79 protein-coding genes and 1 tRNA gene (1 of these 80 running past the window's edge) are annotated in these 115,343 nt (G+C 33.4%); 33 read left to right on the top strand and 47 right to left on the bottom strand.

Translation table 11 applies throughout. The features are described from left to right. Positions 1-318, bottom strand: partial view of a leucine--tRNA ligase gene (leuS, locus tag N4A45_02355; GenBank protein ID MCT4664060.1) — the 5' portion only. The gene continues 2,460 nt to the left of window position 1, outside the view; only the first 318 of its 2,778 coding nucleotides appear in the window; it begins with the start codon at positions 316-318; its stop codon lies beyond the left edge, outside the window. Between the two features lie 652 nt (positions 319-970). Here leuS and N4A45_02350 point away from each other — a divergent pair. Then, positions 971-2,626, top strand: a complete 1,656-nt coding sequence (locus N4A45_02350) for a ComEC family competence protein (GenBank protein ID MCT4664059.1) — start codon at positions 971-973, stop codon at positions 2,624-2,626. A 525-nt stretch (positions 2,627-3,151) separates the two neighbouring features. Here N4A45_02350 and N4A45_02345 read toward each other — a convergent pair. The 6 genes from N4A45_02345 to N4A45_02320 all read right to left on the bottom strand — a co-directional run bounded on the left by N4A45_02345 (position 3,152) and on the right by N4A45_02320 (position 10,096). After that, a complete protein-coding gene (locus tag N4A45_02345) occupies positions 3,152-3,865 on the bottom strand; it encodes an autotransporter domain-containing protein (GenBank protein MCT4664058.1) in 714 nt (237 codons plus the stop codon). Positions 3,866-4,033: 168 nt separating this feature from the next. Further along, positions 4,034-5,554, bottom strand: a complete 1,521-nt coding sequence (locus N4A45_02340) for a hypothetical protein (GenBank protein MCT4664057.1) — start codon at positions 5,552-5,554, stop codon at positions 4,034-4,036. 6 nt (positions 5,555-5,560) lie between these two features. Further along, entirely contained in the window at positions 5,561-6,823 is a 1,263-nt protein-coding gene (locus N4A45_02335; GenBank protein MCT4664056.1) for an adenylosuccinate synthase, read from the bottom strand. Between the two features lie 8 nt (positions 6,824-6,831). After that, positions 6,832-7,287, bottom strand: a complete 456-nt coding sequence (locus N4A45_02330) for a transcriptional repressor (protein MCT4664055.1) — start codon at positions 7,285-7,287, stop codon at positions 6,832-6,834. A 200-nt stretch (positions 7,288-7,487) separates the two neighbouring features. Next, a complete protein-coding gene (locus N4A45_02325) occupies positions 7,488-8,201 on the bottom strand; it encodes a LytTR family DNA-binding domain-containing protein (GenBank protein ID MCT4664054.1) in 714 nt (237 codons plus the stop codon). Next, positions 8,198-10,096 carry a histidine kinase gene (locus N4A45_02320; GenBank protein MCT4664053.1) on the bottom strand — a complete coding sequence of 633 codons (1,899 nt, stop codon included), beginning with the start codon at positions 10,094-10,096 and terminating at the stop codon, positions 8,198-8,200. The genes N4A45_02325 and N4A45_02320 overlap by 4 nt, the downstream gene beginning before the upstream one ends. Before the next feature lie 172 nt (positions 10,097-10,268). On the opposite strand from N4A45_02320, the gene N4A45_02315 reads away from it, so the two are divergent. Continuing rightward, complete coding sequence (locus N4A45_02315; GenBank protein ID MCT4664052.1) at positions 10,269-11,429, top strand: VWA domain-containing protein; 1,161 nt, start codon at positions 10,269-10,271, stop codon at positions 11,427-11,429. A 100-nt stretch (positions 11,430-11,529) separates the two neighbouring features. Continuing rightward, complete coding sequence (locus N4A45_02310; GenBank protein ID MCT4664051.1) at positions 11,530-12,486, top strand: hypothetical protein; 957 nt, start codon at positions 11,530-11,532, stop codon at positions 12,484-12,486. Between the two features lie 98 nt (positions 12,487-12,584). On the opposite strand, the gene N4A45_02305 is transcribed toward N4A45_02310, so the two are convergent. From N4A45_02305 to N4A45_02270, 8 genes are all read right to left on the bottom strand, one after another. Then, positions 12,585-14,786: an ATP-binding protein gene (locus tag N4A45_02305; protein ID MCT4664050.1), complete on the bottom strand. Its 2,202-nt coding sequence runs from the start codon at positions 14,784-14,786 to the stop codon at positions 12,585-12,587. A gap of 496 nt (positions 14,787-15,282) precedes the next feature. After that, positions 15,283-16,392 (bottom strand): molecular chaperone DnaJ, encoded by a 1,110-nt coding sequence (dnaJ, locus tag N4A45_02300; GenBank protein ID MCT4664049.1) that lies wholly within the window; start codon positions 16,390-16,392, stop codon positions 15,283-15,285. 21 nt (positions 16,393-16,413) lie between these two features. Then, the gene (locus N4A45_02295) at positions 16,414-16,965 is read right to left on the bottom strand and encodes a nucleotide exchange factor GrpE (protein MCT4664048.1); all 552 of its coding nucleotides are present in this window, start codon (positions 16,963-16,965) and stop codon (positions 16,414-16,416) included. Between the two features lie 69 nt (positions 16,966-17,034). Further along, complete coding sequence (locus tag N4A45_02290; protein MCT4664047.1) at positions 17,035-17,289, bottom strand: hypothetical protein; 255 nt, start codon at positions 17,287-17,289, stop codon at positions 17,035-17,037. Beyond that, a complete protein-coding gene (gene lpxB, locus N4A45_02285; GenBank protein ID MCT4664046.1) occupies positions 17,286-18,374 on the bottom strand; it encodes a lipid-A-disaccharide synthase in 1,089 nt (362 codons plus the stop codon). Before lpxB ends, N4A45_02290 begins: the two co-directional genes overlap by 4 nt. After that, positions 18,371-18,646, bottom strand: coding sequence for a hypothetical protein (locus N4A45_02280; GenBank protein ID MCT4664045.1), 276 nt, complete (start codon positions 18,644-18,646; stop codon positions 18,371-18,373). Before N4A45_02280 ends, lpxB begins: the two co-directional genes overlap by 4 nt. Further along, complete coding sequence (surE, locus tag N4A45_02275; GenBank protein MCT4664044.1) at positions 18,630-19,436, bottom strand: 5'/3'-nucleotidase SurE; 807 nt, start codon at positions 19,434-19,436, stop codon at positions 18,630-18,632. Before surE ends, N4A45_02280 begins: the two co-directional genes overlap by 17 nt. Before the next feature lie 183 nt (positions 19,437-19,619). After that, positions 19,620-21,296 (bottom strand): Na/Pi cotransporter family protein, encoded by a 1,677-nt coding sequence (locus N4A45_02270; GenBank protein MCT4664043.1) that lies wholly within the window; start codon positions 21,294-21,296, stop codon positions 19,620-19,622. Between the two features lie 243 nt (positions 21,297-21,539). Here N4A45_02270 and N4A45_02265 point away from each other — a divergent pair, with 243 nt between their 5' ends. Both N4A45_02265 and N4A45_02260 read left to right on the top strand, forming a co-directional pair. After that, positions 21,540-23,801 carry a UvrD-helicase domain-containing protein gene (locus tag N4A45_02265; GenBank protein MCT4664042.1) on the top strand — a complete coding sequence of 754 codons (2,262 nt, stop codon included), beginning with the start codon at positions 21,540-21,542 and terminating at the stop codon, positions 23,799-23,801. Between the two features lie 9 nt (positions 23,802-23,810). Further along, positions 23,811-25,190 carry a dipeptidase gene (locus tag N4A45_02260; GenBank protein ID MCT4664041.1) on the top strand — a complete coding sequence of 460 codons (1,380 nt, stop codon included), beginning with the start codon at positions 23,811-23,813 and terminating at the stop codon, positions 25,188-25,190. Between the two features lie 206 nt (positions 25,191-25,396). On the opposite strand, the gene purB is transcribed toward N4A45_02260, so the two are convergent. Continuing rightward, the gene (purB, locus tag N4A45_02255) at positions 25,397-26,740 is read right to left on the bottom strand and encodes an adenylosuccinate lyase (GenBank protein MCT4664040.1); all 1,344 of its coding nucleotides are present in this window, start codon (positions 26,738-26,740) and stop codon (positions 25,397-25,399) included. A gap of 124 nt (positions 26,741-26,864) precedes the next feature. On the opposite strand from purB, the gene N4A45_02250 reads away from it, so the two are divergent. After that, positions 26,865-27,632: an EI24 domain-containing protein gene (locus tag N4A45_02250; GenBank protein MCT4664039.1), complete on the top strand. Its 768-nt coding sequence runs from the start codon at positions 26,865-26,867 to the stop codon at positions 27,630-27,632. Here the strand turns inward: N4A45_02250 and N4A45_02245 are convergent. The 4 genes from N4A45_02245 to N4A45_02230 all read right to left on the bottom strand — a co-directional run bounded on the left by N4A45_02245 (position 27,629) and on the right by N4A45_02230 (position 32,057). Continuing rightward, positions 27,629-29,305 carry a DUF6044 family protein gene (locus N4A45_02245; GenBank protein MCT4664038.1) on the bottom strand — a complete coding sequence of 559 codons (1,677 nt, stop codon included), beginning with the start codon at positions 29,303-29,305 and terminating at the stop codon, positions 27,629-27,631. The two genes, N4A45_02250 and N4A45_02245, sit on opposite strands and share 4 nt — an antisense overlap. A gap of 18 nt (positions 29,306-29,323) precedes the next feature. Further along, entirely contained in the window at positions 29,324-30,211 is an 888-nt protein-coding gene (locus N4A45_02240; protein ID MCT4664037.1) for a formyltransferase family protein, read from the bottom strand. 1 nt (position 30,212) lies between these two features. Then, on the bottom strand, positions 30,213-31,136 hold the full coding sequence (locus N4A45_02235) for a glycosyltransferase family 2 protein (GenBank protein ID MCT4664036.1): 924 nt from the start codon (positions 31,134-31,136) through the stop codon (positions 30,213-30,215). Between the two features lie 156 nt (positions 31,137-31,292). Next, positions 31,293-32,057, bottom strand: coding sequence for an MBL fold metallo-hydrolase (locus N4A45_02230; GenBank protein MCT4664035.1), 765 nt, complete (start codon positions 32,055-32,057; stop codon positions 31,293-31,295). A 176-nt stretch (positions 32,058-32,233) separates the two neighbouring features. Here N4A45_02230 and N4A45_02225 point away from each other — a divergent pair, with 176 nt between their 5' ends. The 3 genes from N4A45_02225 to N4A45_02215 all read left to right on the top strand — a co-directional run bounded on the left by N4A45_02225 (position 32,234) and on the right by N4A45_02215 (position 38,792). Next, on the top strand, positions 32,234-33,679 hold the full coding sequence (locus N4A45_02225) for a TonB-dependent receptor (GenBank protein MCT4664034.1): 1,446 nt from the start codon (positions 32,234-32,236) through the stop codon (positions 33,677-33,679). A 340-nt stretch (positions 33,680-34,019) separates the two neighbouring features. Then, positions 34,020-36,212 carry a gliding motility-associated C-terminal domain-containing protein gene (locus N4A45_02220; protein MCT4664033.1) on the top strand — a complete coding sequence of 731 codons (2,193 nt, stop codon included), beginning with the start codon at positions 34,020-34,022 and terminating at the stop codon, positions 36,210-36,212. A 387-nt stretch (positions 36,213-36,599) separates the two neighbouring features. Continuing rightward, positions 36,600-38,792, top strand: a complete 2,193-nt coding sequence (locus tag N4A45_02215; protein MCT4664032.1) for a gliding motility-associated C-terminal domain-containing protein — start codon at positions 36,600-36,602, stop codon at positions 38,790-38,792. A 62-nt stretch (positions 38,793-38,854) separates the two neighbouring features. Here N4A45_02215 and N4A45_02210 read toward each other — a convergent pair whose 3' ends face one another. The 6 genes from N4A45_02210 to N4A45_02185 all read right to left on the bottom strand — a co-directional run bounded on the left by N4A45_02210 (position 38,855) and on the right by N4A45_02185 (position 45,308). Continuing rightward, positions 38,855-39,487 carry a polysaccharide deacetylase family protein gene (locus N4A45_02210; protein MCT4664031.1) on the bottom strand — a complete coding sequence of 211 codons (633 nt, stop codon included), beginning with the start codon at positions 39,485-39,487 and terminating at the stop codon, positions 38,855-38,857. Between the two features lie 23 nt (positions 39,488-39,510). Next, the gene (locus tag N4A45_02205) at positions 39,511-39,954 is read right to left on the bottom strand and encodes a hypothetical protein (protein MCT4664030.1); all 444 of its coding nucleotides are present in this window, start codon (positions 39,952-39,954) and stop codon (positions 39,511-39,513) included. Positions 39,955-40,035: 81 nt separating this feature from the next. Continuing rightward, a complete protein-coding gene (locus N4A45_02200; GenBank protein ID MCT4664029.1) occupies positions 40,036-40,887 on the bottom strand; it encodes a formimidoylglutamase in 852 nt (283 codons plus the stop codon). Beyond that, positions 40,880-42,169, bottom strand: coding sequence for a polysaccharide biosynthesis C-terminal domain-containing protein (locus N4A45_02195; GenBank protein MCT4664028.1), 1,290 nt, complete (start codon positions 42,167-42,169; stop codon positions 40,880-40,882). The genes N4A45_02200 and N4A45_02195 overlap by 8 nt, the downstream gene beginning before the upstream one ends. A gap of 14 nt (positions 42,170-42,183) precedes the next feature. Next, a complete protein-coding gene (locus N4A45_02190; GenBank protein MCT4664027.1) occupies positions 42,184-43,005 on the bottom strand; it encodes a DUF2797 domain-containing protein in 822 nt (273 codons plus the stop codon). Next, positions 43,002-45,308 carry a hypothetical protein gene (locus tag N4A45_02185; GenBank protein MCT4664026.1) on the bottom strand — a complete coding sequence of 769 codons (2,307 nt, stop codon included), beginning with the start codon at positions 45,306-45,308 and terminating at the stop codon, positions 43,002-43,004. Before N4A45_02185 ends, N4A45_02190 begins: the two co-directional genes overlap by 4 nt. A gap of 101 nt (positions 45,309-45,409) precedes the next feature. Between N4A45_02185 and N4A45_02180 the strand changes: the two genes are divergently transcribed. From N4A45_02180 to N4A45_02165, 4 genes are all read left to right on the top strand, one after another. Further along, positions 45,410-46,261 (top strand): UbiA family prenyltransferase, encoded by an 852-nt coding sequence (locus N4A45_02180; protein ID MCT4664025.1) that lies wholly within the window; start codon positions 45,410-45,412, stop codon positions 46,259-46,261. Positions 46,262-46,609: 348 nt separating this feature from the next. Then, complete coding sequence (locus tag N4A45_02175) at positions 46,610-49,288, top strand: DUF4832 domain-containing protein (GenBank protein ID MCT4664024.1); 2,679 nt, start codon at positions 46,610-46,612, stop codon at positions 49,286-49,288. 212 nt (positions 49,289-49,500) lie between these two features. Continuing rightward, positions 49,501-52,083 (top strand): choice-of-anchor L domain-containing protein, encoded by a 2,583-nt coding sequence (locus tag N4A45_02170; GenBank protein MCT4664023.1) that lies wholly within the window; start codon positions 49,501-49,503, stop codon positions 52,081-52,083. Between the two features lie 57 nt (positions 52,084-52,140). After that, positions 52,141-54,264, top strand: a complete 2,124-nt coding sequence (locus tag N4A45_02165) for a gliding motility-associated C-terminal domain-containing protein (protein ID MCT4664022.1) — start codon at positions 52,141-52,143, stop codon at positions 54,262-54,264. A gap of 49 nt (positions 54,265-54,313) precedes the next feature. Here N4A45_02165 and N4A45_02160 read toward each other — a convergent pair whose 3' ends face one another. The 3 genes from N4A45_02160 to N4A45_02150 form a co-directional block, all read right to left on the bottom strand. Then, positions 54,314-55,219 (bottom strand): glycosyltransferase, encoded by a 906-nt coding sequence (locus N4A45_02160; GenBank protein ID MCT4664021.1) that lies wholly within the window; start codon positions 55,217-55,219, stop codon positions 54,314-54,316. A gap of 69 nt (positions 55,220-55,288) precedes the next feature. Further along, positions 55,289-58,183, bottom strand: a complete 2,895-nt coding sequence (locus N4A45_02155) for an FAD-binding protein (protein ID MCT4664020.1) — start codon at positions 58,181-58,183, stop codon at positions 55,289-55,291. 40 nt (positions 58,184-58,223) lie between these two features. Continuing rightward, positions 58,224-60,731, bottom strand: a complete 2,508-nt coding sequence (locus N4A45_02150; GenBank protein MCT4664019.1) for a DUF5686 and carboxypeptidase regulatory-like domain-containing protein — start codon at positions 60,729-60,731, stop codon at positions 58,224-58,226. A 458-nt stretch (positions 60,732-61,189) separates the two neighbouring features. Between N4A45_02150 and N4A45_02145 the strand changes: the two genes are divergently transcribed. Then, complete coding sequence (locus N4A45_02145; protein ID MCT4664018.1) at positions 61,190-61,861, top strand: inorganic pyrophosphatase; 672 nt, start codon at positions 61,190-61,192, stop codon at positions 61,859-61,861. 94 nt (positions 61,862-61,955) lie between these two features. Beyond that, positions 61,956-63,098, top strand: coding sequence for a chromate efflux transporter (gene chrA / locus N4A45_02140; protein ID MCT4664017.1), 1,143 nt, complete (start codon positions 61,956-61,958; stop codon positions 63,096-63,098). Here chrA and N4A45_02135 read toward each other — a convergent pair. From N4A45_02135 to N4A45_02095, 9 genes are all read right to left on the bottom strand, one after another. Further along, on the bottom strand, positions 63,081-64,517 hold the full coding sequence (locus N4A45_02135) for a hypothetical protein (GenBank protein ID MCT4664016.1): 1,437 nt from the start codon (positions 64,515-64,517) through the stop codon (positions 63,081-63,083). The two genes, chrA and N4A45_02135, sit on opposite strands and share 18 nt — an antisense overlap. Before the next feature lie 119 nt (positions 64,518-64,636). Further along, on the bottom strand, positions 64,637-65,995 hold the full coding sequence (gene tig, locus N4A45_02130) for a trigger factor (GenBank protein MCT4664015.1): 1,359 nt from the start codon (positions 65,993-65,995) through the stop codon (positions 64,637-64,639). 633 nt (positions 65,996-66,628) lie between these two features. Next, positions 66,629-68,185: a hypothetical protein gene (locus N4A45_02125; GenBank protein MCT4664014.1), complete on the bottom strand. Its 1,557-nt coding sequence runs from the start codon at positions 68,183-68,185 to the stop codon at positions 66,629-66,631. A 137-nt stretch (positions 68,186-68,322) separates the two neighbouring features. Continuing rightward, the gene (locus N4A45_02120) at positions 68,323-68,859 is read right to left on the bottom strand and encodes a hypothetical protein (protein ID MCT4664013.1); all 537 of its coding nucleotides are present in this window, start codon (positions 68,857-68,859) and stop codon (positions 68,323-68,325) included. A gap of 145 nt (positions 68,860-69,004) precedes the next feature. Continuing rightward, entirely contained in the window at positions 69,005-72,382 is a 3,378-nt protein-coding gene (locus tag N4A45_02115; protein ID MCT4664012.1) for a DUF4175 family protein, read from the bottom strand. Between the two features lie 145 nt (positions 72,383-72,527). After that, positions 72,528-73,289: a TonB family protein gene (locus N4A45_02110; GenBank protein ID MCT4664011.1), complete on the bottom strand. Its 762-nt coding sequence runs from the start codon at positions 73,287-73,289 to the stop codon at positions 72,528-72,530. 453 nt (positions 73,290-73,742) lie between these two features. Further along, positions 73,743-74,417: a tRNA (adenosine(37)-N6)-threonylcarbamoyltransferase complex dimerization subunit type 1 TsaB gene (tsaB, locus tag N4A45_02105; protein ID MCT4664010.1), complete on the bottom strand. Its 675-nt coding sequence runs from the start codon at positions 74,415-74,417 to the stop codon at positions 73,743-73,745. Further along, positions 74,417-75,643 (bottom strand): efflux RND transporter periplasmic adaptor subunit, encoded by a 1,227-nt coding sequence (locus N4A45_02100; GenBank protein MCT4664009.1) that lies wholly within the window; start codon positions 75,641-75,643, stop codon positions 74,417-74,419. Before N4A45_02100 ends, tsaB begins: the two co-directional genes overlap by 1 nt. A gap of 4 nt (positions 75,644-75,647) precedes the next feature. Further along, positions 75,648-77,075 (bottom strand): TolC family protein, encoded by a 1,428-nt coding sequence (locus tag N4A45_02095; protein ID MCT4664008.1) that lies wholly within the window; start codon positions 77,073-77,075, stop codon positions 75,648-75,650. Between the two features lie 257 nt (positions 77,076-77,332). On the opposite strand from N4A45_02095, the gene N4A45_02090 reads away from it, so the two are divergent. Continuing rightward, positions 77,333-78,103 (top strand): AMP nucleosidase, encoded by a 771-nt coding sequence (locus tag N4A45_02090; GenBank protein MCT4664007.1) that lies wholly within the window; start codon positions 77,333-77,335, stop codon positions 78,101-78,103. A 94-nt stretch (positions 78,104-78,197) separates the two neighbouring features. Further along, a complete protein-coding gene (locus tag N4A45_02085; GenBank protein ID MCT4664006.1) occupies positions 78,198-78,851 on the top strand; it encodes a potassium channel family protein in 654 nt (217 codons plus the stop codon). A 78-nt stretch (positions 78,852-78,929) separates the two neighbouring features. On the opposite strand, the gene N4A45_02080 is transcribed toward N4A45_02085, so the two are convergent. Beyond that, positions 78,930-81,266: a choice-of-anchor L domain-containing protein gene (locus tag N4A45_02080; GenBank protein MCT4664005.1), complete on the bottom strand. Its 2,337-nt coding sequence runs from the start codon at positions 81,264-81,266 to the stop codon at positions 78,930-78,932. Positions 81,267-81,464: 198 nt separating this feature from the next. Further along, entirely contained in the window at positions 81,465-83,792 is a 2,328-nt protein-coding gene (gene topA / locus N4A45_02075; GenBank protein ID MCT4664004.1) for a type I DNA topoisomerase, read from the bottom strand. 327 nt (positions 83,793-84,119) lie between these two features. On the opposite strand from topA, the gene N4A45_02070 reads away from it, so the two are divergent. From N4A45_02070 to N4A45_02035, 8 genes are all read left to right on the top strand, one after another. Next, on the top strand, positions 84,120-85,031 hold the full coding sequence (locus N4A45_02070; protein MCT4664003.1) for a hypothetical protein: 912 nt from the start codon (positions 84,120-84,122) through the stop codon (positions 85,029-85,031). A gap of 36 nt (positions 85,032-85,067) precedes the next feature. After that, positions 85,068-85,589 (top strand): acyl-CoA thioesterase, encoded by a 522-nt coding sequence (locus N4A45_02065; GenBank protein MCT4664002.1) that lies wholly within the window; start codon positions 85,068-85,070, stop codon positions 85,587-85,589. 12 nt (positions 85,590-85,601) lie between these two features. Beyond that, positions 85,602-86,219, top strand: a complete 618-nt coding sequence (gene bioD / locus N4A45_02060; protein ID MCT4664001.1) for a dethiobiotin synthase — start codon at positions 85,602-85,604, stop codon at positions 86,217-86,219. Positions 86,220-86,224: 5 nt separating this feature from the next. Continuing rightward, on the top strand, positions 86,225-87,358 hold the full coding sequence (locus N4A45_02055; GenBank protein ID MCT4664000.1) for a beta-ketoacyl synthase: 1,134 nt from the start codon (positions 86,225-86,227) through the stop codon (positions 87,356-87,358). A gap of 202 nt (positions 87,359-87,560) precedes the next feature. Beyond that, positions 87,561-90,140 carry a DNA translocase FtsK gene (locus tag N4A45_02050; GenBank protein MCT4663999.1) on the top strand — a complete coding sequence of 860 codons (2,580 nt, stop codon included), beginning with the start codon at positions 87,561-87,563 and terminating at the stop codon, positions 90,138-90,140. Between the two features lie 33 nt (positions 90,141-90,173). After that, positions 90,174-90,794 carry an outer-membrane lipoprotein carrier protein LolA gene (locus N4A45_02045; protein MCT4663998.1) on the top strand — a complete coding sequence of 207 codons (621 nt, stop codon included), beginning with the start codon at positions 90,174-90,176 and terminating at the stop codon, positions 90,792-90,794. Between the two features lie 163 nt (positions 90,795-90,957). Then, positions 90,958-93,573, top strand: a complete 2,616-nt coding sequence (locus N4A45_02040) for a S8 family serine peptidase (GenBank protein ID MCT4663997.1) — start codon at positions 90,958-90,960, stop codon at positions 93,571-93,573. Between the two features lie 99 nt (positions 93,574-93,672). Next, the gene (locus N4A45_02035; protein ID MCT4663996.1) at positions 93,673-94,911 is read left to right on the top strand and encodes a PKD domain-containing protein; all 1,239 of its coding nucleotides are present in this window, start codon (positions 93,673-93,675) and stop codon (positions 94,909-94,911) included. Between the two features lie 28 nt (positions 94,912-94,939). Here N4A45_02035 and N4A45_02030 read toward each other — a convergent pair whose 3' ends face one another. The 4 genes from N4A45_02030 to N4A45_02015 form a co-directional block, all read right to left on the bottom strand. After that, positions 94,940-96,175, bottom strand: coding sequence for an anthranilate synthase component I family protein (locus N4A45_02030; GenBank protein ID MCT4663995.1), 1,236 nt, complete (start codon positions 96,173-96,175; stop codon positions 94,940-94,942). A gap of 1 nt (position 96,176) precedes the next feature. After that, entirely contained in the window at positions 96,177-97,478 is a 1,302-nt protein-coding gene (locus N4A45_02025; protein ID MCT4663994.1) for a UDP-N-acetylmuramoyl-tripeptide--D-alanyl-D-alanine ligase, read from the bottom strand. Between the two features lie 81 nt (positions 97,479-97,559). Beyond that, positions 97,560-99,050, bottom strand: coding sequence for an SUMF1/EgtB/PvdO family nonheme iron enzyme (locus tag N4A45_02020; protein MCT4663993.1), 1,491 nt, complete (start codon positions 99,048-99,050; stop codon positions 97,560-97,562). 40 nt (positions 99,051-99,090) lie between these two features. Continuing rightward, complete coding sequence (locus N4A45_02015; protein ID MCT4663992.1) at positions 99,091-100,116, bottom strand: PorP/SprF family type IX secretion system membrane protein; 1,026 nt, start codon at positions 100,114-100,116, stop codon at positions 99,091-99,093. Positions 100,117-100,248: 132 nt separating this feature from the next. On the opposite strand from N4A45_02015, the gene porU reads away from it, so the two are divergent. The 8 genes from porU to N4A45_01975 all read left to right on the top strand — a co-directional run bounded on the left by porU (position 100,249) and on the right by N4A45_01975 (position 110,879). Beyond that, complete coding sequence (porU, locus tag N4A45_02010; GenBank protein ID MCT4663991.1) at positions 100,249-104,040, top strand: type IX secretion system sortase PorU; 3,792 nt, start codon at positions 100,249-100,251, stop codon at positions 104,038-104,040. A 213-nt stretch (positions 104,041-104,253) separates the two neighbouring features. Then, complete coding sequence (gene porV / locus N4A45_02005; GenBank protein MCT4663990.1) at positions 104,254-105,507, top strand: type IX secretion system outer membrane channel protein PorV; 1,254 nt, start codon at positions 104,254-104,256, stop codon at positions 105,505-105,507. An 11-nt stretch (positions 105,508-105,518) separates the two neighbouring features. Then, the gene (ispF, locus tag N4A45_02000; GenBank protein MCT4663989.1) at positions 105,519-106,010 is read left to right on the top strand and encodes a 2-C-methyl-D-erythritol 2,4-cyclodiphosphate synthase; all 492 of its coding nucleotides are present in this window, start codon (positions 105,519-105,521) and stop codon (positions 106,008-106,010) included. A 145-nt stretch (positions 106,011-106,155) separates the two neighbouring features. After that, positions 106,156-106,407 carry a type II toxin-antitoxin system ParD family antitoxin gene (locus N4A45_01995; protein ID MCT4663988.1) on the top strand — a complete coding sequence of 84 codons (252 nt, stop codon included), beginning with the start codon at positions 106,156-106,158 and terminating at the stop codon, positions 106,405-106,407. A 328-nt stretch (positions 106,408-106,735) separates the two neighbouring features. Continuing rightward, positions 106,736-107,857 carry a hypothetical protein gene (locus tag N4A45_01990; GenBank protein ID MCT4663987.1) on the top strand — a complete coding sequence of 374 codons (1,122 nt, stop codon included), beginning with the start codon at positions 106,736-106,738 and terminating at the stop codon, positions 107,855-107,857. Positions 107,858-108,091: 234 nt separating this feature from the next. Beyond that, the gene (locus tag N4A45_01985; protein ID MCT4663986.1) at positions 108,092-109,408 is read left to right on the top strand and encodes a hypothetical protein; all 1,317 of its coding nucleotides are present in this window, start codon (positions 108,092-108,094) and stop codon (positions 109,406-109,408) included. A 119-nt stretch (positions 109,409-109,527) separates the two neighbouring features. Further along, on the top strand, positions 109,528-110,700 hold the full coding sequence (locus N4A45_01980; GenBank protein MCT4663985.1) for a proline dehydrogenase family protein: 1,173 nt from the start codon (positions 109,528-109,530) through the stop codon (positions 110,698-110,700). A gap of 105 nt (positions 110,701-110,805) precedes the next feature. Then, positions 110,806-110,879, top strand: a tRNA-Met gene (locus N4A45_01975). Between the two features lie 125 nt (positions 110,880-111,004). On the opposite strand, the gene N4A45_01970 is transcribed toward N4A45_01975, so the two are convergent. The 3 genes from N4A45_01970 to N4A45_01960 form a co-directional block, all read right to left on the bottom strand. Next, entirely contained in the window at positions 111,005-112,306 is a 1,302-nt protein-coding gene (locus tag N4A45_01970) for a VCBS repeat-containing protein (protein ID MCT4663984.1), read from the bottom strand. A gap of 116 nt (positions 112,307-112,422) precedes the next feature. Next, positions 112,423-114,054 carry a hypothetical protein gene (locus tag N4A45_01965; protein MCT4663983.1) on the bottom strand — a complete coding sequence of 544 codons (1,632 nt, stop codon included), beginning with the start codon at positions 114,052-114,054 and terminating at the stop codon, positions 112,423-112,425. Between the two features lie 82 nt (positions 114,055-114,136). Further along, positions 114,137-114,775, bottom strand: a complete 639-nt coding sequence (locus N4A45_01960; protein MCT4663982.1) for a CPBP family intramembrane metalloprotease — start codon at positions 114,773-114,775, stop codon at positions 114,137-114,139. Positions 114,776-115,343: the final 568 nt, after the last annotated feature.

Below are 115,343 nucleotides of genomic sequence, written 5' to 3'. Positions count from 1 at the left end.
TCTTGTGGTATTTTTTTCGGTAGAAACTGCGGGATGTTGCCCTGTCTGAATAGCATATTGCTCAGCAGGAAGGCCAAAAGCATCATAACCCATAGGATGAAGTACGTTAAAACCTTTCAGTCTCTTGAAACGTGCATAAATATCTGAAGCAATATACCCTAATGGATGCCCAACATGTAATCCTGCACCAGAAGGATAAGGAAACATATCTAAGACATAAAATTTAGGTTTATCAGATTGGTTTTCTACTCGATAAACTTGGTTTTCTTCCCAAGTTTTTGACCATTTCTTTTCAATTTCTCTAAAATTGTACTCCATCGTTTTTGAAGGTTTTTTTATTTGGATGGCACAAAAATACAAGAATTTAAAAGGAAATATATTTTCCAGTAGAATTTAGCTAAAAAAAAAATCACACCTGGGGCAGAATTTTAAAAGTGCTTAACAACAAAACCTAAAATACACTTAAATAAACTGATCCTATCAGGTGTGATAAATTATTTCAACATGCATATACACACGCTTAATCAAGCGTTTAATACTACAGGTTTATAAAATACTTATTACAAAGAAAACAATGGTTTTCTATAACTATTCATAACAAATCTATGGAAGAATCTCTATTATAGATAACATTACATTGAAATTCAATGTTAAAAATTGCTTTCATGCTCCATTGAATCGTTTTTAAAGTAGATTTCATAACTTTACAAATAACTGTATTACAATGCCATCAATATTTAAAATTATCTTTTTTTACACAATTAGTATTATATTTTGGACTAATTTTCCATTGCAAATACCTCAAGTATGGATTGGCTTGTTCTTGATCATTTTGACTGTACTCTTCGTTTTTTCGAAGCAAATTATCATACTTTTTATCAGTTTATTTTTCTACACAGGCTTAGCAATTCCACAAAAAACACCCATTATCCCCTCCAAAACAAAATGTATTTGTACCATTGAAAAAGTGGTGTCCAAACCAAAGATTACTTATTCTTTTGCACAGTGTGAGGATTCCCGATTAATCATTTATTGGAAAAATCATTTACCAAAAAGCACGGAACGCTATCAAATAACAACTCAACAGCGTGAAATAAAAAATAGAAACCTTCCAAATGAATTTTCATTCAAAAATTATTTGACCAAAAAAGGCATCTATTATCAAATGACTATTCACGATTCTACTCAGTTCGCTTTAGTAAAAAGTGAAACAAATCTGGCATCATTCAAAAGGGATATTCAAAATTTTATTCACGCTCTTTGGGAAAAAAATCTTCATACAGAAACTGTTCAACTTCTTGAAGCAATTTGTTTTGGAAATAAATCGGCAATGGATCAAGCGAGTATTTCCAATTTTCAAAAACTGGGACTCATGCACCTCATTGCAATTAGCGGTATGCATGTAGCAATTATTTATCAGTTGATTATTTTTATTCTTTCTCGATCTTGGCTCTTTGGTAACAAATATCGATGGATTAAAACAAAACATCTTATCACTGTCCTGATTCTGTTGTTTTATGCTTGGCTCTGCAATTTTTCACCCAGTGTTCTAAGGGCAATTTTCATGTTTTCGGCTTTGTTTTATTCCTTTCATCACCGTCGCCCCATTTCCTCCATCTATATCTTAATTATTTGTGGTGGAACTGTTCTATTTTTTGATCCATTACAGCTTTTTGATATGGGGTTTCAATTTAGCTATTTGGCTACTTTTGGAATTCTAATTGCGTTACCTTTTGTAAAAAGGGTGGAAAAACTCATTCCCAATAAAATTCTAAAATTTTTAGTGATAAGCACGCTCATCTCTTTAGTTGTTCAATTGTTTTTAATTCCTCTTTTACTCTTTTATTTCGGGCAATTTCCGCTGTGGTTTTGGCTCTTTCAGATTCCAGCCTTACTTTTGGTTACCGTTCTACTGGTGGGTGGTGTATTGAGTATTTTATTCTTACAAATACCCATTTTAGATAGAGTAATTTCTACTTTGTTGGATAAACTTACTCATCTGTTAATGGCTTTATTACATTTGGGTGAACAACTTCCTTTACATTTCTTAAACTTTAGGATCAAATCAGAATTTACAATAGTATTCTACTACCTTATTCTTTTTTTACTTTTTCAATTATTGGTCAAATTTGACTTTAAAAAGGTAAAATGGCTGATTATTACTTTTGCTATTTTCATAGGTTATCATACTATTATCGATAAACTCAACAGTAATATTCCTTTACATTTTAGTTATTTAGATCAAAAAGGGCTGATTATAGGGATCGAAAAAAAATATAGTATGACTTTAATTTCTAATTATTCATTGGACAAAAATCAAAAAGAGAAATTTAAGAATTATGCTCGCTATCAAAACAGAACACCTTTTTTTAAGGAACTAAAAAGTACGAAAGAAGCTGCTGAATATGAAAAATTCAAAATTAACTCTCAAGATGAACAAGCACAGACAATCTATTTTTTCAACTATTGCAATGAAAATTTGACACAAGATTTCCCGATCATTTTCCAGAGTAATCATTCAAAATTTTGTATTTCAAAAAATTGGAACTTCAAAGAAACAAGCTCTCCGGTGTCTTGGGGATACACAGAATTAAATCCTCAGCATTCTATTATTTATATAGAGTAGCAATATTTTTTATGACATTATAACTTGCAGTGTTAGTTTATACCATTTATGGTGTTAATTTACTCATAGGTATAATGTCGATACATTGCTAAAAGCCAGTTATGAACGCAGTGAAATTGGACTTCACCTTTTTGTCTAATGCCGATATATTGGTAAAAATAAATTACGAACGAAGTGAAGTAAGTGATTATTTAACAAATAATCGGTATAAGTGGGTAATTTTAGCAAGTAATCGGTATTACTCACTGGAATAAGCTCTCCAAGGGGGAATTATACCGTTTACGATGTTCACTTACTCACTGTTTTAGCTTCTTTTTCGGGGTATTTCGTTGTGCAACATCCCCCTTTCCCCCTTCAAAGGGGGCTTATGAGTAAAATACCACCGTAGATGATATACAACGTAAACGGAATTAGATAATCCCTTAGTAAAAAACAATACCATTTATAAAACAGCAAAAAGCCCGAATGCAGTGCATTCGGGCTTTTGTTTTTAAAGGTCTCTTTAAGATTTGTAACTTCTATAGACTAGAAGAACAAGCTAAAGTTTAATCCTAATCTAAAGTTAGTTCCAGAGAAATCTCTGTCAATTACTTTATAAGTATTCTTAATATCATCTTCGTTTCCAGCTCCGGTAACGTTGATATCTCTATCATATACTTTTTCTGTACCTGACTGAAGGTTAAACTTTACGTAAGGCTCAAGTGCAAAGTGCTCTTTGAATACCAAAGTATAACCAAGACCAAGATCTAAATCCATAGCAGAACTTGTCAAGTCAAACTTTTCTTTCTTGTTTGACACTGCATACAAATCGTTTCCACTTGCATCTTTTACAGGGTTGTTATTTGCATCTAATACTTGACGTGACTTAGTAATGTAGTCTAAATGCTCATTACTCGTGTTAGTGTTTGAAACACCAAGCTCTGCAAATACGTTGTTTGAAACATAGTAACGAACAAAAGCACCTAAAGTAGATGAAGAATTGTTCAATTTTTTGTTAGGACCTGCTTGAGATTGATCGTCATTTGATTCACTCGAATTGCTAGAAAAGTTAACTATTGCACCAATAGCTACTCCATCTTGCACGAAGAATCCGATTCTTGGAGAAATCTCCAATTCAGTAATTTTTGTTTCAGCTAAATCACTTCCTGCACCTAACAAGATAGTTCCTTTTCTTGTTTGTGCGTCTGCTGAGAACGAAAATGCTACCAAGGCAGCAATAGATAAAACTAGTTTTTTCATAATTTAATGTGATACTTTGTTTAGTTTCTTTAGTTAATAAAGCAAATTATCTCCCTCTTTTCAAGTTGTGAATTTAGTATTTTTTTTTAAACTTCCTAACTTTTCTTTCATTTAATTTCCATTTTTTTAAAAAATCGTTGATTATAAATTAACCTTGCAATCACTCGTTTACTTTTCAAGTCTTTTAAAATCAAGCCTTTTTACTTGTAATTCTGGAAATAATTGAAATTTTGAAAGATATTTGTTTTTTTCGTTGATTTTTTGACTTGGAGTTACTTTCCCTTCAATCTCCATGAGCATTTGTGCTTCCTTTAGTTCTTTTTCTTCGAAAAATAGGTTCAATTCTGCCCCAGACATGTAGTGTAATCCCGTTATTTCTTCTTTTTCTTTGATACAAAATAGACTTTCTACATTTCCAAAAACCCAAGAAGATTGAATCCTGTTACTATCCATATCTATTCGCATCATTCTACCTTTTAATTGAGAATATAATTCTTTTAAGGAATCTTCTGTTTGAATCAAGAACACATGTCCATCTAAAAATAGACTATCAACCTTTTCTTCTTTGAATAAAAAAATGATTTGATCAGCTTTCACTTGCTGCCCATCCATCCAAGCTATTGGATCTTTATGAAGATACAGTTTCTCTTTATTTTTATCCAAAAACATAGAGTCAGCAATACATTGTACATCTTCTCTCAGTAATTTCACATTCGGAAAACAGGTGATCTCTATATCTTCTTTTTTGTTAAAGTAAAGTGTATCTCCTTTTATAAAAGTAGTATCTTTTATATTTTCCACTTGATATAACAATACATCCTCATAAGCAATTCCACTTTCTTGTTTCTGATTCAACTTCAAGAAATGGCTATAAAGATGAAAGTTCTCCTTTCGATCATATACATATATATTATCCCAGGCATAAAGAATACTATCTTTTGTGAAGATATTAATAGAGTCTGAAATGACATCATAATTATCATATTTTGCTTGGATATTTCCTCTTCCGATAATCAGATCTTGAGATGCATCATAAAATAGGTAATCCATTTTAGCATCCAAACTGTCATTATATATATGTATGTTTCCGTTTTGTGTTAAATTGGAGGTATTCACTTCGTAACTCAAAAAATCTGAAACAGAAGTTTGATCTGGATTTTTAGCATTTACGTTTTTTTGGAATTCTATTAAGTTCTCTTGCATTAGAAAAACACCTTCCGTACTTCTTATCGAATCTTGATTCTGCACCACCAGACCTCCCTTGGTATATTCTGCACGTTCTTCTTGAATATGATATTCTATTTCATCAGTAAAAAGATACACGGTGTCTTTTCTGAGCACTACGGAGTCATAGGCTTCTATCCTTTGTTCTTCTTCATGATAAATAATTTCTTTACAGAAAATATCTACTGAATCTCCTCTTTTTATATGGATATCACCATAAGCTTTAGCCAGTTTTCTATCTTCAAAATACACCGCCGAATCACAGTAAAAAAGGGTTCCCTTGTGTAATAATTGGATATTCCCAATGGAAAATTGGGTTGCTTCAGGATTAGAAACATGATAACTTTCTTTGGCTGAAAGGATTTCTAATGCTTCTTCCTCTTGTGCAAAACAAATATTGCTCTTCACTAAAAAAATGAAGAGCAATAGTATAGCAGATTTTATGGTAGTTTTCCCTAAAATCATATTTTATTAACGGTGTATCGTTTGCTTTCTATCTGGACCTACAGAAACTATTTTTATTGGAGTTTCTAGTTCTTTTTCCAAATAGCTTACATAATCACAAAGTTCTTGTGGCATTTCTTCCATTGTCTCAGACTGAGTTAAGTCTTCTTTCCAGATAGGTAAATCAATATAATTTGGACTCAATGTTTCTTCTATAATATAAGGGAAATCTTCAGTTCTTTCACCTCTGTATTGATAAGAATCACATACTCTTAGTGTTTCAAACCCTGAAAGAACATCTGCTTTCATCATCATCAACTGAGTTACTCCATTGATTTTTATGGCATATTTTAATGCAGGAAGATCGATCCAACCACATCTTCTTTCTCTTCCTGTTGTGGCTCCAAATTCATGACCAGCTTGGCGAATTTTTTCTCCTAGCTCATTGTCTAATTCTGTTGGGAATGGTCCCGAACCAACACGGGTACAGTATGCTTTAAAAATTCCGAATACATCCCCTATTTTGTTTGGAGCAATTCCTAAACCTGTACAAGCTCCTGCCGTAATTGTGTTAGAAGAAGTTACAAAAGGATAAGTTCCAAAATCAATGTCTAACATGGTTCCTTGTGCTCCCTCCGCCAAAATCTTTTTTCCATCTTTCATGGCTTTTTCAAGATAGTGCTCACAATCTATAAACATCATTTGCTTTAGGAATTCAATAGCTTCCATCCAAGGTGTTTCGAGTTCTTCTAGCTCAAACTGGATATCATAATGTTTCAAAATATCTAAATGCTTCTGAACCAAAGCTTGATATTTTTCTTTAAAATTTGGAAGTTCTATATCTCCTACACGAAGTCCGTTTCTTCCTGTTTTATCCATATAAGTAGGACCGATTCCTTTTAGGGTTGATCCTATTTTTGTTTTTCCTTTTGCTGCTTCAGATGCCGCATCTAGCAATCTGTGAGTTGGCAATATTAAATGTGCCTTTCTGGCAATCAAAAGTTTTTTTGCAAAATCGATATTGAAGGGTTGAAGATTCTCGATTTCTTTTCTAAAAATCACAGGATCAATAACTACTCCATTTCCGATCACATTGACTACGTCATCATGAAATATCCCAGAAGGAATAGTATGCAATACATGCTTTATTCCATCAAATTCTAGTGTGTGTCCTGCATTTGGACCTCCTTGAAAACGGGCAATGATGTCGTAATTACGACTTAAAACATCGACAATTTTTCCTTTTCCTTCGTCTCCCCATTGAAGACCTAATAGTACGTCAACCGCCATTTAATCGTTTATTTTGAGTTGGATTTCTTTTTCTTTGGGTTTTTCTTGGCATAGATATTTAAAGAATGACTAAAAACCTCTATATCAAACACTTCTTCTAAAGTCTTTTTAATACTCTGAATTCTTGGATCACAAAACTCGATAATCTCTCCGTCTTCCAAAATGATATGATCATGTTGTTTGTTGGTAAAAGATTTTTCATAAGTAGCTGTGGCGTTTCCAAATGCATGTTTTCTTACCAAATTACAATCTACCAATAATTCTATGGTATTATAAAGTGTTGCACGGCTTACTCTGTAGTTTTCCTCTTTCATTATTTCAAAAAGGGTTTCTACATCAAAATGCTTATCACTATTATAAATCTCACGTAAAATAGCAAATCTTTCGGGTGTTTTTCTTTGTTTATTACTTTCCAAAAATTGGGTAAAAACTTTCTTCACCGCTTGCTGAATATTTTCGCTCATAGTATTGGGATCAAAAAACAGGTAAAATTAGTCTTTTTTTATCAATGCTCATTTTATTTTTTTCTAATAAATGCGAATCGAGGCTTGAAAAAAAAGTCTTTCTAGTATTATTACCCCTTCTAAGAGTATCTCCAGACTTTTTAGGAGCGGAAAAGAAAACTAAATCCAATGTTTATTTTTCACTCCTGATTCAGGATATTCTAAAATTTCAATCTTTCATTGAGCAGCTTCTTTCCGTTGAGGCTAATAGGGATTTCTTTTCCGTTTTTCAAAAAAATAGACCCACCATATTGTCTTTCATATCTTTGAATTTGATTCCAATTGACCAAATACGATTTATGGATTCTAATAAAGTCATCAGAGAAAAGCTCTTGCTCCACTTTTTTGAGCGTTTTACTCAGTAGATATTTTTTTGAGTCTAAAGTGTGAACTTCACAATAATTATCAGCTGCCTGAATAAAAATAATCTCGCTCTTGGGAATTAACTCAAAGCCACGTTGTGAAGATATTTTAAGATAGATTGATTGCTTTTCTATTTTGGGATTTTTTTCTTTTAAATCATGCACGTCTTGTACACTTTTTACCAGTTTTTTGATACTGATAGGTTTTAGAAGATAATCAAAAGCATGGGCATGGAGTGCTTCTATGGCATAATGGTCAAAAGCTGTTGTAAAAATCACCTTAAAATCATAGTCGCCTAAAGTTTCTAAAACATCCAATCCGTTTCCAAAAGGCATTTCTACATCTAAAAAAACTAAATCTACTTGGTTTTTATTGAGATAGGAAACGGCAGATTTGAATCCATCACAAATTTGTACAAGCTCCACTTGCTCTTCACAATAATTTTGGAGGTAATTTTTCATGACGTCTCTCGCCATTTGCTCATCGTCTATTATTACAGTTTTTAATTTCATTTTTTTAGATCAATAATTACACGAGTACCTTGCTCTAAATCTTCAATTCTCCATTGGATTTTTTGATGACTAAGTTGATTACTCACCTCTATTCGTCTCTGGATCAAACTGACTCCTTTAGATTGATGTTTTTTCTGGTTGGAAGTTTTGTATTCTTGAGACTTCCTACGCCCTATTCCATTATCCTCAATGATGATTCTTACCTGCTCTTTCTCTTTAGAAAATTGAACCAATAAATTCCCTTTTTCTTCCAGATATCTCAAGCCATGCCAGACAGCATTCTCCACAAATGGCTGAAGTAAAAGCGGAGGAATGGCATATTCTTCGGGCTGAATGGCATCATCTACTTGAAATTTGAATTCAAATTTGTTCTCAAAACGCATTTTCTCCAACTCACAGTATCTGTTTAGAAAAACCATTTCTTCTTTTAAAGAAATTAAATCTTCATCAGACTGACTGAGTGTGTTTCTCATCAAAAGAGCGAATTCTGTGAGGTATTCGTTTGCCAAAAGCTCGTTTTTATGAGCAATAAAGTGATTTACCGCATTGAGGGAGTTAAATATAAAATGTGGATTCATTTGGCTTCGAAGATTCTTCAACTCCAACTGCAAATTTATTTTTTGCAATTTTTTTCTTTGCTTATGGTACCAAATTAACACTCCAAACAGCACCAAAAACCCAATGCTCATAAAGAGAATAATCGATTTTTGAAATTTACTTTCTTCTTCAAAAAGCCTTTGTTCATAAGAACTAATGTCTTGATCTTTTTTAAAGATTTCTCTTTGATAATCAATACTTTTCAAACTCTCCTTTTGTCTAACAACTCCTTCTTTTTGTTTTATTTTTGCTTGAAAAACAGCTTCTTTTTCTTCTTCTAATGCTTTTGAAACACTTAAAAGATTTTGATAATATTTTGTGGCTTCTCTATATTTTTTCTTTTTTTCTAACAAAGCTGTTAGCTCTATTAATATTTCTTTTTGGAGTTTAAAATCACTGGTATTTTGAGCAGATTTCAAACTTTCTTTAAGAATAAGAAGTGCTTTATCTTCTGATTTTTGCTTTTTATGAATTTTGGCAATTTCTTTCTGTTGAACAGCTTTCTGTTTTGGACTTATTTTGGCACTTTTTGTAAGTTTCTCTCTAATATTCAGCTCTTTTTCAATCTGATTACTTTGTTGATAAGTCTTGGCTAATTCATTTTTTGTTTCATAACTTAAATTCTCTAAATCTTCCTCTTTATCGTCAATAGACACTCGAATTACACGATCTTTGTTAGAGAAATTAGATTTCACAGAACCTTTGGCTTCTGCCAATATTTTCTTTTCTTTAATGATTAAAAGCGTCTTTTTTGTGAATTGTTTTTTCTCTAAAAATCTACAGTAATCATATAAATCTTTCCATTTTTTTTGCTTTTCTAAAATCTCAATATTTAAAAGTGTCCATGCTCCAATTTTAGAAAAATCCTTATTTCTGCTTTGGTAGTATTTTACCGCTTGTTGTGTATTTCCTAATTTTAAATATGCTTTGATTAAAAAATAATGTGCCTCATAATCCTTGAAATCATTACTCTTTGATTTTAAAGAAAAGGATTTCTTTCTACTCGATTTTGATTGAGAAATAGCTTTAAGAAAATATTGCTTTGCAGTTTCGGCATCGTCTTGTTTTAAAAAGAGTTTTCCTAAACGCACATACTCATTGGCTTCTTGAATGGGATTGCGTTGGACATTTTGAACAAGGTTTTGTTGAATATCTTGAAACTCAAATTCTAAAATTTCTGCTCTATTCTTTGAAGCACTATCACTTTTTATAATAGTTTCTCCAGACTGAGCGAAAGAATTTTTGAGAGAAACAAAAACCACTACAAACCATAATATATTCTTTAAGAATCTTTTCATGACTCAAAACTAAAGAAAAAAAATTGCTCTCAAATTGTTCGTTTTACGTTAAAAAAAGGGTTCCCTAAACAAAAAAGGCACTTCCCTCACTAAAAACCGACCTTAACTTAATAGAGGAATTTTATGATTTATTTTGAATAGAAATTAGCCTCAGAATTAAAATAGAACAATTATGAAAACGACATTTCTACACAAAATTGGATTAGGTATTCTTACACTTACCACCTTCGGAATGCTATATGCTTCTAAAAATCCGACAGAGAAACTCAAGCCAGAAAAACAAATAGTACACCAAGAGGAAAGTATCCGAAGAGGAATAAAAAAAATTCAACTTGCTCTATTACTAGATACCTCGGGGAGTATGAATGGACTTATTAATCAAGCAAAAAATCAGTTGTGGGAAACCATAGGACACCTGAGCAAAGAGGAACCTAATGCCGAAATCGAAATTGCACTTTATCAATACGGAAACTCCGGGCTGAGTGCTTATGGTGGATATATTGAACAAATTCTTCCTTTTACCCATAACCTAGATAAAGTTTCTAGAGAACTTTTTAAACTAACAACCAATGGTGGAGACGAATATTGTGGAGCAGTCATCAAAAAAACCGTCAATGAACTGGACTGGGATGTGTATAGTAGGAATACACAAAAAGTGATTGTAATTGCAGGAAATGAAGCCTTTACACAAGGTAAAATATCCTATAAAAAAGCCATTTCTGAAGGCGTAGCAAAAGGCATTGAAGTAAACACCATATTCTGCGGAAATCGTATTGAAGGGATTCGCACAAACTGGAAAGATGGTGCAAGAAGAGGAAATGGAGGCTTTTTTGTAATCAATCAAGATGACCGAGTTCATCAAATCCCCACTCCTTATGATGATGAAATTCTCTCTATTAATCAATCGATCAACAATACTTATATTCCTATTTACGAAAGCCAGCTAGAGATGAAAGTAGAAATGGAAGAGAATGATCAAGAGCAAGCTTCTTTACAAAAAGAACGCTTAGTTGAAAAAGCTTTAATCAAAAAGAACAAAAATATTTACAAAAAAGACCGATGGGATGCTGTAGATAATTACTCAGCTAACGGAAAAAGTGTTGCCGCTCTAAAGAAAGTAAGCAGTGGAAAAATGCATAAAAGATTTGAAGGTAAAAGTGACCAAGAAATTAAAAAAGAAATAGAAAAACTACAAACCGAAAGGAATCAACTCCACAAAAAACTGGGAGCTTTAGAACAAAAAAGAAGTAATTACCTTCAAAAAAAGCAAAAAGAAACAAAAAACTCTACGAAAACTTTAGGAGCTCAACTAGGAAAAGCTATTCTAAAATAATCCTCTTGCTTTGTATTTAACTCAAATCATAACAAACACTCACTTTTCTTTCTGAATTTAGAAAGAAAAGTGAGTAAAAATATCTTATAAAAACTTTATTATGAAACAAACTTTCTTATTGTTATTCACCATTTTGAGCACCTTTAACTATGCTCAACTAGGCGTGGGGACAGCCACGCTTCATGGAGGAATTACCCCTTTGCAAAATACACGTCCGGATATTTCGATGCCCTCTTTTAGTCCAGACCAAAAATTGATACGAGTAAAAGGTTTAGCCAATGTAGAACCCGATTATTATAAAGCAATTTTTGAAGTTCATGAAAGCGGAAAAAACAGCGAAGCTGTGATTCATTCGATAGATCTCAGAATACAAAAAGCACTCAAAGAAATCTCAGAATCTATGAAAATAGAATCCCATATTGACCTTGTGGCAATGATGCCAAAATATTCTGTAGAAATTACCAAAAGCTGGTTTAAAAAAGATGTTTACCACAAAAAAGCTGATGGATTTGACATCAAAAAAAATATCCATATCAAATTTTCTGAGGGTAACCACTTGGCTAAAATCCTTCAAATTCTTGCCAAGCAAGATATTTATCATTTAATCAAAGTAAATTCATTCTCAAAAAAGCTTCAAGACATTAAAAATCAACTCAAAGCAGAATGCATCAATAAATTAAAAATCAAAAAAGCGGAAATTGAATCTTTAAAATCAACAGATTTCAGCACTTATAATGTTTTTCACAGGGATGCTTTCCAACTTCATTATCCTTTGGATAATTATGAAAGTTTCGAAACAAAACCACAATCCCAATACAAAATTTCTTCAAGTGAGATTCAAACACCTATATCTAAAAATAGAACCAGCTACTTTAATGAAATCATCCCAAGTGATTTTGACTTCGTGCTCAATGAAGGATCGATCACCCCTGTGATTCAGATTGTGTATCAATTAGAAATGATTTATCAGAAAAAACCTGATGAAAAGAAAGGAAAGGATATTGAGAAAATATATTATATCATCCAGAATGGACAATTGAAGAAAATCAATTTATAATTCAAAAAAATAAGGTTCTTTCGAAAACCGAAAGAGCCTTATTTTGATTTTATGGTGTGTTATAATTATACCTATTTACAAATTCACACTAGATATTATCATTTCTGATACTTAGTATATTTAAATACCTTCTGTAAAAAATCATATTGATCATAAGGTTTGATAATACAGTCATTAAAACCATGATTATCATCTTTTTGAAGTTGAGATTTCATATCGGTAGCTGACAGTAATATGATGGGAATATTGATCCCTTCTGAACGAATTATTTTAGTAGCCTCATCTCCATTCATTTTAGGCATGTGATAATCCATGAGTACCAAACTATAAGCAGCATTTTTTCTTAGCTCATCAACTGCTTCTTGTCCGTTATGACAAACTGTAACTTCAAAATGATTTTTTTCTAATATCCTCTGAGTTACAATTACATTAATCTGATTATCATCTACTAAAAGAACTTTCTGATTCGTTTTTTTGTTAGAAATAAAATCTTCATCAAGGAGTACATTATTTGAAATTATTTGAATTTTAGAAATTTTAAACTCAATATCAAACCAAAATTTTGCACCTTTTCCTTCCTCGGATTCCAAATGAATCTCACTTCCAAAAAGTTGTAAGAGTTCTTTTACGATGGGTAACCCAAGTCCTGTTCCATTAAGGTTTGACGCCTGATTTTTAATCTGGGTAAATTTCTCGAAAATTCGCTTTTGTTCTATTCGTGGAATTCCCTTTCCTGTATCCTCAATTTCGACTCTCAGCTTAACCATTTGATCATTTTTGTCCAAAGTGGCAACTCTCAAAAATACGGATCCATTTTTGGTGAATTTCATGGCGTTCCCCACAAGATTTATTAAAACTTGAGACAAGCGTATGGCATCTCCAAGTAGTATTTTTGGGATTTCTTCATCAATTTGCACATCAAATGTATTCTTGTTTCTATCCATGAGAAACTGGAAAGAATTTGACAAATTTCGAATCAATAACTCGATTTCAAAAGGGGTTTCTTCAAGATCAATTTTCTGAGATTCAATTTTACTAATTTGAAGGATATCATTAATTAAACTTAACAAGTAATCACTTGAAAACTTAAGAGAATCAAGATATTCCTGCCCTGTTTTAGATAATTTAAAGCGTTCTTCAGATTCTAATATTGAAATCAAACCGATAATACCATGCAAAGGAGTTCTGAGTTCATGACTCACTGTTTCGCTAAATTGCGATTTCATTTTTGCCAATTCTTCTGCTTCTGCCTTAGCTTTCGCAAGCATTTTGTTATGCTTATCCAGTTTTGCAGTTAATTCTTTTTGTCTTTGATAATTTCTGTAGTAAACAATCACTACAATAGCCATTACCAAAGCTAAAAATGCTCCTATCCAAATAAAAATTCGTTGGTTTTTTATTTTCTGACGTTCTTTTAAACGTTCTATTTCAACCTCTTTCAGTCTAGCTTTTACTCGAAATTCTTCTTCTTTTTCCTCAAGTCTTGTTAGGTAATTCCCTACAGATTTACCTGCTATTTTACTCAAATAAAAGTATGACTTGTCTTTATACCTGAGTGCTTCTTTGTATAATTTCCTCTTTTTGTATTGAACAACCAGAAATCTGGCATAAAAATGCCGCCTGGTATAAGCATCTTCTGGTGAAATATCATAAGCTTTTATAAAATACTTTATCGGATTTTTTTTCAAAATCACATCTTGATAAATTCCTTTTAAGTAATAGGATTTCGATAACAAAACACTATCCATAAAATCCTGTACTTCAAAAGAAAGATGATTCATATAGACTTGAGTAGAGTCTGTTTTTTTACTCAAAATAGAGATGTATGCTAGCAGCTGATACCCATCAATCATTAATCTATCAAATTGATGTTTTTTAGAAATTTCCAGAGATTGATAAACTTGTTTTTTGGCTTCATCGAACTGTGAGAAAGTTGCTTTTAAGGTTGCGTCCATTAAGGCGATTCTAGATTGAAGCTCAGGATAGTTTCCTTTTTTATAATAAATAGTGGCTTGCTCGAGATATTTGCTCATTCTCAAAGAATCTTTTCTAGCGTCATTGAATTCACACATATACAAATATGTCAAACCCTTATAATAACTTACATCTACAGTTTCTACCTGCTCTAAAGTGTCCAATAAATCTCTTAAAACTGTATAGGTTGATTGAATATCACCTTGGTAATATTTTTTCTGAGATACCTTTAGTAGCGAATCCACTCGAGGTATTTTTTGATAATCCTGAGCAGAAAGGGGAAAAACTAACCAAGAAATCAATAAAATAAAAATTGTGCGCATCATATTGAGTTCATCTAATTCCGATTATTGTTAAAGCACTCACTTTTTCACTGCGTCCATTGTTGAACTTCGTAACCAGCATGTTGCTTTCCTGATCAAATAGTTTTTGTATTGAAAATCTATAAGAATATTTTACAACCGTCTTTAGTTATTAACAAAATACAAAACTACAAAATTATCGCTCTAAAGGACTCATTTAGGTGAGAAAAAAACAACACACAACACTCATGATCAGCAACATAGATGTAAAACTATTTAGGTTTTCATTTTATACAACATTATCTTTTTATTGATATAAACACATCAAAACAATAAATACTTAATTAAAAATACATTATATATGAATTTACAAATATTTTAAACACAATAAAAACACCCCAAAACAGTACACAAATAACAAATGATGATAATTAAACACAAAAAAACTGTCACCAAAACAATTGATGACAGCTATAGCGTTTCATTTTCTTTATAGTAAAACCTATTTATTCAAAATAGTTTAACTAAACATTTCTTTTACTCGATCAAAGAAAGATTTTTCATTTTTAAGATCTTTTGGTTGAAAACTATCATGTTCTCTCATCGATTTAAAGAAGTCTTCTTGTTCTTTGGTCAATTCTTTTGGAGTCCATACATTGATGTGTACAAAAAGGTCTCCTTTTCCATAACCTTCAATATTAGGGAGTCCTTTTCCTCTTAGACGAAGTATTTTACCAGACTGCACACCCTTTTCCAAATTAATTTTTGCTTTTCCATCTACAGTTGGAATTTGTGGAGAACAACCTAAAGCAGCATCTGCAATATTGATATAAAGATCATAATGTAGATTCGCTCCTTCCCTTTTTAGAAATTCATGCTCTACTTCTGTAATAACCACGAGCATATCTCCATTTACACCGTTAAAAGGACCTTCATTTCCTTTTCCTCTAACATTGAGCTGCATTCCTTCTGCTACTCCTGCAGGAACTTCTATTGATACTACTTCTTCCTTTTCTATCAAACCATATTGATCAGAACCAGAAGGTTTTTTATCAATCATCTTTCCTGCACCATTACAGGTAGGACAAGTAGTAGAAGTTTGCATTTGTCCAAGCATGGTATTTACCACTCTCGTAACCTGTCCTCTTCCTTGACAAGCACTACAAGTATTAAAAGTAACTCCATCGGCCTGTACTTTTCTTCTTACTTTAACCTTTTTCGTAACACCTTTGGCTATTTCTTCTAGAGTAAGTTTTACACGAATACGCAGATTGGACCCTTTTACACGTCTTTCTCCTCCGCCTCCGCGGGATCCTCCAAATCCGAAAATATCTCCAAACTGACTGAAGATATCATCCATATTCATTCCGCCTCCACCACCGAAGCCACCGAAACCTCCCATTCCGTCCATTCCTTGATGTCCGAACTGGTCATAACGTTGTTTCTTCTCTGGGTTCGAAAGCACATCATAAGCCTCTGCAGCTTCCTTAAATTTATCTTCAGCTTCCTTGTCTCCAGGGTTTTTATCTGGGTGAAATTGGATCGCTAGTTTTCGATAAGCTTTTTTGATTGTTTTCGCATCTGCGTTCTTATCAACTCCTAGTATTTCGTAATAATCTCTTTTTGCCATAAATTGGTTTTTTGTGAACGACTATTGCCCCACCACTACTTTAGCGTAACGCAATACCTTTTCATTGAAAAAATACCCTGTTTCTAACTGGTCTATCACTTTTCCTTTCATCTCCTCTGTAGGTGCAGGAATCTGTGTAACAGCCTCATGAAAATCGGTATCAAAGGTTTTACCAATGGTATCCTCCATAGCCTTTAGTCCTTTATTTTCAAGAATTTGAATAAGCTTTGCTTGAATAAGCTCCTGTCCTTTCTTTATTTCATCAAGATCATCTGATTCTGTCAAAGCTTTGTTTGCTCTTTCATAATCATCTAACACAGGAAGAATATTTTTCACCATATCAACTCCTCCATTAGAAATTAAGTCCAATTTTTCTTTTTGGGATCTTCTTCTAAAGTTTTCAAACTCTGCATAAAGTCGCATGTGCTTATCTTTAAGCTCTTGTACTTCTGCTTGTAGTTTTTCTGTCTCTGAAAGTTCTATTGTTTCTTCTTGAGCCGTCGTTTCTTCTTGAGATTCTTCGGCGATATTATCTTGTTGTTCTTCTTGAACTTGCTCGTTTTCTACTTTCATTTTTTTCAAAATTTTGTGCCAAAAGCTCTTCAAATTATTTGCCAATTCTAGTTTTGTGACATCTTGACACTATTCTTCACCATATTCGAGCATATTATTCATTTCATCGCGACAAAATGCCAATGCATCTTCTATCAGTTGTGTTAATGCAGTAGTAATTTCAGATTCATCTTCGCTTCCGATTACTTCCGAAAGATTATTTTCAATCCATACAAAATCCTCTGCCATAATATCATAGACAAAATGTGGATCTTGCGTATGTACTACATAAATTCTTTCGGGGTCTTGGCTATTATCAGCCATTAGAAATCTTGGTGTTGTCATGATTTGGTGTTTTTTATAATGAGTTGAGCAAGTCTTTTAGACGCTCCTGGACCTCCTAGTATTTGATGCAATTCTCCATAGTCTTGCATCATGGTTACTCTTTCTGGACCAGAAATAAGGTTATTTATCTGTTTTTGTATCGTTTGAGCTTCACAGTCTTGCTGAATTAGCTCTGGTACAGCCTTTCTATCTAAAATAAGATTTACGAGGCTAATATATTTTATTTTCACTAACATTCGCCCAATCCAATAGCTTATGGGGGATGTTTTATACACCACTATTTCTGGTGTTTTTAGTAAAGCGGTTTCCAGTGTTGCCGTTCCTGAAGTAACAATTGCTAATTGGCTATTTTTAAGTACTTCGTAGGTTTTATTTCTAATAATCTGGATATCTGTATCTGCTAAAAATGGTTTTAGGAATCGATCATTCAGACTGGGTGCAGCAGCAAGAACAAATTGAAAATCAGGATTATTCTTTGCTACCTCGACCATCACTGGTAGCATTTTACTTACTTCTTGTTTTCTACTTCCTGGTAGTAATGCTATTTGTTTTTTACGGGCTTCTAAACTTTTTAAAGCTTCAAAATCTATGGCATCTAGCAAAGGATGCCCTACAAAATCGACTTCAAAATGGTGTTTTTTGTAATATTCTTTTTCAAAAGGAAGAATGACATACATTTTGTCAATCGTCTTTTTGATTTTTGTTATCCTGCTTTCTTTCCAAGCCCAAATTTGCGGAGAAATATAGAAATGAACAGGAATATGATGTTCTTTGGCGAAAGCCGAAATACGCAAATTAAAGCCAGGGTAATCTATTAAAATCAAAACATCAGGCTGATAAGCCAATAGGTCTTTTTTGCAGTATTTGATATTTCCTAAAATCGTTCGGATATTCATCAATACTTCTGCAAAACCCATAAAGGCAAGATCTTTATAATGCTTAACAAGTTCTGCCCCTTGTTTTTGCATAAGATCTCCTCCCCAAACACGAAAATCAGCTTCGGGGTCGTTCTTTTTTAATTCCTTTATTAAATTGGATCCATGTAGATCTCCAGAGGCTTCACCAGCTATGATATAATACTTCATAAAACTCCTGTTTCTCTTAGTGCAAAGAATAAGGCATACACGAAAATAACCAACATCATACCTCTTCCTGTTTTTTCTGCTTTGAGCTTTACGATATAGTACCTAAAAATGGGTAAAACGACCACTAAAGAAATCAACTCCTTAGTGGATTGACGCAAAGTGTGTGTCTTGTGACTAAGGTGTAAGAATACCTCCAACAGCCCAAAGACAACAAGTGGCAAAATGACCGCTAAAAGAACGCCAAAAAGAAATTGATCACGCTTCCAATTCATAGTTCCATGTTTTGAGTTTTTCGAGTGCTCGGTAAGCCGTAAGATCAAACTGGATAGGAACTACAGAAACATATCCCTCTGCCAAAGCAGTACTGTCGGCTTGAGCTTGGTCTGCGTCATAATTTTCAAATTTTCCTGTAAGCCAAAAATAATCTTTACCCATTGGGTCTATTCTATGATCAAATTCTTCACGCCAGTTTCCTCTGGCTTGATGACATACTTTTATTCCTTTGATATGATTTTCATTTCCTTTCGGAATATTTACATTCAAACAAATATCTTCTGGCAGTCCATTTTCCAATACATTTTGGATGATTTTTTTGGCTACTTTTTTAGAATAAGTAAAATCTGCTACTGGGCTATAATCTAGTAATGAAAAACCTACTGCTGGAATCCCTTCTATAGCAGCTTCTACAGCAGCTGACATTGTCCCAGAGTAAATCACATTACAACTTTCGTTGGATCCATGATTAATTCCCGACACCACAATATCTGGGCGACGTGGAAGCAAATTATTAATTGCCAATTTCACACAGTCTGCAGGAGTTCCTGAACAAGAATATTCATTTTTTACTCCATCAGGAAAGTCCAATAGTTCAGCTCTCAAAGTATTATTGATGGTTATGGCATGCCCCATTCCAGATTGTGGACTATCAGGTGCTACTACCCATACTTCTCCAAGCTCTTTAGCAACTTCTATCAAATTCCTAATTCCCATGGCCGTAATTCCATCGTCGTTTACTACCAATATCAAAGGTCTTTTAGCTTCTTCCATTGTTTTTCTGTTCATTAAGCATTTAATCGCGCTGTTTTTATCGCCATTTTTTTACTCAAGCAAATATACAGCAAAGGATTTGGGTGGTGATGTAGGTTTTAGGAAAAGTTCATATTCTTACTAAATACTTCCCACAAAAAAACCTCAAAACTCGATACTCGGGTTTTGAGGTTTTATTATTTAAACATTAGTAAAGAATTACTCCACCAATTGTCTATCACCTGCAATTGCTTCAGATACTTGGATTACGTGATCTCCAATTTTTTCTAATGAATGAATGACATCATTATAATAGATTGCAGATTTAATTTTGTATTCTCCTTTCTGAATTTTTTTGAGGTATGAGGCTCTTAATTCATTTCTGAGGTCATCAACAATATTTTCTAGTTTTATAGCCTCTTCCATATTGATGCTTTCTGGGTTTAATAGATGCTTTTGCATTTGCACCATACCTTTACCCACGGCCTCCATCATACGTTCAATATTTTTTCTATTGTCTGGTAAGAAATATGCTTTCTTCTCCTTTCTACGCTCCATGGTCTTGGCTATTTGATAAACCAAATCTCCAATTCTTTCAAGGTCGCTAACAATACTGAGTAAGCTGCGTGTTTTTGCCGCTGCTTTAGTACTCATTTCGTTTTGAGATTTTTGAGATAAGAAATCTGAAATCTCTACTTCCATTCTGTCCGTAATTTCTTCGTATTTAGCAATACGCTTCAATTTATCAGTAAATTTCTTTTCATCTGCTTCATTCAAAATTCCAGGGAGCATATTGAATAATTTACTGGTAATTTCTCCACAGTGGGCTACTTCTTTTGCAGCTTCTTCTACAGATAATTCTGGAGATCTAAACATATCAGAACCAATATGTTTTAATTTAAAGACTTCATCTTCTTCTCCTTTTGATTTTACTGTTTTGATAGAGATATCCACTATTTTCTTAACAAACCCAACACAAATTAGAACATTTAAGAAGTTAAAAGTTGTATGGAAGGCTGCAAGGGCAAATTCGTTGGATTCCGTTGCGGATGGTGGCGGGAAAAGATCTCCCAAAATATCCAAGACATAAGGCATTGCAATAAGCATCCAAGTAACCCCAATGACATTAAACAAAGAGTGAATTCTTGCAGATCGCTTGGCATGAACATTTGCTACCAAAGAGGCTAACTCTGCCGTAATGGTTGTCCCGATATTTTCTCCAAGCACCATGGCTGCAGCAATCTCTATTGGTAATCCTTGTGCCGTAAGCGTAATGGTTAATGCCATTGCGGCACTACTAGATTGTACAATAATTGTAAGCAAAGTTCCCACTCCCACAAACATCATTCTTGTAAGTATATTCGGGTTCTTGAATTCACTCAAGAAGTTAAGTACATCGGGATTGTTTTTTATATCTGGAACAGCTTCTTTTAGTTCTCCAAGCCCTAAAAATAGGAGTCCGAAACCAACAACGACTTCAGCCCATTTCTTTCGGTTATGCCTAGATGAAAACATAAAAGGAAATGCGATACCGATTATTGGTAAAGCATAATGAGACACTTTTACCTCAAAACCGATTAAAGAAACTAACCAACCTGTGATTGTTGTTCCAATATTGGCTCCCATCATCACACCTGCAGATTCCATCAATGAAAGGAATCCTGCATTTACAAAACTTACCGTCATTACGGTAGTTGCAGAAGATGACTGTAATATGGCAGTGATTAAAAAACCTGTTGCCACTCCCGAAAAACGATTCGAAGTCATTTTTCTAAGGAATTGTCTCATTTTTGAGCCCGCTACTTGCTGTAAAGCGTCACTCATTACTTTCATCCCGTAGATGAAAAACCCTAAGGCTCCTACTATATTGAGGATTTGCCAGATTCCAAATTCCATAAAGTAATTCGATAAAAGATTAAAATCAGCACAAAAATAAACTACCCTCCGTGAAAGGATATGCTCAATGCATTAATTTAATGTTAATGTTCGAGTCGACCTTATTGCCTTGTAAAATTGCACTAGAAATGGGATAATCCTGATGAGTAAATTAACTCCTTAAATGGTATAAAATGCTATAGCTCTTTTTTACCTCCTTGATAAATTTTACCTTTGTTTGTTTAGAAATTAATAACAGATATTTTGGCAGATTATTTAGAAGGTTTAAATCCTGCTCAGAGCGAAGCAGTTTTACACACAGAAGGTCCAGTGATGGTCATTGCAGGTGCAGGTTCTGGAAAAACTAGAGTTCTCACTTATCGTATTGCACATTTAGTGGCACAAGGTGTCGATCCTTATAATATTTTGGCTTTAACTTTTACCAACAAAGCCGCCAAAGAAATGAAAGAAAGAATTGCCAATGTGATTGGAGCTTCAGACTCTAAAGGACTTTGGATGGGTACTTTTCACTCTGTTTTTTCTAAAATACTAAGAATGGAAGCCGATGTTTTGGGCTACCCTTCGCATTTCACTATTTATGATTCTGATGACAGTAAAAAACTCATCAACAGAATTGTAAAAGAAATGGAATTAGATAAAGATTATTATAAAGCTAGAACCATTTCATCAAGAATATCTTCTTTAAAAAATAATCTGATAACCTATAAAGCTTACAAAAATAAACCTGAACTCATTGAAGATGACCAAATGAGGAAAATGCCCTTTTTTGGAGAAATTTATGAGAAATACTGTACAGAGTGTTTTAAGCAAGGGGCAATGGATTTTGATGATTTATTACTCAAAACCAATGAACTTTTCATGACTCAACCTCAGATATTGGCTAAATATCAAGGTCGTTTTAAATATATTATGGTAGATGAGTATCAAGATACTAATCACTCACAATATTTGATTGTAAAATCCTTGGCTGCCAAATTTGAAAATATTTGCGTGGTAGGTGATGATGCCCAGAGTATCTATGCCTTCCGTGGAGCCAATATTTACAATATTCTAAACTTCAACAAAGACTATCCTGATTTAAAGAAAATTAAGCTAGAGCAAAATTATCGTTCTACAAAATCTATTGTAGATGCTGCTAATTCGGTTATTAAAAAGAACCAAGATCAGCTAGAGAAAAAAGTTTGGACAGATAATGAAGAAGGGGAACTGATTTCGGTATATAAAACAGAGTCTGATAATCATGAAGCATATTTGGTTTCTAATCTTATCTGGGAAGAAAGTCAAAGAAATGGACTTCCTTATTCAGATTATTGTATTATGTATCGTACCAATGCTCAATCAAGAGTTTTGGAAGAAGCTTTTCGCAAAAAAAATATTCCTTACCGTATTTATGGAGGACTTTCTTTTTACCAAAGAAAAGAAATAAAAGATTTTATGGCATATATCCGAACCGTTATAAATCCACAAGATAATGAAGCGGTAAGGAGAATTATCAATTTCCCCACAAGGGGAATAGGACAAACCAGTCAGGATCGATTAAATATTGCCGCCAATCAAGCCAGTCTTTCTTGGTTAGAAACTATTGAAAACATTCATCTACATCCGCACAAAATTGCCTCAGGAGGACTTAGAAAAATGCAACAATTTCTACTCATGATTAAAAACATGCAAGTTGAAGCTGGAAAACTGGATGCTTATGGAGCTGCAACTTATATTTTAAATCGTTCTGGACTTTTGGAAGACCTTAAAAAAGATTTAATTCCTGAGAACATTTCAAAAATTCAAAACTTGGAAGAGCTTTTAAACGCAATTCAGGATTTTTGTAATAATGAAGATAACGAAGATACCAGTTTAAGTGCTTTCTTGGAAGATGTAGCCTTGCTCACAGATGCGGATCAAAAAGATGATGACCCCAATCATATTTCTCTAATGACCATTCACCAATCCAAAGGATTAGAGTTTCCTTATGTGTATATTGTAGGAATGGAAGAAGATCTTTTTCCATCTATGAATACGGAGCATTCTAGAGAAGCAATGGAAGAAGAAAGACGACTCTTTTATGTGGCAATTACCCGAGCCGAAAAAAGGGCGACTTTGTCTTATGCGCTTTCTCGTTATCGCTGGGGAAAACTCACCATGGCAGAGCCTTCAAGATTTTTGGATGATATAGATGAAGCATTTCTTGATTTTAAATTTGCTTCCATCAAAAGACCTTCTTCAAAAAAAGAAAAAACAGAAGAAAAAAAGAAATTTGTTCCCAAACTCACCAGAGGAAGGAACCTAAAAAAAATTAATACTACAGTAAGAAGAAATGCTCCAAGTTCTGGAGAAGTTTTAAAAGAGTTCCAAGCAGGAATGGTAGTCAATCATCATGCTTTTGGAAATGGAACTATTGTAGACAAAACAGATGAAGGAGTAAACTCGCGCCTCACCATCCGATTTGATAATGGAGATGTAAAAACCTTAATTGCCAAATTTGCCAAACTCACTAAAGTAAATTCCTAAAAAAAGTCATTGATTATGATTAAAAATTATATAGAAAAAAACAAAGACCGATTTCTTCAAGAATTGGTAGATTTATTGAAAATCCCATCTATTTCGGCAGATTCAGCTTATGAAAAAGATGTTTTACTCACGGCAGACTTTGTAGCCGACAGTTTAAAAAAAGCAGGTGCCGATGCTGTAGAAATATGTGAAACACCTGGTTATCCTGTAGTGTATGGAGAAAAAATGGTCGATCCATCAAAACCAACTGTTTTGGTTTATGGACACTATGACGTACAACCTGCAGATCCTATCGAACTTTGGGATTCTCCACCTTTTGAGCCAGTAATCAAAAAGACAGAATTGCATCCAGAAGGAGCTATTTTTGCTCGTGGAGCCTGTGATGACAAAGGACAATTTTATATGCACGTGAAAGCTTTGGAGTATATGCTTTCTGAGGGAGAACTTCCTTGTAATGTAAAATTCATGATAGAAGGTGAGGAAGAAATTGGTTCACCTAGCTTAGCTTGGTTTGTAAAGAATCATCAAGAAAAACTTGCTTGTGATGTAATTCTTATTTCAGATACAGGAATTCTTTCAAATGATCAACCATCAATCACTACAGGACTTAGAGGACTAAGTTATGTAGAAGTTGAAGTAGTGGGACCTAATAGAGACTTACACTCAGGTCTTTATGGAGGAGCGGTAGCAAACCCGATCAATATTTTATCTCAAATGATTGGATCATTGCATGATGAAAACGGAAAAATCACGGTAAAAGGATTCTATGATGGTGTGGAAGCTGTTTCGGCAGAAGAAAGAGCAAAAATGGCTCAAGCTCCATTTGACTTAGAAGATTATAAAGGAAAGTTGAATATTGATGAAGTGCACGGAGAAGCAGGATATTCTACACTAGAAAGAGCATCTATTCGTCCTACATTGGATGTGAATGGAATCTGGGGAGGATATATTGGAGAAGGAGCTAAAACTGTTTTACCATCAAAAGCAGAAGCTAAAATATCTATGAGATTAGTTCCAGGACAAGATCCTGAAAAAATTACTCAATTGTTTGCTGAGCACTTTATGACTATTGCACCAGATTATGTAAAGGTAAACGTAAAGCCTCACCATGGCGGACAACCGTATGTAACACCCATAGACAATAAAGGTTATCAAGCAGCAGAATATGCTATGAAAAAGACCTTTGGAAAAGAACCTATTCCATTACGTTCTGGTGGTTCTATCCCTATTGTTGCATTGTTTGAAGAAGAACTTCAAGCAAAATCCATTCTTATGGGATTCGGTTTAGATACTGATGCTATTCACTCACCTAATGAGCATTATGGAATCTTCAACTATTTAAAAGGAATCGAAACAATTCCCTATTTCTTTGAATATTTTGGGAAATAATGCCATTTCTGGTGTTAATTTACTCATTATTTAAGCCCCCTTTGAAGGGGGAAGGGGGATGTTACACCAAGTAAACGCACCCGAAAAAGAAGCTAAAATTTACGGGTAAATTAACACCGTAAATGATATAACATCTATTTGAATATAAAAAAAAGCGAAGAGTCAAATTGATTCTTCGCTTTTTTTATGGTATTTATTTCACTCAACTATATCCCTGTATAGTTTTGTGGCGTAATTGTTTTCAACTGAGCTTTCAGTTCATTAGAAACCTCTAGCGTATCTATAAATTCTGAAATAGAATTTTGCGTAATACCTTCATTGGTTCTTGTAAGAGCTTTTAATGCTTCATAAGGATTTGGATAAGCCTCACGCCTTAGAACTGTTTGAATAGCCTCGGCAACTACCGCCCAATTATCTTCTAAATCTTGATTCAAAGCCGCTTCGTTTAATAGGAGTTTCCCAAGACCTTTTTTAAGAGATTGAAAAGCAATCATTGAATGCGCCATAGGAACTCCAATATTTCTCAGAACAGTAGAATCTGTTAAATCTCTTTGCAAACGAGAAATAGGTAATTTAGCAGAAAGATGCTCGTACAAAGCATTGGCTATTCCTAAATTCCCTTCAGAATTTTCAAAATCAATTGGGTTTACTTTATGAGGCATAGCACTAGAACCTACTTCCCCTTTTTTGATTTTTTGTTTGAAATATTCCATAGAAATATACGTCCAAAAATCACGATCGAGATCAATTAAAATTGTGTTGATTCGCTTACAAGCATCGAAAAAAGAAGCAAGGTTATCATAATGTTCAATTTGTGTTGTAGGAAAAGAATGATCTAAACCTAAAGTTTTATTGACAAAATCATTTCCAAAACTCAACCAATTAACTTCTGGAAAAGCAATATGATGCGCATTAAAATTACCTGTAGCTCCACCAAATTTAGCAGAATAAGGAATGTTTTTCAATTGTCTTAATTGTTCTTTTAATCGAACTACAAAAACCTCCAATTCTTTCCCCAAACGTGTTGGAGAAGCTGGTTGTCCATGAGTTTTGGCAAGCATTGGAATCTCTTTCCAATCGGCTACCAAGCCTTCCAAAATATGGATGATATTTTCGATCTCGGGAATATACACAGCCTCGGTTGCTTCCTTTAACATTAGAGGAGTTGCCGTATTATTGATATCCTGAGAAGTAAGACCAAAATGAATAAATTCTTTATGTGCTTCAAGAGAATGACCTGCCAATTTTTCTTTAATAAAATATTCAACAGCTTTTACATCATGATTGGTAACGGCCTCAATATCCTTTACTCTTTGAGCATCCTCAGAAGTGAAATTTTGATACATCGCTCTCAAGAAGCTCACTTGCTCTTCCGAAAAATCAGGAACCTGAGCAACAGGAGATTTTGAAAGTGCAATAAAATATTCTATTTCTATTCGAATACGGTACTGGATTAAAGCTTTTTCTGAGAAATAAGCTTTAAAATCTGCAGTTTTACTGGCATATCGTCCATCTATAGGTGAGATTGCCTCTAGGCTCGTCCAAGTCATGGTCTTGATTTTTTTTAAAGAAGCCACAAATTTACACTTTTAGGAATGTTTTTCCCTAAAAAGAAGTCGGTGATTTCAAGAATTTTGGCTATTTTGGTCAACAAATCCATTTTCTTAAAGAAATATGTTGAAGCAACTAAGATTGGCATTTGGTTCTTATTTTGTAGCCCATCGATTTATCATGAAACATCGATTACTTTGGTACGCCCTGATACCAATGATATTACAACTAATTTTCTTAGGAATTATCATCTTCACAGCCTCTGAACTCAACGAGTATATTTCCCTGAAATTACAAAGCTATTTTGAAGAGAAAAACAATTGGTTTATCGCCACCGAAGTACTCATTAAGGCTATAAGCTACTTAGCATTTTTATTAGTCTACTACTATATATATCGTGCACTCCTTCTCTCTGTTCTCTCTCCTTTTCTCGCTTATATTTCCGAAAAAGTTGACAGCTTATACACTGGACGAGATTTTCCTTTTAGTTGGAAACAATTTTTACTGGATGTTTGGAGAGGTATTATACTATCTTTAAGGAATCTATTAATTGAGATGAGTTTAGTTTTTATCCTCATTTTACTAGGCTTAATTCCTATTCTGGGCTGGATAACACCGCTAATAATCATCTCTGTTCAAAGTTTCTTTTTGGGATATATGTTTATTGATTATACTAATGAAAGGAAGAAATGGAACCTTAAAGAAAGACGTAATTATGTAAAGCAAAATCGTCCTTTGACAATTGGAATTGGTTTAGTGTTTAATTTACTTTTTATCATTCCTATTATAGGAGGAATTGTCGCTCCACTTTATGGCGTAGTTGCTGGAACGCTTTCTGTATTACAAAACGATAATATAAAAGCACCGTATTTAGAAGAAACAAATAGCTAATACATTATTTTGTAAACAAATAATGTCTTTATAAAATGATTATTTTCAAAAGGTTGTTTTTTCACTAATGAAAGCCCTTTCTTTTCTATTCTAATATTAGAGAAAACATAATCTGCCCCCATTTTTTTTGCAGCTTGGAAATTAATTTTCAAATCTTCACCATAATAGTCTAAACCATTTTGATCCTTTTTTTTCGCTGTGCGGATAAATGTGTAGCATTTATTCCCCCATTTATGAAAGAAATTGTAATAGAAATTGTTCATTGGAGGAAACTCTAATTCATCTTTGATGATTAAATTAAATTGATGCTTATACTCCAAAGGATAGTTTACGGCAAACCCTCCTACAGTATGATATCCATTATACTGCACAACACTTGGATCAAACCCAATACATAGAACTTTCTTATCTTTCATCTGGATATTTGAGTTTTCACTAAACTTTTGAAACTCTTTTTCACTATATATTTCATTGAATGAAAAACTATTTTTATTTGTCCACTGAGGATGGAATGATAAGATTAATGCAAAATGCACCAAGAATAATAATGATCCAATTTTGAATAGTTTCTTCTTGTTATTAGTCATAAAATGATCTAATATAATTGCCATAATCAGCATCCAGATAATTGGATGTATCCATAGTAATCTGAGCCAATCAACAGGCAATACTTTATATAAATGCTGGTAAAATGAAGCCGTAAATTCCCAATTAATAAGAAAAACAACACCATAAGAAATCACTAGATACGCAAATAATGAGGATAATATAGTCCAACATTTCCGAATCCCTAAAGTTAGATATAAAACAATCATTAAAATACCTGGAAGATAAAAATACCCACTTGCCCCTTCTATTTGATCGATTTCATCACCACGCAGAATGATGGTTGCTAAAAATCTTATAGTATCCAAAAGGTTCATATTCACAGGAACCATTTCTACTCGGTGAGATATAAAGCCTACATTTAGTAAAGAATAAAAAGTAGGGAAATGTGTTAAAAGGTATATAGAGCTTAGTAATGCCAAAGCCCAAAATCCGCTCCAAATAATCTTTTTTTTCTTAAAAGAATAAAAAAGCCACAAAATGGTCAAGATAAGAATAACAAAGAGTCCTGGGATTAATAGATTGGAATACAAACCATACAAAACTATAAATGCCCATTGGTACCATCTTTTATTCCCTGTAATTATACTCCAAAAACCAGAAATAACAAGTGGAATTCCAGCAACATGTGCTGAAAAACTCCAAAATGGATGCAAAGCAAAGGCAACAGAGGAGGCCCAAATAATCCACTCGTTTTTTACTTTTAGGTTTTTTGAAAGTAATAAATTCATACCTAAATAAGCCACGAGTACCATGAGAATTTTATTGACCACATACCCCCAATACATTCCAAAAGAAGCAAAAATTATCGTAGATAAGTCAAAATTAAAATAGATACTGGAAAATGGAATTCCACCTAAAAGATTTGGAACCTTTTCTCCAGGAGAAAAGAATAATTGTTTGTGAGACAAAGCTATTTTTTGCCAAACAATATTAGAATCCATATTATCGAAATACAATATCTTGGAATCTTCACCTAAAAAAAATGAAGGCAGAAAATAAAGTAAAACAAAAGCTAAGAATAAATAATTTTTCTTTTCTAATAAGAATAAATACTTGCTCCTCATTATAGTATAACTAAAATGTTAATTTCTGATACTTGTAAACCTAGATCTAAATTTTTGCAAAGGAATAACATCACGTGTACTACTATCATAGTGTGCCTCCTTTATCATCAAAAGACCAGAACCACATACTACTACTGGTTGCCCATCCCTTATCATGATAACCTTACCTACATCACGATTTTCAACTTTTAACTCAGGGATAATTTCGGCATCAATGATTCTAATTTTCTCACCATTTAGGTAAGCAGCTGCTCCCATATATGGTGTTCCTAATGCATAAATGGTTCTTAATATTGTATGAACATCTTGATCCCAATCAATAAAATAATCATTTTCATCTCTCCAAAGGCTATAAGTTGCATCCTCATGATTTTGAGGTGTGGCAATAAGTTTTGTACCATTTTTTAGTTGATGGAGAATCTCTATCACAAGCTGGATATAAATTTTACCCACCTTTTTTATGGCTTCATTAATCCGAATAGGATGCTCAACTTTTACAGAACCAAAAGCAATTATGTCTCCCTCATCGTAAAAATCAGAAGCGAATAAAGCTGTTACTCCAATTTTTTCTTCACCTTTTATAAGCATATTGACCAAAGGTGCAAAACCACGGTATTTAGGAAGTATTGAATCATGAAGAACAATTAATTTAGAGTCATTAAGTTTTATCATCCATCGCCAAGAGACTGCGATACTATAAGCTGAGGTTATTGAAAATTGCTCTCTTCTTGAAAAATTTTTAATATCGTAATTTCTACAAAGCTTCCTGATTTCTAATGAATAATCATCTTGAATATTTTTATCTTCCCCAACAACTACAAAGTCCACCAAGCCTTGTAGATTCTCTTCTATTATTCCTTTCAGGACTGCATATCCTTTTTCTGTCATTAAAAATAAAGTAAGCATACTAGATGTTTTTTTCTTCTTTAACAATATACACTTGCCTCCCCTTAACTTGGTCAAATATCTTAGCGATATATATCCCTATAATCCCCAATATAAAAATGATAATACCTAGGAAGAATGAAATAGTTACCATCAAAGACGTATAGCCCAACACTTCTATTTCTCCTAATGCATATTTCGCAAAAATAATAATCATTCCAAGAAAAGATAAAAATGTAACAAATAGACCTACATTGACTGTCATATAGAGCGGTTTGTTAGAGAAAGAAATAATATTATCTAAAGCTAAATTCCATAATTTTCTAAAGGTATAATTAGATTTCCCTTCTTCTCTTGAGGAATGCTCAACTTCTAAATAATCTATTTCAAAACCAACCCAACGAATAAATAAAGGGAAAAATTTTACTTGGTCTCCCATTTTAATCACTTCTTCAATCGCTTTTCTCTTATAAATCCCAAAATTAGCTACAGAAGCATCCTGATTGGTATTTGTAAAATAACTTAAAGCTAGATAAAAATATTTTGAGGACATTCGTTTAAAAAACTTATCTTGCCTTTGTACTCTTTGCGCAAGTACGATATCCTTATTGGTGTTTGTAATATGTTTATAGAGCTTAGGAATCTGATCAGGTCTGTCTTGTAAATCACAATCCATTACCACAATATAAGTTCCTTCACAATAAGTTAAACCTGCAGATATTGCTGGGTGCTGTCCAAAATTTCGACTTAACTGAACTCCTTTTACATAGCTATACTCTTCACAAATTTGATCTATCACCTGCCATGAATTATCAGGACCTCGATCATCAACAAGTATGATTTCAAACTTCAAATCAAGTTTATTCAACTCATTAGCAACTTGCTCTACTAATACAGGAATTGTTTTTTCACCATTGTAAACAGGAACAACAACACTAATATCCATATCATTATTTTATAATTGTAACGCTCTCTTTAATTGAATTAAGGTTTAAATTTAATACAACTATTTCCCTTCTTTTAAAAAAGCAAAGATAGTTAATTGTTTTACTTAACTCAAACAATTCAAAACATTCGTTATTTTCGATGTTTGATACCTTAGTTATACACTAATTTCTAAACCATCGTAGGCAAGTGTAAAGCCTTCAGGTAACTCCTTTAAGACTTCATTGTGCTTACCTAGTAGATGACTAATATGAGTAAAATATACTCTTTCAGCTCCTATTTCCCTTGATTTTTCTATCGCTTGATTAAGAGTAAAATGTGAAATATGTTCTTCACGCCTTAGCGCATTTATCACCAAGGTTTTTACCCCTTTTAGTTTTTTAAGTTCTTTCTCAGAAATATAATTAGCATCTGTTATATATGCAAAATCATCAATTCGGAATGCTAAAACAGGTAATTTATAATGCATTACTTCAATTGGAATCCATTCTTTTTCACCCAAAAAAAATGAAGATGCAGCCTGTATATTTTTTAATACTATCTCTGGAACACCAGGATACTTGTTTTCAGAAAAACAATAAGGAAACTCTCTTTTTAAAGCCTTTTCAACAAGATCAGAAACATAAAGAGGCATATTTTTTTGATGTTTAAAATTAAATGCCCGCACATCATCCATTCCTGCAATATGGTCTTTATGTTCATGAGTATAAACTATTGCCTCAATATTTTGAACTTTCGCCCTGAGCATCTGCTGTCTAAAATCTGGACCAGAATCAATAATATAATTTCGTCCCCCATAACTTATCATAACAGAACTTCTCAATCGTTGATCTTTAATATCTAAAGACTTACACACTCCACAACTACATGCTATTACAGGCACCCCTTGAGATGTACCTGTTCCTAAAAATGTTACTTTCATTTCCTTGATGTTTTCTTGCTATGGTAACTGAATAAATAATAAGAGATTATTTTATTCAATTCCAAACAATATTACGAAACATAATTTTAATGTTTTTTTTGCAAAAATACATTTCTACACCTACCAATTCTTCTTACATTTGTTTTAGAAACAACCCTTTCAAAATAGACTGTATAATGGCTAATTTTTCTACATTAAGACCAGACCAAAAAGCACTTCAAATAAACCTAGATCCAGATATCTATGGAACATTTGCAGAAATAGGCGCAGGACAAGAAGTTGTAAGACACTTCTTTAGAGCTGGAGCAGCATCTGGTACTATTGCCAAAGCAATGTCTGCCTATGACAAAGATTTTAGCGATGCAATCTATGGAAAAGAACACTCAGGAAGGTATGTTTGTGAATCTCGTCTCAAAAAAATGATTGAGCACGAATATGGATTGATTCAAGTAAGACTTGAGAGAGAAAAACATCCTAACAAACGTTTTTTTGCCTATGGAAACACCATAGCCACTATCAATTTTTCTAAAACAATCAAAGGTCATGGTTGGATGGGCGTTAAATTTCTATCAGATATCAATGAACCGCCAAACGAAGTAATCATTCACTTAAAACTTCACGAGTCTGATGCTAAATTACAACAGGAAACCGTAGGAGTTTTAGGGGTAAATTTGATGTATGGTTGTATGTATCTTGCAGATAAACCAAAAGAACTTATCAAAAGTTTGTATGACAACCTCACAAGAGATCAAGTGGAAATTGACATGATCCAGATGAATGGACCTTGCTTTAAAGAAGTTGACAACAGACTTTTGAGTTTATTTTTAGTCAAGAACGGAATGACCGATGCGGTTATCTTCGGTCCCGACGGAAATAATATTCAACCCTCAGATTTACTTTACAAAAAGAATATCCTAACCATTAGAGGGTCTTTTAGACCTGTTACTAAAGTGAATATCGACATGATCAAAAAGGGGTATAGAATGTTTGTGAATGACCCTAAAGTAGAAAAGAAAAAACTTGTTGTACTCTTTGAAATTACCTTGAATAACCTTAGAGCAGAAGGAGATATAAATGAACAGGACTTTTTAGATAGAGCAAAAATACTCTGTTCTTTAGGTCAAACTGTGATGATTTCAAATTATCAACGCTACTATAAACTACTCGATTATTTTTCAGCATTTACAAAGAAAAGAATGGGCGTAATACTTGGAGTACCTAATCTCCAAGATGTTTTCAATGAGAAATTCTACACCAACCTTTCTGGTGGACTCTTGGAAGGATTCGGAAGAATGTTTAATAGAGATCTTAAAGTATATCTCTACCCATTTAGAGATCCAAAAACAGGTGAGCTTTTCACAACACAAAACTTAGATATTCATCCAAGATACAGACCGCTTTATGACTATTTTGTTTACAACAAAAGAATTGCTGATATCGAGAATTTTGATCAAGATATTCTACATATCTTCTCCAGAAAAGTACTTTCGATGATCAGAAACAATGAACCTGGTTGGGAAGATATGATTCCGAAATATGTAGATAATATTATAAAAGATAAATGTCTTTTTGGCTATGTTTGTGATCATCCGCTAGATGAAATTGTAACCGAAGAAAAATAACATTTTTCAAAAATTAAAAAAGGCTTTTCGAATCATTCAGAAAGCCTTTTTTAATGATTATCATAAAAAAATTACCCTAAATACCTAACCATTTTGAACCTTCAAAAGCTCTTTTGAAGTGTTTTAATAAAAAATCCTTCACTTATTACTTATAGTTCCACCCAAAAAAACAATACCAAAATCACTTAAAAAACAAATGGTTAGAACTCAATAACTCATCATCCACAATTTTGTCCAAGAGGTTTTATGGGTATTCTAAAGACATTTTTTAAATTTGTTATGCAGAGAAGAATATTTTTTCACTCTCAGTCTTTTATTGACATTAACTAATTTTTTAAGTATGAAAAAGTTTATTTCACTTTTTATTCTATTTCTTTTCATTTTTTCTGGGCATGTAGAAGCATCTCATATTTTGGGTGGTGAAGTATATTATGAATGTACAGGAGTACAAGGTTCTAATAGAAAATACACCGTTACTGCAATCATGTATAAAGATTGTAGCCCAGGATCTGTAGATTTTTTTTCCATTAATCTTAGAGCCGTAAAACTCGGACCAAATCCTTCACAAGTATGGACATTTAGTAAAGATGTTGATGAAATCCAAGATATCGATTTCTCTCAAGTTGATGAATGTGTAGAATTCCCTACTGTTTGTGTTCAAAGAGGTGCTTATGTGATTGAAGACGTCCTATTGCCTACTTCTACGCACGGAATACTTTTATCATATAGTAGTTCTGCATTATCAGCTGATATTACAAATATTCAAAACCCAAGTAGTACAGGTTTTGCTTGTGTAACTAAGATTCCTAAAACATCTTTTAATTCTTGTGACGACAGTCCACGTTTTAACAATGCACCTCCTACATTCTTTTGTGAATACGCAAATTCAATTGCAGACTTATCTGTAAGTGACCCTTCAGGTGACAATACCGGTGAAGGAGCATTTGCTTTTAGATATAATTATTATCACCCTTTAGATGACGATGGAGGAATGCCACCTTACGTAGATACCATGAACTTTCTTCCTGGTTACACCGCAGCATACCCTATTGGTTCTAATCCGCCAATGACTCACAATACTTTCACTGGGCTGTGGCAAGGAACTCCTACAGAAACTGGAAAATTTATGGCAGGTACTATTGCTTACCAAGTAGATGCGAACAACGATACCGTAGGATATGTTCAAAGAGTTTATCGTTATCTTGTTGCCGATTGTAATATCAACGTTGCAATCCCTGGAGTAATTGGAGGTGTTGAAGCAATTAATTGTGGAGACACAACTGTAAACTTTGCAAACAACAGTATTAATGCAGATAATTATGTTTGGGTATTCGACGACGGAGATACAACTACAGACATCGCTCCAACACATACTTTCCCTGACTTCGGAACTTATAATGTTAAGTTAGTCTCTTTCTCAGATAATCCAAACTGTAATGATACCACCATTCTTCCTATTAAGCTAGAAGCTCCAGTTGAAAGTTCAATAAATGTGAATGAGCCTTCGCAATGTTTATCTATGAATAACTTCAACTTTAATGCAGTTACTACTTCAGGACAATCAAACCTAACATACGAATGGAACTTTGGTCCTGCAGCTACACAACAAAATGCTAGTGGAAAATATGTTAGTGGAATAGAATTTAATCAAACAGGAACTCACACCATTACATTATATACAACGTATAAAGAATGTCAAACACAAACTACAACCCAAATTACCATCACAGCAGATGATTTGGCACAAATTGAAGGTCCAGAATTTGTTTGTCTTCCTGATGAAGTAACCTTTAAGCCATCTGTAATTAATCCTAACTACAAATACGTATGGACAATTGATGGGCAAAAATTTGAACAACAAGAAGTGAAATACTATTTTGCAGAAAATAAAATAGGAACTTTTGATATCCGACTTCATATTACAGATAAAACTAATGGTTGTACTTCAGAAGATTTTGAACCGAATTTCATCACTACATACAAAATACCAGAAGTAGAGTACAACATTTCTGAAACAAAAGTTTCTCTTGAAGAAACAGTGGAAATTGAAACAGGTGAAGATCATGGTTATGATATTAAATATAAAATCATTCCTCCTACAGGATCAAACCAGCCAGTATACACTTATGACACAACTCTGACATTTGAATATACTTTCCTATCAGAAGGAGACTATAAAATCATTCAGACAGCAACAAATGTTTACTGTGAATCTGAAAACTTAAAGATCGTAAATGTAGGACCTAGAGTTGTTTCTCCTCCAAATGCATTTTCACCTAACAAAGATGGAGAAAATGACTTCTTCCTCATTGAACCTTACAACAATAAGAATATTGTATTGACGATTTATGATAGATGGGGGAAACAAGTTTTCAGAGATAATAACTATGAAAATTGTACAACAGATAATACCTCAACTTGTTGGGATGGAACTAATCAAAATGGTGATTCTTTAGATTCAGGAATTTACTATTATGTTGTTGAATTACAAAATGGATATAAAAGAAGAGGTACAGTAAATCTCTTTAACTAATCATATATCTTTAAGAAAAATCAAACCTAACCTTAATAAGGCTGTCAAAATAAAATTGACAGCCTTATTTTTTTTATAAAAACTTACACCACTTACGGTGTTGATTTACAACAGTGTTAAAACTCTTTTGTGAACATCATGAAACAAGAGCGTATCTAGCAAATCAACAGCATAAATGAACATAATTAGTTGCAAAAAAATCATCACGAAAAGCAATAACTCTTAAAAAAACAACAAGAACCTCATAAACAACACATTAAGTAAGTTGAATTCAGAAACATCCACATATCTGTCTATATAAATAACTAAAAATCAGACCAATAATTAACTACATTTGAATAGATAAGTTAATCCTTACCGCTAATATTAACCTTAATACTTTCTATCATGAAAAAAATAATCTCTTTACTTATTCTACTATTTATTATAAGTATAAATGAATCAAAAGCTTCCCACATATTAGGTGGTGAAGTCTATTATGAGTGTACTGGAGTACAAGGTACTAACAGAAAATACACTGTCACAGCAATCATGTATAAAGACTGTGGACCCACTTCTGCTAATTTCTTAAATATCAACCTAAAAGCAGTAAAACTAGGTCCCTCACCATCGACTGTATGGACATTCAATAAAAGTATTGATATCATTGAAGATATTGATTTCTCCGAAGTGGATGACTGTGTAGAATTCCCAACAGTTTGTGTACAAAAAGGTTCTTATATTATAGAAGATGTTCTTTTACCCACATCTTCGCACGGAATTTTACTGTCTTATAGTAGCGGAACACTTTCATCACAAATCACCAATATTCAAACTCCAAATAGTATAAATTTCGCTTGCGTTACCAAAATTCCTAAAACCTCCTTTAATTCCTGTGACGATAGTCCACGATTTAACAACCCTCCTCCAACATTCTTTTGTGAATATGCGAACTCCGTTGCAGACTTATCTGTAACTGATTCCACGGGAGACGATTCAGGAGAAGGAGCCTTTGCATTTAGATATAACTATCATCATCCTCTAAGAAATGATAATGGTCTTCCTCCGTATTTAAACACCATGCCTTTTGTAACAGGTTATACAGCTGCTTACCCAATAGGCTCTAACCCACAAATGAACCATAATACATTAACAGGATTGTGGCAGGGAACTCCAACAGAAATAGGAAAATTTATGGCTGGAACAACGGCCTATCAAATAGACGCAAACAACGACACAGTTGGATATGTACAAAGAGTTTATCGTTATCTTGTTGCCGATTGTAATATTAATGTTGCCATTCCAGGAGTAGTTGGCGGAATTGAAGCCATTAGTTGTGGTGATACAATAGTGAATTTTGCAAATAATAGTATTAACGCAGAGAATTATACATGGATTTTTGATGATGGAGACTCCACGAGTATTGAAGCACCTGTACATACATTTCCAGGCTTTGGTACTTATCATGTTAAATTAATCTCTTATTCTGATAATATTCACTGTAATGACACAACGATACTTCCTATAGTACTTGAAGCTCCTGTAGAGAGTGTGATCAACATCAATGAGCCCACTCAATGTCTTTCTAGAAACAATTTCAATTTTAATGCGATAACTACTTCGGGGCAATCTAGCTTAACCTACGTATGGGACTTTGGACCCGCTGCAACAAATCCATCTATGACTGGAAAGTATATAAGCGGTATTTCTTTTAATCAAGCTGGGACACACCAAATAACACTTACCACAATTTATAAAGAATGTCAAACTCAAACTTTTGCAGAAATAACCATAACAGAAGATGATCTCGCTCAAATAACAGGTCCAGAGTTCTCTTGTTTACCAAATGAGGTAACATTCTCTCCTTCTGTTATAAATCCAAACTATGAATACACTTGGTATATAGACGGACAGATATTTAAACAGCAAGAAGTAAGCTATTACTTTTCTGAAAACAAAATCGGTACGTTTGATATAAGGCTACAAGTTTTAGACAAATCGAATGGTTGTTCATCAGAAGATTTTGAGCCAAACTATATTACGACATACAAAGTACCTGAGGTAGAATACAATATTTCTGACACAAAAATTTCTCTTGAAGAAACAGTAGAAATTGAAACAGGTGAAGATTATGGTTATGATATCAAGTATAAAATAATTCCTCCTACAGGATCGAATCAGCCAATACACACTTTTGACACAGCACTTACATTTGAATATACTTTCCTTTCAGAAGGAGATTACCAAATTATTCAAACAGCAACCAATGTTTACTGTGAATCTGAAAACTTAAAAATCGTAAATGTAGGACCGAGAATTGTCTCACCACCAAATGCCTTTTCTCCAAACGGAGACAAAACAAATGATTTTTTCGTTATAGAACCTTACAACAACACAAATATTATTCTATCAATTTATGACAGATGGGGGAATAAAGTGTTTAGAAATGATCATTATGAAACATGTACCGAACAAAATTCTGCGAACTGCTGGGATGGAAATAGTGAAAATGGTGAATTTCTTGAATCGGGAACCTATTACTATGTTATTGAACTACAAAACGGATACAAAAGAAGAGGAACAGTTGCTCTTTTTAGATAACCTTAACTCACTTAAAAAAGGCTCTATTCATAGAGCCTTTTTTAAATTAATTTTCTAAAATCTCAATCATTCTCATAGGGCACAAAATGATATCCATTTGATAATGCCCATTCTATGAATTTAGGTAAACAATATTTTAATCTTTCAAATGCTTTTTGAGAATCGTGAAAAACAATAACAGAACCATTTCTGACTTTATTTTTAAGAATCTCCAAACACTGATCGCCACTCAAACTATTATCAAAATCAAAACTAATAACATCCCACATGATCACTTGAAAATTCATGGTAACTAAAAGCTGTTCTTGTTTTTTAGTCAAATGACCATAAGGTGGTCTAAACAAAGTGGAATTAACTATTTTCCTACAAGCCTCCACCTCTCTAACATACTCTTCTTTGCTCACTTTCCATCCATCTGCATGATTCATCGTATGGTTTCCTACTTGATGTCCTTTATCCAATATTTTTTGGTAAATCATCAGGTGATTTTGCACGTTTTTACCAATCACAAAAAAGAGTGCTTGAATTTGGAATGATTCCAAAACATCAAGCACCCATTCGGTAATTTCTTCAGTGGGTCCGTCATCAAATGTTATACATAAGGACGGCTGATTTTTATTTAATCTCCAAATACGATTTGGATAAATTTTTCTGAGCAAAAGTGGAGTTTGCGAAAGTATCTTCTGTTTATTCATATTTCAGAAACTCCTTCATCATCTTAATATTCAGAATCAAAAGACTCTGAGTTCTCGGATTCTTCCTTAATTTCTTTTTGAGCAATGAGTTTATTAAAAGATACGGATTCTTTTAATACATAAGCCTTTCTATACTCTTTCCCCATCGTATCCAAAAATGCACGAGCTTGATTACTAGAAAGAAACATTCCTAATTTCACCTTAAAATTTGGCTGATCATAAACAATATCCGATTTTTTCTCGGGGAAACTATTCTCTGCTTTACTTAAAACAGCTTGAGCTTTTGCTCGGTCTCCAGAAAACAATTGAATTCTATAAACATCTACTTTGTTATTCTTCTTTTTCTGTTTTTGATATCTCGACAATAGTTGATTGACTCTATTATCTACCTCTACAGCTTCTACTTGTCCAAAAGAGTTTAAAGAAAATAGCATGGTAACTATGAATAAAATAGATGTTAACTTCATTGTAATTAGATTTGTTTTAGACAAAAATACCTTTTTTCTTGTTAAACTCATAAGTCAAAATTAAATATCCCTATCTCCATCTTAATTCATAATAAAATGATATGCCAAATATGCTGCTAATCGAGCAGTGCGATCATCGATATCCAAAACTGGATTTAATTCAAAGATCCCTAAATGCTTCACTTTTGGAAATTCGTGCGCTTTCTCTATGAGTTTCCTCACCTGCTCTGGGGAAAAACCTTCTACTGCGGGTGCCGAAACTCCTGGAGCAAATGCCGCCTGGATCATATCTAAATCTAAACTCAAAATTACTTCATCAGATGACTCCGAAAGTTTATTAAGCTTCTCTTCAAAAAGTTGAATAAAATTCTGTTCCGAGATCTTTGAGTAATTTACAATATCAACAGAGTTCTCTTCGGCATAAGAAAAAAGTTCTGGTGCGTTTGCTTGGGTTTGAATTCCATACTCCACTAAATTCTGTGTGTCCAACACGTCTTCATTAATCAACCTTCTAAAAGGACTTCCACTTGTAAAGCATTCCTCATAAGGACGCATATCAAGATGCGGATCAATATTGATTACCGATACTTTTTTATTTTGAGCAATTCCTTTGGTGTAAGAATAAATAAAATCGTGCCCACCTCCTACGGCAATTGTTGGAGAGTTATCCTGAGTAGTTTTAGAAATAATCTCCACCACTTTTTGATGTTTTTCTTCAAGGTTCAAGCCCTCAAATTCTATATGATTTATTTGATTTTTAAGCTCTTGAAAATTTTTATCTCCATTCAATTTCTTAAAAAATATTTCAAAAGAAAAAGGTCCCTTACCGGCTCCTATTCTTCCTCCCACATTTTGAACTCCTTCATGGTCTGGGAAACCTATTATTTTGATATCAGTTTTCATAGACTTACTCTTTTTTTCTTTCTTAATCATTTTTTTCTACCTTCATTAACCTTTCAGCCCCTTGGCTACCGTTTGCATAAGCTCTTCTAAACCAAAAATAGGTAATTAGAGAAGTTAGCCACATGACCGATGTTGAAGTTATAGAAGCTCCAAGAATTCCATATTTAGGGATCAATAAGAAATTAAGTATGATATTCATCCCTATTCCGATCATATTGATATAAAAATTCACATGCATTTTTCCTAAAGCAGAAAGCATATTACTAAAAAAAACTCTAAAAATTAGTACCGAAACAACTCCAAAAGAAATAATCATCAAAAGTGGAAAAAACTGAGGCATTTCTGGACCGATGAGTTCTAATAATTTTCTCCCCAAAAAAAAGAAAAATAAGATTACCCCAATGGAAATACCACTCATGAGTTTCATAAAGGATCGGATATAACCTCGAATATATTTTCGGTCTTGAATTCGTTCTGTGAGCAAAACAAAATCTGTACTGGAAACCACTTGAGGAATAAAAATAAGACTAAATGGCAATAAAATAGCATATCGATAATAGGTAACTTGCTCAGGGTCTTTCAGTATTTCACCTATCATTAAGATATCTACTGATAAAATAAGCTGAGTAGCAACACCTGCAAGACTTGCAAATAGTCCATAACTCCAATATTTCCTATTGATCAAAGTTTTTGGTTGATTCTTATTTTTCTTTTCTTTTATTTTTTGCTTAAAAATCCACCAAGTAATAAAAGATGATAAAACAAACGAACTCACAAAACCAATCGCCCCAAAAAAGTAGCTTCCAAAGGAGATAAAAAGAATTTGTAAAAAAGCCCTACTTTTTTCTGCTTGAGCAAACAAATCATTTTGATGAAAAAGGCGAAAACGTATTTGTAGGAGTTCAAAATAATAATAGCTAATAAATATGAGCCCTAAAACAGCTAAATAAAAAGGAGTGTTTGAGAACTCAAAGGGAATGAGAAAACTGATTAAAACAGTGAGAACATATTGCAAAACAACTAACCAAGCACCCTTTTTCACGGTAAAATGATAGAGCCTTTCTTTCTCTTCTTGATCTTTTGTTAAGGTAGCATATCTCAATAGACTCTGCTCTAAACCTAAACCCGTTAAAGGCATCAAAAAATTGACAATTGTGAAGGCAAAGAGCGCAACTCCAAGTTCTTTTTCATCAATAAATTGATAAGCAATCCAAGAACCCAAAAACGAAAATCCACGAGAAAGAACTGTAGCCGAAAATATAGAAGCTCCTGCCCTGTTTCTAAACTGCTTTATGAATGCTCGAATATTCAATCTACAAAGATTTTTTAATATTCAATTTCAATTTCATAAGCCGTATGCGCACGCATATTCATTACTTTCTGGTCTTCAAAAAGTAAGTATTGCCCTTTTATTCCTATTAATTTCCCCTCGATCACGGGAGTTTTATCGAGTTTCATAGAACTTACTTTTTGTAAAGGTGTTAAAATGGGAAAATCCAGTATTTGTATCGGTTCATTTTTTAATACAAATGGCTCAAAATCTGAAGGTATTTTCGCAATTAACTTATTACGTATGGCCTCCATTTCTTTGAGATCAAAAGACTGGTTTTTAATCATATTCCGCCAGTTTGTTTTGTCTTTTACAAAATCTTTTAAAGCGACTTCTATAAGCCCTGCTGCCTGACGATAAGGTGTTTCAGCTATTTTCACTGCGGCTATTGCACCTTGATCAATCCATCGGGTAGGAATTTGAGAATACCTTGTAACACCTACCTTAAAATCTGAGGTAAAACTCAAATAAACAAAATGTGGTACTACATGATTTTTTAGTTCCCAATCATAATCACGACGAGGAATTCCTAAATGAGCTGTAGAGAGTTCTGGTTTTACAATACTTTGATCTGCCATAGGTGAAGTTTGAAAAGCATCCCAAGACATTCCTTCTCCATAAGCTTTGGGAATCTTTTTACCAGTTATCACACAATGAATATTTCCTGTAAAGCTAATTTTTATATTCCTTGAAACTAATTCATTAAAATCAATAACTTCTTTTTGAGCATCCAAAACATCATACAATCTCAATGAGTAGCAAACTTGATTTCCATCCAAGCGCACTTCTAGTTTTCTAATATTTCCTTTCTTCATCATAATTCAAAGGTATTATAATAGCTTAATATATCTACTCCTTCCACTTGTAATTGATCTTCTGGATTTTCTTTTATAAATTCAAAATACAAAGTATCTCCAGGTAATAAATGGTAGAAATCTTGTGTAAATTGTCCTTGTTGATCACACTTTATTCCTGTAAATGGCATAAAAGTATTTGAGACAATCTTTATTCCGTTTTTCTCTTTTTTATACAAAAAATCTGTTAAAGGAAGTTGGCGATAATCAAATCTAAATACCTCTCTGTAAGCCAATGATTCTCCATAATTTATTTCAAGAATGGCATTACTCATTGCTGCCCATTTTTTTGGTAATGCTTCGGGAGTTAATGCTAAAATTAATTCTTCTTGTTTTTTTGGCAACTGTATATTTTGTGATATTTCATTAATAATATGACCTTTTTGATCTAAAAATCGGATTATTACTTGGTCATCAAAATCTGTATCGCCAAGATTTTTCAAACGATATTCACATGCTTCCTTTTCTCCAATCTTCTCTATATATACGCCCTTTCGTTTTTGCATATAGTAGCTCATTTTAGGAATTTGAAAATAACTCATCAAGCTAGATTGAATAGCTGGCCAAGTATCTTTTAAATGAACAGGAACAAATAAAGTATGTGGATTTTTCTTTAGCTTCTGTGCTATTTGGTTCTTCAAAAAAGTTCCTTGCTGTATTTGAGAATAATACATAAGCCCCTCTAAATCGCTTGGAAGCGGATGTTCTTTAATGATTGTTTGAATCATGGAATCCATCGTTAGTGCCAATGGTGGCAGCCTTGTCCACCATGTATTTCCATACAAATCTCTTTTAGATTCTTGTGTCCAAACGGGGAGTTTTTGAAAACTGGGAAAAGAAAAATGAGATAATTGAATAGGGGCATCATTCCATACAAAACTCGAATTCGGAATATATTCTAGATTACTAAAAATGTTTGTCAAACGAGGGAGTTCTTGTTCAAAAATCTCATAATGAATAAGTCCCGATAGTGAATCATTTAAAACATAATCTTTCTCTGAAATTCCACCCAGAGACAACACAGAAGGATGTCCTCTATATGTTTCTAAAAGTGAAGTATAATTTTGTCTAAGATGAACTTGATAAGCCGCCGTCCATTTCTGCGGGAGTTTTCCTAGTGGAATATCTTGCCAAATAAACACCCCTTCCTTATCCGCAATGGCTAAAAGCGCCTCTCTTAAATAGTCTTCTTTTGACGAAATTCTCAAACAATTAAAACCCAATTTTTTTATTTCCTTTATTTGCCATAGGAATTCCTCCTCTGTATCGGGTTTTACCCATGAAAAAGGAGCATACCACAAGGCTTTTACAGGTGTAGATTTCCCATTGAGTACAAACTCTATTTGATTATCGTTGTTTTTCCATTGTAGATACTTTAGACCAAAATCAAGCGGTTTAATTTCAATCAATTTTTCATTGGCATACACTTCAAGTACACCATGATATAGTTTTGCAGTATCTGCCGTATTATGATCCCAAGGAAACCAATATTCTGGATTTTCAATTTGAAAAGGTAGGGCATATAAGCCTATTTTTTTTTCAGCAAAAGTTTCGGCACGATACTCCTTCTCGTCAAATTTCCAAACAAATTCGAGTTTTTGATTTTTAAAACTTTCAAAAGGAATCATCCATTGAGCAATAAGCTTATTTTCCTTTTGCTCTAAGAGTTTCAAAAATGGTTTTTGAGCATTTACTGTGTTGGAAAATTTAATTTCCCAAGTATCTAATACACCATAATTCTCAATCAAAGGAGTCCAATTATTCCCTCCAGAAAAAGGTGCTTTAAAATGATCTCCTATCGCTGTTTTTTTAAAGTTCAATTCAAGAATATTATTCCCTTCTTGTAAAAAATCCTTGAGATCCATTTCTTCTTTTGCCAAAAAATCAAAACCATAAGGTAGTTGTTTCCCATTAAGAAATATTTGGCATTTTCCGTTTATTTTCCCCATCGCAAGGCGAATAAAACGATATGCTAATTGTTTTTTAGTTATTTGAAAAGTTTTCACGAAACGATATTTAGAAATATCGTATTGTATTTTAGAAATATCGTCATCATAAAAAGGTTCGGGGATTTCTTGTGCCTTATTCAACTCATCTATCACAGAAAATGGCAAACTTAGATTAATCAACGTATCTGAATCCAGTAAACAATTCCACTGCTTGTTGATTGTCATTTTTGCATTGTCAGCTATGGGTTCACTTTTACAAGCAAACAACAATAAACTCAATACAATTCCCCAAAAAACTAAACGGTATTTCTTCATCATTTTTTACATCTATATTGGCAAGTTAAGATAAGAATTCTATATTTGAAAAAAAACATCCACATTTGAAATTTTCAAACCAATTTCTGAATATTCTAAAAAGTATGCGCTGGACAAATTTGTCTTTAATGGCGTTTTTTATAATTTCCTTTCATTTTGTGGCATTTCCGAAATTTATAGAACACTCCTTCTTTACGGATTTTGATTTTTTCTTACTCGCTTTTTCATTTATTCTCAGTACAGGTACAGGATATTTTATCAATGATTTTTATGACCAGCAAATAGACCAAATAAACAAACAAAAGAATTTCATTTTTGGAATGCAAAAACGAGTGGTTTGGCTTTATTGGTTTTTTCTGAATTCAATAAGTATTTTACTTGTTTCTTGGGTACTCCATAAGCAAAACCATCTTGAACTTATTCTAGTTTACTTTTTCGCTCTTTGGCTACTTTGGCTCTATTCGGCACGTTTAAAACGCTGTTTTTTTTGGGGAAATTTTACGGTGAGTTTTCTTATTGCTTTCATGATTATTTTTTTGATTCCATTTTATGATATTTATTTCCAAAACAAACTACAAAGCGTCATTCTTCCCTATCTTTTCTGGTTAAGCTCCTTAGCATTTCTTTTAAATTTAGCAAGAGAAATTATCAAAGATTATGAGGACATCGAAGGAGACCAAAAAGAAAAAGCACGTACAATTCCTATTATTTTAGGCAAAAAAAAATCGAAAGGAATTATTTTAGGAATATTAATTCTCTGCATTTTAATCAATATCATTTATTTTGTTTCAAAAGACCAATGGCTCAATGCACTTTTATTTTCTTTGATCATTAGTCTCAATTTTCCCTTTTTATATAAACTCTCTGACACAAAAGGAGCAAAAAAACTCTCATTAACTCTTAAAATAAGTATGTTTATGGGGATTGTCAGTGGTATTTTTTTTATTTCAAACTAAAATCGTTTATTTCCCTATCTGGGAATTCGCATAAAATTTTATAATTAACCACCATTTATCAAGACAAAACAATACTATAACATGTATCTTTTGTAATATTTTCAAACCAACATATATCACATAACGCACCATAATTAACTTTAAAATAAATAATTAAGTGATTTATTTTTATTATACTTTTAAATAAAATATTTAATGTATATTGCAAAGACTCGTATAAAACTCTAACAAAAAATCATCCTAAACAGAAAAAGATATTTTCTATTTGATCTCCATTTGTGCATATGTCCTTATTAGAATTTTGCACAAATCAAATATCCATATCAGCGCTCTGTTTAGATCCTTGACATGAAGACTCTTAACCTACTCCTCCTCAAGGTTTTTTGCGGAATATTATTTTCAATAATTCCCATCCAAACCTGCCTAGCTCAAAGTAATTTTAGTATCCAATATTCTGGAATTGCCCCAGCAGACATCTCTCCTTTTCAAACAAATAAACTGGGAAATATTGCCATTTCTAATCCCGAACGTGGTTTTAGTATCAGAGCCGGTGTGATTGATATTTATTCTCAAACAGATTTCCCAGATAGCAACTATTTTGAAAATATTTCTGGGAACTATCCAAATCCTAGAATTCCCTTGAACTCTTATCTCGGTAATTTTGAAAATGATGGAATTAGCCTTGTGGAAACAGAACTTTATATACATTATAAAGACAGTTTACAAAATAATACTGCAAGTTTATCAAGCTCAGACTTATTGAAACCTAAAAACGAAATCCTTCCCATTCTAGAAAGTCATGGATTAAAAATGCACTTAATTTTAAATTCTTCTTTTGAGTATCAAAAAAATGGAAGCGATGGCGTAAGTTCTGTTTTGAGCAACAATGGCGTGAGGCTCAATAGAAATATTGCTTATCTCCAGGAATCACAAACATTATTCAGTGAATTAAACACGCATACTGCACTGGTTCATTTAGGATGGATCAATCATCCATGGGATTTTAATCATTATCGATTAAGTGGACACTGGAAAAGAAGTAATTTCGAAATGGGAATCAACTACCCCATTGGAAAAATAAAAAGAGATATTGAGTATTCAAACTATCATGGTACAAAACGAAAAAGTACACAAAGATCTTCTTGGGGACAAGTGCATGGAGAAGCAAGTGCATGGGAGTTCCAATCATCTATCAATCATCTAAAAAAGAATATCTTAAATAAAACACTATCCATATTTCCAACACAAAAAATACTCTTAAAATCCACCTATGCCATCGCACAACATATTGGAAATTCTATAGGAGTTACAGTTCCTTATGGAGCGACATATCCTGTAAATAATATGCATAATACCATGCTCGGTCCTTTTAACACAGGAATAACACATGATAGTGTAAAAAACCTTAAAGACGAACAAAATTTTCTCAGATTTGGTTATTATGATCATGCTTTTGGAGGAGATACTTATGACTCCTACTGGACGATTTGCAATGGAAAAGCACAAGAAATAACCTGGACCAGTGATATGCCTACGACTATTGGAATAGACTGGGCTAATAATTTATCGCATACAGATGCCTTTAATTTAAGGTACTATCGTCAAAATCTTTGGATGCATGGTGAAATGCCTACTTATGAAACACCAGACCCAATAAATAATGTTTCCCACAATCCTTCGGCATGGTTTACTTCGTCTTTTAATAGGAATTTCTCCTATCTTTTTCATTGGTATGAATCTACAACTGGGATAAAAAACCCACAATATGACTGGGAAACTCATGAAGGAATGTGTAGCGGAAAGCTTCAAGATGGTTTTTACAGTGCCCTAAAACTAAGATATTTCAATTATACCAGCTTTAATATCACTCACAACAACCTGCTTGATGGAAGAAGTCCTTATGAAATGCCTGATGGTTATACTCTTCCTCCAGATTCCTTAGATATGCAAGCCTTAACGGGAGCTGGAATTCCTAAAAAAGATAGTACAGCGATTAGTCAATGGAAAAAAAGAACCTTGAGCAAAGTAGAGCTTGAGCAATTTGGAATGCCCATTTCCGACCGATATTTTAAAAACAAGACGGGAAATGACACCACAAGAAGTGCTTATGAATACATTAGAGATCATTTAGGATATCGTTTGGAACTTCAAAAAACGGATTTCATTTTCAATACAGATCACTTAATGATCAAAACAGACCTAATTAATAGAGGTTTTGCTGCTCCACAAAATAAAAGAGCGCTTTATTTTGTAATTCTTGATGAAAACGATGAAGTGGTGCTTTCTACTAAGACACACTATGATTGGAGAAATTGGCAACCAGATACCTTTGCCATTCCTATGCTCAACTATCATAATGTGGGCGTATCAGGAATCCCTTCATTAGATAGTCTCGTTATTGGTGGTATTCCGCTTGGAGACCAAGGTACATCTTGGCATCATAACCCCATTAACACCAGCTACAAACCTATTGTTTATTCTCTAAAAGATACTTTTAACTTAGCGGGTTTACCTCATGCTTATTACCAACTTGGAATCGTATTACCAGATCCCGAAACCTCTTTGCATGACAAACCCAAATATGCCGTAAGATTTGCCAACCAAGCTAAGTATATTCCATGTTCTGCCATTACTGTTTTAGGGAGTTTCTGGACAGGAACAAACACTTTTTCGGATAAAGATGCGGATGGAATAATGGACAGCGATGATAATGCGCCACTAAACCCCATACAACTTGCCCAAAACCCTATAACCAATCCAAACACGAATTGTAGCTTACCCTTTTATCTAGAAGTAGCAAAACAAGAAAACATTCACAATAAAACAACCAATTTATTAGAAATAAGAAACAAAACGATCTTGGCTCCTGAGCAAACTACAAAACTAGAAATCTATTCTTTAGCAGGTAAATTAGTAAAAGGAAATAGACAAAACACCATAAGTATAGAGGGTATTCTACCCGGATTTTACTTAGTAAAATATTATATAGACGGGAAATACTTTGCAGAGAAAATGGTAATCAAGTAGATTACTCAAAGTATAGTTAGCATCATTAATAACTAATAAACAACACCTTAACACTCGAGTCATTAAATAATATATCGGGGCAAAAATGTGGATACTTTCACCTTTGCCCCTTTTTCGTTTTTATAATAAAAAGCAATAACTTATCTTTGAAAAAGTAGTATTTTTGATAACTTACAATAAATTAGGTTATCCCTAAATTTCAGATAAACATTATGAAGAAGTTTTTGTTTTTTATTTTTTCAGTTTTTTATTTCCAATTTTCTTTTGGGCAGATTACGTTAGATCAAAACCAACCTAATAGTATCGTCCAACACCTTGTTGAAAATGTACTTGTAAATACAAGTGTAACAGGAATACAAGTTTCTAATGTAACTTTTAGTTGTGGTGACACTAACCAGATTGGGTACTTTAACAATGCCACGAATGACATCTTTATGGAATCTGGTTTTTTTATGTCCACAGGTGGTAGTTCTCAAATTACATCAGGAGGTATAGCTTCAAACAGTAACTGCGCAGATGACGCTGATTTGGTTGCTCAGCTCCAAATGGTAAATGCACAAAGTCTTCTTACCAATAATGAAATTGTGATTGAATTTGACTTTATCGCTTCTGGAACCAGTGTAGAGTTTGAATATGTATTTGGGTCACATGAGTATCCTACATACGTCTGTTCTCAATATAATGATATTTTTGGTTTTTTTATCTCTGGCCCAGGAATTACTGGTCCATTCTTAAATCAAGCGATTAATATGGCTAAAGTTCCTGACCCTTCGAACCCTACTACCTATACAAATACACCTGTAATAATAAACACACTAAACAATGGAACTGTAGGAGGTAACGGTTCTTTACCAAATTGCAATAATATTGATCCAAATTGGCAATCATACTCGATATTTTTCAATGACAATGTAGGCTCAGCAACAAGTTCAAATATTAATTTCGGGGGCTATACCAAACCTTTAAAAGCTGTCGCCCCTACTATTTGTGGGGAAACATATCATCTAAAACTTGCAATAGCAGATGTTCATGATGGAATTCTAAACTCTGCCGTTTTCCTAAAAGAAGGATCATTCAATGTAGTAGCGGGTAGTTCTGAGCTAGAATCACAACTAGAAGGAAGTGACTCCATCTTGATTGAAGGATGTTATCCAGGTCAAGTAATCGTAAAGCTTGATCAATTCTCTCAAGTGGCGGATGCCGAAATCTTTGTAGAAGTAGAGGGTACTGCTCAAGAAGGAGTAGATTATCAAGACATTGTAGATACTTTAGTCATTCCTGCAGGAGATTCTGTGGGTGCCATAGATGTTGTTACCATTGTAGATAATCAATTAGAACTTGATGAAACGGTAATTATCAGAACCTTTATTTGTGATGGAATACTTTCTGAAGATACTTTTGTCATTTCAGATCCCGATAGTATTTTTATCGACCTTCTGTCTCATGACACCTTAGTATGTGCAAATTCTGGTAACCCTATTCCTGTTCATGCTATTGGCTCAGGTGGTTATACTCCTTATAATATAGAATGGTTTTACAAAGGAAATCTAGAAGGAACAGGAGAAAATATTATTTTAAATCCACAAGATTCAGGAATGCACATTGTAAAAATCACTGAAGATTGTAATTACGAAGCGTTTGATACTTTTTATGTAAACTATATTCCACCTGTACCTACAGCATCACTCAGTTCTTTTTTCGATCTTGAAACAGACAAAGTTGTAGAAGGTTGTGAATACGGAAAATTAAATATCAAGCTCCCAAGAGCTTTTGAGAATGATACCACATTTGCTTTTCAAATTGTTGGAGGATCAGCGGAAGAAGGAGTTGACTTCTATCAGATTCCAAAATCAATCACTTTTCCTGCTGGTGTAACTGAAAAATTTATTCAGATAGAAGCCATTGTAGATGGAATTTTTGAAACAGATGAAGATATTCAATTCTATTTCCCATTCTATGATGCCTGTACTACAGAAGACAACCCTCTCACGGTTACTATTGTTTCTAATCCTGTTTTGAGCACCGATATGCCAGACAGTGTGTATGCTTGTAAAGGAGAACAATTTACCGTAGATCCAGAAATCTATGGTGGAATAGAGCCTTATGCAGTAGAATGGAGTAAAAACGGACAAGGAGCTTGGACTTCTAATAATCTTACTCAAACCGCAAATGCATCTGGAATGTATTATATAAAAATAAAAGATGCTTGTGACTATCAAGTAAAAGACTCTATTTACATTGACGTACCAGAATATGTAGAACTTAGCCTAACAAGTGAGTATGCTTCTAATATTACTATGTGTAGAAAAGATGACCTCACACTTTCTGTTGATGTAGAAGGTGGAATAGGCGGAATAAGTTATACATGGCTAAAAGATGGAATCCCGGTTTCTACCAAAAAAGAGTACGAAATAAGTGAAAACAAACCAAATATCTACAATTTCGCTTTAGTTGCAAGAGACAGTTGTGGAAATACAGAATCTAAAAACTTTATCGTAAAAATAGAACATTGTGAAGTACCGAATATTTTCACGCCAAATGGCGATGGAGTAAATGATGCATTCAAATTCGAATCAAAAGATATTGAAACATCCATCTCTCTAAGCATCTTTGACAGATGGGGAAAATCGGTCTTTAGCAGTAATAATTACGAAACTTGTAATAATGACAACCTCAACTGCTGGGAAGGAACACTTCCGGGGACAGATAAAGAGGCACCAGAGGGAGTTTATTTCTATGTTGTAAAATACGAAGATGAAAGAATTATAAAAGGAACCTTCCAGCTTATGAGATAGGTATGGATTTTGATATAAAAGCGTATGAAATTCATACGCTTTATTTTTTTTAAGAACATGAGGAAACTATTTACAATATTATTAGGACTTATTTTTACTCAGTTTTCATTGGCTCAAATGGCTGTTAGCAATCAAGCACCATTCAACTCAATGAATTATTTGGTAAATAATCAACTCATGAATACCAATATCTCTGTAACGGCATCAAATGTTACACTCAGCGCTGGTAGTTTAGGTCAAATTGGAGCTTTCCAAGCTTTTAACACAAACCTAAACATGGACGAAGGAGTGATTCTCTCCACTGGTGGAATATCTAAAGCATATCCGAACTCAAACACAGGTTTTGGTTATAATTCAAACACAGATTTAGATTTACAAAAACTCGTAATCACTCATGGTAACGGAAACGCAGCATCATTTAGAAATTCAGTGGTACTAGAGTTTGACTTTGTTGCTATTTCCAACGAAATGGAATTTGAATATATTTTTGCTTCCTATGAATACAAAGAATATGTTTGTTCAGAATATAATGACGTTTTTGGTTTCTTTATCTCAGGTCCAGGTATTACTGGCCCTTATTCTAATAATGCTCAAAACATTGCCTTAGTTCCCAATGCATCAAACCCAAACACTTTTAAGAATGTTCCGGTAATGATAAACACCATTAACCATGGGAGTCCTGGAGGTAGTGGTTCAAACTCGAACTGTTTAAGCATCGATCCTGCTTATGTACAAAACAGTGTTTTCTATGTAGATAATCCGCAAAGTACACCTGTAGGGTTTACAGGATTTACAAAACCCCTAAAGGCAAAAGCGACCTTAGAGTGTGGGAAAACTTATCATATCAAACTTGCTATTGCCGATATAAGTGACGAAAATTTCAATTCAGCTGTTTTTCTAAAAAAAGGTTCTTTTGGGTTTGAAAACCCACTAACCATGGCCTTAAAAAACAAAGATATTGTTGTAAAATGTAATAACCAAGTTACGATAGATCCGGGAGTTTCTGGCGGAAATGGAACGTATTCATATCAATGGTTTTTTAATGGTACGCTCATCAGTACAGCCCCAACAATTTCTATCTCTGATGTAGGTGATTACAAAATAATCGTTGAAGATGAATGTATTGCCATAGATCATGAATTCAAAGTCATAGAATACACAGAAATGAACTTGAACCTTACTGATGATATTGTGATATGTAACGACACCATAATAACTCCCGTTATTACAGGTGGAGCACCTCCTTTTTCTTTCACTTGGTTTAAAGATGGAACCTATCTTCACAGTAATAGTCAGCTCAATATACAACAAGGAATTAGCGGTAAATATAGACTAGAGATTTTAGATGACTGTGGATACAAACTATTTGACACAGTGGATATTTTTTCACCAGAAAAACTAGAAGTAGAATTCCCTGATGACACTTACCTTTGTGAAGACTTAAATGATATTATCGCAAAAGTTTCAGGAGGACATGGAAATGTTGTTTATTTCTGGGTTTGGGATGGTGACACCATTAATGATACAAAAATCACCGTTAAAAAGAGCTTCCATGGTGAGGTAGAGTTTACAGCTTATGATGATTGTGGAACATATTTGAGTAAAAAGATTTTCCTCTACAGTCCAGATAAATTTGAAAAACTCTCTTTGAGTATCCCAAAATATGAGTTTGAGATGTGCAGAAGAGACCGAGAACCTATGCCTATCGAAATTTTCGGAGGAGTGGGTGGCTATGAAGTTTCTTGGTATATCAACAATGTTTTTGTTTCTAATGCAGAACAATATATTTTTGATGCAAAATCTTTAAAACTGGGTGCCAACACTATCAGAATTCTGATAACAGACAAATGCGATAACAAAGTGGATGTCTCCCTAACTATTAATGTATCTGACTGCTGGATTCCTAATATTTTCACTCCAAATAATGATGGAATTAACGACTATTTCTATTTTCCGTTTGGAGATTTTCAAGAGAATATGTCTGTAGAAATCTATAACAGATGGGGACAAGAAATATACAAATCTGACAACTATGATCGTTGTTTAGATGATGAAAACCCTGAATGTTGGGACGGAAAAGTTCAAAAAACAGGAGCTGCAATCACAGAAGGCGTATATTATTACATTATCACCTTTGAAGATAATACTGAAGTAAAAGGAAATGTGGTTGTAAAATATTAACACCACAATTGGTATAAACGGGTACTGACCTTAGAAATACCAGAACGGGCTATCCATTTTTACGAATATTAGACGAAAGTAGAATTTTCAGGATTTTCAATTTATTGATAATCACATCCTTCTTTTTAATCTCTTTTTCTTCCAGTGGTTGGTAGCTTTTCCCAATATTAAGGATTTTATTCATAAAGAAATTGGCTGAAATCCCCCATTTCATTAAAAACAATTCTCTCCCAATATTCCTTTTGAGCCTTTTAGTGGATTTTGATCCAAAATGATACACTTTACTTGCTCCTATTCCTTTAAAAATTCTTACACCAGCATCATACAATTTCTTTGAAATATCAGGATCAGAATACATTCCAGGGCTAAACTCTACGCTCATTCCTCCCACAAGATCCCAGAGATCTTTATGTACCACATTAGGAGGCCAAGTACTCCCATTCCAATCTGTTTTATGAAGATTTTGATATTCCGAAAGCAATTCTTTTTCTTTAAAATTACTGGTATCATCCCCAAAGTCCTTTACGATAACACAAGAATTCCCGGTGTCTCGAGGTTCTATCATCGTTGCCGATAGCATAAAATACTTGCTTGGCAATGCCTGTATTTCTTCATACATAATTTTATCCCAATCGGGTAATACATACATATCATCATTGAGATAAACCATATAATCCGATTTCACCAAATCCCTGCAAAGGTTCAGTGCATAACAAATCCCTGCATTGCCTTCAGAGTGTATAAAATCAATATCCTTTTGATCCTGTAACCATTCAACAGTTCCATCTGTTCCCTCGTTTGCAAAAACAATCATCTGAATACTCAAGGTACTATTTTTTCTGATGGCATTTACACAAAACTGAATATACTCTAGGTTATTCCATGTAGGAATAAGAAGAGATAAATGATAGACTTTGTCTTCTGTTTGAAGATACTTCGTAATAGAATCAGGCATATTGCTTATATTTCTCTTTGGCAATGATATATTTTTATTTCCAAAATGAAAACAAAGTTATCAATAATCCTAGATTAAAGCATTGAATAAAACAGAAACAGGATGATGAGCTGTTTGCTCCACCCCATCTTTTATTTGGTGCCTACAACTGGTTCCAGAAGCCACAAGAATATTTGTTTCTTGTAAACCACGAACGGCAGGAAAAACAGAGTCGGCTCCAATTTTTTGGCTCAGTTCATAATGCTCAACTTCGTAACCAAAAGAACCTGCCATTCCACAACAACCTGTCACCAATAAACTTGCCTTATAGTTTTTGGGAATACTCAATAGTTTCACCAAATTGGATGTATTGGTAAGTGCTTTTTGATGGCAATGACCATGTATTTTTATCTCTGCTTTATTTTGGATGAAAATTTCGGAAGAAAAACGACCTTTCTCAAATTCTTTCCATAAAAATTCCTCAATGGTAAAAACGTTTTGAGCAAGTTTTTTTGCCTGCTCAGGATTCTTGACCAGTCTTTTATATTCATCTCTAAAACTCAAAATAGCTGAAGGCTCTACCCCCACTAAAGGAATTTCTTCAGAGATTAATGAACCAAAAAGAGTGATTTGCTTTTCGGCAATTTCACTTGCTTGATCAAGGAAACCTTTAGAAATATAACTTCTTCCACTCTCTGGGTGCTGTACTGCTAAAATTTGATATCCTAAATGATCTAATAATTGAATAGCCTGCTTACCAATCGAAACATCATAAAGATTGGTAAATTCATCAAAGAAAAAATAGACTTTTTTATTCGATTTTTTTGTTTTTAGATCGAAGGATTTAAACCATTTTCTGAGGTGTTGTTTTGCCAACTTCGGAACAGCCCTTTCTGGAGCAATCCCCATAATTTTTTTGGTCAAAGTGGCATTGGAAATAGAATTAATAATTCCACTCGGTAAAGGGAGTTTTGAAATCCAATGGGTATTATTGGCAAAGATTTTATTTCTAAAAGAAAATCCATTCTCTTTTTGATACTGATACAGAAACTCTGCTTTTACACTAGCGATATCTACATTACTAGGACATTCTGAACTACAGGCTTTACAACTTAAACACAAATCTAAAACTTCTTTTAACTCAGGATGGTTAAAAGGATTTTTCTGATCACTATTGGTTAAAAATTCTCTTAAAGCATTTGCTCTAGCTCTTGTAGTGTTTTTCTCCTCTTTGGATGCACGATAACTCGGACACATCACACCACCAGAAATAGAGTTTCTTCTACAATCACCAGATCCATTGCATTTTTCAACCAAACGTAATATTCCTTGATTTTCAGAAAAATCTTGCTTGGTGGTTATTTCCGGCTCTATACGGTCTTTTGTATAACGTAGATTTTCGTCCATTGCTGGGGCATGAACGATTTTTCCTGGGTTAAAAATATTTTTAGAATCAAAAACAGATTTCAGTTCACACAATAATTGATAATTTTCTTCGCCTATCAAAAAAGGGATAAATTCTGCTCTTACAATCCCATCGCCGTGCTCCCCACTAAAAGAACCTCGGTATTTTTTTACCAAATGAGCTGTGGCAGTTGTGATCTCTCTAAAATGCTGAATCCCTTTTTGTTTTTTTAGATTCAAAATAGGTCTGAGGTGTAATTCTCCAGCACCTGCATGCGCATAATAAACTGCTTGCTGATCAAATTCTTCCATCAGTAAAGCAAACTCTTTGATAAAACTTGGTAAATCTTCTAAATCTACCGCAGTGTCCTCTATACAAGCAACTGCCTTATCATCTCCTATGATATTTCCTAATAGTCCTAAACCTGCTTTTCGCAAATTCATCACCTTAGAAATATCTGATGCTTCTATCCATGCATTATGGTAACTGGCTGTTTTCTCTTGTAAATCTCTAATGAGTATTGCTGCCTTTTCTTTTACTTTTTCATCAGACTCTGCCCGAATTTCTAGCATAAGAACCGCCTCTGGATTCCCTTTTAGAAAAAAACGATTTTTTACCTGTTCTCTATTAGATTTTGTACAATCTAAGATCATTTTATCCATGAGTTCACAAGTATATAACTCATGCTTCATGGCTACCAAAACGGCATTTAAAGAATCTTCAAGATTGTTAAAATGAGAAACAATCATCAGGCTATTTTCAGGAGGCAAAACATCCAAAGTCAAGGTGATTTCAGAAGTAAAAAAGAGCGTCCCCTCACTTCCACTAAGTAGCTTACATAAATTAATTTTACGCTGAGTTCCGCCAAATTTTTCAAATTCCAATAAGGCATCCAGAGCATAACCTGTATTTCTTCTGTGGATACTTTTTTTTGGATATTCTTTTATGATGCGCTCTTGGATATTTTTTTGACTCAGTTGTTGATCTATCCACGAACAAATTTCCCCAAGCAGATTGGTTTCTTTACATTTTTCATTCCATTCTTCTAAACTCCAATCTTGAAAAACAACTTGAGAACCATCACTCAAAAATCCTTTTAAACTTTTTATATGATCTCTAGTAACTCCATATTTTATAGAAGTGGTTCCCGAAGAATTATTCCCTACCATTCCTCCTATCATACATCTATTGGAAGTAGAAGTATTGGGACCAAAAAAAAGCCCATAAGGTTTTAGGTAGTTATTCAGTTCATCTCTAATAACACCTGGTGCTACCGTAACTGTTTTGTTTTCTTTATCTAAAGAAATAATTTGCGTAAAATGCTTGGAAACATCAACAACAAGCCCTGTTCCCACACATTGCCCTGCGAGCGAAGTCCCTGCTGTTCTAGGAATCAACCCAAAACCCTTTTTATGGGCAAATTGGATGATTTTCTGTAGATCTTCAGCATGTTTTGGATAGGCAACACCTAAAGGTATTTGACGATAAACAGAGGCATCCGTAGCATAAATAGCTTGATGCAATGAGTCTTCAAAAATATCTCCTTCAATCTGGCTTTTAAGTTCTTTGAGATTCAAAATTGATGTTTTTTTAGTGAATATTGTTGAACAATACGAATCATTAAAGCCTAAAAGAAAATCGGAATCGAAAACCTTGAAGATCTGTACTCAAATTTTCGTCATTTCTGTGGGTGATTCTATACACATAATCTATTCTCAGGATTTTTAGAATATTTTCTATTCCTACAGAAGCTTCCCAATATCCACCATCATTTGGGGCGTTTATTGCGTTTCCGTTTATTGTATAATCTTTGTGTTTACTATTCAGGTTCCCCAAAATTCCTTTTATTCCGACGACTTCTCGCAGTTTTAAAGATCTAATGAGTGGAATGTGATTAAAGACCAATCCTTCAAAATGCTGTTCTGCAATAATTTGAACATAACGATCGCTCAATAATTCAAAATTATCAATCATAGAAAATTTTTGAAAGTCAAGAGAAAAGGTTCTATTCCCTTGAGCTAAAAACAATAAAGGATAAGGAACTTCTCCAAAAAGAATTCCACCCTTTACATTCAAATGAAGTCTTCCAAGATGATTAAAACTCTTTTTATAATTGGTTTGTAATTCAATTTTTTGATATTCATAATCACTTCCAAGAACATTGCTAAATCCGAAGATACCATCAAATTTCACTTGCAATCTATTGCTCACAAAAAGTTGCCATCTTTGGGTCGTTCTATTCCCTACATATCTTGGGTTGATGTCGTAAATGAGTCCTATCTTTGCTTCTGTAGTTGTAAAATCTCTCGGAGCTCCCGAAGGGATAAAATCAAACTTCAATACGTCTGAAACTTCTTCATAATTCGTTCTATTAATTTCGTTTGTCAACCTCCATGAATTATTGATATTTTTTTCAGAATCTATTTTCCATTCATCAATATTCATAAAGTTAGGTGCTGTTCCTCTAGAAAAAATACTAGAAATAAACGTTCCTGAATTCAATAAATTATTCGGATTCGTTTCTGTAATCACCCGATAATCTTTGGTTTTAGAAAAAGATAATCTATGATACTTTTTTCTATTTACAAGAACACCTCCTGCGAGTTTGTATTTCCATTTTTTATCTCGATCTCCATAAGCTACATAAGCTTGTGTATGCCAATTATGGCTCATTCCAATTGCCGTTTTTCCTCCAATAAAATATCGATTTCCTTCTATTTCATTATAAGAGTATAGATTCCAAAACGGACCAATATCTATGGTTTTGTTAAACACAGGAATGTGGTTATTAGACATAATATACACCATATTATCTACGAACTTGAATTCTGGAGAATCCTCCACTTTTCCGATCATTTCATAAATCCCTGCTTCCTTTTTTGTCAATTTTTCGGCTCTGGTCCCTTCGATATCTGCATACATCAAAGATTTTTTTCTAAAACCGAGTTCTTTTAAAGAATCTATATGGCTTTTATTCCAGTTTTTTTCAAATCCATAATTGGAGTAAACGATTGTGCGGTGTGCATAGAACCCAAAATTATCCTTAGACTCAATCAGCTGAAAATCGGTTATTAATTGATCTTTTTTTATCAACCACTTTTTTACCGTAGGATTGTATTGAAAAGTTTGTTCAAATTTTAAATCAGTCACAAAATTCAAATTGGCATCCTTATCCACTCTTAAACTTATATGCTTAACTGCCCAATATTTTTTATCTACCTTTATCTCTCCCATAAAGGTAAGTTCATGAGATCTTTTGGGGATGTATTGAATGGTATATTCTACATTTCCATCTGCCAAAACTGTACTATCTTTTAGGTAATAATGATAATTTAATTGTCCAATGGATGCCAAAGGACTGGTAAACGATTTTTCAAAAACGTTGATTGCGGGTTTATAAATATCAAAATTGGTATTCAAAGATTCTAATACTCTTTGCGCTGAGCGATTATCTTGAAAACCCGATATTTTATTTCCCAAAAATATTTTGTGATGCTCATTTGGATTTCTGCTGTGTAGAACTTTGTACTTTGCCTCATTAATCATCAATGGAAGTTGTGATTTCTCATTAAAATCAGAAGTATCTGCATACTCAAAAATGAATTGTAACCTTTTGAAAAGTCGATTCTTTTTAAAGTCTTCCGAAAAATTATTAATATCCATTTGAGTTTTTTCATATTGATCATAGGTAAGTGTATCAATATTCTTAGCAATATTCTTTTTCTTGTTCCTCCATACGTTTTTCATAACAATAATGGCAGGACTATCACTTTTGGCTTTTTTTCTCCTCTTAGAAACTAACTCCACCTCAGAAAGTATGCTACTTTCTTCTTTTAGTTTTATTTTAAGATTATTTTTTTGCCTTGGTAAAATATTAATTATTCTGGTCTTAAAACCTATATAACTGACCTCTATTTGTCTTACTGCTTTTGAAGTTTGAAGTCGAAACGTTCCATCTACTCCAGTAATAGTACCTGTTTGAGTTCCCACAAAAACTACATTCACAAAGGGAAGTTCTTCATTGGATTTAGCATCAATGATTTTCCCAACTACCAAAGTATTTTGCTGAGCCCAAGAGGTACTCATCAAAAGAAATACAAAAAAGAAACTAAAGAGTTGTTTCAGCATAAAATTTAAATGCATTAAATATGAATGTGGAAATTTAAGAACTTTCGCAAAACTATCCTCCTATTACTAGACAGAAAGCGTATAAGAATCTATATATCCACTAAATAATATAAAAGAGCGAAAGTTTTTTTATAAAATCAAGATATTGCACCCTATTGCTTTGGTCTTATTTTTTTTTGAGGACTCCCAATAAAATTGATCATACTCTTACCAAATTATTCACTGATTGCTTACTTAAATTACTCACCTTTTTCACAACTTCATTAGTCAAATTAAGTAAAGGTATCGGTACATGATACCTATCAATAGGTTAACACTAAAAATGGTATTATTTGATTATATTTGCAATCTTTAAACTCAAAAATCACTCTGGAAAACAGAGCAATTTGGGATATAAAATTTACAATTAAAAAAACAGAACAATGGGAGAAAATAGTCTCAATAACTTTTGGAAAAACATAGGACTTAGATATAAGTCTCACCCTTGGCATGGTGTTTCTGCTGGAGATAATGTTCCAGAAGAAGTTAATGCTTTTATTGAAGTAGTACCTTCAGACTCTGTAAAGTACGAAATAGATAAAGAAACAGGATATATGATGGTGGACAGACCTCAAAAATTTTCTAATCATTTCCCTGCACTTTATGGTTTTGTACCAAAAACTTTTTGTGATGAAAAAGTTGCTGAATACAGTAGAGAAAAAGTAGGAAGAAATGATATCGATGGAGATAATGATCCTGTAGATATTTGTATCCTAACAGAAAGAACCATTAATCATGGAAACATTATCGTTCCTTGTATGCCTATAGGTGGTTTCCGTATGTTAGACGGTGGTGAAGCTGATGATAAAATCATTGCAGTAATGAAAGGCGATAGCATGTATGGAAATGTTACAGATGTAGATCAATTACCAAAATTGGTTTTGGATCGTTTGAAGCATTATTTCCTTACTTACAAAGAAATCCCTGGGGAGAGCAACGAAAAGCCAAAAATAGAAATCACTCATCTTTATGGTAGAGAAGAAGCTCTTGAAGTAATTAATAGAGCCCGTGAAGACTATGATAACAAATATGGAAATGTGGAAGATTTGTTAAAAACAGAACTTAAAAATGTGGTTGACTTCTTAAAATAAGAATTTCCATTTTACAATTTCTTAAAGCCTTTGAATTTGATTTCAGGGGCTTTTTTGTTTTATATTTGGTTTTAAACTATTTTCCCTTATCAAGATGACCCGAAATAAGAATCTTAAAGAAATTGCTTTTGTTTTTTTCAAACTCGGAATGATGGCTTTTGGCGGACCCGCAGCTCATATTGCTATGATGGAAGAAGAAATTGTGGAAAAAAGAAAATGGATTTCACGTGATCATTTCTTGGATCTCATGGGTGCTACGAACCTTATTCCAGGACCAAACTCTACGGAGATGACCATGCATTGTGGTCATGAAAGAGGTGGTGTTTTAGGACTATTTGTAGCTGGAATCAGTTTTATTATCCCAGCAGTAGTACTCACAGGAATTTTAGCAGCACTCTATGTAGAATATGGTGCTTTACCTCAAGTTGCACCCTTTGTTATGGGAATAAAACCTGCGGTCTTAGCCGTAATTGCTGGAGCGGTTATTAAACTCGGAAAAAAAGCAACCAAAAACTATTGGTTAATTGGTTTAGGTGTTCTTGTTTTATTCGCTTCTTTACTGGGAGTAAATGAAATATTAGCACTCTTATTCAGTGGTGTTATTGGAGCTACTTTTTTTTATTTTAAAGATCGAAAGTCATTAGAATCTCCGCTATTTTTCCCTTTATTTTTACTGATAACCATTCCTCAAAAAACACTTACCAAAATAGTAGATCCAGACACCCTCCAAATTTTTTGGAGCTTTCTAAAAGTAGGAGCTATTTTATATGGAAGTGGCTATGTTTTATTTGCATATTTAGATGCTGAGCTGGTAGCACAAGGTTTGTTGAGCCGCAAAGAGCTTATGGATGCAATAGCCATGGGACAATTTACTCCAGGACCGGTACTTTCCACCGCTACATTTATAGGTTATCAACTGGGTGGAGTTAGTGGTGCTATTGCCGCTTCTTTGGGTATTTTTCTACCTTCTTTTATCTTTGTTTGGTTACTCAATCCTCTAATACCCAAAATGAGAAAATCGAAGTTTTTGAGCTATTTTTTGGATAGTGTAAATATTGCAGCCGTTGCCATTATGCTTTCAGTTTTGGTAGAAATGGGAAAAGAATCCTTGGTAAATTGGCCCTCTATAATTATTGTTCTACTCGCTCTGTTTTTCACTTTTGGACCTAAAAAAATCTCTACGATCTGGATCATTTTAGGCGCTTCTCTATTGGGCTATCTACTGTCTGCTTTTTAGTTGTTTTTTTCTTGGATAATACCATTTAGAAGAGATTTTCTTACCTTTAGAATACTGAGCTATTTCAGTAAACCCCTCCATGGTTATTAACACAAAATCACCACTAAAAGGTTTATTGTTTTTATATACACCTTCTAGTTTTCCAAGTTTAATACGATTGTATTCAACACGATCAAAATTACACCAAGCTTTCCCTTCCTTTTTTCCATTTTTTATTGGTATTTGAGCAATTGGTATCATTTTTTTACGTGTACATATAAACCATTCTTCATGTCCGTTTTGTGAGCCATTTATGAATTCTTTTTTAATATAAAGGCGATTTCTAAAAATGAGATTGGTCTTTTCAACCAAATTCACCTCCGCTCCGTTCATTGCTTTATTTCCTTCGTAATTCATGCTATAATAAATAGATGTATCACCATCTAAAATGGATTTTTTTGAAACCAAAAGTCCATTTTTATAGTTCTTTTTATGAATAAAATAATTGCCTTTATCTGTAAACAAACCTTCCTTTTTCCCTTGGACATATTCTTCCAAAGTGTTCATTTTTTTGTTATAAAACGTACCAGAATAAGGTTGATCATCTTTATAAACACCATTAAAATGAAAAGACACCACTTTCCCATAGAAATACTTTTGGTAATAAAAACCTGTACAGCTTCCTTCTAGCTTTCCTTGGCGATAATTTCTACTAAAGACTAAACTATCTTTTCTTTCTTTTCTAGAAAAAGTTTCGGTACCATCTTTGAGCCCTTTGTCATAAGAAGTAAGCCAAGCGTTTTCTAAAACCTGCCCTTTCCAAGGTTTTCCGTTTTTATATTCACAAGAATATTGCATTCCTTCGGGGCTAAAAAAGGTGATTATTCCATGGTAATTTCCCTCTTGATAATTTCCTTTTCCAATAATTGACTCTTCTGTCCAGGGGAAGTCATCGTAACGAATAAAAGCTCCATTTTTCTTTCCATTTTTATAACGGATCAATTCATCTTCCTCTAGAATAGTTCCCTCATGTTTCTTTCCATTTTTATATGACAAAGTATAGGTTTTGTTTCCCACAAAACTTTTGACTTTTATAATTTTAGGTTTCCGAAAAAGCGAATTTCGCACATCAGAATTTAGATTATAATAAGTTATCTGTACTTTTTTTCTATTTATAACACCCTCATAACTCCACTCTTCTACTTCTTTTCCTTTTTTATAGATTAGGACAGATCCAATACCTTCATATTTTCCATTCCATTTTTTGTTATTTACATATTCCATTCTTAAAACGGTATTTTCAAGACTACTTCGTTCTTCTGTCCAAACCAAAGTATCTGCTCTGAAAAACGAGACCTTTTCTCCAGAGATAACCGTATTGGTATCCTGAGCGAAGGAAATCAAATGGATAAAAATGAATAAGAAAAAATATTTGTTCATGGTATTTGTTGTTTAGATTAATCTGTCTATGCTTTTGTGGTTTATGACCATTTTATGCAAAAAAAATTGCCAAGATTTAAAACCTTGGCAATTTTTTAGTTATTAACAATAAAGCTTGTTTATTCAGCATTTGCTTTTTCGATCATATCACGAAAATCTGCAATACTCATTTCCTTTTCGTCCAATTTGAATTTGTCTTTTAATTCTGTAGTCAATTTTTTATTGAAAACAGACTGAGTAATATTCTCCAATTCTTTTTGGTCTTTAAGAACATTTTGTACAATTCCATCTAGCATAGAGTCATCTATACCTGCTTGTCCGTACTGAGCCATTTGAAGAGAAACTAAGTATTTTGCTTCTGCTTCTACTTCTTCTTTCTCTACTTTAATTTCGTAAGCCTTAGCTAATTTACTTTCGATGATTTGCCATCTCAAGTATTTTTCGCTTTTGCTGTAATCTTCTTCCAATTGCTCTTCAGAGACTTCTTCTTTTTGGTTTGCTGCAATCCACTTTTTCAAGAAATCTTTTGGCAAATCAAATTTGTTTTTCTCCAAAAGGTATTCCACAGCGTCATCCATAAATTTACGGTCTGAATCTGCTATATGTAGGGTTTTTGCTTCTTCTTGAAGTTTTTCTCTAAAAGCCTCTTCTGTCTCGATTCCTGCTTCTGGATATACTTTTTCATAAAGCTCTGCATCCAATTCTGCTGGAGTCATACGAGAAATCATAGATACTGTTAAAGAGAAGTTTCTGTTTTCAAGATTATCAAGTGTAGTTTCGTCTATCTCCAAAACTTTCAAGATTTGTTCTCCATCAAAAGTATCTTCGATATCGATTTCCAATCTTGTTTTTTCTCCACTATCAATCAATTGATTGAATACTTCTTCGTTTTTCACATCATCTACCATGAAGTTTCCTTCATTAGAAATTCCCTCTTCTAGGTCTTTTCCATCGGCATCAATCTGAACAAATTTTGCACGAACCATATCTCCTTTTGCAATAGCATCTGGTTGTTCAAATTTTGCATAACGCTCAGTAATATTCTTCACGTAGTCTTCGATATTTGCTTCGTCTGCTACGATATTGATATATTCTAGTTTGTTTCTCTTTGAAATTTTGATATCAAGCTCTGGGCTCAATCCCAAATCGTACTCAAACACAAAGTCTTCTTGAGTTGCCCAATCCAAAGTTTCATCGATTTTTGGAAGCGGTCCTCCAAGGTAATCCACTTGGTTTTCGCTCAAATATTTCCCAACACCTTCAGAAGTCATTTCGTTGATTTTCTCAGCTTTGGCTCCAACACCAAAACGTTTACGAATTACACCCATAGGTGTCTTCCCCGATCTAAATCCTGGTAAATTAACTTGCTTTCTGTATTGTTTTAGAAGTTTTTCTACGTCTTCACGATAATCTTCAGCACTTACTTCAACGCGAAGAATGGCGTTCAAATCGTCAACTTTTTCTAAAGTGATATTCATTTGATAATGTGTTTCGTGGTAAAAATTTTAGACGGCAAATATAGGCAATTTCAAGCATATTTTACAAGAAAAAATCTGAAAGTAAAAATGGATTCTAATTTTATTGGGCTTTTCTGAAGTCTTTTTGTTTTTGACTTTTAAACAAATGGCTACAAAAACCTGCTCATTCTATACATTTATACCGATGTGTAAATGAGTACAAGATGGAATTCCATTCTTGATTCAGGAGAATTACCAATAACAAAGAATTATTATAAATATCATGAATCAAAAAGTTGGCATTAACATGCGTAAACGGAACAACAAAATTAAGAACTCAAAAGACTGCTCAATAATTTGGGCAGTCTTTTAAGTGATCTATTTTCATTAATTTCATAAGCTAAAAGTACTGTTTACTTAGTATCACATTGTTGAAAATTTGTAAAAAAATGAAAACAGCCTTATTCATATTTCTTTCTTAAGCTTATATTCTTGCCATATAACGAAAGATAAACAAGCGATTCGGTTTAAAGGGAGGATTTCAAATAATACTTTTGCAAATAATCTCAACAAGTAATTGGTACGATAAATATTTTTACAAAAAAACACCATCAATGGAGTATTGATGGTGTTTATAATTGATTTCAAAGTTTATTAGTAATAAAAAGCAAAATGCGTATTAACTGAACCAGTAGAATGGTTAATTCCGTATCCAAACAAAGGACTATTTACATAATTCACATCATAGTAATTAAGAATCAACGTTCCTAACTCAACATCTTTCTCAGCTATTAGTGTTTGTTGAAAAGTTGAAGATCTCGTTACAGAATTGGAAAAATCAGTTCCTACGTTAAAATTTTCACTTAATTTTAAAGATAATGAGATTTTTGTTGTGTTTGTTATCTCATTAGAATATGAGGTTGATTGCGAAACTTCTACATCATCATGCTCATGAATACTTAAACTAATAGCGTCACCATACGCATTCCCATCCCAAGATGCGTTATTAGTCAAACTCAAATACTTAGCTTGAGAATATAATCCTGATTGTGAAAGATCCGTAGGAATATCATAGTATTTTGGCAGACATTTAATATAAAAAAATGGACCATCGTAAATAACATCTTGTAAACTAGATGGGTCTCCATAAAACAATTGCATTTCAAAAAAATCAGTCATTGATGCAAAAAACACAAACTCCCATTTTGAAGGTGGACAGACTTGACTTTGATTGAGGTCTCCACACATCGAAGCAACAACAAAAGTGTAGTGTAGTTTCAAAATATCCTCACCACCAGGCTGATTATTCATACCCAAATACGCATTGTAATTTGCCATTCGAATACCCTCGATCACATTTTTTTCATCTCGACAATCTCTTTCATACACAATAGAACAATCATCAGGTGAAGTATTTCCTCCCTCCAAAGGCAAAGCGCAAATTACTCCTGCACGTATCGCATTATTCAAAGAGTGTTTATCAACAAAATCGTAATCTACTGATGAAAACGACACATAATCTGCCCTAGAAAAGTTTGAGCAATTTTTCAAAGAAGGAAAATGATTTTCAACAAGATCATCGAACCAAATTGTTGAATTATCGTTTTTATTAACAGGAATAACACTCTCGCTTTCTTCAACTTGGATAGGTAAATAAGTGGAAATTAAAGTGCTTTGAGAGTTCGAAACCTTCTTATAAACTTTTCCCTTAGAAAAAGCTATTGTTCGTTTATCAATAACACATGGGTAAATACCCCAGTCCAAATTCTCAATTGGTTCATTATCCAATGCAATTTGAACCCAATCTGGAATCTTTATAGCTAAATTTGGAAGAATTTCTTCAAAATCATCAATTAAACTTCGCTCTAAAGTTCCTTTTTTAAAACAATCTAAAAAATGCTGATGAACAGATTTTGTCTTAAAAGATGTCTCTTTGGCATATTGTAAATAATAAAACTCCTTAATTTTTCCATTTTTATCAATCAGTTGATTAAACATAAAAGAGTTAAATTCTTTGTCTTCATTCATTAATTTTCCCAACGCTTGAGAAACAACAATTTTAAGTTGGTCTTCTTTGGAAAAAGAACTTAATTCTTTATTCAATTGGAATTCTTCCATTTGTTTTGAAGGGTGATTATCAATATCGTCATGCTCTTTTGAACAGCTGACAAAAAGTGAAAACACTAAAACAATTTTAAATATTTTTTTCATAATCTTTAGTAAATTAGGTAATTAATAAAAACATCACTATGCAATAATAATAATAATAATAATAATAATAATAAACAAATAATTCAACAATTAAAAAACTCAAAAACAAACACTTACAACAATAACTTATTATATTATCAATCTCCCGTAAGTCCAATGCATGCTACTGAAAAAAGATATTTGGAAGTCAAACCTTCTTGGCAAATTCCCCACATGGTAGCACCTGTGGTAAATACATCATCTACCAATAAAAAATGGGTGTATTCTGGGAAATCTGTTTTCCATTCGAAGGCAGATTTCATATTCTCCATTCGCTCTTGTTTATTTTTCTTGGTTTGGCTGTCGGTATTTTTCACTCGCAAAACAGGTGAAATCATGGGAATTTTGAGTTTTTTACTAATTTCCTCTGCAATAAAATTTGCTTGATTAAATCCTCTTTTTTCCATTTTGTTTTTATGCAATGGAACGGCGATGATATAATCTATATCGTAAACCAAATCATGGTTTTGCAATGATTTTGCTAACTGATTTCCAAAATACTTCGCTACACTTATTTTGTTTTGATATTTCAATAAATGCATCACTTTTTTCAGTGGACTTTCTCCCGAAAAATGATAGAGCGCTACGCCTTTTTGAATAGGGGTTCCTAAAGACACCATTCGCTGAACCATCAAATTATTAGGCGTAGAAAAAGTATTTGTTTTCGCTAATTTACTGGAGCAATCAAAACACAAAATATGTTCCTTGATAACTACTTTTTTTTGACAAACAAAGCACTGATTTGGGAGGATAAACTCCGATAAATCTCTAAAGCTATTTTTAATTATTTTGAAAATATTCTTCTACTTTTTTCTTGTAATAAGGTTGATAATTAATCGGTTTTTGATGAAATATTTCTTTTTGTTTTTTCTTTTCTTCCAGGTATTTTTTCCAAACTTCAGACTGCTCTCGCTGTTGCTGTTCTGCCTCTTTAGATTTACGTTTTTTCTCTTTTTCCTGTTCCCTTTCTGCTTTTTCGGCTTCAAGCATTTTTTGCATAATTTCTTCTTGCCTTCTAAGTGTTTCGGGGTTTATATTTTTATTTACAATATCTCTTTCTATTTCTTTCATTTTCTGGATGGCTTCTTTCAAGGATTTATGCCCTTGTCCGCCTTCTTCCTCACCATTTTCCATTGACTTAGAAATCTCCTCCAATTTCCTACGGATTGCCTCCTGCTGAGCAGCGGTTTTTACCAGTTCTTGCGACATCCCTTGTGCTCCTCCGCTCTGTTTTTTCTCCCCTTCTTTTCCTTGCTTCTTCCCTTGTTTTTTCCCTTCGTTGAGTAATTGCTGTTGGAGCGATTTCAATCGCTTTTTCATTTGCTGTTGCATCTTTTTCATCCCTTTCATAGAGGGTTTTGAAGACTGGTTAAAAGGATTGGGTTTATTACACTGTCCACTACTTTTGTTAGGATTGTTCATGGACTGTTGCATTTGATCCAGTATTTGACTCAACAATAGGGCTAAATTATTAGCAGAAGTCATTGCGTATTGCCCACTAGATTTTGCTGGGTTCGATTTTCTTTCTGTAAGATAATACAGACTATTTTTTAGGTTTTTCTCTAAACCTACTACTTCTTTTCTCACTGTTTTTTCTATAGAAACCTGTCTTTTACTCAATGCAAAAAGAGAATCGGCAACCATTTCTGATTTAAAACGAATATCCGATTGTTTTTTAATTAACTCAATATAATATGGATCTTGATTTCCTGTCTCAGAAATACGCTTAACCAAAGCTTCTTCCTCAAAAGAAAGATCGACTAAATTCTCCAATATTTGCCTTAGAGTCTCCATGTCTTCCATAATTTGCTCAGATGCCATTCCCGATTGCATTTGAAGCATTTGCTCTTTGAGCTCTTCCATTTTTTCGGAAGCTTTTTTCTGTGATTTTTTAGATTGTTTTTTATTGTTTTTTTGCATTTGTTCAGAAGACTTTTGCATTTCTTTTTTAATATCTTCCTGCTCTTTCTTGGTATCTTGAAGATTATTGGGCTGCTCAAGTTTTTCGTTGAGTTTTTCCATTTTCTTCATTTCCTCTTGCCATTTTTCAAACTCTTTATTAAGCGCTTCTTGCTCTTTTTTTAAAGCTTCTTTCTCGGCATCACTTGTCTTTTTATCTGCTTCTTGCTCTTCATTCTTTTTTGCAAGTTCTTCTTGCTTTTTTTGAAGCTCCTCAAGCTTTTGGATATTTTCTTCAAGCTTTTGTTCAAACTGAAATTGCTTAAGCATTTCTAAACTCCTATCCAGTTCTTTTTCTACACTTTCGTTATTTTCTTTTAGTTTTTCTAAATTCTTTTGGATTTCCTTTTTATCCAATTTTTCCATCATTTTCTGGATATCTTCAAAGAGTTTTTTGGTTTCCTCATCCAAAATATCTTCCATTAAATCTTGAATTTGCTCTTGCTTTTTGAGCAATTTTTCATTCTCTTTATTATATTTCTTGAGGTTTTCTATGCTTTTTTTATTCTCTTTTTGGAGTTCCTTAATGGAATTTTCTAATTTTTTTTGCTTTTCTAAAAGTTGCTTTATCTGTTCTTTATCTTCCCAATTCAGGTTTTTCTTTTGCAATAACTTGGCTTGTAATCTTTTAAACTCCTCATTGAGTTCCCTAGCTTCTTTTAGTCTTTCCTCTAAAGCTTTCTCTGCCTCTTCATTATTCTCTTCTGCTTCATCTGCGATTGCTTCTGCATCTGGAGTTTGAATATGAAACCTTTTACTTTTCACGGCTTTGCTTCCATGTATTCCATCATTATCAAAAACCTCAAAATAGTAGTCTATTTTTTCGCCTCCATTTAATTCATAATCATCCAAATTAAAGAGATATACAAACTCCTGTTGATTCCAATCTTTCTTTATTTCTAGAGATTTTCTGTTAATTTTTCCATCAATTTCAAAGACAAAATCTAATTTCTTAAAACCATAATCATCGCTTATTTTCCCTTTAAAAAGCTGTTGATTTTCTTGTTTTGAATCAATTTCTTGTGCCACCGAAATCTGAGGATGTGCATCTTTTACAATCTGCATACGGTAACTGATTTTTTCACCATTTTGAACAAAATCATTACTGGGAGAAAGTTCATATTTTCCGCTTGTGAAAATCTGTCTCTTTAAAACAAAATTTTCATCTTTTTTGGTTGAAACAAAGGAAGTATCCTCAAAATTAAACTGTATTTCTTTTCCTTTTTCCGATCGCACCTTCCATGAGATCCACGATCCTTCTGGGATTTGTAAATCACCTGTGTTTTCTATTTTTCTCAAAGGGATTTTTGTGTAATTTGGAGCTTTTATCTCCACAGAAAAATAATCGATTTCAGGAAAAGGCAATACTTTTATTTGGTAGGTTTTTGAAGAATAACCATCTGATTTTAACTGGAAAGGTATCGACTCTTGAAGATTTGTAAACTGATAATTAAATTCATTGTTTAATAAATCTTGCATCTTAAACCACTGGCCCGAAAGTTTAATTTCCATTTCCTTTGGCAAGCGTTCTCCTTTTAAGCCCACGGTTAACAAGAAATCTTTTGAAGAATGTGTCTGAAGGCTGTCATTTTTTATTACAAAATCAAAGGGAGCTTCTGGAATAAATTCCTCATCAAACTGAACAATTCTTTCAGCAGATTCTGTGATAATCTCTTTATTTCCGCTTACCCAAAACAAGGCAAAAACACCAAAAGGTATTAGTATATATTTTAGGTATTTAATACTTTGGTTAAAATCTATTACTAACCTAAAATCAAAAGGTTTTATTTCCTCAATTTTTTGCTGAATACTCGCAAGCAACAAATGGGATGTATCCTTCTTAGACTGTTGGGAAAGATCTAAAAGATTATGTAGTTTGTCCGAAATTTCTGAGAAATGCTCGCCAATCATCTCAGAAGCATCAGTATGTGAAAGCGTTTTCCCTATCCTAAAATATTTCAAGAGCGGCAAAAACCAAAGAGAAATAGCTAACACAATGGTAATCAACAATGAAAGATAAAACAACCAAGTACGCCCTGTGGTAGAAAGTCTTAAAAAATACTCCAAAGTTGCCGCCAAAAGCACCAAAATTCCCATGAGAACAATAAAGATAATTCCTCCTTTAATCATTTTATTGAGGTAAAATTTCTTTACAAACTCGTTGATCTTATGGTGTATTTCTCTAATTGGATCTTGCATTACACAAATATAAAGGCTTTCCTTGTCTTAGAATCAAAAAAAAAGCTAAAATTCAAAGAACTTTAGCTTTTAAGAAACCTTTTATCGTTAAGCATTATGATGACTATTTTTTCAATAGTCATCATTGATTACATCAGACAAGATCCTATTTCAAATGAAAATTTATAGGAATAGTGTACTTTACATTCACTGGTTTCCCTCTTTGTTTCCCAGGAATCATCTGAGGAATTGAATTCAATAGCCTTTTGGTTTCTTTCACGAAACCTTTTTGTTTTCCTCCTCTTACAATCTGGACATCTTGTATTTTCCCTTGCTTATTGATCACAAATTGTGCGGTCACTTTTCCTGAAATTCCAAGCATTTTTTCTTGACGAGGGAATTTAAAATTCTTTTTGATATGAAGATTAATTTGTCGTTCTACACAAAGTCTTTTTTCTGTTCTATTTCCTTTTGAACAACTACTAAAATAGGGCAGACTCTCCACTGCTATAAAAGCAACTTCACCAGTCTCTTCTTCATCTACATCATCATCTATATAAAGAGTTTCATCTTCCTCTTCATCATCAGATTCTAAATAATTTTCATCCTGAATTTCTAATTGATTTTTTACAATTTTTAGTTCATCATGATTTATTTCGAACGTTTTTTTGAGGTTTTTTGGTGGTTTTACGAACTCTTTGGGTTTATCTACCTTAAATATCTCAATGGTAGAATACTGAAGTTCTTGTCCTTCTATCATCCCTATTTGTTCAATATTTTGAGTTTTTTTCTCAAACTCAAGGTTAATTAGGACAAATGAACTCAAAATAGCGATACCTAAACCAATAAGAAAAAACAAGGGCTTTTTCCTTTCTAGACTTTTGTTTGCATCCCGTTGTACAGGATTTGGATTTTTCTTTTCCATCATAATTTGTTTTAATATTATCATTATTACCGATTACGGATTAATTTACCCATAAGTTTAACTTCTTTTTCGGGTGCGTTTACGGGTGTAACATCCCCTTTCCCCCTTCAAAGGAGGCTATAACAGTGAGTAAATTAACACCATAAATGGTATCATTAGTTTCTGTAAACAAATACAGAGATAAGGAAAGCGCTTACCCGTTCATCAACTAACTCTATGATAATGGGTTTCTAATAGTATTAACATAAATTAAGTAAGAAAATTGTGTGCCAAAGCTTTTTTTTATTGAAAAAAAGGGTTTATTTCCTGTTTTCAGTCTTCTTCAGAAGTGTTTTTATGAAAAAATCAAATTCTTCCGATTACTTGCTAAAACTACCCACTTTTTCACTGCATTAATAACTGACTTTCAGAAATGTATCGATAAATACTTATGGTAAATTAACACCAAAAATGGTATTATTTCTTTTTCCTTTGAACCACAAAATCTTTAAAATACATGGGTTCAAAATAAGCTAAATCCACAAAGTCTTGTTTTTGGTATTTCTCCCAAGCTAAAGAACTCATTTTTTGGGCAGAATAAGGAAAAGGTATTTCATTAAAATTCCATTTATCTGTATCAGAAAGTGTATTTTTTAAGAGATCAATAGCGTTTCCTACCACTTCAATTTTTTCTGATTTTAAATCCTTAAAACTAGATTCTTCTACGGTTTCCAATGAAATGGACTGCTGACAAATTCCATCTTTATAAACTGCCCAATACACCTCATTTGCTCTAGCACTCATAACAGAAAGCGTTTTTGATTCGGTCTTAGAGGTAGCGGTAATTTGTAAAGTATCGATCGCTATCAAAGGAATTTTTAATGCAAATGCTAAACCCTTTGCGGTAGATGCTCCTATTCTCAAACCAGTGTAGGAACCCGGGCCTTGACTAATTGCAATGGCTGATAGGTCTTTTTTATTCAACTGAGCATTTTCCAGAGCTGTTTCCACAAAACTGATCAGTAACTCAGAGTGTGAATAATCTGGTGCTAATACTTCCTTATGAGCAATCGTTTTTCCGTTTAACGATATTGCAACAGAGCAAACTTTTGTGCTCGTGTCTATTTGAAGAATGTAGTTTTTGTCGGGCATTAATTAAATAATTTTGACAAAGGTACGGTGTCTAATTCAGTTCCCGTTTTAAGTTTTTTAGATATTTCTTTATAAGGTGCAGTAACTACCCATTCATTTGCATTCAAACCAGAAACTACTTCGATGTGTTTTTCATCTTGAATTCCTGTTTTCACTTCTTTTTGGAGGGCTTTTCCGTCTTGGTAAACAAAAACGACTTCTTTCATTTCAGGTTCCAAACCTTGTTTTTCTAACTCCTGAATATTTGCACTATCCACTCTCATGGTTACTGCTTGAATAGGTACTTTTATTTTATTTTCAATCTTTTTTGTTTGAATTTCCAAAGAAGCAGACATTCCTGGCTTAAAATTCACTCCTTGACTTTGGTAAGATTCTTTATCGATTCTTACTTTAACCTCAAAGGTACTTACTTGATCAAGACTCATATTTCCCTTTGCCGATGAAGCAATTTCTGTAACCGTTCCTGTAAAAGTTTTGCTATAATAAGCATCGACTTCTATTTTACATGGGTTTCCTATTTTTAATTTCATTATATCTGCTTCCCCCACCTCAACAAGAACTTCCATAGAATTCAGATCGGCAATTTTCATGATTTCTGTACCACTCATTTGACCTGTTCCCACAACACGTTCTCCTTTTTCTACATTGAGTTTAGAAATGGTTCCATCTACAGGAGAATATATTTTAGTAAAGCCAAGGTTTTCCTGAGCTTCTTTCACAGTTGCTCTTGCACTGCTTACTTGGTGTTTGAGTCCATCTACATTGAGTTTTGCTTGTTCGTAATTTGCTTTTACATTATCAAATTCTGATTGAGAAACGATATTCTTTCCAAACAATTCTTTAGATCTTTCGTATTCAGCTTTACTCAATTTATATCTTGATTTTGCGGACTCAAGATTCGAAATTGTCGAACTCAAATTGGCTTTTGTTTTACTCAAAACAGATTCATAAAGGTCTGGTTTTATCTTTAGTAAAAAATCTCCTTTTTTCACTTTTTGACCTTCCAAAACTGTTAGTTCAATAATTTCTCCAGAAACATCAGGTGAGAGCTTTACTTCCTTTTCTGGTTGAATTTTCCCACTTGCCGAAACAGTTTCTAAAATATTTCCTTGTAGCACTTGCTCTACATGAACTTTTTTTCCTTTTTTCTTAGTTTCTGATGTCAATACTTTATAGACAACAAAGCCTAATATAAGTACTAAGGCGATAATAATAAACTTTTTCATAAGATTATGATTGAGGGAGTGAAATTGCGTTACCTTGATAAAATTCTAAGACCATACGTTTAAAAATATAATCGTATTTGGCTTGAGATTTTCTAATTTTTGCACTAAAATAGGCATTCTTTATTTGTTGAAAATCATAAATACTAATCGCATTGAGTTTATAACGTTCTTCAGCATTATTTAAATTAGCTTGGGTAGATTCTAAGGTTTTTGATGCCACACGGAAAGCTTCAAATGCTTTCTCCGCATCAATAATGGCACTTTGAACATCTTTATAGATTTGATTTTCGGTTTCTTTTTCTCCTATTTCGGCTTGTAATTGTGCTATTTTACTTTTCTGTACAGCTACTTTTGTTTGAAAACCATTAAGAATCGGGATATTTAAACTTAGAGAAACACTTGAGGATAAATTATTGTCTAATTGAGTTCCTAATGGGATTGCTGTAAATGTGGGTTGTATTTGAGAAGCAAATACTTTTTTACCATCCTCTGTAAGCCCCACTTGTACTTGCTTAACCACTGGCGTAACAGATTGATCTATTGTTTTTGCTTGATCGGATGCTAAAGATCCAATATTCGCACCTAATCGTAGTGATGGTAAACCATTTGCTTTAGAAACCTCTATATTGTTTTCTGCAATTTCTTTTTGTAATTGAGCTGCTTTGTATTTTGGTAAATTCATCAAAGCTTTTTGATATATTTTATCAATATCCCAATGGTCTTTTTGCAAAGGAACACTTTCTACATTAGGTATTTGCAGTTGTTGATTTTCAAAATCTCGTATATCCAATAATTGAAAAAGTTGCATTTTAGAGCTTTTTAAAGCATATTCGGCATTCACCTTTCCTTGTTCATCTGAATACATTTGAGCTTCTACTTCCAGCTTTTTCGCTTTCGGCTGAGCTCCCTTTGATACTTGAATACTTGTTTTTTCCAGTTGCCCTTTACTCATAAGTAAACGATCATCTGCCATTTCAAGGTTTTCTTTATTAAATAGAACTTGTAGATAAGCAAGTGCAATATTCATTGAAATGTCTCGCTTTATTTGTTCCAAATTACTTTTCTGCTGTGCAATATTCAGTTTCGAATTTTGAAACCTTTTCATCAAGCTTCCTCCATTAAAAAGGGTAAGCCCTGTATTCAACCCTCCATTAAGAGATTTATTTGTAACGGTCGTAAATTCGTTTGTGAAGGGATCAATATTTCTACCTTGGTTTAAGCTTCCGTTAACAGATCCGTTTAAAGTGGGTAGAAAACTTCCAAAACTTGATTTTTTATCCCACTCACTAGAATTATATTGTAAAATTGATCGCTTGATTGTCAAGTTATTTTCCAAAGCATAATCTATACAAGTATTTAAATTCCATTCTTTTTGTTGTGCAAAAAGTGTGGAAAAACTCAATAGACTTATACTAAATATTATTTTCTTCATACTGTAGGAATATTATCAATCAAAGATAGGAGATTCTTTGTCTAGTAAGATACTTTTAAGTTTTAGCTTCTGTTAAAATAGGATAAATTGTTTTAACTTAATCGGAAAATTAGACATTACTTACTTTTCAAAATAACTGAGAGATCTAAAAACAATACTGATAACACTTGTTTAATACTCACTTATTCCACTACGTTCATAACACTGGAACGAATTTTGTGAAAAGCATGTCTTAATAAATTTTAAAAAACTTCAATATGAAAACAAAAAAAGAAATTGTTGACAACTGGTTGCACCGCTATACGGGTGTTGAAAATGAAAAATTTGGTGATTATATTCTATTGACTAATTTCCTCAATTATGTAAAGATTTTTGCTAAAGAATTCAATGTTCCCCTCGAAGGTCAAAACAGACCTATGCAAAGTGCCACACATAATGGAATTTCAATTATCAACTTTGGGATGGGAAGCCCCAATGCCGCTACTATTATGGATCTACTTTCTGCCATTAAACCAAAAGCTGTACTGTTTTTGGGTAAATGTGGTGGTCTTAAAAAGAAAAACAAACTCGGTGATTTAATTTTACCTATTGCTGCCATTAGAGGAGAAGGAACTTCGGATGACTATTTTCCACCTGAAGTACCTGCACTACCTTCTTTTGCCTTACAAAAAGCGATTTCTACAACAATCAGAAACTACTCAAGAGATTACTGGACAGGAACTGTTTACACAACAAATAGACGGGTTTGGGAACATGATGATGATTTCAAACGATATTTAAGGCATATCCGTGCAATGGGTATTGATATGGAAACTGCCACAATTTTCACTACAGGATTTAATAACAAAATTCCTACGGGTGCATTACTTTTGGTTTCAGATCAGCCAATGATACCAGAAGGAGTAAAGACGGATAAATCTGATAAAAACATTACCGAAAAATATGTGAATGAACACATTCATATTGGAATAGACTCTCTTATGGAGCTTAAAAACAATGGACTTACGGTAAGGCATTTGAAATTTTAGCTTTGACTCTCTTCTTGAGGCACCTGCCACTTTTTATGATATTCGTTGTTCAAAACAGTCTTCAGAAATTATTAAATCTTGGTATTTTAGCTAAATGTTACAGAAAATTTATCCATATCGCTTTCCCATTTTCTTATCGGCTCAAATTGCCGTTCTTTTTGGTTCGTTGGTATTTCATGAGGATCTATTTAACAATTATATTTCCCCTATTCTAAATTTTCTTGCACTATTTGCTGGTCTAATTTTACTTAGTAAAAAGGGTAAAATAATTTGGTTATCTGCACTTATTTTTCTTGGATTAGTTTCTTTTTTCATTGAGGTTTTTGATGAAAACCAGAAATATTTGTTCAATTTGATTCGCTTAGTCATTTTTTTCATCTTTCACATTATTGTCACCAAGGAATTAATATTTCAAATTTGGAATACAAAAAAGATCGATGAAAACACCATAATGGGGCTAATTAGCGGTTTTATTTCCTTAGGTTTCTTGGGTTTTATTATTTCACTGATTACGGAGCTCATATATCCCAATTCTTTTATTATTGCAGATAACAACACTATCTCTATTTTTGATAATTTACTATACTTTAGCTATGTAACCTTATTAACCATTGGGTATGGTGATATTCTTCCTGCTACTGCTCTGGCTCAAAAGATTGTAGTTCTTATAGGACTAGTAGGACAAATGTATTTAGTGGTTCTTACCAGTATTGTTATTGGGAAGTATATTAGTCAAAAGTCTTCATAAAAACTATTTACCATTCGTCTTGAACTAAAAAAAGCCCAGATTAATAATCTGAGCTTTTTAAATTCTTGTAGATTTCTTCTATTTCGCTAGAAGGATATATCCATCAATCACTTTTTCATCTTCTACTTCGTAGATTTTCAGTGTTCCTTTATATAGATAAGATCCTACTTCACATTCTTTTCCATCTTTATCCATTCCGTTCCATTCTATAGATGGATCCTTGGTCATAAAGACTTCTTTACCCCAGCGGTTAAAGATTCTTAGTTCGAATTCTTCTACTTGATCTGTTGTAACCACTTTAAAGGTTTCGTTTTCACCATCACCATTTGGTGTAAACACATTTGGTGTAAAGATATATGGACGTAAATCAATATTTCGTGTTACTGTTTTTTCACATCCAATTTTATTTGTTGTAGTTAGCGTGATCGTGTATTTTCCATAAGCTGGAAACTTGTGTGTAAAGGTTCCGTTTTTGTCAAATGTCCCCGTGTTATCACCAAAGTCCCATTTGTACTTCACATACATTTCATTGACATTATCATTGATAGGTAATTCTAGATTTCTAAATTCTACCTCCAATTCATTTTTAGTCTCCGTATATAAAATTTCTTGATCTGGCAATTCATAATCATAAATGGCAACTTCTTGTCTTCCCGTGTTTCCACAACCATCAGTTACCTTTACGGTATATTTACCAGGATACATTAATGGATTATCTCCGATATGTTCTACAACATTGTTTTCATTATTAATCCATTCAAAAGTATAGGACTCGTCTCCTCCTCTTACTTTATTTTCAAGGAAATTATATTGTCTTGCATCACTCAAACACAGGAATTGATCATCCAGTGAATCTATTTCTAATTTATCATACACAGGTACTACAACACGGATACTGTCTCTTGTTACAGATTGAGGACATACATCGCTTACCTCTACATAATAAGTAGTTGTTTCTTGTGGATAAACAGTTTGTTTTTCTGCTGTACCTATATGAGACCAGTTTACGGTATATTTTGGATCGAATACATTCGGAAGACCTCCCGAAATAATGGCTTCAAAACTTGCCTCATCACCAGGACAATGAACCTTAATCTCATCTGGTAAATCAATAAGGATATCTTCGTGATCGGCAATTTTTATTTCAAAATCTGTCCAAGTTGCGGTATCACAACCTCCAACACTCAATTGATCTACACGTATAGTTGCTATTTCAACTGGTTCTACTAATCCATCTTCCTTAGGAACAATAATTAGGTCAAAATCATTTGCATGATTAGGAATCACAATATCTGAATCTGAGAGACTGTTTAAGAATACATAATCTTGTCCATAAACGGCTGTACCTAATAAGTCAAAAGTGATTCTTAAATCTCCTGTTCCAGGAGCAAATTTTGGCAAATTAGGTCTAGAAAATTTGATACTTGCTTGCCCACATCCTTCATAAAAATACCCATTGGTATCTGGTGTTACGTTTGGACTTGCTTGAAAGTTTACCGATACTGGAGAACTTAAACTGTTTTTAAGTAACATTACTCCCGAACCTAGTGCCTGATCAGCTATATCACAAACGGCTAATTTAAAATGGTATGTTTCATCACATACAACAGGTAAATAAGCTCTTAAAGGCACTGTCCAACCATCAAAATAAACAGGATAGTTGACATCGGGGCCAACATTGGGATTATTCGGGTTATAATTAGCAATAAAATAAGCGGAATCTGTAGTATTCCAATTGGGATTAGCATTGGAACAATTTGTCTGAGCTCCGTTTGCAACCCCTGAATTAACCGTATTAATGGCTACTGGTGTATTCGTAAAAGAATTTTGAGCCATACTTGTAGGGATTCTTGCGATATTTTTCCCTACATAATTCCCTCCATTAGGATCAGGTCCCGAGATAAAGAAACCAAATAAATCATTATACGATCCAGAACAAGTATATCCATTATACTCTCTTGATCCAAACACATACCAAAAATCAAAAAAACTATCCCCTGCTACAAGATCAAATTCAATGATTGCCAGATTATTTTGATCGTGCTGAGCTGCATTATAATTGGTTCCAAACATCAACTGTGTTAAAGCTGTCATATCTCCATCTTGAGGAGAAGGATTATTATATGCCGTTCCTCCACCTGTAGAGTTGATCATTGCAGGTCCTCTAGACATCATATACATTCCTTCTTCAAAACCAAAGGTATTATACGCTACATTCTGATCTTGAAAATAACCAATCTGGTTATAATCTCCCGTAGTAAAGGTGATATTGGTAATATTTGCATTACCGTCAGACAAAACATTATTTATCAAGTACTCCACATCATCATAAGGAGCAGTATTGTCGGTAGTAACCTGAGAATAACCTTGATAAAAACTAAAAAAGAATAAAAAAATAAAAACGAACTTTTTCATAGTAAAAAAAATTAGTTGGTAAAAAAATAAAAAGTCTATCTAACAAATATAAATCAATTATTTGAGATTATCAAATATACGCTAAACTCTTGCTTTTTAATAAGCTAAATAACATTTCTTTTGTTTAAAAACAAACAGAAAACAAAAAACCTCTGAAAAAAAATCAGAGGTTTAATATTATATCATACCAGAAATAAGTTACTTCTTCTTGGTGGTTGTTTTCTTTTTAGCTGTTGTTTTCTTCCTAGTAGTAGCCTTTTTTCTTTTAGCTGGCTGATTTTTCATGATTTCCTCACAAGCAGCTCTATCAAGTGTGGTAGCATCTACGTCTTTTGGAATTTTATAATTCTTTTTTTCAGACTTGATAAATGGTCCCCATCTTCCTTTTAACACTTCGATGAGTGGCTCTTCTTGATCAAACTGGTGAATTATTTTATCGAGATCGGCTTGTCTTTTTTCCAGTATGAGTTCTATCGCTCTTTCTCCAGAAACTTCCAATGGATCATCTTCCTTGAGGGAAACAAATTTTCCATCGTGACGAATATATGGACCAAATCTTCCAATGGCAGCAGTCATTACCTTTCCTTCAAACTCACCTAATTGTCTTGGAAGTTTAAAAAGCTCAATGGCTTCTTCTAGAGTAATTGATTCTAAGGACTGCCCAGCTCTAAGACTTGCAAATTTAGGTTTTTCTTCTTCAGTTCCTTCCCCAAGTTGTGCCATAGGCCCATATCTTCCGATACGTACAATAATCTTTTCTCCCGTTTTTGGATCTACCCCAAGCTCTCTAAGTCCGTTGGCTCTTTCAGAGTTCTCGGTTACATCTTCCACATTGGTATGGAATTCTCCATAAAAGTTTTCCAACATTTTTTGCCAATCCATGCTTCCTTCGGCTACTTCGTCGAATAGATTTTCTACATTGGCGGTAAAATGATAATCCATTATTTTATCAAAATGCTCAAAAAGGAAGTCGTTCACTACCAAACCGATGTCTGTAGGAAATAATTTATTTCTTTCGGCTCCAAAGTTTTCTGTGAGCAACACAGCTTCTATCTCCTCACCTTGTAGAGTGATACTATGAACAGACCTTTGTTTTCCGTCTCGATCCTCTTTTATTACGTAATTTCTTTTTTGGATAGTAGAAATAGTCGGTGCATACGTAGAAGGTCTTCCGATTCCTAACTCCTCCATTTTCCTAACCAAACTGGCTTCATTAAACCTTGGAGGATGATTTGAAAAACGTTCTTTAGCTGCAATATCCAAACGATTCAGTGCTTCTTCTTCTTTTACTTTCGGAAGAATGACATCTTTATTTTCTCCTGCTTGGTACATTTTTAAGAATCCATCGAAAACTAAAATTTCCCCTTTAGCAATAAAATGATTGTCATCAGTAGAAATTCCGATTTTGATTGTAGATCTCAAGAATTCTGCGGCAGACATTTGTGAAGCAATCGTTCTATTTCTGATAAGACCATATAACCTTGCTTCATCTCCGCTAAGATCATTCCCTTCGTTTTCCATATAGGTAGGACGAATGGCCTCGTGAGCTTCTTGCGCTCCTTTTGCCTTAGTAGAATATTGCTTAGAGTTTAGATATTTATCTCCAAATGCATTGGTAATAAAATTAGCACAGGCATCAATTGCATCTTGAGAAAGCGTTACACTATCGGTACGCATATAAGTTATTTTCCCTGCTTCGTATAAGCGCTGTGCAATCATCATGGTTTTTGAAACCGAAAAACTCAACACTCTTGAAGCTTCTTGCTGGAGTGTAGAAGTAGTAAATGGAGCTGATGGATTTCTTTTTGCAGGTTTTGATTCTACAGAATTAACTGCAAATTGTGCATTTTTTAAATTTTCAAACAATGCTATAACACCTTCTTTTGAATCTGGTCTCTTTGAATATTCTGCATGAAGCACTCCATTTTCCGCTTCAAAATCCCCTTGAATTCTAAAAGCAGAACTATACTCAAATGCTTGTATTTTTCTTTCTTGCTCAGCAATAAGTCTTACTGCAACAGACTGAACACGACCCGCTGATAAACCTCTCTGAACCTTCTTCCAAAGTACAGGTGAAAGCTCAAAACCTACCAAACGATCTAATATTCTTCTTGCTTGTTGTGCATTTACAAGATTATAATCAAGTTCTCTAGGATTATTGATTGCTTTTTGGATTGCTGTTTTAGTAATCTCATGAAAAACAATTCTTTTCACCTCTTTTTTACTCAAATCTAAAGCTTCAAATAAATGCCAAGCAATGGCTTCTCCTTCACGGTCCTCATCCGTTGCTAGCCAAACAATATCTGCTTTCTTAACGTCTTTCTTTAGTTCTTTCACCAAGTCTTTTTTGTCCGAAGAGACTTCATAATCTGGGATAAATCCGTTTTCGATATCTACTCCCATTTTTTTATGACTTAAATCTCGGATATGGCCAAAACTGGATTTTACCAAAAAATCTTTTCCTAAAAAACCTTCAATAGTTTTAGCTTTGGCTGGTGACTCAACAATCACTAAATTTTGTGACATACAACTTTGTTTTATGAACTTACTAATAAGAAGAAATTGATTCTTCAAAATCATGGCAAATTTAGATTTTCTTTTTAAAAGAGCATATTTTTCCTTCACTTTAAGAACAGAAAACCTATTTTTTGATAAAAAAACACCACAGAATTAACTACTTATAAACCTTGCTTTCATAAAAAATTTACACTCAAAATAGCGATACGTTAACCAAAGTGTTTTATCCTACTTCGCTAAAAACTCCTAAAAAAGTCGTAATTTAGCTTTTTTAAAGTGCAAAAAATCCAATTTCTTATCGGTTTTACGGTATTCAAATAATACTCTTTTAGATCCATGAATAAAATAGGAAACTACATACAAGAATTATTACTCAACTACCCACAAGTAGCTATTGAGCACTTGGGTGTTTTAAGCAAAAGCAAATCTTTTGAGTTTAACAAAACGAATAAAGATCTTTCTTTTCAGAGTTCTTTGCACTTTACACTTTCTCCTCAGCAGAAAGACGATGGAATGCTCTCTAAGTACATTGCAATTCGAGAAAAAATAAGCCTTACAGATGCTCAAATCCTTTTAAAGAACTTTGTTGAGCAACTCAAAATTGATATTTTTAATGGAAATGAAATAGCGATTGGAAATATTGGACATTTTTTCTTAAATGAAGATCAATACATTGATTTCCAAACTAAAAAAGCCACCTTATTTGCAGAGAATTATGGTATTGGTACTTTAAAATCAAAACCCATTATTAGAGTTGAAAAAACTACCAATCCTAAAAAATCTAATAAATGGATGTGGGCTAGTGCTGTACTGATTCCTTTGCTGGGTGCAAGTCTATATTTTGCTAAAGATCTTGAATATGGATTTGGAGAACAAACAAACTATGCAGGAGTAAGCAGTTCTGAAATGACTTCGTCTGTTCACAATACACTTCAAATTCACGATTATCTACTTCTTGAAAACGAACTTGAAGAAGAAGAATTTGTATTAATTGAAGAAAACAATCCAAACACAAACGCAATAGAGTTTCAAGTAGTTGTAGGAGTATTTAGAGATTTACAAAATGCAGCTGGTCTAAAAGAGCAAATTGAATCTCAAACACAAATTCCTATTGAAATAAAATCCTACAAAAAAGGACTTTACAAAGTAATTTCGAAATCTTTCCCAAATAAAATCCTCGCTAAAAGCCATTTAAAAAGTATCCAAAACATTCAGAAAGGAGCATGGCTTTTAAAAGTAAGAAATTAATAACTTTGCCGTGTTTTAAACTCTGAATTAAACACGATGCAAAAAGTATTCGCAAAAAGTTCTAAAACCATTCTTACCGAATTGGTTTTACCAAATGATACAAACCCACTCAACAACCTTATGGGAGGTAGATTATTGCACTGGATGGACATTGCAACAGCCATCTCTGCCCGAAGGTTTTGTAAAAGAGTTGTGGTAACAGCAGCAGTAAATCATGTTTCTTTTGATAAGCCAATCCCTATGGGATCTGTAGTAACGCTTGAAGCTCAGGTTTCTCGTGCTTTTAAATCTTCAATGGAAGTCATTGTTGATGTTTTTATGGAAGATAATACTACTGGTGATCGAATAATGTGTAACCAAGCAATCTATACCTTTGTGGCAGTAGATCAGCAAGGAAAACCTATTGAAGTACCTGTTTGTGTGCCCGAAACAGAGGAAGAAATTAAACGTTTTGATGCTGCACTAAGAAGACGTCAACTTGGTTTGGTTCTTTCTAAAAGAATGAAGGCCGAAGATGCTACCGAGCTTAAAGCCATTTTTGAAGAAAGTGATTCCTAATAATCCAGTAGGATGCAAAAAAAATATTTTGTTACAGGAATAGACACCGAAGTAGGAAAAACTCTAGTAGCAACCATTTTAACAGAAGCTCTACAGGCAGATTACCAAAAAGTGGTACAAGCCGGCTTGGAGGAGAGAGATATTAATTTTGTAAAAAAATATCTTTCTAACAGTAAAACAGTTATACATCCAGAATGTGTTTGTTTAAAAAATCCGCTCTCTCCGCATGCAGCAGCAGAGATGGAACAGCTAAACATCACACTTTCTCAACTTGAGGTTGCCGCTACAGAGAATCATTTAATTATGGAAGGTGCTGGTGGCTTAATGGTTCCTATAAATTATCAAGAAACTTTACTCGACTGGTTAAAGCTTCAAAAAGATGTGGAAGTCATTGTGGTTTCAAAAAATTACCTCGGTAGTATTAATCACAGCCTAATGACTTTGGAGATTTTAAAACAAAATCATATTCCCGTGAAAGGAATTATCTTTAATGGAACAATTACTCCTGCCAGTGAGAAGGTCATTCAAGAAATTTCTAAAACTGAGTATTTAGGACGTATTTTGCCTGAAGAAAAAATCACTAAAGAAGTGATCTTAAAATATGCCGAGTATTTCAAAAAAGTACTTTAATACCCTTGAAAAAAGAACTTTATATACAAGCCAGAACTTCCTTATCGTCTTTAGGAACGGAATACAGGCTCATTCAAAAAAATATTTTGGAACATAATGGATGTTTTCAAGAGTTTAATCATTCTTATGTAGCCAAAAACCTTCAAGAAGATCTTTTTGATGAATTCTTAAACCAGTTTCCTCAGTATAAAAAATTGGATAGAAGTGTTCAATTCATTCTCTTTTTAGGAAATAGATTACAGGCAAAAACGACTATTCCTGCTCAATCAGGAATAAATATCGCTTCATCAAGAGGTGCTAGTAATCTTTGGGAAGCACAATATAAAAAACACCTAAAACAAGAACCATTATCTGTTTTCACTTCTCCAAATACCACTTTAGGAAATGTTTCTAGTCATTTAAGTAATCACCTAAATACAAGCGGAATAAATATCAGTCATTCCATTACGTGTAGTTCTAGCCTCCATGCCATTGCCAATGCTGCTGCTTGGATTCAATCTGGGATGAGTGATTCTTTTATCGTGGGAGGAACAGAATCTTGTATATCAAGTTTTAGTGTATCGATGTTTAAAAAACTGGGAATTTATTCTCCTTTCGGACTCCCCTACCCCTCCAAACCTTTGGAAGAAAACCCAAAAAAATCTTCCATGATTTTAGGCGAAGGTGCAGGGCTTTTACTTCTTTCTTCCGAAAAGAACAATGCTTTGGCAAAAATAGAAGGAATTGGTTTTGCTACCGAAGAATTTAAACACCCCGCTGCCATTTCAGATACAGGAGCAGGATATCTTGAAAGCATGGAAAAAGCTTGTGAAGCAGTCCATAAAAAAGAGATCGACTTAATTCTCCTTCACGCTCCAGGGACACTCCAAGGTGACCGTGCAGAAATAGAAGCTTGTAAAAATTTTGATTCAGAAATTCCTATTTTCTCCACCAAATATTTATACGGACATACCTTAGGTGCTTCGGGAATTTTAAATATTGACTTCGCTCTTCATTTATTTGAAATGCAAGAATTCAACATCGATCTGCCATATCCAAACACTCTTAAAAATAAGACCATTCAACAGCCTAAAAAAATTCTTATAAATGCTTCTGGTTTTGGTGGAAATACCGTTTCTATTTTGATTTCAAAAGCATAAAGTCTTTCTCAAAACGAATTCCATTAATTATATCCCACTCAAAATCGAAAAAAAGAAACAATCATTTAGTATTTTTTGGTTATTTTGTAAATTATAATCCGATTGAAGGTTTGAAGTGTTTTAATTTATCTATTTTAAATCCGATCAACCATAAAATAAAAATCGAAATTTGAACAAAATTATTCGTGAATAGCGACCCAATATGCAATCAAGACATCAAGAAGAAGATTTTTCACAAATGGGAGTAGACCCTTCCATGGAACCTCACCTAAAAGAAAGAAAATGGCATGATTTCCTAAGAACAGATACTACTCGTTTGCTCTGGGGATTGTTTCTCATTGTTTTTTCGGTGGTTCTTATCGTTACTTTTTTCGATTATATTTTTAATTGGAAATCCTATCAAAGCCTTGTTTCTAAAGAATGGAGTAAGTATATGTTCAATAAAAATATCCAACTGCCTAATGGTACATTTTTTACAAGAACAGCACATTTCTTTATTTACAAACAAATTGGTTTAGCCATTTTTATTCTTCCGATTATCATGCTTTTGGTAGGTCTGAATAATTTTATGCAAGAAAAAGTAGTCCATATTCTTCCAGTTATAAAAAAATCTATTTTTTGGGCTTTATGGCTTCCTATTTCACTTGCCTTTTTTTTCAATAGTACTCCACCCATTTTGGGAGGTCATGTGGGCTTTACAATCTCAGAAAATTTATCACACCTATTAGGAAATTTTGGAACTTTAGCACTCATTTTATTTTTTCTGTTCAGTTTTTTGGTAATCAATTACGGACTTAAAATAAATCCAAAAAGTATTTCAAAATTCTTTAAAGACAACCCTTTAGAAAAAGCAAAGAAAATGGTACCTTCTTTCCCAAAGAAGGAGTCAAAAACAGAAATGGTGAAAGAAAAAATAGAAGCAAGCCATTCTACAGAAACACCAATTCCAATAAAAAAGGAGAAAGAAAAACCTAAAAAAGAATCTATTAGCAAACCGACACCCGTAAAAGAAGTCGTTCAAAAAATAGAAGAAAAAACTCCAACATTCACAGAAGACCCTATTAAAACCGAAGGAAATAAAGTCAGCTTTGAAGTTCCAGAACCTGTACAAACAAAGAAAAAAACAAACAAAGAACCAGAAGCTCCAAAAGACTTAGAAATTATTGTACCTGAAGGTGAAAAAATAGTTCCAGAGATCAAAGTAGCGGAAGTTTCTACACCAAAAGAAATTGCAGAACCTAATGATATAGCCGACAAGCTCGTTGAAGAATATGGAGAATTTGATCCTACTTTAGAACTAGGGAATTATGAAATACCTCCACTTTCCATCATGGAAGAGTATGAGGGATCTGATGTTTCTGTTGATCCTGAGGAATTACAATCTAATAAAGAAAAAATTGTAGAAACACTGAGGAACTACAAAATCGAAATTTCCTCTATTTCTGCCACAGTAGGCCCTACTATTACCCTTTATGAAATAGTGCCAGCACCAGGGGTGAGAATTTCAAAAATAAAAGGTCTGGAAAACGATATTGCTTTAAGTTTAGCAGCCTTGGGAATAAGAATTATTGCTCCACTTCCAGGAAAAGGAACAATAGGAATAGAAGTTCCTACCAAAAACCCCAAAATTGTATCGATGAAATCGGTACTCTTGTCTGAAAAATTCCAAAACGCAAAAATGGAGCTCCCTGTAGCATTGGGAAAAACGATTTCCAATGAAACCTATGTAGCAGATTTAGCAAAAATGCCTCACTTGCTAATGGCAGGTGCTACAGGACAAGGAAAGTCTGTTGGATTGAATGCCATTTTAACCTCCTTGCTTTACAAAAAACACCCTGCGGAACTCAAGCTTGTATTGGTAGATCCTAAAAAGGTAGAACTTACGCTTTACAACCATATTGAAAGACATTTCTTAGCAAAGCTACCCGGTGATGGAGAAGCGATAATTACAGAGAACAAACTGGTAGTTAACACGGTAAACTCTCTTTGTGTAGAGATGGATGCACGCTACGAATTACTTAAAAAAGCCCATTGTAGAAACCTCAAGGAGTATAATGTAAAGTTTAGAAATAGAAAACTAAACCCCGAAAATGGACATCGTTTCTTACCATATATTGTCTTGGTCATTGATGAATTTGCCGATTTAATAATGACAGCAGGAAAAGAAATTGAACTTCCAATTGCCCGTTTAGCACAACTTGCTCGTGCCGTGGGTATTCACCTAATAGTAGCCACACAAAGACCTACAACAAATATTATCACAGGAACGATAAAAGCCAATTTCCCAGCAAGAATTGCATTTAGAGTAACCTCAAACACAGATTCTAGAACCATTCTAGATGCTTCTGGAGCTAATCAATTAATTGGTCGTGGAGACATGCTCTACTCAAATGGTAATGACCTCGTGCGTATTCAATGTGCTTTTGTTGACACGCCTGAAGTAGAAGAACTTTGTGAGTACATTGGATCACAAAAAGGATATCCGCAAGCCTTTCAATTACCAGAATTTGTTGGGGAAGACAGTGGAGACAGCGGAATAGCAGATATTGATCTCAATGAGAGAGATGCCATGTTTGAAGAAGCCGCCAAGGTTGTCGTACTTCATCAGCAGGGATCTACCTCGCTTATTCAAAGAAAACTAAAACTAGGTTACAACCGTGCAGGTAGAATTATGGATCAGCTAGAAGCCGCAGGAATTGTAGGTCCATTTGCAGGCTCTAAAGCGAGAGATGTTCTCATTCCTGACGAATATGCTTTGGAACAGTTCTTGAATGAATTGTAGGAAAATGATTAACTTTACGGAAAATTTAGAACGATGATTAAAAATATCCTTTCCATTTTAGTGCTTTTATTCTCTTTCCACAACGGGTATGCTCAGTCTGAACCCGAGATGTATATGATGAAAGCTAAGAATAATTTACTTCTATCAGGTGCAAAAGAATTTACTTTCACCTTTGATTTAGTAAACACAAAAGCCAATGTTCAACAAAGTCAAAATGGAGTTTTAGTAGCTTCTGAGACAAAATATCACTTAGATATCACTTCTAGTAATATGGAAATATACTTCAATGGGACTGATTTATACACATTGGCTCATGATGATGAAGAGATTACCATCACAAAGCCCGACCAAGATGAAGAAGAGGGTTTATCTTTCACTACTTATTTTGAAAACTATAAAAACGATTTTCATATTAGTGGTAAAGATCTAAAATTTGGAAAATATCAAATAGAATTGAAGCCAAAATCAGCACAAGCTGATGTAAAGAAAATTATTATCAATTTTGATAATTACGACATCAAAGAAATTACTCGTCATGAGAAAAATGGAACAATTTCTACAGTAAAAGTTACCAATTCTCAAAACTTGAACTCAGCAGCCTTTGAGCCAAATATGAGTAATTTTAGTAATTATGATGTAAATGATTTGAGATAGTAGAAATCCTATTTACACAAAAATTAACAAAGGGATGTGCAATGAAATATTGTACATCCCTTTTTCGTGTATAGTTTTTGCTGTAATTTGGTTAAAATCAGGAATGGTATAAAAAAATAACCTTTTCTCACTATTTCTACAGTCCTAACTCAATACGTACATTATGATAACAAGACTCTTTTCTTTGCTTTTTTCATTACTATTCTTTCAAGGCTTCGCTCAAAATTATGAACCGGGAGAATTATTGATTCAATTAAAATCAAATGAAAAAATTGATCAATGGATCCAAAACAATCAAAGAATTGAATCTAAACCAACCCATTTTGAGCTTATAAGACTTGTTTCTCCTCCTTTTGATATATATCAAATACGTTTTGATGAAAAGTTTTGGTCTGCCCAAGAATTAATCAGCGCATTAAAAAACTCCGAAAAAGTAGCAGAAGCTCAGGTGAATCATATTTTAGAGAATAGAAATAGTCCTAATGATTTGCTTTATGGAAGTCAATGGCAATACAACAATACAGGACAAAACGGAGCATTAAACGGAGCTGATTTAGATATTGAAAATGCATGGGAACACACAACAGGAGGTCTCACAGCAGATGGCGACACCATCGTAGTTTGTGTCATTGATGGTGGGTTTGAACTATCACATACAGATTTTGAAAATAACTGGTGGAAAAATGAAGCGGAAATTCCGAATAACGGAGTAGATGATGATGGAAATGGTTATGTAGATGATTATTTTGGATGGAATGCCTATAATAATACAGGAATTATCACTTCTAATACTTGGCACGGAACTCCCGTAGCAGGAATTATTGGAGCAAAAGGGAATAATAATTTTGGTGTATCTGGAATAAGTTGGGATATAAAAATAATGGCAGTTTCTGGTGGAGGAAACGAAGCTCAAGCATTAGCAGCATACACATATCCTTATTTAGCAAGAAAAAAATATAATGAAAGCAATGGACTTGAAGGTGCATTTGTAGTTGCCACAAATGCCTCTTGGGGGGTAAACTACGGACAAGCTGCCAATGCGCCACTTTGGTGTAATTTTTATGATTCATTGGGTGCTGTGGGAATCCTAAATGCAGGAGCTACGGCAAACTTGGATGTGAATGTGGATACCGATGGAGATTTACCTACACAATGTAGTAGTGATTACCTAGTTGCTGTCACTAATATCAATAACCAAGATCAAAAGGTTAATCAAGCAGGGTATGGTCTAAACTCAGTAGATCTAGGTGCTTTTGGCGAAGGAACTTATACTGCAAGATCTGGAAATACTTTTGGAGGATTTGGAGGTACTTCAGGAGCAACGCCTCATGTAGCAGGGACAATTGGTTTACTATATGCCGCAGACTGTGGGAATCTTATGCAACTGGCTAAAACATCACCAGAAATGGCAGCCTTGAAAGTAAAAGGTTATATTTTGCAAGGTGGAGATAGTAATGCTTCTATCCAAAATATCACTTCCACAGGAAAAAGATTAAATATTGGGAAGAGTATGGAATTACTTTTGGATGATTGCAGTAACTGTCCGAGTGTAACACCGCTCATTGCTACAAATATTACCGAAGATTCTGCATCAATTTCTTGGATGGACACCAATGTGGTTTCATTCACTGATTACCAAATACTTCTTCAAGATATTGCAAATAATTCTTGGGATACGATATCAACAACTGATACAAGCTATACTTTTAGCAACCTCCAAAATTGCACTTGGTATCGAGCCAAAATACTCAATACATGTTCTGATACTTCCCAAGTTCTGTCAAATTCTGTTTTATTCAAAACAGAAGGTTGCTGTAATGTGCCAACATTAGAAATTATTCAGAAAAATTATACAGCAGTTCAATGGCAATGGAATCCTTCTGCAAATACACAATCTACTTTGTTTTATAAAAACATCATGGCAAATGCCTATGACTCGATCACCATAGGAGGAAGTAGCTTTGTGATTAATGGTTTAGACTCATGTGAAACATATACAGGGTACGTTCGTGTACCGTGTGGAAATGCTTTTACAAATAGCCAAATGATTGAATGGACAACAAAAGGCTGTGGAAACTGTCAAGATTTAGATTATTGTGAAGTAGGAAATCAATATGGCGGTAGTTCTTATATTACACAAGTAAAAATAGATACTTTTATTCATTTAAGCTCCGCTAAAATAGGGTATGAAAACTTTACGCACCTAGGATCTGTTGTTCTCAAACAAAATAAAAACTATCAGCTACAAATAAAAACAACAAAGCCCACTTTTTCAAACAATTCTGTAATTGCTTGGATTGACTTCAATCAAGATGGTCTTTTTACTACTGCTGAACAAATACTCAATGCCAGTTTTGCTCTTTCTACTCAAAGCTTTAATATCACAATTCCTCAAAATGCCGCTTTGGGCGTTACGAGATTGAGAATCGCGATTAGACAAAACAAAATAGCAAAAGCCTGTGGATTAAACCTTCAAGATGTGGGACAAACAGAGGATTATTGCGTATATATTGAAAAAAATATTGGCTTAGAAGAAATAGATTCCAAGAAACTTATTGTCTCACAAAAAAATGGAAATATCTTTATTCACAACAACCTAAATGAAACATTAGACATACAACTAATGAACACATTAGGGCAAAAAATTCAGTACTTTGGAGAAATAGATGCTCATTCTCAAAAAGCCTTAAAGACTCCTTCTTTAGTACCTGGAATATATTATCTCCAACTAAAAAATTCACGCAAAGAACAGATAACAAAAAAGATCTTAGTGAGATAAGGCAAAATCAGTTCTTTTACTTTTCATACCTTTACAACCTTCGTATTTTGTATTTCAAAAAGTACGGAGGTTTTTTTTGTCCATTTATTTATCTTTTTTATGAGAAATACATTTCTTACTTCATTCTTTTTATTTTTTGGATTTTTAGTAGTTGCCCAAGAATCGAAATCAATTCTTTTTATAGGAAATAGCTATACTTTTTACCACAATTTACCCGATCTTACTAAGCAAATAGCACTTTCTTACCAAGACACACTTGAAATCCAAAGTCATACACCTGGAGGAGCTCCCTTACAGCAGCATGCAACAAATCAACAATTAACCCAATTGATTAATAGTAAAAATTGGGATTTTGTAAGTATTCAAGCACAAAGTCAAGAACCCTCGTTTCCCACAGGGCAATTTATGAACCAGACTTATCCTTATGCTGTTCAATTAGTAAATACCATAAAAGACAATAACGAATGTACTGAACCCGTATTTTTTATGACATGGGGAAGAAAAAATGGTGATGCCAACAATTGCGCTGTTGCACCGTGGCTTTGCACCTATGAAGGTATGGATGATTCTCTGCGTGCCCGTTATACCTTTATGGCAAATAATACGCAATCTTTAATTTCACCTGTGGGTGCAGTTTGGCGTTATTTAAGAGATAATAATACTGGAATAGAATTGTATTCACCTGATGAGTCTCATCCTTCTCTTTTAGGATCTTATGTAGCTGCTCAAACTTTTTATACCATTTTATTTAATAAAAAACCACTGATGACAAGTTATGCTCCAAATGGAGTATCACAAAGCGATAAACAAGAAATCATTCAAGCTGTTGAGCACATCGTTTATAATAATTTACCCTTATGGAATGTGGGGAAATATAACCCAATTGCTGATTTTAATTTCTCCATAAAAAATGATACAATTGTGGAATTAACAAACCTTTCTGAGAGATCAACTACCTATCAATGGAATTTTGGAGACGGTGGAATTTCTTCTGATAAAGCACCCGTGCATGTGTATCAATCTTCGGGGAATTTTGACATTCAACTTATTGCTACAAAATGTAATAAAAGTGACACGATTACAAAAACGATCACGATACAAGACCTTGCTCTAGAAGATTATTTCACTAATAAAATATTTTATAATTATACAAAACATTTACTTCATTATCCCATTGAAACAATTACTGAGGTATTGCTATACGATTCCTTTGGAAGAAAAGTCCTGATTGACATACCTAGTGAAGGCTTAATTTCTTTAGATCAACTTACACGTGGAGCGTATATTATTGAGTTCAGAACCCTTAAAGGCTCTTTCAATTACAAAATTATTCGGTAAGTAATTGCTCCTCCGTTCTACAGATCGTTTAGCGGAGGATACTTTTTTCTATTCCATACTTTTTCACTAAACATTCTTCGTATTCTTCTTCGGCTTCAGCCCTTATCGTAATAGCTCCACCCACTGGCAAAGTAGCTAATTCACTTACAGAATCATAAATTAATGTTCGGATAAGCACACTAAAATCTGCCGCTTCTTGGTAGGAAAAACCAATAGAGCCAGCGTAAGCTCCACGTTGGAAATCCTCCTCTCTTTCTATTATTTTCATGGCTTCTATTTTAGGAACTCCCGTCATAGAACCCATTGGAAATGCTTTAAAAAATGCTTTCCAAAAATCAGATTCTTTTCTGAGTTCAGCAGAAATTGTAGAGATCATTTGATGAACATGGGGAAATGTATAAATCTCACATAATTCCTCTACTTTCACACTTGATTTTTCAGCAAAATGAGAGAGATCGTTTCTAACCAAATCAACAATCATGGTATTTTCAGAAACTTCTTTTAAGCTACTCTTTAAATCTTCAATAAACTGCGTATCCTCTGTAATATTCCTACCCCTTGGACGAGTCCCTTTTATTGGTTGCGATTGAATATATTTATTGTTTTTATACAGATAACGCTCAGGACTAAAAGAGAGTAAACTATGTTCTTTTATCTTAAAAAAACTAGAAAAAGGAGCCTTTGCCTTGTCATTAATCTCTAAAAAGACTTCTGTAGGATTCTCCTCAAAATTATGATATACAAACTCTTGACATAGATTTACTTCATAAATATTTCCTTGCTGTAACTCATTCATACAATTTAAAAAAGCACTTTCATATTGCTCTTTTGTCCACAGAGATTCTAAATGTGTGTTTTTCTTCAAGCCCGCATTTGTTAACTGATCTATTTGTTTGAGATCAAAATCGGGTTCTTTTATCAGAATAAGTTCTCCGTTTTTTGAAGCAAGAACCCAGTCAGGTTTCATTAATACAGACAAAGGGGTGTTAATTCTCTTGGGATTTTTTGAATGTAAATTATCATACAATTCGTTCTTCAGATCATAGGAGAAATGATGAAAATAGAATTCATTCTTTGGTAATTCTTGCAGTTTTTGGATATCAAAATTTGTATCTATTTTCTCACTTGCACCAATCACCCAGTCAAATTGAGTTTTCCCAAAACCCTCTTGATATTCGTGAGAATCTAGGAAACAGACATAATCATAATTTGCGTAAGCAAAAGCCAAAATCGCTCCTTTACCGATCGTAAAACCTGCTGTCATTTTAGAGTAAATCAATAATTTTTTCTAATCCTATTCCTCGGCTTCCTTTTAGAAGAATACTTTTGTTTTCCAATAAATTAGTACTTAAAAACTCTTGTAAAAATTCTCTTGACTCAAAAAAATGTAAATTCTGAGCCGCTATTTTCACCTTCAGAAACTCTTCTCCCACTAAGAACGCTTGGTCATTTGAGTTCATACTTTCTTGAAGTATCTTCAAAATTTTAATATGCTCAAACGAAGATCCCTCTCCTAGTTCAAACATATCTCCTAAGATTAAAACTTTATGTGTAACTGGTGAATTCAAGAAAGCTTCAACCGCCAACTTCATGCTCGTGGGGTTCGCGTTATAGGCATCAACAATTAAATGATTTTTATCGGTTTTTTGACTTTGAGAACGGTTATTTTGAGGTTGATAATCCTTCATGGCTAGTGCAAAAGTATCGAGATCAAGATCGAAGAAATTACCAATAAAATAAGCCGCCGCCATATTTTTTGCATTATAATCGCCAAAAAGATTAGAAGGAATTTCTTTACCATCAATTTCGATTGTTGCCATTATATTGGGTAAAATTTTAAATTTTCGTTCTACGCTTTCTTCAGTGCTAAACGGAATACTCTTGTAATATTCTTTTGCGAATTCCGCTACCTTTTCTTCTTCGCAATTATAGAAGAAAAATCCGCCTGAATCAACAATAAAGTCAAACAGTTCTTTCTTGGTTTTTTGAATAATTTCGGGTGAACCAAAACCTTCCAAATGCGCTTTACCGATATTGGTTATAAAACCATAATCTGGTAATGCAATCTCACTCAATTCTTTAATTTCTCCTTGGTGATTTGCACCCATTTCTATAATGGCAAAATCATGTTGGGAAGTAAGCTCTAACAAACACAATGGAACACCGATATGGTTATTTAGATTCCCAGGTGTTGCATACACATTGAGTTTCTTTTCAAAAAAAGCCTTGCAAAGTTCTTTTGAAGTCGTTTTACCATTTGTTCCAGTAATACCAAGAATAGGAATGGCAATTTGTTTTCTATGCCATCTGGCTAGGTCTTGGAGTGTTCTGAGAACATTTTCCACCAAGACTACCTGAATCTGTTTATCAAACTGCTCTTTTTTGACATTTTCATCATCTATTATCGTTACAAGAGCTCCTTGATCCAATGCCTTTTGCACATATTGATTTCCATCAAAATTATCTCCTTTTAAGGCAAAATAGATTTGATCTTGTGTGATTGTTCGGGTATCTGTAGATACACCATTGGATTTTAAGAATAACTGATAAAGTGTTTGTAATTTCATAAAACAAATTTCATAAAAAAAGCCAGTACTATGAATATAGTCTGGCTTTTATCTTGTATTCTTTCGCTAAGGAAAGTTCAATTATTTCATATAACGAATCGCTTGTGATCCCATTCTATCGATTACACAACGGAATCCGATATCAGAAGCTGCTTGGTTTTCATCCAAGAATCTTCTTGTAGCTGGAGATAACCAGTATTCTCTATCTTTCCAAGAACCACCTTTATACACTCTTGTAGTATTGCTAATCAAAGTTGCATTGGCATCATAAACAAGTGCAGTACCGTCTTCAGAAGCCCCTCTTTCGTAATAGATAGATGATTGTTGATCACCATCTTTGAAGTTCCTATTATCGGCTTTACTATAGTTTGTTCTATTCTCGAAATCAGAAGTTTCTACTCTTGCAATTCTACCTAGAGAATCTACATCAGCTACGAAACCTTCTTCATCTCTTTTAAGCTCTGTGTAAACATTTCCACGGAAAGGCATAAAGTCATTAAGAACCATTCTATCATTACGGTAAACATCAAGAACCCATTCGTTCACGTTTCCTGCCATATCGTATAATCCGAAATCATTTGGAGGATATGTTTTCACTTCAGAAGTACGTGCACCAGCATCGTTTAACCATCCTGCAGTTCCCATATTATCTCCTTTTCCTCTTTTGAAGTTTGCTAAGAATACTCCTCTGTTTTCACCATGAGAAACTCTTAGGTGTCTTTTTGCTTTACCTCTACTTTTTCCTCTTGCAAAGAATCGTCCTTGGTTTACATTTCCTTCTACAGAAGTCCCGATAAGACCAAGTGCTGCATATTCCCACTCAGCTTCTGTTGGAAGACGGTAACCTGGTTGGAAAACTCCATCAGACATTTTTCCTTGACGACCTTCACGGTTATCAGGGTTTTGGAAATCTCTGATTCCATTATCCTGCTCACCAATGTATTTTCCGTTTAAGTAAGCATCTGTATTGAAGTTATCATCATCAAACTGATCTTTATTCCACTTCAAACCTTTTACTGCAATAAGCATTCTTTCGTTTACACGATCTGTACGCCATTTACAATAATCATTGGCTTGTTTCCAACTAACTCCTACTACTGGGTAATAGTTGAACCCTGGGTGATTTAGATAGTTATCAATCATTGGTTCATTGAAACCAAGATTTTCTCTCCATACGTTTTCATCAGGTTGAGCATTACGATACACTTCTGGATACGACTCTCCGTAAACTCTATTCAACCAGAAAAGATATTCACGGTAAGAAATATTCGTAATTTCTGTTTCATCCATAAAAAATGAAGCTACAGAAACTTGACGAGGTGTCATATTATGATCTCCAAGGAAATCATCTGTAGTTTGTCCCATTGTAAAGGTTCCTCCTTCAATAGGTACCATTCCTGGCATAACGTATTGTGTAGTACTCAAATTGGCAGTAAACCCTCCAGCATCGGTGTTATTCACAGGCCATCCTGTGGCAGAATGAACGACTTTACTATTACTAGTACCTCCACAAGAAGTAAGTAATACTGAGGCTGAAATGGCTATAAATCCTAGAAAAATGTTCTTTTTCATTGTATATCGGGTTTATTTCTTTTTTTAGCAGTTTTCTTTTTTAAAAAATCGGACAAGTAAGCGGTTGTATCTTTCTTACTTTCTCCTTACATGGTAATTGAATTCTTACAGATAGTTCATGAGCCCCTCCAGAACGGTTCAGTTCTGAGATGGTGATATCATAAGAATACCCTATTTTTAAGTTTCTCCATGAGTAACCAAGTATAGCAATTACTGCGTCAGAATTTTCTGAAGTAGTTCTATACCATAATCCTCCTGAGATACTTTTGTTGGTCAAGGAAAGTCCGATATTAAATTGGTCAGCCGCACCTTGATTTTGATAAACAAAACCTGCGGTCATAAATGGACCATCTCCTATCAATCCTTTTCTTTTGTTTCCAGAAACTGAAAAATTCGCTCCTCCATGCACAGTGTGTTTCATCGGTAATCTTCCCGAAGCATTAAACTGTTTATTTTGCTGATCAAAATCCTTTAAAAAAGAGGTGATTGGTTGTGTAAGGTGATCTACAGAGTATCCTACAAAAAAGATATCTGCATAAAAGATTCCACCAAGACCAATATCTTCTGTGATTTTAGAATCGTTGATATTATTCAAATCTTGACTACTTTCAAGTACCACTCCTTTTTTAGAGAGTTGATCTGGGAATAGTAGTTGACTTTTGTCAATGAAGCGAGAATGCATCCCAAGACGCGCACCAAAAAGTGCATAATACTTTTTGTTAATTTTCAATTGGTAAGAATACATCAAATTTGCATTCACCGTGTTTAAAAATCCTAAACCTGCATTATCGTACAGAACTTGAAAACCCCATCCACTATTAATTTCTGGAAGGTGTTTATCATAAGATACACTATTGGTAATAAAAGTTCCTTGGAGACTCGGCCATTGGTCTCGTACATTTACATGAATTTTTGGACATCCTCCCGCCCCAGCCAATGCTGGATTTAGATATAAAGGATTCGCATAAAACTGCGAAAAACCAGGATCTTGTGCTTGAGCAGATCCAAAAAACATATAACAAAATAATACGGTAAGGAAAAAAAGATTCTTTTGTCTTGCCATCATTTCTTTATTTTCACTTCACAATTATACAAATTATTTTTAAGTTTTTGTTACCGAAATACAATTTTGTATTGGATATTTAGTTTTAATATTGTTCTATTCAAAAACATTTTCTGACTAAATAGCGAAAATATTATGTTGTATCTAAAGAAAATTTTATTCAGTTTTTTTCTAGCATTTTCTTGTTTAGCTTTTGCTCAAACAGAAGAAAGTGCATTCTCAATACATTGGCAAACAAATGGTTTTATAGATATAAACAACTATAACGACACTGTTATTTATCATAAAAATGCCTCTCATTATTTAAGAAAAACACCTTACTTCACTCATAAAATTGAGCTTAAAAAAGGGCAAAATGTAGAAAATGTTACTTTCGAAATTTTAGAAACAAAAAATTTACTTCCAAATGAAAAGAAGTTAATTTCGACTCGTGAAAATTTTAAGTTAAAATGGCAAACTGGGTATCAAAATCAACAATCGTACCTTTTTGTAAGTTTTCCTGGAATATTTGAAGAACAAAAAATATCGGAAATTAAGTTTCATATACACTTTAAAAAAAACCGTCTTTTTACTAAAAAAGTGGCTACTTGGAACTATCCTAATAATAGTCCGCTAAAAGATGGATCTGTCTATAAAATTGCTGCGAGTAGAAAAGGGGTATATAAAATAACAGGAACTAAACTTCAGAGTGCAGGAATTGACCTAAACACAATTGAGCCACAAAAACTAAAAATTTATGGGAATCATCAAGGGATGCTCAATGAATTTCTAACTCCAGAATTACCTTTTGGCTTAGAAGAAATGGCGATAGAGGTAGTGGATGGAAACGACAATAGTTTTGATGCAAATGACTATGTGCTTTTCTATAGTAATGGTTTACATGATTGGAAATTTGATACAACAAGTAATTATTATACTTACGAAAATCACTTTTATGATACCACAGCGTATTATTTTCTGAAATTTGAAGGAGTAGATGGAAAAAGAATTCCAAAGTCAAATTTTCAAAACAGCAATACAACACTCAGTGAGTATGATTTTTTATATGCACATGAAAATGAACTATACAACCCAAAACACTCGGGAAGGAAATGGCTAGGAGAACGTCTAGAAGCTGTTTCAAAACTAAGTTTTGATGTTGGAAATAATAATAGAACAACCAATACTCCTGTACGAATAAATTTACACGGGCTGGCAAGAAGCAATGGGGAAACCACCATTGATCTCTTAGAGAATGGGGCAGTTAAGATGAGTTTGGGTATTTCTAAAAATTTAGATGACAGTGGAGAAGGAGTCTATCGTTTCAAAACAGAAAACGTTATTCTAAACAATAATAAATTATCTTTTGATATCGCTTATGATAAAAAAGGACAAGTGGGAGCCATTGCTTACCTAGATAAAATTAGTTTAGAGTTTAAAGAACAACTACAGTATTATAATAAGCAATTCACTTTTTCAAACAAAGACCAAAGACAAATTGCAAATGGAGTAAATTATCAGGTATTAGGAAATAACTATAGGATTTGGCAAATAAGTGATCAAAACAATATTCAGGATCTAGAAATTCAGAATCAAAAAATCTTTTCTGGGAGTAATAAACTACAATCTTTTGCAGTGTTCAATAATAGTAATACTTATTCTATTGAAGCTATTCAAGAAATTCCGAACCAAAACTTACACCAAATAGAACAAACGGACTATGTGGTGATTTATCATCCTAACTGGAAAGATCAAGCAATAGACTTAGTAAACTATAGAAAAGAAACACATAACTATAATGGTGTTGCCGTAAATGTGTTTGATATTTATAATGAATTTTCTTCGGGAACGAAAGATCCCACTGCTTTAAGAAACTTTATACACATGCTCTATGTGCGTAATAAAACTTCAAAAACACTTCCAAAAGGTATTCTATTTTTTGGAGATGCCAGTTATGACTTTAAATCCATCCATGGTTTCCAGTCTGACTTTGTTCCTACTTATATATCAAACCCAAATTATTTTACAGTGAAAGTTACCGATGCTACTGATGATTATTTTGCTTTACTCGATGATAATGATGGCGGAGCGCTTTCAACAGTGAATAATTTTATTGATATTCCTATAGGGCGATTAATTGTAAGGAATAAACAAGAAGCACAAGATGCCGTTCGAAAAATAAAACGATATGAAGCTAAAGAGAACCAAGGTGAGTGGCAAACAAAAGTTGCCCTTGTTGCTGATGATGTAGATCAAAACGAAAACTGGGAACGCTTATTGGCTCTAGGAGCAGACCAAGCAATAGAGAAATATCAACAGAAAAATCCGGGAATCAATGTCAATAAAATTTACGCTGATGCTTATAAACAAATCAACTCCGTAGGTGGACAAAGATATCCAGATGTAGAAAACGAAATTCAAAAAGCAGTAGATGGTGGTGCCTTAATTGTACACTATTACGGACACGGAGGAGAAAAAGGTTGGGCAAGTGAAAGAATTTTGAATATTGATGATATCAACAGCTGGACTAACGAAAAAGAACTTCCTCTTTTTATAACAACCACTTGTGAATTTACACGCTATGACGATCCAAACAGAGTTTCAGCAGGAGAATATGTAGCACTCAACCCCAATGGTGGTGCCATAGCTTTACTTACCACAACAAGAGCGATAGGAATTGGTGATGCCGAGAATTTATCAAGAGTATTCTATAATCATTTAGGGAAAATAGACACTACAGTAGGAAAACAATATACCGTAGGGGAATTGCTTTATCAAATCAAAAATGGAACTACCAAACACAACAGAAGACGTTTTATTCTCATAGGAGACCCAGCCGTAAGACTTAAATTTCCAAAAAATAAAATGCGTCTTACTAAAATCAACAATCAAGATATTAGCAATGCATCTGCCGATACAATTAAAGCACTGGAAAAGGTAAGCCTCGAAGGTATTTTAACTGATATCAATGACAATAAAATTATTCAGAATGGAATAGCATCCATTACTGTTTTTGATAAAAGGCAGACAGAAAAAACCCTTAGAAATGATAATTTGAATGTTCCTCCGGTGAATTTCCTAACACAAAAAAATATCATCTTCAAAGGGAACGCACCAATAAAAAATGGAGATTTTAAAATATCCTTTGTAGTTCCAAAAGATATCAATCTTGATATGGGGAAAGGAAAAGTACAACTATTTGCAAAATTATCAGATGAAGAAGCCTTTGGATATGACACCACTGCTTATGTGGGAGGCGTAAATCCAAACCCTGCCGAAGACAATGAAGGTCCCGATATTTCTTTATTTATGAATGATTCTACCTTTATTGATGGAGGAATGGTTACTCATAATTCAGCAATATTTGCACAACTCTTTGATGAAAATGGAATCAATACCGTAGGACTCGGAATTGGGCATGATATTACTGCAATTATAGACGAGCAAAGTGCAAAACCGATTATACTCAATAACTTTTATGAAGCTACAAATGGAGATTTTAGAGCAGGAACCGTTAATTACCCACTTTATAATTTAGAAAACGGACTTCATACACTTTCTTTAAAAGCCTGGGATACTTATAATAACTCCAGTAAAAAAACTATTGAATTCCAAGTAGTGGACGATGCCACATCTATTATTACAGATCTCTTTAATTATCCCAACCCTATGCAAGGAAACACTCATTTTAGTTTTCAGCACAATTTGTACGGGCAAGATATTCAGGTAAACTTATCTATCTATGATTTACAGGGAAGACGAGTCGCCGAATTTTCAAAAGACATTAGTGATGCGCCTGCCGTACTCAATCAAGAGTTTTCTTGGAACGGAACCACCTCGTCTGGAGTAGAATTGGGTAGTGGAATGTATCTTTATCGCCTGAGTATTCAAAGCTCCAAATCTGGGATAAGTGAATACAAAACAGAAAGATTGGTATTAGTTCGTTAGTCGAAAAAAGGAAAAGCTTATCAGTAAAAGCTTATATTTGTATTTGATATAAATTTCAAAACAGATGAGTAAATACTGATTTCTAATCCTTCTTGAGGATTTTATTTGAGATCAAACTGAAATCAAGATTTCCTATTATAAAACAAAAAAGTAAAAATCGTAAAAATAAAACATAAATTTGCGCGTTACTTTAAAGTAAATTAGAAAAGACCAATGAAAAAAATCATTAAAAATATAGCCGTGGCAGCTTTACTTACAAGCACCACAGCATTTGCCCAAGATAAAGTAAATGTAGTTTCTACTGCTGTTCCTTATTTATTAATCTCTCCTGATGCCCGTGGAGCGTCTATGGGAGACCAAGGAGTTGCTACCTTGCCAGATGCAAATAGTATGTATTGGAATGTTGCAAAATCTGCTTTCCTCAAAAAGAAAATGGGAGCTTCGGTAAGTTATTCACCTTGGCTTTCTCAATTGGTTAATGATGTATTTATCTCAAATATTGACTTTTTTTATAAGCCTGATAATCGTTCTACACTAAACTTTAGCTTTAAATATTTTTCTTTAGGAGAAGTAAATTTCAGACAACACCAAGATGATGCTCCAACACAGTTTTACCCAGCAGAATTGGCTCTGGATGTAGGATATGGATTGCAGCTTTCACGTCGTTTTTCAGCCGGTGTGGTATTAAGATATTTAAGGTCTGACCTTGCCTCTGGAGCAAATAGTTCTCTTGATGGGACAATTTATGTTCCTGCAAATTCTCTTTCTGCTGATATCGGATTTTTCTATAAATCTAAAAAAATTGACTTAGCAGGAAAAGATGGTGTTGTTACAGCAGGATTGAATATTTCCAACTTAGGAGGGAAAATAAAATATACGGATGATGATGCTCAAAGTGAATTCATGCCAGCACTTATGAGATTAGGAGCAGGATTACACATGGATATTGATAAATTCAACCGATTCTCTATAAGTGGAGAAATGACAAAACTTTTAGTACCAACCCCGCAGTTTGATACAAAAAAGAACGAAGAAATTCGTCAATTATCTGTTGTAGACGGAATCTTCCGCTCATTTAATGACTCGCCAGAAGGTGAAAATGAATTCCAAGAAATCAATTTTAGTATTGGAATGGAATATTGGTATAACAACCAATTTGCATTTAGAGCAGGTTATTTCTACGAAGACCCAATAAAAGGTAATCGTCAATATATGAGTGCAGGTTTAGGAATCAAACTTCAAAAAGCAAGCTTAGACATGGCTTATTTGTTTACCTTAACCAATAACCAACACCCACTAAAAAGTACCCTTCGTTTCTCACTTGGAATAGACATAGATGCCTTTATGTCAAACGCTCCTTCTGAAGAAGAACAGAACTCTCGAAAAGGTTCTTCTCTGAAAGAAAAAAATCAGAAGAAAGACAACAAGAAAAAAGATGATAAGAAGGATAAAAAAGACAAAAAATAGTCTAAACAGGTATGAGTGAAAAAAAAGCAAAAATGAGAGTAGGTTTTGGTTATGATGTTCACCAGCTTGCAGAGGGTTATGACTTTTGGCTTGGAGGTTTAAAAATAGATCATGACAAAGGAGCTGTAGGTCATTCAGACGCAGATGTCCTACTCCATACCATTTGTGACGCATTATTAGGTGCTGCAGCTTTAGGAGATATTGGAACACATTTTCCTGATACAGATCCTGCATACAAAGGGATTGACAGTAAAATTCTCTTAAAAGACGTAGCAAAATTACTAAAAGAAGAAGATTTCGAAATAGGAAATATAGATGCGACTGTGGCTTTACAAAGTCCGAAAATAAAGCCCTATATTCCAGAAATGCGTAAAATAATCTCAGAAATACTTTCCATACCACTCCGAGATGTTTCTGTAAAAGCAACAACAACAGAAAAACTAGGATTTGAAGGAAGAAAAGAAGGCGTTTCAGCTTATGCTACCGTGCTTCTTTTTGGATAATCTTTTCCTGATGTCAAAAATTATAAGCTCACTTTTTAGTGAGCTTTTTTTATGCAAATAATACCATTACTTGTTCAATATGAAAAAATTAGTGAATTTTCCGTAATTTTGACAGTATCATAGTGATACTAAACAACAACGCACTATGAAAACTCTAAATACTGTAAGCATGTATGCATTAAATGTAGATAAAAATGATTTTTTTGAGCGTTTAGCTTCTTTATCTCAAGAGAACCAACTTATTATTTTTAATAAACTTTCTGAATTACGAGAAGAAGAACGAAAAGAAAAAGCTTTTTGGGAAGCCGTAAAACTAGGGGAAGAAAGCGGAATTGTTAAAGATTTTGATATTGATGTCTTTTTTAAAGAATTAAGACATGATACGCTAAACAAATGAATAAGTAAAAGGTTGAAATCACCAGTCTTGCAATAGCAGATTTAAAAAACATTTGGCTTTACACATTTGAAAATTGGGGAATCGGACAAGCCGACAAATACGCTCAACAAATAAGTCAATCTTTCCATAACATTCAAAATGTTATGTTCAAGAAACTCAAAAAGGGTAATGTTTCATATAAAACTTACACCATCCAAAAACATCGCATTATCCTGAAAGAAACTCCTGATTGTATTCTCATTATTCGTGTTTTACACCAGTCTATGGATACAAATAGGCATTTGTAGATTGTGGATTTATATTTTTTAGCTATTTTAGCCTAAAAACTATGAATTATAATCAATTTAAAATTAAGTGTTTTCTACTATGGGTTATTACAATATTAACATCAGGAATTACATTTTCTCAACAATCTAAATTATCAGGATACAAATCATTTCCTCTTGAGGGAGGTTATAAATTAGGAGCTTTATTAACCATTGATAAAAAAACTAAGAAAGTTGAATTAATACAAGAGAATAATACAGAAGAGAATTGTTATACTGATGTGTTATCTACAGAAAAAGGTATTGCTCTTCCCTCATATAAGCTGAATAGGAAGAAAGAAGTTCAAAATGAATTTAATGGCAAAGGTAAATTTTCTTTTGTAAACGTTTCAGGCGATGCAACTATTTCAGAGTTAAAAAATGTAGTTCTAACACTAGAATCAGGAAGAAAAGAATATTTAACATATGGTAATACAGCTATTAATAAACTATTTAGGCACTTTAGCTTATCTGATATTGAAGATATCAAATCTGGTGCTGATAAGGGAATATTTTTTGTAACAGAAATAGCTATATATGATAGTGCTTCTTTAACGTTTACTTGGAATGAATCAATTACCACTTCAGCTCAAACAAAAATACAAGATGGAATATCACATGAGTTTTCAGCATCTGCCAACACTAAATTTATTGATGATGAAACTTTAGTGATAACTTTTAATAAAGGATATATCGCTGGTTTTAAAGATAGGAAAGTCAACAAGAAAATTATTCGCAAAAGCATTAAAATGAAAAAAAAGGGATATAATATATATTATCTTGATAAAGATAAAGATGGCTATGGAGATAAAAATAATTTTGAATACACTAACAACCCAAAAGCAAACTTTGTAACAAATTGTGAAGATTGTTATGATAAAAATAAAGACGTTTTCCCAGGTAATCAAGAATGGTATAGTAAACACCGAGGCGATGGGAGCTTTGACTATAATTGTGACAATAAAGAAACATTAAATTCTACAACGTTAGGTAAATGCGGAAAGGGAATAGCAGAACCACAAGGTTGGTTAAACAAGGTGCCATCTGCAGGACAGAAAGGTGATTGGTTATATGACTGTGATAGAAAAATACTTCAAGGTGGCTCAAAAAAAGAAACTAAGGAAAAAATTCAATTAGCACATTAACATAAATAACGTAAAGAAATAGGTTAAAACAATCATATATAGTTATTCTAATTTGTATCAATAACCATATATATAAATATCAAAAAAAGGATGGAATTAGTAATCGGTTTTAGCACTTGATTCTGAATTTATTTGAGATTAAAACAATAATTCGTTGAGTTTTCTGCATTTTTTAGGTTAATTGATCTTTTTTCTTATCTTTACGAATCGATAAAAAAGGTAGAAATTTTGTTTATGAAACTCAAGCATATTTTAGCACTTACCGTAGGTATTTCAGCATTTTTGTCTAACCCAACAATGGCTCAAAATACAGATGAGGCTGATCTAGAGATCACCAAGTCTGCCATTGCAGAGAAAAAAGAAATACTCTCAGGTCCTTTCGTATCTTATATAGACGGATACAGCACACGTTTTTGGATGATGGTTCCAAAAGGAACTAAAGAAGTAAAAATCAAACTTCAAAACTTTGACCAATCTCGTACTTATACCGAAAAATATACTGTTGGAAAAAGAGGGAAATATCAGAAAAATCGTTGGAAAAGAACGGTTAGTGAGTACTTATTAGGAGATGAAGTACCTGTAATAATTGATGTACAAAACCTCAATAGAGACGAAGAGTATAATGTAGAAATCTATCTAGATGATTATCTTGCAAAAGAAGAATTTAATCTCTATATGGAACGTGCACACCAAGCCGATGTTTATTTCCTATTCGGTGGTGGACTCATGGATCTTAAAAATGATCAAGTTTTTGCTAAAATGCAAAGAACCTCAAATGACTTTATGCTTTGGGGTGGAGATAATTTTGGAGCTTCAAAACATGGATATGATTTTAACGGACTTACCAAACACGCTAAGGAAGTAAGAAAAAATCCTCTTTTGAACGAATTCATGCAATCTACTCCTCAAATAGCTACTTGGGGATCTCTAGATTACGACAAAACAGGTTTTGGGAAAGACTATATAAACAAAGATGAGGCTCAGCAAGCATTTGACCTTATGTGGCCAAACCTTCCTAAGAAAGTATATAATTATACTTTTGAAAACTATGGAACTTATGGAAAATATGACTACGAGGATGTAGATCTTTTCCTATTGGATGATCAAACATTTAGAAATACAGAAAAACACGAATATAAGTTTGGAGAAAAACAAATGGAGCGTCTATTAAGAGATTTAACAGCCTCTAATGCCAAATTTAAAGTTGTTGTGGCAAATTCTACTTTCTTTGGAAATTGTGATGAAAATGCCATTGGTTATGAAAAAGAATTTACCGAACTCATGAGAAGAATTCACAAAGGAAACTTTAGCGGATTGGTTTTCATGTCTATGAATTCTCATGGAAATACAGAAATCATTAAGTACGAAAGAGAAAATGACTACACTCTTACAGAGTTGAGTATGGGTAAACTCTCAGGAACAGCAGGAAACTATGCAAGGATTCGTGTAGAAGGAGAAAGAAAAAACAGAAAAATGATTATGGAAATATATGATATCCATGGAAAAATCATTAAAACTAAATCACTTCTAGCAACACAGTTACAGAATTAGTTTATTAACAATATTTATTTTCAAAAAGGGCATTAGAAAAATCACTTCTAATGCCCTTTTTTATTACCTCATCACTAGAGGGAAAAATGTATATTTGCTGTGTATAAAACAGCCTTGTTATGATAGCATTTGATAATACAGAAGTAGCCTTTGCTCACAAGACAGACAAAGAGCTTAAGAAAGCTCGATTTTTATTTAAAACCATCGGAAGTCCTACCGTAGCCAATTTAGGTATGGCAATGGTAAACGCAGGTTTAAAACTAAAATTACCCATAAAAGGATTAATTAAGAGTACCGTTTTTAATCATTTTTGTGGTGGAGAAAGCATGGATGAATGCTCCATCACCATGGATAAACTTGCACAATATGGTGTGCATTCCCTTTTAGATTATTCTGTGGAAGGAAAAGCCGGTGAAAACGATTTCAACCGTTGTTCCAAAATGGTGAAGAAAACAATTACCAAAGCAAATGGTACAGATCATATTCCTTTTGCCGTTTTTAAAGTTACAGGGGTTTTTAGGTTTGAACTACTCGAAAAAATTCAGAATAAAGAAAAACTCACAGAAGAAGAAAAAAAAGAATACCAGAGAGCCTATAACCGAGTTGACAGTATTTGTAAAAAAGGTTTTCATGTGGGCGTTCCTGTAATGATAGATGCCGAAGAAAGCTGGATTCAAGATGCAATAGACGATCTTGTAAATGAAATGATGGCTAAGTACAATAAAGAACAAGCAATTATTTACAATACCATTCAAATGTATCGTCATGACCGCTTGGAATTCCTAAAAAAATGTCATCAAAAATCTCAAGATGAAGGGTATTTTATTGGAATGAAAGTAGTGCGTGGTGCTTATATGGAAAAGGAAAGAGAAAGAGCCGCAGAAAAAGGATACCCCTCTCCTATCCAACCTGATAAAGAAGCTACAGATAGAGATTATAATTTAGCCATTCAGTATTGCATTGAAAATTACCATGGGATTAATCTTTGTGCAGGAACACATAATGAATACAGCTCTTTGTATATGACACAAATGATGGATAAGCATCAAATAGATAAAACCAATCCTAAAGTATATGGAGCCCAACTCTTGGGAATGAGTGATAATATCAGCTTTAATCTTGCCAAGGCAGGTTATAATGTCGTAAAATACGTTCCTTTTGGTCCTGTAGCCGATGTGATGCCTTATTTGATTCGTAGAGCCGAAGAAAACACCTCTATTAGCGGACAAACAGGTAGAGAACTCATGTTGATTCAAAAAGAAATTGGCCGTAGAAAATCTGTAAATAATTAAGAATCAAAACACCCATTTTGTAACGCAAATTTATTTGATAAAAAAATACCAAAACCCTTTTGCTACGGGAAATATTATCTTATATTTGCTCCCACAAAATGAGAAGCCGAGGTAGCTCAGTTGGTTAGAGCGCATGATTCATACTCATGAGGTCGGCGGTTCGAGCCCGCCTCTCGGTACTTTTAAAAGGTAAACAATATTGCATTTGTTTACCTTTTTTTTTTGAAAAATTAATTTTTCAAACTGACTCTAATTATTTACACAAGTTTTATTTCAGAAGTTATTTCAGTGAATAAAAGGAACATTAGCGAATCAAAAGTTTTTTATAACTACCATTAGAAAAAGCTAGAAAAACTATCTGATTTCTATAGTTTTCAATAGAAAATTGTTGATAAGTCCTTTTCCTTGTTAATAACTTTCCATTAATATCAAACACTTCAAATTCAATCCCTTCAACTCCTTCAATAGAAATTTCAGAGAAAGAATGATACCGAATATTAAAATTATCAACATAGTTATCCACAATTCCTATTTCGTTTCCATACAGATGGAAAGAGAGAATATCTGCTGCAATAATATCGAGCTGAGAATCACCATTGATATCAGCCAATTCTAGTACACGGGTTTTGGGTAATTCTTCAGTAAAAATATGTTGTTTTATTCCTGTTCCCTGGTTTGAGAATTGAATCCACTCCAATTTACTTACACCAATATCCACAAGAGCAATATCCTCAAAACCATTGGTATCAATATCGCCTATTTGAATATCATGAATACTTCCAAAACCTGTTTTAACCACTTGCTGATTAGAAAAATTTCCTTGTCCATCATTTAGAGCATATACCAAAGCTCCATTTTCGTTTTGCGTAAATATTAAATCTTGATTTCCATCTTTATTATAATCCATTAGGGCAATATCAGCCATTATTTCTGAATGAATTGTGATATTTGCTGTAGCGAGGCTGTCCCATTGAAAACTCCCTGATTGGTTTTCAAAAATCATGATTTTTTTCCCTGCAATTATGAAATCGATATCTCCATCAGCATCATAATCATCAAAAGCCATACAGTTCATATCTTGCAGCTGAGTGTGTTTTAAGGTATCAATGCTTAGCGTTTGACTAAGATTATTATAGATTCTGATTTCATCAGCACTTAAAGCGATTATTTCGTCGTTAGCTATTCCGCTAATTTTATGGGCATATATTTTTTTAATTCCAGAAAGTGTGTCTAATGTTTGTTTTTGATAATTTCCATTAGCTTGTTGATAATACACTCTGATAATTTTCTCATATTCTGAACAGGAAACAATATCCATTTGATCATCGGCATCAAATTTTCCTACCGCCAAATTTTGAGGATACACCAAAGAGTCAATCATAACTGGGAGTCCAAAAGTTGTATCAGAAATCCTTGGATAGTAAACCACTTTATTAAAAGGGTTAAACACTTGAGATACGATAATATCTTTAAGATCATCGCTATTGGCATCCATATACACAATGTCTGTTGCTCCCCGAGAGTGAATATCGACAATATGACGATCACCAAACTGTGCCATTGAATTAATAGACATCAAAAGACTGAAAAAATAAATAGCTTTCATACCGGTTTTGAATTTTATACCTTAAAATTAAATTAAATCAATGGTTTACGGTAGGAACTATCGATGAATCACCATACTTTCTAGAATGAAAACCTTTCAAGCTTTTTTCTTTTATTCTAGAAACCCACAGGTAAACTAGGAGTTATAAAATTATTATGCATAAATAGATGATCATAGTTCATAAGGGGGCTTAAATCATTACTAAGTCCTTTTTGAGTAAGTATTTCAATAGGGATTACGAAACTAAATTGCTCAGGATTCCCTTCAATTGTTAACGTTTCAAGCTTTAATCCCTTTTGTTTTTGGAGACGTAATAGGTAATTATCAACAAATTTTTGGATGAGAATATCATTGGTTTTTTCAAGATTATTAAGGCGTTTTGCCTTTTTTACTCTTCCATCCTTCCCAAGAATAACATGAACCAAATACACTCCAGAAACCGAAGTATTAATCGTTTCTGGATCATAATTCTTTTCCATAAAAAGAGCCATGCGGGCTTGTAATTTTGAAGCATCAAAAGGAAACTCACTATTGGTAAAATGATAAATATTTTGTCCGTTTTCAATAAAAAAAGCCTTCTTTAATATTCTGTTTTCAAAATGAAAAATATTTTCAACACCTCTATTATCCTTAAAGGTAAGTTTCTTTGTAAGTGAATCTATAGGCAGACCATTTCTCATAAAGTGCGTATAAGAATACCATTCTTTGGTAACATTCTTCTTTACAGAATGTGCATGCTCATTATTCTTAAAGAGCTTAAACTTCTTATCCTCTTTCTCATGTAATAAAAGATGGAATTCATTTTGCAAATCGCCATTCCTAAAATACGTTTTTACAACACTAGGAATATTATCTTCATATTCAATTGTTTTTTTTAGTGACCCTTCTGCGTAATAAGCCTCAAACGTTCCATCTTTTACTAAAGGTATTTGCTTCAAGAACGTAGCACGGTATAATTTTTCTTCGTTCTCATAAAAATCAATCACCCATTTGTCTTGATTATTCTCTTTTAAATATCCTTGGTATTTTGCCAAATGTGGACTATTTACCTCCTTCCAAAATTCATTAAAATAAATGGGAATTCCATTTTTAGCCTTATGGAGATAAGTAAACTTCTTTATAATCTTATACAAATCTTTAGATTCATATTCTTCATCGAATATTTCTTGTGTAAGCTGTTGGTTTTGACCAAAAAACTTTTTCGCTATTTCTTTATCCTCCAAAAAACTATTTAACTGATAATACACTGTTTCATCTTTCTTTTTAGCCAGATAGGAATATTTAAACACCGTATTATTCGTAATAGGAAATCTGACAAATTGATCTCCATTAACCTCTGAAATCAATTCTACAAAACAAGATGATTTGACGATTCTGGAATTATTTTCGTAATTATTAATGGCAAAAAAAGAATCGATCCCAATCACAAAGTTTTTAATTTTTTTCGCCTTAAATTTCACAGCAAATTGATCGTTACCTAGTAATTCGGTATAAACAAATTTTTTCTTCTTTCTTATAAAATAACCCTCTACTTTCTTTCCATTAGATTGATAATAATACCCCTTTCTAAACATCTCTTCGGGAGGAGAAAATAGGATTAGATTCTGAGGAGCATAGGAAATGGGGTCGAAATAACCATTCATAGGAACCCCAGTAAAATCAAATAATTCTCCCATTTGATCCTGAGCATTCGTATTAAGCACACTTGTAAACACAATTATAATCGTATATAAAACAGAACTTTTCATTTTAATTTGTTTTTATCGAAAGTAAGAAATGATCATAGTTCATACATTCCTTTTATCAAACACTCGTTATTTAGCTTTTTACTTATAGGTAATCATAATAAATCAAGGTCATTACCATAGTATTATAAAAACCATGGCAAATTATTGAATACCAAAGATTTCTTTTAAAATATAAGAAAAGAGCCAAATATACAGCTCCTACTACAAGTGCATTAATAAGACCCGAAGCACCAAGCTGGATATGATAAACACCAAAAATAACACTGGTTATGACAAAACTTAAATAGGAGGAATATTTCCCTTTAAACAGCTTTTCCAAACGTGTAAAAATGAATCCATGAAAAACAATTTCTTCATAAAATCCCCCAATCAGCCATCCCATAACAACCATAATAAAGAATTCTAATTTCCCACCTTGAATCGTATCATTTAGCCCTGCATCATTGTATTCCAGTGACACAAACATCTCCAAAACAGGATGAAAAATTAACTGCATAAATGTCAATATCAGAACAGCAACAAGTCCTCCAATTAAAATTGAATTTGATTTAAACAGTTTAAGACTAAATCCTATATTTGAAAAAGTCTCTTGGGAATATTTTAAAACGAACCAAACGAAAAATAGAATAGGGATACTGTACCCAAAAAATGGAATGAGTTCAGCGTGTGGTAAAAAGACTATTAAACCAATAGCAATTATACTCAGAATTGTTTTGTACATATTCATGTTTTTATTAGTTACATTGATTTAAGCTAGGCGTAATAGGGTATTCAAAACTGTGAAATTTCGATATACATATGTCGCTCGTGAACTTTTTTTTATATGACTAAATTCATTTACTAATATATAAAATTAAGACTAATATAAATTACTTAATTTCATGCAATTACCTTTTTAAAAAAATAAACCATTATTGTTGCTCTATTTATTGAAAATCGGTTTCCTTAAGTATTAATTTGTATTCCACTTTATCTAGTGATAAAGTCTGATTTTAAGAACTTTGTATTTCAAGTTTTCTCTAGTATATAGATCCTTTTTTAAGACCATATTATCTAATTCTATGATTATTGTATTCGATTTCTTTAAGAAAATAAACTCTTCTTTAATTGCTCTATTATCTTTCCATTGAAAAAATATTCTTCGAAATGCATTTTTGTTCTATCAAAAACCCACTACTTCCCCCAAAAAAAGGCACAAAAAAACCCTTTCTATTTCTAGAAAGGGTTTCTTTTTGTAAGAATGGCGGCGACATACTCTCCCACTTACGTAGTACCATCTGCGCTAGTGG

The organism is Flavobacteriales bacterium (assembly GCA_025210805.1).
In the GTDB taxonomy this organism is placed as follows: Bacteria; Bacteroidota; Bacteroidia; order Flavobacteriales; family CAJXXR01; genus JAOAQX01.
The sequence above is the reverse complement of the archived record's forward strand: the minus strand, read 5'-3'. Positions and strand labels throughout refer to the sequence as shown.

Coding starts and splice junctions, on each gene's coding strand:
- N4A45_02345 (MCT4664058.1), bottom strand. CDS start 3,865: ATGAAAAAACTAGTTTTATCTATTGCTGCCTTGGTAGCATTTTCGTTC.
- N4A45_02340 (MCT4664057.1), bottom strand. CDS start 5,554: ATGATTTTAGGGAAAACTACCATAAAATCTGCTATACTATTGCTCTTC.
- N4A45_02335 (MCT4664056.1), bottom strand. CDS start 6,823: ATGGCGGTTGACGTACTATTAGGTCTTCAATGGGGAGACGAAGGAAAA.
- N4A45_02330 (MCT4664055.1), bottom strand. CDS start 7,287: ATGAGCGAAAATATTCAGCAAGCGGTGAAGAAAGTTTTTACCCAATTT.
- N4A45_02325 (MCT4664054.1), bottom strand. CDS start 8,201: ATGAAATTAAAAACTGTAATAATAGACGATGAGCAAATGGCGAGAGAC.
- N4A45_02320 (MCT4664053.1), bottom strand. CDS start 10,096: ATGAAAAGATTCTTAAAGAATATATTATGGTTTGTAGTGGTTTTTGTT.
- N4A45_02315 (MCT4664052.1), top strand. CDS start 10,269: ATGAAAACGACATTTCTACACAAAATTGGATTAGGTATTCTTACACTT.
- N4A45_02310 (MCT4664051.1), top strand. CDS start 11,530: ATGAAACAAACTTTCTTATTGTTATTCACCATTTTGAGCACCTTTAAC.
- N4A45_02305 (MCT4664050.1), bottom strand. CDS start 14,786: ATGATGCGCACAATTTTTATTTTATTGATTTCTTGGTTAGTTTTTCCC.
- dnaJ (MCT4664049.1), bottom strand. CDS start 16,392: ATGGCAAAAAGAGATTATTACGAAATACTAGGAGTTGATAAGAACGCA.
- N4A45_02295 (MCT4664048.1), bottom strand. CDS start 16,965: ATGAAAGTAGAAAACGAGCAAGTTCAAGAAGAACAACAAGATAATATC.
- N4A45_02290 (MCT4664047.1), bottom strand. CDS start 17,289: ATGACAACACCAAGATTTCTAATGGCTGATAATAGCCAAGACCCCGAA.
- lpxB (MCT4664046.1), bottom strand. CDS start 18,374: ATGAAGTATTATATCATAGCTGGTGAAGCCTCTGGAGATCTACATGGA.
- N4A45_02280 (MCT4664045.1), bottom strand. CDS start 18,646: ATGAATTGGAAGCGTGATCAATTTCTTTTTGGCGTTCTTTTAGCGGTC.
- surE (MCT4664044.1), bottom strand. CDS start 19,436: ATGAACAGAAAAACAATGGAAGAAGCTAAAAGACCTTTGATATTGGTA.
- N4A45_02270 (MCT4664043.1), bottom strand. CDS start 21,296: ATGGAATTTGGAATCTGGCAAATCCTCAATATAGTAGGAGCCTTAGGG.
- purB (MCT4664040.1), bottom strand. CDS start 26,740: ATGACTTGGACGAGCCTAGAGGCAATCTCACCTATAGATGGACGATAT.
- N4A45_02250 (MCT4664039.1), top strand. CDS start 26,865: ATGTTGAAGCAACTAAGATTGGCATTTGGTTCTTATTTTGTAGCCCAT.
- N4A45_02245 (MCT4664038.1), bottom strand. CDS start 29,305: ATGAGGAGCAAGTATTTATTCTTATTAGAAAAGAAAAATTATTTATTC.
- N4A45_02240 (MCT4664037.1), bottom strand. CDS start 30,211: ATGCTTACTTTATTTTTAATGACAGAAAAAGGATATGCAGTCCTGAAA.
- N4A45_02235 (MCT4664036.1), bottom strand. CDS start 31,136: ATGGATATTAGTGTTGTTGTTCCTGTTTACAATGGTGAAAAAACAATT.
- N4A45_02230 (MCT4664035.1), bottom strand. CDS start 32,057: ATGAAAGTAACATTTTTAGGAACAGGTACATCTCAAGGGGTGCCTGTA.
- N4A45_02225 (MCT4664034.1), top strand. CDS start 32,234: ATGGCTAATTTTTCTACATTAAGACCAGACCAAAAAGCACTTCAAATA.
- N4A45_02220 (MCT4664033.1), top strand. CDS start 34,020: ATGAAAAAGTTTATTTCACTTTTTATTCTATTTCTTTTCATTTTTTCT.
- N4A45_02215 (MCT4664032.1), top strand. CDS start 36,600: ATGAAAAAAATAATCTCTTTACTTATTCTACTATTTATTATAAGTATA.
- N4A45_02210 (MCT4664031.1), bottom strand. CDS start 39,487: ATGAATAAACAGAAGATACTTTCGCAAACTCCACTTTTGCTCAGAAAA.
- N4A45_02205 (MCT4664030.1), bottom strand. CDS start 39,954: ATGAAGTTAACATCTATTTTATTCATAGTTACCATGCTATTTTCTTTA.
- N4A45_02200 (MCT4664029.1), bottom strand. CDS start 40,887: ATGATTAAGAAAGAAAAAAAGAGTAAGTCTATGAAAACTGATATCAAA.
- N4A45_02190 (MCT4664027.1), bottom strand. CDS start 43,005: ATGATGAAGAAAGGAAATATTAGAAAACTAGAAGTGCGCTTGGATGGA.
- N4A45_02185 (MCT4664026.1), bottom strand. CDS start 45,308: ATGATGAAGAAATACCGTTTAGTTTTTTGGGGAATTGTATTGAGTTTA.
- N4A45_02180 (MCT4664025.1), top strand. CDS start 45,410: ATGCGCTGGACAAATTTGTCTTTAATGGCGTTTTTTATAATTTCCTTT.
- N4A45_02175 (MCT4664024.1), top strand. CDS start 46,610: ATGAAGACTCTTAACCTACTCCTCCTCAAGGTTTTTTGCGGAATATTA.
- N4A45_02170 (MCT4664023.1), top strand. CDS start 49,501: ATGAAGAAGTTTTTGTTTTTTATTTTTTCAGTTTTTTATTTCCAATTT.
- N4A45_02165 (MCT4664022.1), top strand. CDS start 52,141: ATGAGGAAACTATTTACAATATTATTAGGACTTATTTTTACTCAGTTT.
- N4A45_02160 (MCT4664021.1), bottom strand. CDS start 55,219: ATGCCTGATTCTATTACGAAGTATCTTCAAACAGAAGACAAAGTCTAT.
- N4A45_02150 (MCT4664019.1), bottom strand. CDS start 60,731: ATGCTGAAACAACTCTTTAGTTTCTTTTTTGTATTTCTTTTGATGAGT.
- chrA (MCT4664017.1), top strand. CDS start 61,956: ATGACCCGAAATAAGAATCTTAAAGAAATTGCTTTTGTTTTTTTCAAA.
- N4A45_02135 (MCT4664016.1), bottom strand. CDS start 64,517: ATGAACAAATATTTTTTCTTATTCATTTTTATCCATTTGATTTCCTTC.
- tig (MCT4664015.1), bottom strand. CDS start 65,995: ATGAATATCACTTTAGAAAAAGTTGACGATTTGAACGCCATTCTTCGC.
- N4A45_02125 (MCT4664014.1), bottom strand. CDS start 68,185: ATGAAAAAAATATTTAAAATTGTTTTAGTGTTTTCACTTTTTGTCAGC.
- N4A45_02115 (MCT4664012.1), bottom strand. CDS start 72,382: ATGCAAGATCCAATTAGAGAAATACACCATAAGATCAACGAGTTTGTA.
- N4A45_02110 (MCT4664011.1), bottom strand. CDS start 73,289: ATGATGGAAAAGAAAAATCCAAATCCTGTACAACGGGATGCAAACAAA.
- tsaB (MCT4664010.1), bottom strand. CDS start 74,417: ATGCCCGACAAAAACTACATTCTTCAAATAGACACGAGCACAAAAGTT.
- N4A45_02100 (MCT4664009.1), bottom strand. CDS start 75,643: ATGAAAAAGTTTATTATTATCGCCTTAGTACTTATATTAGGCTTTGTT.
- N4A45_02095 (MCT4664008.1), bottom strand. CDS start 77,075: ATGAAGAAAATAATATTTAGTATAAGTCTATTGAGTTTTTCCACACTT.
- N4A45_02090 (MCT4664007.1), top strand. CDS start 77,333: ATGAAAACAAAAAAAGAAATTGTTGACAACTGGTTGCACCGCTATACG.
- N4A45_02085 (MCT4664006.1), top strand. CDS start 78,198: ATGTTACAGAAAATTTATCCATATCGCTTTCCCATTTTCTTATCGGCT.
- N4A45_02080 (MCT4664005.1), bottom strand. CDS start 81,266: ATGAAAAAGTTCGTTTTTATTTTTTTATTCTTTTTTAGTTTTTATCAA.
- topA (MCT4664004.1), bottom strand. CDS start 83,792: ATGTCACAAAATTTAGTGATTGTTGAGTCACCAGCCAAAGCTAAAACT.
- N4A45_02070 (MCT4664003.1), top strand. CDS start 84,120: ATGAATAAAATAGGAAACTACATACAAGAATTATTACTCAACTACCCA.
- N4A45_02065 (MCT4664002.1), top strand. CDS start 85,068: ATGCAAAAAGTATTCGCAAAAAGTTCTAAAACCATTCTTACCGAATTG.
- bioD (MCT4664001.1), top strand. CDS start 85,602: ATGCAAAAAAAATATTTTGTTACAGGAATAGACACCGAAGTAGGAAAA.
- N4A45_02050 (MCT4663999.1), top strand. CDS start 87,561: ATGCAATCAAGACATCAAGAAGAAGATTTTTCACAAATGGGAGTAGAC.
- N4A45_02045 (MCT4663998.1), top strand. CDS start 90,174: ATGATTAAAAATATCCTTTCCATTTTAGTGCTTTTATTCTCTTTCCAC.
- N4A45_02040 (MCT4663997.1), top strand. CDS start 90,958: ATGATAACAAGACTCTTTTCTTTGCTTTTTTCATTACTATTCTTTCAA.
- N4A45_02035 (MCT4663996.1), top strand. CDS start 93,673: ATGAGAAATACATTTCTTACTTCATTCTTTTTATTTTTTGGATTTTTA.
- N4A45_02030 (MCT4663995.1), bottom strand. CDS start 96,175: ATGACAGCAGGTTTTACGATCGGTAAAGGAGCGATTTTGGCTTTTGCT.
- N4A45_02025 (MCT4663994.1), bottom strand. CDS start 97,478: ATGAAATTACAAACACTTTATCAGTTATTCTTAAAATCCAATGGTGTA.
- N4A45_02020 (MCT4663993.1), bottom strand. CDS start 99,050: ATGAAAAAGAACATTTTTCTAGGATTTATAGCCATTTCAGCCTCAGTA.
- N4A45_02015 (MCT4663992.1), bottom strand. CDS start 100,116: ATGATGGCAAGACAAAAGAATCTTTTTTTCCTTACCGTATTATTTTGT.
- porU (MCT4663991.1), top strand. CDS start 100,249: ATGTTGTATCTAAAGAAAATTTTATTCAGTTTTTTTCTAGCATTTTCT.
- porV (MCT4663990.1), top strand. CDS start 104,254: ATGAAAAAAATCATTAAAAATATAGCCGTGGCAGCTTTACTTACAAGC.
- ispF (MCT4663989.1), top strand. CDS start 105,519: ATGAGTGAAAAAAAAGCAAAAATGAGAGTAGGTTTTGGTTATGATGTT.
- N4A45_01995 (MCT4663988.1), top strand. CDS start 106,156: ATGAAAACTCTAAATACTGTAAGCATGTATGCATTAAATGTAGATAAA.
- N4A45_01990 (MCT4663987.1), top strand. CDS start 106,736: ATGAATTATAATCAATTTAAAATTAAGTGTTTTCTACTATGGGTTATT.
- N4A45_01985 (MCT4663986.1), top strand. CDS start 108,092: ATGAAACTCAAGCATATTTTAGCACTTACCGTAGGTATTTCAGCATTT.
- N4A45_01980 (MCT4663985.1), top strand. CDS start 109,528: ATGATAGCATTTGATAATACAGAAGTAGCCTTTGCTCACAAGACAGAC.
- N4A45_01970 (MCT4663984.1), bottom strand. CDS start 112,306: ATGAAAGCTATTTATTTTTTCAGTCTTTTGATGTCTATTAATTCAATG.
- N4A45_01965 (MCT4663983.1), bottom strand. CDS start 114,054: ATGAAAAGTTCTGTTTTATATACGATTATAATTGTGTTTACAAGTGTG.
- N4A45_01960 (MCT4663982.1), bottom strand. CDS start 114,775: ATGTACAAAACAATTCTGAGTATAATTGCTATTGGTTTAATAGTCTTT.